The organism is Sunxiuqinia rutila (assembly GCF_050589705.1).
GTDB lineage: Bacteria > Bacteroidota > Bacteroidia > Bacteroidales > Prolixibacteraceae > Sunxiuqinia > Sunxiuqinia rutila.
Genome location: NZ_JBNGOT010000006.1, coordinates 1 through 115,343 on the forward strand (window position 1 = coordinate 1; position 115,343 = coordinate 115,343).

105 protein-coding genes, 1 tRNA gene and 2 pseudogenes (1 of these 108 running past the window's edge) are annotated in these 115,343 nt (G+C 40.5%); 71 read left to right on the forward strand and 37 right to left on the reverse strand.

What is annotated here, in order from left to right; translation table 11 throughout:
* Nucleotides 1-292 precede the first annotated feature (292 nt).
* The 6 genes from ACRD6K_RS08660 to ACRD6K_RS08685 form a co-directional block, all read right to left on the reverse strand.
* Nucleotides 293-946: a DUF6448 family protein gene (locus tag ACRD6K_RS08660; protein ID WP_430972934.1), complete on the reverse strand. Its 654-nt coding sequence runs from the start codon at nucleotides 944-946 to the stop codon at nucleotides 293-295.
* A gap of 151 nt (nucleotides 947-1,097) precedes the next feature.
* On the reverse strand, nucleotides 1,098-2,240 hold the full coding sequence (locus ACRD6K_RS08665) for a helix-turn-helix domain-containing protein (protein ID WP_430972935.1): 1,143 nt from the start codon (nucleotides 2,238-2,240) through the stop codon (nucleotides 1,098-1,100).
* A gap of 1,477 nt (nucleotides 2,241-3,717) precedes the next feature.
* Nucleotides 3,718-4,482 carry a glycosyltransferase family 2 protein gene (locus ACRD6K_RS08670; RefSeq protein ID WP_430972936.1) on the reverse strand — a complete coding sequence of 255 codons (765 nt, stop codon included), beginning with the start codon at nucleotides 4,480-4,482 and terminating at the stop codon, nucleotides 3,718-3,720.
* Nucleotides 4,479-5,843 carry a TolC family protein gene (locus tag ACRD6K_RS08675; RefSeq protein WP_430972937.1) on the reverse strand — a complete coding sequence of 455 codons (1,365 nt, stop codon included), beginning with the start codon at nucleotides 5,841-5,843 and terminating at the stop codon, nucleotides 4,479-4,481. Before ACRD6K_RS08675 ends, ACRD6K_RS08670 begins: the two co-directional genes overlap by 4 nt.
* Nucleotides 5,833-8,967, reverse strand: coding sequence for an efflux RND transporter permease subunit (locus ACRD6K_RS08680; protein ID WP_430972938.1), 3,135 nt, complete (start codon nucleotides 8,965-8,967; stop codon nucleotides 5,833-5,835). The genes ACRD6K_RS08675 and ACRD6K_RS08680 overlap by 11 nt, the downstream gene beginning before the upstream one ends.
* The gene (locus ACRD6K_RS08685) at nucleotides 8,964-9,992 is read right to left on the reverse strand and encodes an efflux RND transporter periplasmic adaptor subunit (RefSeq protein WP_062128700.1); all 1,029 of its coding nucleotides are present in this window, start codon (nucleotides 9,990-9,992) and stop codon (nucleotides 8,964-8,966) included. Before ACRD6K_RS08685 ends, ACRD6K_RS08680 begins: the two co-directional genes overlap by 4 nt.
* Nucleotides 9,993-10,158: 166 nt before the next feature.
* Here ACRD6K_RS08685 and ACRD6K_RS08690 point away from each other — a divergent pair, with 166 nt between their 5' ends.
* Nucleotides 10,159-11,043, forward strand: a complete 885-nt coding sequence (locus ACRD6K_RS08690; RefSeq protein WP_062128698.1) for a helix-turn-helix domain-containing protein — start codon at nucleotides 10,159-10,161, stop codon at nucleotides 11,041-11,043.
* Nucleotides 11,044-11,511: 468 nt separating this feature from the next.
* Here ACRD6K_RS08690 and ACRD6K_RS08695 read toward each other — a convergent pair whose 3' ends face one another.
* The 3 genes from ACRD6K_RS08695 to ACRD6K_RS08705 form a co-directional block, all read right to left on the reverse strand.
* Nucleotides 11,512-12,051: a dihydrofolate reductase family protein gene (locus ACRD6K_RS08695; RefSeq protein ID WP_430972939.1), complete on the reverse strand. Its 540-nt coding sequence runs from the start codon at nucleotides 12,049-12,051 to the stop codon at nucleotides 11,512-11,514.
* 106 nt (nucleotides 12,052-12,157) lie between these two features.
* Nucleotides 12,158-13,318: a tyrosine-type recombinase/integrase gene (locus ACRD6K_RS08700; protein ID WP_430972940.1), complete on the reverse strand. Its 1,161-nt coding sequence runs from the start codon at nucleotides 13,316-13,318 to the stop codon at nucleotides 12,158-12,160.
* An 820-nt stretch (nucleotides 13,319-14,138) separates the two neighbouring features.
* Nucleotides 14,139-14,543 carry a hypothetical protein gene (locus ACRD6K_RS08705; protein WP_133465326.1) on the reverse strand — a complete coding sequence of 135 codons (405 nt, stop codon included), beginning with the start codon at nucleotides 14,541-14,543 and terminating at the stop codon, nucleotides 14,139-14,141.
* Nucleotides 14,544-14,632: 89 nt separating this feature from the next.
* On the opposite strand from ACRD6K_RS08705, the gene ACRD6K_RS08710 reads away from it, so the two are divergent.
* The 36 genes from ACRD6K_RS08710 (at nucleotide 14,633) to ACRD6K_RS08885 (ending at nucleotide 42,329) form a co-directional block, all read left to right on the forward strand.
* A complete protein-coding gene (locus ACRD6K_RS08710) occupies nucleotides 14,633-14,878 on the forward strand; it encodes a hypothetical protein (RefSeq protein WP_133465325.1) in 246 nt (81 codons plus the stop codon).
* Nucleotides 14,875-15,126, forward strand: a complete 252-nt coding sequence (locus ACRD6K_RS08715) for a hypothetical protein (protein ID WP_133465324.1) — start codon at nucleotides 14,875-14,877, stop codon at nucleotides 15,124-15,126. The genes ACRD6K_RS08710 and ACRD6K_RS08715 overlap by 4 nt, the downstream gene beginning before the upstream one ends.
* A 263-nt stretch (nucleotides 15,127-15,389) precedes the next feature.
* A complete protein-coding gene (locus tag ACRD6K_RS08720) occupies nucleotides 15,390-16,421 on the forward strand; it encodes a hypothetical protein (RefSeq protein ID WP_430972941.1) in 1,032 nt (343 codons plus the stop codon).
* 32 nt (nucleotides 16,422-16,453) lie between these two features.
* On the forward strand, nucleotides 16,454-17,359 hold the full coding sequence (locus ACRD6K_RS08725) for a toprim domain-containing protein (protein WP_430972942.1): 906 nt from the start codon (nucleotides 16,454-16,456) through the stop codon (nucleotides 17,357-17,359).
* 83 nt (nucleotides 17,360-17,442) lie between these two features.
* Nucleotides 17,443-17,649, forward strand: coding sequence for a hypothetical protein (locus ACRD6K_RS08730; protein ID WP_430972943.1), 207 nt, complete (start codon nucleotides 17,443-17,445; stop codon nucleotides 17,647-17,649).
* The gene (locus ACRD6K_RS08735) at nucleotides 17,621-18,106 is read left to right on the forward strand and encodes a nucleotidyltransferase (protein ID WP_430972944.1); all 486 of its coding nucleotides are present in this window, start codon (nucleotides 17,621-17,623) and stop codon (nucleotides 18,104-18,106) included. The genes ACRD6K_RS08730 and ACRD6K_RS08735 overlap by 29 nt, the downstream gene beginning before the upstream one ends.
* Nucleotides 18,107-18,498: 392 nt before the next feature.
* On the forward strand, nucleotides 18,499-18,906 hold the full coding sequence (locus tag ACRD6K_RS08740; protein WP_430972945.1) for a plasmid mobilization protein: 408 nt from the start codon (nucleotides 18,499-18,501) through the stop codon (nucleotides 18,904-18,906).
* Nucleotides 18,907-18,930: 24 nt separating this feature from the next.
* Nucleotides 18,931-19,578 (forward strand): hypothetical protein, encoded by a 648-nt coding sequence (locus ACRD6K_RS08745; RefSeq protein ID WP_430972946.1) that lies wholly within the window; start codon nucleotides 18,931-18,933, stop codon nucleotides 19,576-19,578.
* An 8-nt stretch (nucleotides 19,579-19,586) separates the two neighbouring features.
* Nucleotides 19,587-19,853 (forward strand): hypothetical protein, encoded by a 267-nt coding sequence (locus ACRD6K_RS08750; RefSeq protein WP_430972947.1) that lies wholly within the window; start codon nucleotides 19,587-19,589, stop codon nucleotides 19,851-19,853.
* 16 nt (nucleotides 19,854-19,869) lie between these two features.
* Entirely contained in the window at nucleotides 19,870-20,463 is a 594-nt protein-coding gene (locus ACRD6K_RS08755) for a hypothetical protein (RefSeq protein WP_430972948.1), read from the forward strand.
* 90 nt (nucleotides 20,464-20,553) lie between these two features.
* On the forward strand, nucleotides 20,554-21,957 hold the full coding sequence (locus tag ACRD6K_RS08760) for a relaxase/mobilization nuclease domain-containing protein (protein ID WP_430972949.1): 1,404 nt from the start codon (nucleotides 20,554-20,556) through the stop codon (nucleotides 21,955-21,957).
* A 31-nt stretch (nucleotides 21,958-21,988) separates the two neighbouring features.
* The gene (locus ACRD6K_RS08765; protein ID WP_430972950.1) at nucleotides 21,989-23,101 is read left to right on the forward strand and encodes a hypothetical protein; all 1,113 of its coding nucleotides are present in this window, start codon (nucleotides 21,989-21,991) and stop codon (nucleotides 23,099-23,101) included.
* A 4-nt stretch (nucleotides 23,102-23,105) separates the two neighbouring features.
* Nucleotides 23,106-23,726 (forward strand): ParA family protein, encoded by a 621-nt coding sequence (locus tag ACRD6K_RS08770; RefSeq protein WP_133465313.1) that lies wholly within the window; start codon nucleotides 23,106-23,108, stop codon nucleotides 23,724-23,726.
* Nucleotides 23,719-24,063 (forward strand): hypothetical protein, encoded by a 345-nt coding sequence (locus tag ACRD6K_RS08775; protein ID WP_430972951.1) that lies wholly within the window; start codon nucleotides 23,719-23,721, stop codon nucleotides 24,061-24,063. The genes ACRD6K_RS08770 and ACRD6K_RS08775 overlap by 8 nt, the downstream gene beginning before the upstream one ends.
* Entirely contained in the window at nucleotides 24,050-24,475 is a 426-nt protein-coding gene (locus ACRD6K_RS08780; protein WP_133465311.1) for a hypothetical protein, read from the forward strand. Before ACRD6K_RS08775 ends, ACRD6K_RS08780 begins: the two co-directional genes overlap by 14 nt.
* A 119-nt stretch (nucleotides 24,476-24,594) precedes the next feature.
* Nucleotides 24,595-24,867: a DUF4134 domain-containing protein gene (locus ACRD6K_RS08785; protein WP_208111768.1), complete on the forward strand. Its 273-nt coding sequence runs from the start codon at nucleotides 24,595-24,597 to the stop codon at nucleotides 24,865-24,867.
* Nucleotides 24,868-24,879: 12 nt separating this feature from the next.
* Nucleotides 24,880-25,188: a DUF4133 domain-containing protein gene (locus ACRD6K_RS08790; protein ID WP_133465309.1), complete on the forward strand. Its 309-nt coding sequence runs from the start codon at nucleotides 24,880-24,882 to the stop codon at nucleotides 25,186-25,188.
* Nucleotides 25,166-28,216, forward strand: coding sequence for a TraG/VirB4 family ATPase (locus tag ACRD6K_RS08795; protein WP_430972952.1), 3,051 nt, complete (start codon nucleotides 25,166-25,168; stop codon nucleotides 28,214-28,216). Before ACRD6K_RS08790 ends, ACRD6K_RS08795 begins: the two co-directional genes overlap by 23 nt.
* Nucleotides 28,217-28,251: 35 nt before the next feature.
* Complete coding sequence (locus tag ACRD6K_RS08800; RefSeq protein ID WP_133465307.1) at nucleotides 28,252-28,908, forward strand: hypothetical protein; 657 nt, start codon at nucleotides 28,252-28,254, stop codon at nucleotides 28,906-28,908.
* Between the two features lie 95 nt (nucleotides 28,909-29,003).
* A complete protein-coding gene (locus tag ACRD6K_RS08805) occupies nucleotides 29,004-29,657 on the forward strand; it encodes a hypothetical protein (protein ID WP_430972953.1) in 654 nt (217 codons plus the stop codon).
* A gap of 1 nt (nucleotide 29,658) precedes the next feature.
* Nucleotides 29,659-30,327 (forward strand): hypothetical protein, encoded by a 669-nt coding sequence (locus ACRD6K_RS08810; RefSeq protein WP_430972954.1) that lies wholly within the window; start codon nucleotides 29,659-29,661, stop codon nucleotides 30,325-30,327.
* A complete protein-coding gene (locus tag ACRD6K_RS08815) occupies nucleotides 30,324-31,148 on the forward strand; it encodes a hypothetical protein (protein WP_430972955.1) in 825 nt (274 codons plus the stop codon). The genes ACRD6K_RS08810 and ACRD6K_RS08815 overlap by 4 nt, the downstream gene beginning before the upstream one ends.
* A 188-nt stretch (nucleotides 31,149-31,336) precedes the next feature.
* On the forward strand, nucleotides 31,337-32,536 hold the full coding sequence (locus tag ACRD6K_RS08820) for a TraJ family protein (protein ID WP_430972956.1): 1,200 nt from the start codon (nucleotides 31,337-31,339) through the stop codon (nucleotides 32,534-32,536).
* An 11-nt stretch (nucleotides 32,537-32,547) separates the two neighbouring features.
* On the forward strand, nucleotides 32,548-33,162 hold the full coding sequence (gene traK, locus ACRD6K_RS08825; protein WP_430972957.1) for a conjugative transposon protein TraK: 615 nt from the start codon (nucleotides 32,548-32,550) through the stop codon (nucleotides 33,160-33,162).
* Entirely contained in the window at nucleotides 33,140-33,508 is a 369-nt protein-coding gene (locus tag ACRD6K_RS08830; RefSeq protein WP_133465301.1) for a hypothetical protein, read from the forward strand. Before traK ends, ACRD6K_RS08830 begins: the two co-directional genes overlap by 23 nt.
* A 2-nt stretch (nucleotides 33,509-33,510) precedes the next feature.
* Nucleotides 33,511-34,707, forward strand: a complete 1,197-nt coding sequence (traM, locus tag ACRD6K_RS08835; protein ID WP_430972958.1) for a conjugative transposon protein TraM — start codon at nucleotides 33,511-33,513, stop codon at nucleotides 34,705-34,707.
* Nucleotides 34,707-35,531, forward strand: coding sequence for a conjugative transposon protein TraN (gene traN / locus ACRD6K_RS08840; RefSeq protein ID WP_430972959.1), 825 nt, complete (start codon nucleotides 34,707-34,709; stop codon nucleotides 35,529-35,531). The genes traM and traN overlap by 1 nt, the downstream gene beginning before the upstream one ends.
* 19 nt (nucleotides 35,532-35,550) lie before the next feature.
* A complete protein-coding gene (locus ACRD6K_RS08845; RefSeq protein WP_430972960.1) occupies nucleotides 35,551-36,012 on the forward strand; it encodes a hypothetical protein in 462 nt (153 codons plus the stop codon).
* 8 nt (nucleotides 36,013-36,020) lie between these two features.
* Entirely contained in the window at nucleotides 36,021-38,003 is a 1,983-nt protein-coding gene (locus ACRD6K_RS08850; RefSeq protein WP_430972961.1) for a type IV secretion system DNA-binding domain-containing protein, read from the forward strand.
* Complete coding sequence (locus ACRD6K_RS08855; protein ID WP_430972962.1) at nucleotides 38,000-38,671, forward strand: M23 family metallopeptidase; 672 nt, start codon at nucleotides 38,000-38,002, stop codon at nucleotides 38,669-38,671. Before ACRD6K_RS08850 ends, ACRD6K_RS08855 begins: the two co-directional genes overlap by 4 nt.
* Nucleotides 38,661-38,861 carry a hypothetical protein gene (locus ACRD6K_RS08860; RefSeq protein ID WP_430972963.1) on the forward strand — a complete coding sequence of 67 codons (201 nt, stop codon included), beginning with the start codon at nucleotides 38,661-38,663 and terminating at the stop codon, nucleotides 38,859-38,861. The genes ACRD6K_RS08855 and ACRD6K_RS08860 overlap by 11 nt, the downstream gene beginning before the upstream one ends.
* 4 nt (nucleotides 38,862-38,865) lie before the next feature.
* Nucleotides 38,866-40,095: a DUF4099 domain-containing protein gene (locus ACRD6K_RS08865; protein ID WP_430972964.1), complete on the forward strand. Its 1,230-nt coding sequence runs from the start codon at nucleotides 38,866-38,868 to the stop codon at nucleotides 40,093-40,095.
* Nucleotides 40,092-40,673: a ubiquitin family protein gene (locus ACRD6K_RS08870; protein ID WP_430972965.1), complete on the forward strand. Its 582-nt coding sequence runs from the start codon at nucleotides 40,092-40,094 to the stop codon at nucleotides 40,671-40,673. Before ACRD6K_RS08865 ends, ACRD6K_RS08870 begins: the two co-directional genes overlap by 4 nt.
* Nucleotides 40,670-41,275: a hypothetical protein gene (locus ACRD6K_RS08875; protein ID WP_430972966.1), complete on the forward strand. Its 606-nt coding sequence runs from the start codon at nucleotides 40,670-40,672 to the stop codon at nucleotides 41,273-41,275. Before ACRD6K_RS08870 ends, ACRD6K_RS08875 begins: the two co-directional genes overlap by 4 nt.
* Nucleotide 41,276: 1 nt before the next feature.
* A complete protein-coding gene (locus ACRD6K_RS08880) occupies nucleotides 41,277-41,759 on the forward strand; it encodes a PH domain-containing protein (protein ID WP_166642923.1) in 483 nt (160 codons plus the stop codon).
* 63 nt (nucleotides 41,760-41,822) lie between these two features.
* Nucleotides 41,823-42,329 carry a beta-barrel fold lipoprotein gene (locus ACRD6K_RS08885; RefSeq protein ID WP_133465291.1) on the forward strand — a complete coding sequence of 169 codons (507 nt, stop codon included), beginning with the start codon at nucleotides 41,823-41,825 and terminating at the stop codon, nucleotides 42,327-42,329.
* 768 nt (nucleotides 42,330-43,097) lie between these two features.
* Here the strand turns inward: ACRD6K_RS08885 and ACRD6K_RS08890 are convergent.
* Nucleotides 43,098-43,385, reverse strand: a pseudogene (locus ACRD6K_RS08890) (HU family DNA-binding protein); the annotation flags it as partial.
* A 353-nt stretch (nucleotides 43,386-43,738) separates the two neighbouring features.
* On the opposite strand from ACRD6K_RS08890, the gene ACRD6K_RS08895 reads away from it, so the two are divergent.
* The 10 genes and pseudogenes from ACRD6K_RS08895 to ACRD6K_RS08935 all read left to right on the forward strand — a co-directional run bounded on the left by ACRD6K_RS08895 (nucleotide 43,739) and on the right by ACRD6K_RS08935 (nucleotide 50,181).
* The gene (locus ACRD6K_RS08895) at nucleotides 43,739-43,930 is read left to right on the forward strand and encodes a hypothetical protein (protein ID WP_133465289.1); all 192 of its coding nucleotides are present in this window, start codon (nucleotides 43,739-43,741) and stop codon (nucleotides 43,928-43,930) included.
* Nucleotides 43,931-43,935: 5 nt separating this feature from the next.
* Nucleotides 43,936-44,955 carry an ArdC family protein gene (locus tag ACRD6K_RS08900; protein ID WP_133465288.1) on the forward strand — a complete coding sequence of 340 codons (1,020 nt, stop codon included), beginning with the start codon at nucleotides 43,936-43,938 and terminating at the stop codon, nucleotides 44,953-44,955.
* Nucleotides 44,956-45,335: 380 nt separating this feature from the next.
* Nucleotides 45,336-45,656 (forward strand): type II toxin-antitoxin system RelE/ParE family toxin, encoded by a 321-nt coding sequence (locus tag ACRD6K_RS08905; RefSeq protein WP_133465287.1) that lies wholly within the window; start codon nucleotides 45,336-45,338, stop codon nucleotides 45,654-45,656.
* Nucleotides 45,657-45,668: 12 nt separating this feature from the next.
* The gene (locus tag ACRD6K_RS08910) at nucleotides 45,669-46,760 is read left to right on the forward strand and encodes a HigA family addiction module antitoxin (RefSeq protein WP_133465286.1); all 1,092 of its coding nucleotides are present in this window, start codon (nucleotides 45,669-45,671) and stop codon (nucleotides 46,758-46,760) included.
* An 11-nt stretch (nucleotides 46,761-46,771) separates the two neighbouring features.
* Nucleotides 46,772-46,975: a hypothetical protein gene (locus ACRD6K_RS08915; protein ID WP_430972967.1), complete on the forward strand. Its 204-nt coding sequence runs from the start codon at nucleotides 46,772-46,774 to the stop codon at nucleotides 46,973-46,975.
* Between the two features lie 110 nt (nucleotides 46,976-47,085).
* Nucleotides 47,086-47,367 carry a hypothetical protein gene (locus tag ACRD6K_RS08920; protein WP_430972968.1) on the forward strand — a complete coding sequence of 94 codons (282 nt, stop codon included), beginning with the start codon at nucleotides 47,086-47,088 and terminating at the stop codon, nucleotides 47,365-47,367.
* A 310-nt stretch (nucleotides 47,368-47,677) separates the two neighbouring features.
* On the forward strand, nucleotides 47,678-47,941 hold the full coding sequence (locus ACRD6K_RS08925) for a helix-turn-helix domain-containing protein (protein ID WP_430972969.1): 264 nt from the start codon (nucleotides 47,678-47,680) through the stop codon (nucleotides 47,939-47,941).
* A 20-nt stretch (nucleotides 47,942-47,961) separates the two neighbouring features.
* Nucleotides 47,962-48,057, forward strand: a pseudogene (locus tag ACRD6K_RS20000) (hypothetical protein); the annotation flags it as partial.
* 15 nt (nucleotides 48,058-48,072) lie between these two features.
* Nucleotides 48,073-49,704: an RNA/DNA-binding domain-containing protein gene (locus ACRD6K_RS08930; RefSeq protein WP_430972970.1), complete on the forward strand. Its 1,632-nt coding sequence runs from the start codon at nucleotides 48,073-48,075 to the stop codon at nucleotides 49,702-49,704.
* Nucleotides 49,705-49,890: 186 nt separating this feature from the next.
* Nucleotides 49,891-50,181, forward strand: coding sequence for a hypothetical protein (locus ACRD6K_RS08935; protein ID WP_430972971.1), 291 nt, complete (start codon nucleotides 49,891-49,893; stop codon nucleotides 50,179-50,181).
* 154 nt (nucleotides 50,182-50,335) lie between these two features.
* On the opposite strand, the gene ACRD6K_RS08940 is transcribed toward ACRD6K_RS08935, so the two are convergent.
* The 13 genes from ACRD6K_RS08940 to ACRD6K_RS09000 form a co-directional block, all read right to left on the reverse strand.
* Nucleotides 50,336-53,734, reverse strand: coding sequence for a DEAD/DEAH box helicase family protein (locus tag ACRD6K_RS08940; RefSeq protein WP_430972972.1), 3,399 nt, complete (start codon nucleotides 53,732-53,734; stop codon nucleotides 50,336-50,338).
* Nucleotides 53,735-53,850: 116 nt separating this feature from the next.
* The gene (locus ACRD6K_RS08945; RefSeq protein WP_430972973.1) at nucleotides 53,851-54,357 is read right to left on the reverse strand and encodes a hypothetical protein; all 507 of its coding nucleotides are present in this window, start codon (nucleotides 54,355-54,357) and stop codon (nucleotides 53,851-53,853) included.
* Nucleotides 54,341-56,566, reverse strand: coding sequence for an anti-phage 6A-MBL system cap2_3 protein (gene cap2-3 / locus ACRD6K_RS08950; protein WP_430972974.1), 2,226 nt, complete (start codon nucleotides 56,564-56,566; stop codon nucleotides 54,341-54,343). The genes ACRD6K_RS08945 and cap2-3 overlap by 17 nt, the downstream gene beginning before the upstream one ends.
* Before the next feature lies 1 nt (nucleotide 56,567).
* Nucleotides 56,568-57,710: an anti-phage 6A-MBL system MBL-fold protein gene (gene mblB / locus ACRD6K_RS08955; protein WP_430972975.1), complete on the reverse strand. Its 1,143-nt coding sequence runs from the start codon at nucleotides 57,708-57,710 to the stop codon at nucleotides 56,568-56,570.
* Between the two features lie 396 nt (nucleotides 57,711-58,106).
* Nucleotides 58,107-59,282, reverse strand: a complete 1,176-nt coding sequence (locus ACRD6K_RS08960; protein WP_430972976.1) for a restriction endonuclease subunit S — start codon at nucleotides 59,280-59,282, stop codon at nucleotides 58,107-58,109.
* Nucleotides 59,283-59,285: 3 nt separating this feature from the next.
* The gene (locus ACRD6K_RS08965; protein ID WP_430972977.1) at nucleotides 59,286-60,827 is read right to left on the reverse strand and encodes a DNA recombination protein RmuC; all 1,542 of its coding nucleotides are present in this window, start codon (nucleotides 60,825-60,827) and stop codon (nucleotides 59,286-59,288) included.
* Between the two features lie 4 nt (nucleotides 60,828-60,831).
* Nucleotides 60,832-62,364, reverse strand: a complete 1,533-nt coding sequence (locus ACRD6K_RS08970) for a class I SAM-dependent DNA methyltransferase (protein ID WP_430972978.1) — start codon at nucleotides 62,362-62,364, stop codon at nucleotides 60,832-60,834.
* A 157-nt stretch (nucleotides 62,365-62,521) separates the two neighbouring features.
* Nucleotides 62,522-63,415 carry a hypothetical protein gene (locus ACRD6K_RS08975; protein ID WP_430972979.1) on the reverse strand — a complete coding sequence of 298 codons (894 nt, stop codon included), beginning with the start codon at nucleotides 63,413-63,415 and terminating at the stop codon, nucleotides 62,522-62,524.
* Between the two features lies 1 nt (nucleotide 63,416).
* Nucleotides 63,417-66,014 carry an N-6 DNA methylase gene (locus ACRD6K_RS08980; protein ID WP_430972980.1) on the reverse strand — a complete coding sequence of 866 codons (2,598 nt, stop codon included), beginning with the start codon at nucleotides 66,012-66,014 and terminating at the stop codon, nucleotides 63,417-63,419.
* Between the two features lie 60 nt (nucleotides 66,015-66,074).
* On the reverse strand, nucleotides 66,075-67,079 hold the full coding sequence (locus tag ACRD6K_RS08985; protein ID WP_430972981.1) for a helix-turn-helix transcriptional regulator: 1,005 nt from the start codon (nucleotides 67,077-67,079) through the stop codon (nucleotides 66,075-66,077).
* 610 nt (nucleotides 67,080-67,689) lie between these two features.
* The gene (locus ACRD6K_RS08990; RefSeq protein ID WP_430972982.1) at nucleotides 67,690-68,976 is read right to left on the reverse strand and encodes a tyrosine-type recombinase/integrase; all 1,287 of its coding nucleotides are present in this window, start codon (nucleotides 68,974-68,976) and stop codon (nucleotides 67,690-67,692) included.
* 39 nt (nucleotides 68,977-69,015) lie between these two features.
* Nucleotides 69,016-69,099: transfer RNA gene (locus ACRD6K_RS08995), tRNA-Leu, on the reverse strand.
* Nucleotides 69,100-69,166: 67 nt separating this feature from the next.
* A complete protein-coding gene (locus tag ACRD6K_RS09000; protein ID WP_430972983.1) occupies nucleotides 69,167-69,637 on the reverse strand; it encodes a hypothetical protein in 471 nt (156 codons plus the stop codon).
* 255 nt (nucleotides 69,638-69,892) lie between these two features.
* On the opposite strand from ACRD6K_RS09000, the gene ACRD6K_RS09005 reads away from it, so the two are divergent.
* The 5 genes from ACRD6K_RS09005 to ACRD6K_RS09025 are packed head-to-tail and all read left to right on the forward strand — an operon-like array spanning nucleotide 69,893 to nucleotide 77,198.
* Nucleotides 69,893-70,477: an RNA polymerase sigma-70 factor gene (locus ACRD6K_RS09005; protein ID WP_299578603.1), complete on the forward strand. Its 585-nt coding sequence runs from the start codon at nucleotides 69,893-69,895 to the stop codon at nucleotides 70,475-70,477.
* Between the two features lie 37 nt (nucleotides 70,478-70,514).
* Entirely contained in the window at nucleotides 70,515-71,501 is a 987-nt protein-coding gene (locus tag ACRD6K_RS09010) for a FecR family protein (protein WP_430972984.1), read from the forward strand.
* Between the two features lie 17 nt (nucleotides 71,502-71,518).
* Nucleotides 71,519-73,087: a PDZ domain-containing protein gene (locus ACRD6K_RS09015; RefSeq protein ID WP_430972985.1), complete on the forward strand. Its 1,569-nt coding sequence runs from the start codon at nucleotides 71,519-71,521 to the stop codon at nucleotides 73,085-73,087.
* A complete protein-coding gene (locus tag ACRD6K_RS09020) occupies nucleotides 73,087-74,658 on the forward strand; it encodes a carboxypeptidase-like regulatory domain-containing protein (protein WP_430972986.1) in 1,572 nt (523 codons plus the stop codon). The genes ACRD6K_RS09015 and ACRD6K_RS09020 overlap by 1 nt, the downstream gene beginning before the upstream one ends.
* The gene (locus ACRD6K_RS09025; protein WP_430972987.1) at nucleotides 74,655-77,198 is read left to right on the forward strand and encodes a carboxypeptidase-like regulatory domain-containing protein; all 2,544 of its coding nucleotides are present in this window, start codon (nucleotides 74,655-74,657) and stop codon (nucleotides 77,196-77,198) included. Before ACRD6K_RS09020 ends, ACRD6K_RS09025 begins: the two co-directional genes overlap by 4 nt.
* Nucleotides 77,199-77,201: 3 nt before the next feature.
* On the opposite strand, the gene lplA is transcribed toward ACRD6K_RS09025, so the two are convergent.
* A complete protein-coding gene (lplA, locus tag ACRD6K_RS09030; protein ID WP_299578593.1) occupies nucleotides 77,202-78,179 on the reverse strand; it encodes a lipoate--protein ligase in 978 nt (325 codons plus the stop codon).
* A 13-nt stretch (nucleotides 78,180-78,192) separates the two neighbouring features.
* Nucleotides 78,193-80,586 carry a TonB-dependent receptor gene (locus tag ACRD6K_RS09035; RefSeq protein WP_430972988.1) on the reverse strand — a complete coding sequence of 798 codons (2,394 nt, stop codon included), beginning with the start codon at nucleotides 80,584-80,586 and terminating at the stop codon, nucleotides 78,193-78,195.
* A gap of 131 nt (nucleotides 80,587-80,717) precedes the next feature.
* On the opposite strand from ACRD6K_RS09035, the gene dtd reads away from it, so the two are divergent.
* Genes dtd through deoC form a run of 3 tightly spaced genes read left to right on the forward strand, consistent with a single transcriptional unit; the run spans nucleotide 80,718 to nucleotide 82,408 of the window.
* Nucleotides 80,718-81,173: a D-aminoacyl-tRNA deacylase gene (dtd, locus tag ACRD6K_RS09040; protein WP_430972989.1), complete on the forward strand. Its 456-nt coding sequence runs from the start codon at nucleotides 80,718-80,720 to the stop codon at nucleotides 81,171-81,173.
* Between the two features lie 53 nt (nucleotides 81,174-81,226).
* Nucleotides 81,227-81,574 (forward strand): nucleotide pyrophosphohydrolase, encoded by a 348-nt coding sequence (locus ACRD6K_RS09045; protein ID WP_430972990.1) that lies wholly within the window; start codon nucleotides 81,227-81,229, stop codon nucleotides 81,572-81,574.
* Nucleotides 81,575-81,580: 6 nt separating this feature from the next.
* The gene (gene deoC / locus ACRD6K_RS09050; RefSeq protein ID WP_430972991.1) at nucleotides 81,581-82,408 is read left to right on the forward strand and encodes a deoxyribose-phosphate aldolase; all 828 of its coding nucleotides are present in this window, start codon (nucleotides 81,581-81,583) and stop codon (nucleotides 82,406-82,408) included.
* A 76-nt stretch (nucleotides 82,409-82,484) separates the two neighbouring features.
* On the opposite strand, the gene rfbB is transcribed toward deoC, so the two are convergent.
* The 4 genes from rfbB to galE all read right to left on the reverse strand — a co-directional run bounded on the left by rfbB (nucleotide 82,485) and on the right by galE (nucleotide 87,568).
* Complete coding sequence (gene rfbB / locus ACRD6K_RS09055) at nucleotides 82,485-83,540, reverse strand: dTDP-glucose 4,6-dehydratase (RefSeq protein WP_430973161.1); 1,056 nt, start codon at nucleotides 83,538-83,540, stop codon at nucleotides 82,485-82,487.
* Nucleotides 83,541-83,611: 71 nt separating this feature from the next.
* Nucleotides 83,612-85,195 carry a sulfatase family protein gene (locus ACRD6K_RS09060; RefSeq protein WP_430972992.1) on the reverse strand — a complete coding sequence of 528 codons (1,584 nt, stop codon included), beginning with the start codon at nucleotides 85,193-85,195 and terminating at the stop codon, nucleotides 83,612-83,614.
* A gap of 121 nt (nucleotides 85,196-85,316) precedes the next feature.
* Nucleotides 85,317-86,228 (reverse strand): RluA family pseudouridine synthase, encoded by a 912-nt coding sequence (locus tag ACRD6K_RS09065; protein ID WP_430972993.1) that lies wholly within the window; start codon nucleotides 86,226-86,228, stop codon nucleotides 85,317-85,319.
* A 311-nt stretch (nucleotides 86,229-86,539) separates the two neighbouring features.
* Nucleotides 86,540-87,568, reverse strand: a complete 1,029-nt coding sequence (gene galE / locus ACRD6K_RS09070; protein ID WP_430972994.1) for a UDP-glucose 4-epimerase GalE — start codon at nucleotides 87,566-87,568, stop codon at nucleotides 86,540-86,542.
* Between the two features lie 168 nt (nucleotides 87,569-87,736).
* Between galE and ACRD6K_RS09075 the strand changes: the two genes are divergently transcribed.
* Nucleotides 87,737-88,648: an HU domain-containing protein gene (locus ACRD6K_RS09075; RefSeq protein ID WP_430972995.1), complete on the forward strand. Its 912-nt coding sequence runs from the start codon at nucleotides 87,737-87,739 to the stop codon at nucleotides 88,646-88,648.
* Nucleotides 88,649-88,804: 156 nt separating this feature from the next.
* Here ACRD6K_RS09075 and trpS read toward each other — a convergent pair whose 3' ends face one another.
* On the reverse strand, nucleotides 88,805-89,806 hold the full coding sequence (gene trpS, locus ACRD6K_RS09080) for a tryptophan--tRNA ligase (RefSeq protein ID WP_299578573.1): 1,002 nt from the start codon (nucleotides 89,804-89,806) through the stop codon (nucleotides 88,805-88,807).
* A 519-nt stretch (nucleotides 89,807-90,325) separates the two neighbouring features.
* On the opposite strand from trpS, the gene ACRD6K_RS09085 reads away from it, so the two are divergent.
* The 4 genes from ACRD6K_RS09085 (at nucleotide 90,326) to ACRD6K_RS09100 (ending at nucleotide 94,335) form a co-directional block, all read left to right on the forward strand.
* Nucleotides 90,326-91,702, forward strand: a complete 1,377-nt coding sequence (locus ACRD6K_RS09085; RefSeq protein WP_299578572.1) for a TrpB-like pyridoxal phosphate-dependent enzyme — start codon at nucleotides 90,326-90,328, stop codon at nucleotides 91,700-91,702.
* A gap of 252 nt (nucleotides 91,703-91,954) precedes the next feature.
* Complete coding sequence (rbfA, locus tag ACRD6K_RS09090) at nucleotides 91,955-92,293, forward strand: 30S ribosome-binding factor RbfA (protein WP_299578571.1); 339 nt, start codon at nucleotides 91,955-91,957, stop codon at nucleotides 92,291-92,293.
* Nucleotides 92,294-92,295: 2 nt separating this feature from the next.
* Nucleotides 92,296-93,120, forward strand: coding sequence for a class I SAM-dependent methyltransferase (locus tag ACRD6K_RS09095; protein WP_430972996.1), 825 nt, complete (start codon nucleotides 92,296-92,298; stop codon nucleotides 93,118-93,120).
* Nucleotides 93,121-94,335 (forward strand): ABC transporter permease, encoded by a 1,215-nt coding sequence (locus tag ACRD6K_RS09100; RefSeq protein WP_430972997.1) that lies wholly within the window; start codon nucleotides 93,121-93,123, stop codon nucleotides 94,333-94,335.
* 166 nt (nucleotides 94,336-94,501) lie between these two features.
* Here the strand turns inward: ACRD6K_RS09100 and ACRD6K_RS09105 are convergent, their stop codons facing one another.
* From ACRD6K_RS09105 to ACRD6K_RS09115, 3 genes are all read right to left on the reverse strand, one after another.
* A complete protein-coding gene (locus ACRD6K_RS09105) occupies nucleotides 94,502-95,101 on the reverse strand; it encodes a TetR/AcrR family transcriptional regulator (protein WP_299578568.1) in 600 nt (199 codons plus the stop codon).
* Between the two features lie 84 nt (nucleotides 95,102-95,185).
* A complete protein-coding gene (rnr, locus tag ACRD6K_RS09110) occupies nucleotides 95,186-97,342 on the reverse strand; it encodes a ribonuclease R (RefSeq protein ID WP_299578567.1) in 2,157 nt (718 codons plus the stop codon).
* Nucleotides 97,343-97,441: 99 nt separating this feature from the next.
* Nucleotides 97,442-98,893, reverse strand: coding sequence for a glycoside hydrolase family 32 protein (locus ACRD6K_RS09115; RefSeq protein WP_430972998.1), 1,452 nt, complete (start codon nucleotides 98,891-98,893; stop codon nucleotides 97,442-97,444).
* Between the two features lie 93 nt (nucleotides 98,894-98,986).
* On the opposite strand from ACRD6K_RS09115, the gene ACRD6K_RS09120 reads away from it, so the two are divergent.
* The 3 genes from ACRD6K_RS09120 to ACRD6K_RS09130 all read left to right on the forward strand — a co-directional run bounded on the left by ACRD6K_RS09120 (nucleotide 98,987) and on the right by ACRD6K_RS09130 (nucleotide 103,754).
* Nucleotides 98,987-101,464 (forward strand): T9SS type A sorting domain-containing protein, encoded by a 2,478-nt coding sequence (locus tag ACRD6K_RS09120; protein ID WP_430972999.1) that lies wholly within the window; start codon nucleotides 98,987-98,989, stop codon nucleotides 101,462-101,464.
* Nucleotides 101,465-101,767: 303 nt separating this feature from the next.
* Nucleotides 101,768-102,661 carry a prephenate dehydrogenase gene (locus ACRD6K_RS09125; RefSeq protein ID WP_299578564.1) on the forward strand — a complete coding sequence of 298 codons (894 nt, stop codon included), beginning with the start codon at nucleotides 101,768-101,770 and terminating at the stop codon, nucleotides 102,659-102,661.
* A gap of 1 nt (nucleotide 102,662) precedes the next feature.
* Nucleotides 102,663-103,754, forward strand: a complete 1,092-nt coding sequence (locus ACRD6K_RS09130; RefSeq protein WP_430973000.1) for a chorismate mutase — start codon at nucleotides 102,663-102,665, stop codon at nucleotides 103,752-103,754.
* 49 nt (nucleotides 103,755-103,803) lie between these two features.
* Here ACRD6K_RS09130 and ACRD6K_RS09135 read toward each other — a convergent pair whose 3' ends face one another.
* The 3 genes from ACRD6K_RS09135 to ACRD6K_RS09145 all read right to left on the reverse strand — a co-directional run bounded on the left by ACRD6K_RS09135 (nucleotide 103,804) and on the right by ACRD6K_RS09145 (nucleotide 106,014).
* Nucleotides 103,804-104,184, reverse strand: coding sequence for a ribonuclease P protein component (locus tag ACRD6K_RS09135; RefSeq protein ID WP_430973001.1), 381 nt, complete (start codon nucleotides 104,182-104,184; stop codon nucleotides 103,804-103,806).
* A gap of 74 nt (nucleotides 104,185-104,258) precedes the next feature.
* Entirely contained in the window at nucleotides 104,259-105,008 is a 750-nt protein-coding gene (locus ACRD6K_RS09140) for a uroporphyrinogen-III synthase (protein ID WP_430973002.1), read from the reverse strand.
* Nucleotides 105,009-105,024: 16 nt separating this feature from the next.
* Nucleotides 105,025-106,014, reverse strand: coding sequence for a DUF4271 domain-containing protein (locus ACRD6K_RS09145; RefSeq protein ID WP_299578560.1), 990 nt, complete (start codon nucleotides 106,012-106,014; stop codon nucleotides 105,025-105,027).
* Nucleotides 106,015-106,110: 96 nt separating this feature from the next.
* On the opposite strand from ACRD6K_RS09145, the gene ACRD6K_RS09150 reads away from it, so the two are divergent.
* The 8 genes from ACRD6K_RS09150 (at nucleotide 106,111) to ACRD6K_RS09185 (ending at nucleotide 114,310) form a co-directional block, all read left to right on the forward strand.
* Entirely contained in the window at nucleotides 106,111-107,061 is a 951-nt protein-coding gene (locus ACRD6K_RS09150; RefSeq protein WP_430973003.1) for a tRNA dihydrouridine synthase, read from the forward strand.
* Nucleotides 107,062-107,313: 252 nt separating this feature from the next.
* Nucleotides 107,314-108,645 (forward strand): TolC family protein, encoded by a 1,332-nt coding sequence (locus tag ACRD6K_RS09155; RefSeq protein WP_430973004.1) that lies wholly within the window; start codon nucleotides 107,314-107,316, stop codon nucleotides 108,643-108,645.
* Nucleotides 108,646-108,659: 14 nt separating this feature from the next.
* A complete protein-coding gene (locus ACRD6K_RS09160) occupies nucleotides 108,660-109,751 on the forward strand; it encodes an efflux RND transporter periplasmic adaptor subunit (RefSeq protein ID WP_430973005.1) in 1,092 nt (363 codons plus the stop codon).
* 9 nt (nucleotides 109,752-109,760) lie between these two features.
* Complete coding sequence (locus ACRD6K_RS09165) at nucleotides 109,761-113,024, forward strand: efflux RND transporter permease subunit (protein WP_430973006.1); 3,264 nt, start codon at nucleotides 109,761-109,763, stop codon at nucleotides 113,022-113,024.
* Nucleotides 113,021-113,335, forward strand: coding sequence for a hypothetical protein (locus tag ACRD6K_RS09170; RefSeq protein WP_299578555.1), 315 nt, complete (start codon nucleotides 113,021-113,023; stop codon nucleotides 113,333-113,335). Before ACRD6K_RS09165 ends, ACRD6K_RS09170 begins: the two co-directional genes overlap by 4 nt.
* A gap of 18 nt (nucleotides 113,336-113,353) precedes the next feature.
* A complete protein-coding gene (locus tag ACRD6K_RS09175) occupies nucleotides 113,354-113,539 on the forward strand; it encodes a YgaP family membrane protein (RefSeq protein ID WP_299578554.1) in 186 nt (61 codons plus the stop codon).
* A 163-nt stretch (nucleotides 113,540-113,702) separates the two neighbouring features.
* Nucleotides 113,703-114,053, forward strand: coding sequence for a hypothetical protein (locus ACRD6K_RS09180; protein WP_299578553.1), 351 nt, complete (start codon nucleotides 113,703-113,705; stop codon nucleotides 114,051-114,053).
* A 116-nt stretch (nucleotides 114,054-114,169) separates the two neighbouring features.
* Entirely contained in the window at nucleotides 114,170-114,310 is a 141-nt protein-coding gene (locus ACRD6K_RS09185) for a hypothetical protein (protein ID WP_299578552.1), read from the forward strand.
* Nucleotides 114,311-114,357: 47 nt separating this feature from the next.
* Here ACRD6K_RS09185 and polA read toward each other — a convergent pair whose 3' ends face one another.
* Nucleotides 114,358-115,343, reverse strand: the end of a protein-coding gene (gene polA / locus ACRD6K_RS09190) for a DNA polymerase I (RefSeq protein WP_430973007.1). 1,798 nt of this gene lie beyond the right edge of the window; the window shows 986 of its 2,784 coding nt (coding positions 1,799-2,784); its start codon lies beyond the right edge, outside the window; its stop codon occupies nucleotides 114,358-114,360.

Genomic DNA, 115,343 nt, shown 5'->3' on the forward strand with positions numbered 1-115,343 from the left:
TTACTGCCCGAACAGTCAATTCGGCAGATGGGAATTGAACCCATTGAAGAAAATACGCCTCACGGCGTACTAACGGTTACGTGTATGAAACGTTGGGGATTGCGGGCTTCGTTCCTATCCACCGACACAAAGGTTGATGCGGGGAAGAAACTTCGGTTAACCACTTAAACCCCAATGTTTTATACACGATGTTAGGTTTTCGTGCATTTATTTGAATCTAAAATTAGAAATCTTCCCCGAAATTCATCAGGGAAGATTCTAAAATTATTCTGTATTTATTAATGATATCATTTCAATGTTTGTGTGCTGAGTGTCCACCTCCTTGTTCAACTATATCATGAATAGCTTCTATCGTATGGGTGTAATCAACATAAGCTTCCACAAATTCACGGCCTTTTTCCGGAGAATCATTTTTAACTTTTTCAAGTGCAGCTACTTTTTCGTATTTCTCCTTTATCACTTTTCCAATATGGTTGTTTAACTTTCCAAGCAGGTCTTCAATATCTTTACTTACAATTGCCTGGTCGCTCAGTTGAATAATTGGCTTAGTAGTTCCGGCAGGTTTTAACCCTGTGTATGGAGCGCCTTCTGTTTCTCGGTGCAGTCGTACAAGGGTTTCAAAGAAATGTTTTTCAACAATAGCATATACTTCTTTGTCACCAGCTTTTAAAGCATAGGTTTTATTGAACAAAGGAATAATTTCCTTTTCTTGTTCAGGTGTAATCCATTTCAGAACTAAATTAACGTTGTTCGTTTCAAGGGATTTAGTAGCATCTTTAATTGTAGGACCATCGTAGGAGTCGCAATGGGCAGATGCCGGAAGTGAACCGAATATCATAAAGAATGATACAAATACAAGTGATAGGATTGTCTGTAAACTTGTTTTACGGTTTTTAAGAAGACTCATTGGAACTTCTGTTCTCAAATTCATTTTTGTTGTTCTCATGACACAAATTTTTTAATTGTTATTACTAAATTATCTTGGGACAAAAGTACGCTCAGAAATATCCTTGTGCGACCTACTTTGTAATGTAGTACCCATTTAGTAACAACTTGAAGTCCTATTCCTTAAAAAAGGACTCTAAAAGACAGCTCAATTATTGGAGTGTTGCGTCTGATATTTTATTCTTGTATTCACTCGGGGTAAATCCTGTCATTTTTTTAAATACCCTGTTAAAAGCCGATTTAGTATTAAAACCACTATCGAAGGCAATTCCTAAAAGGGATAGATTATCAAACTCAGGATTACCTATCCTTGATTTCACTTCTTCTATCCTATATTGATTAACAAAATCAAAGAAGTTAACGTCAAATTGTTCATTTATTATCCGTGAAAGATGATGTGAAGGTATTTCAAGTTTATTTGCCAATTCAGGTAGTGAAAGGTCAGCCTCCAGATAAGGTTTTTTGGTAGCCATAAAATGTTTTAATTTACTAACATAATGCTCAATATCAGTTTCTTTCAAAAATATACCGGCATATTTCGTCTTTGGTTCAGTTACATCTTCGATATTCCGGTCAGGATATTGAATGAAAATTTCTTTTTGCTTTAAGCCATAATAACCAATCAGAATAATAAAAGCGGACAAAGAAAGAGATAAACCGTGAGCGCAAAAAATCCAAGAGAACATATGAAAAACATGATGGACAGTGGCAAAAATCATTAATACTGTCCAAATGCCCCCAAAAATATAGACAAGCTTTCTTAACCAGTTGAGGTTAACATTCTCAAACGATGAAAAATAATTGAAAATATTAATGTCCAATTTTTTAAAGAGTAGCATTGATAAAATAAAATAGAATGGCCCTGATAAAACTGTAAGAATTAGAAATAAATTAAACAACAAAGGAGCCCCATGTTCACTTTCCACATGGTCTAGTCTTATTCTTTCCGATATTTCCGGAAAGAAGGAAGCGATAACGATAAATAGGTTGAATAGGATAAAAGGAATAAAATGTAACAGTTTTTCTCTATTGAATTGAAACTTTTGGTCAATTAATGCAGAAATATACAAAAACAGGAATGGGCCATGAAGTAAGAGTAATGAAATAAAACTTGCTGAAAGAAGGTGAAATTCAATAAAGAGTTTATTTGAAAACAAAGCGTATATGCCTGTGTATAAACCTAAATAAATTAGCCAGCAAATCAGTATCTTATCATGTATAGCCTTTTTTTTCTGTAAAATCAAAAACGCAAAAAACAAAGCGTTGAAGGCAGCTATTAAAAATATATATTTCATGGTTTATTTCTATAAAATTCAACTATGCCAATTTTTTGCAGCATGTTTTTTTGCATGAAACCTAACGTGTGGCAATATAGTGCGTAGCGTATTCTTTGATAGTAAATTTCTTATCCACATAGGGCCACTGCCCTGAAACCAATTTGTTATCTATAAGCGAACAGCTATGCAATATATTGCGTGTTGGCACCTGTCATCAACCCTCCTCGCGTTTTGCTCTTCTTACAAGTCTGCGAACGACAATACTACCACTTCGCCACCACCCCGGAACTAATTCTTGTTCTTTAAATTCCGTTTGCCAATCCGTATGCAAACATTTGTCTTAACGAGATACTGGATTTACGTTTCTGCCAATCAATGTATAGAAGCTTCCAGATACATTAAACACGAGACCAGTACTTTGATGGCGACCGCTGCCCTTACGACACCTTATAAAGGTAGACTTTTCTAACCATGTGGATGCTGGGGTGCAACAATTGCTAAGCTGAAGACCCTAACCCCATTTTCACGTTTCTGCCAATCAATCATTTTGAACGTTTCGGGAAGCAAATAACGCTTTGCGAATCCCTTTCATCATTCAGCCAGTTTCTACCGGAGCCCGACACCGGTCTCCTAAACCTCACCTCCCTTCGAAAACTGCTAAATTCTGCGTGCCCTACTCTGCACAAACCTTTAAAAACACCTATCCGTTGTCTGCGCACCCCTCACCTACACGATACCTTTGATAAAGCAATCCGCGTAATCCGTTTTAGAAGTCCGTTTTGCTAGTCGGGTAGTTTCTACCGAAACCCAGCACCGGTCCGCGAATTTTCACATTCCTACGATAACCGCAGAATCCCCTGAATCCTTCTCTGCACAAATCTTTAAAATACCTACCCACTGTCTGAGCACCACCTTAACTTTGCGAAACCCTGGTCAAAGACGCTTGGAATTCAAGATTCCGTTTGCCAATCAATCTATTTTTTCATGCTACCGAGTGCAAAACCTTCTATCGGAAAATATGTGGTGCGAGGTTAATAGGCGCCAACGTTTTATGGTATGGTGTCGTGCGGGAGTTCGAAGCGATAAATTATCAGTTTACACCGACCTTTTTTACGAGCCACAAACCTTCGAAAACCGCTGAAACCCGCATGCACTATACCATGTGTTAGCTGCTGGTGTTCATTCTCTATTAGTTAATTACCTGTCACTTACGAACACTAATGCTTTCAATCGAAGCACTACTACTCCCGAAAAAATTAGTTTTTAGGGGCGGCAAAAAAGCGGTGGCAAACAGACAAGCTCTATTGCAATTTTTGGGCATGCGTTGGCTCGTGCGAATTGCAATTGTGCTTGGCTGTGTGTAGTGGATTTCAATGATGATATTCTAAACTTCACTTTCGGATTCACATCTGTTTGTTATTTTAAACAACCTAAATGTACTGAGAATATTAGAAAGTATAAGTAGTAAAATATTATACTATTTGAACTCCTGTTTTTAAAAATATTTATCCTTTAATTCTTGTAATTTATTATTGACTTCCTTCTGTAAAGAATTAATTTTAATTTTCGCCTTTTTATTCGATTTCTCTATTAATATTTCAATGCGCTGAGTAATTAATTCATAATTATTTAAGTAGGTAAGAGCTATTTCTTTGCCTTCACTTGCAAACTCTTTTGAAGCATTAAATATTGACGTTTTTTCAAATTTTGTTGGATGCTTCAACTCTTTCATTAAAACATACTTTATTTTCTTTCCGTGTCTTTGAAAATACAAATTAATAAATGTCTCTACTCCGAACCTAATATCTCTTATGTCATTAAGAATGGGGGTAATATCCTTCTTTAGCATAGCTCTTTCACCTGTTAATGACCTAAAAGGATTAACTCGATAATCTATTAATGTTTCAGAAGGTTGTCCTAAAACCATATCTGCTTCATTGTTAATTATAGGGGTTAATAATAAATCAAAATGTTCTTTTTTGATGTTTGAAACGTCAGCATCAAAGAATAAAATTATTTCATTTGATGATTTCTCAACACCATGAACCATTGCCCAACTTTTACCTCTATTCTTATCCAATCGTTCATTTATGAATAAATAATCTTTAGACAATTCTTTTAAAATGTTTTGAGTATCGTCATTAGAACCATCATCAACTACAATAATCTCTGAATCAGGTAATAGATTGCAACATGAAATCAAGACATTTGCAATAGTTTTTTCCTCATTGTAAGCACATATTATAACACTTGCTTTCATAATAACCTCCCTGTTACTTTTAAATATTCTGCATATTTAATTTTATAGGCAGTCTTGGAATCAATTAGAGCATCTTTTGTTTGTTGATACATAGCTTGCGCTTCCAATAAGTCAGAAGTACTTACAACACCCGCATCAAAACTGTTTTTTACAACAGACAAGTGTTCTAAAGCTTGCTCAACTGAAGATTCTGCTACCTGAATTTGCATATAACTTTCAATAACATCTTTATATGCTTTGTCCATTTGAAGTTTTAATAGTTCCGTTTTTTCTTCCAAATTATTTTGGGCAATGTTTACCTTTAGCTTATGCTCCTTTATTTTATGTGAACCTCCCCACCATCCGGAGATTGGTACCGAAACTTTGGCAAAAACCATACTGTTGGTATTGTTAAAGCTCATCATGCCTCCATCAGGCTCGCTTACATCAAGATACAGCCCTGCAACACCAACGGCTACTGTTGGCAAGTATTCACCCATTGCCATTTTCTTCTGGAGTATTTCTGCGTCTATTGCTTTGTTTAGCATCTGATATTCATCTCTTTTAAGCAAAGCTTCTTCCGGACTCCAAAATGCTTCTACCGGATCGTGAACAAGAATAGCTGTATCAGCGATTTGTAAATTACCTGAATATGTAATACCAATGTGCTGAGCAAGGGTCATTTTTAATAAATCTATACCATTGTTAAGCTTTAATTTATTTGCATTGATATTATTTAATTCAAGTTGTATTTTTAACAAATCACTTTTTTGAATTAACCCGGCCTCGTAGGCAACACTTACATCATTTTTTAGGCTATTCAGTAGTTTTTCATACCCTTCAAGTGTTTTCTTCTTTTCTTCAAGTGCTAGAATAGTCCAATAATAAAACTCAGTCGCAACCAATACTTCATCTTGCGTAAGATTAAGTTGATGTTGTGAAAATTCGACACCAAGAGAGGCGAGTTTATTTCCATTCCGTATTCTACCTCCTACATATAAAGGTTGTACAGCAGTTAAATATCCTGCATTAACATAATCTAATAATTCCAAGCCCATCCCGGGAAAGTAAGTAAACTGAGTTGGAGCAGCCAGATTCGCTGGATTTCCGTCATATACTGGCAAATTCATTTCAGGTAATTCTGCTTCAACTAAACTTTTGTTTAGTTTTACAGCAACAGCACCAGCATCTATTTGAGGAAAGTAATTTGTAAAAGCATTCTTTTTTACTTCTTGCGAAGCCTCTAAACTAAGTTGTTTATTCTTAATATTTATATTGTTCTGTATTGCTGAATCTTTGCACATCTCAAGAGTAACGGTCTGTGCATTAATATTTAAAGACAACAGCAAAACTATTGGTGTTATTACATTTCTATACTTCATCTGATGAATATTTATTTTGGTTCGAAAGATTAATTTTATTGCTAAACTTTTTACTTATGTCCCTGATTTTTACTTTTTGAAATATCTTCCAATACATTGCTGGCAATGTTAAGACCAGTATTATCATGGATAGTATAGTTCCATAAAAGATGACTATACCCATTGGAGACCATAATGAAGAGTTCGACAATATCATCGGAATAATTCCGATTGCAGTTGTTGCAGATGTTAAAAATATGGGAACCATGCGTCTTTGACCTGCTTCGTAAGCAGCTTGTCGGGCAGTAGTTTTTTTATTTATCCGCAAATCTTCAGCATGTTCAAATATTAGTATCGTATTTCGGATTGTAATTCCAAATAAGCTTATTATCCCTAGAATAACAGTAAGGGTCAATGGTGTACCTGTTATCCATAAACCTAGTGAAGTACCGGGAAGTACAAAAGAAAGAGAAAGTAGGGCTGCCAGTGCTACATTTATTTTTTTAAATTTAAAGAGTAACAGCAGGAAGATTATAAGCACAGCGATTATAAGTACTTCAATTATAGAAGGTACAACTTCCATATCTCCTTCATGCATTCCTCCATAAGAATAACTAATATCTGATGGCAAGTTAGGAGCTATTTCATTTTCAATAATACCTTTTATTTCTTTAAAAGTAGCTGTCTCACTATATCCTCGCTTAACATCAGCCAAAACCGTAATTGTTCTTACTCCGTTTCTGCGAACAATTTGCCCTTCGTGCCAAACAGGTCTTACATCAGCAATTTGTCGTAATGGAACAGAAATCCCGGGCAAAAGTGTAGAAATGTATTTGTTATCAACATTATTTGGATTATCATTTACCTCATGTTTGTCTGTTTTCATTATTACCGACAAGGGATAATCAGCTTCCCACACAGTGCCTACAGGTATTCCTGTATAATAACCTGTTAATTCAAGCTCTGCTAAACTCTTCACTATTCCCAATCTTGATGCTTCTGCTGTGTTTAAATCAACCTGCAATGCTGGCAATGCTTCTTCATAATTTGTATGTAACCACACTAAACTTTCAACACCAGAAAGTGCGCTTATAAGCGTGTCACTATATTGTTTTAATTGTCCGATTTGGTTCCCTGTTAATCGAACCTCAATCGGATTTTGTGACAACTGATAATCCAGTTGTTTAAATCGCACATAGGCATTCGGGAAATAGTTTTGGTATAAGGGGGTATATTTATCAAGAAGTTCAATAGTACTTTGTTCCGATGTTGTATTTACAATAAACTGTGCGAAATTTTCACCACCAATATTAGGAGCATAAGTAGTTTGAAAACGTGGTGATGACATCCCAATAAAAGAAGTGATTGATACAATTTCTTCATCTCGTTTTAATAACTGATACAGACTGTCGGCGACTATTTTTGTTTTGCCAACTGGTGTTCCCTGTGGAAGATAAATCTCTACTGCAAACTGATCTCTGTCTGCATTCGGAAACATACGTTGGTCATTACTAAAAAAGAAAACAATAGAAACAACTATAAAGATTGCTGTCAAAGCAATAGTAATAAAGGGATAGCGAAATGTTGCATCCAGTCCTTTTACATAAAATTTCTGAATAATTGTATTTAGGTTAAATTTCTTCTCTTTTGTTTTTCGCTTAATTAGCAAGAATTCTAAAATAGGAATATAAAACATCGACAGTAAATACGAAACCACTAAAGCAATGCTAAATGTCCATGGGAAATGTTTTACAAAATCGGCCCAAATGCCAGTGAAAATAGCTAGTACAGGTAAAAAAATGCTGCACAAAGCAAAAGTTGCAAAAAAGATAGCTCCATTGTAATTTTTTGCACTAAGTACGGCTGCATGCCACTTGGATACTCCTTTCTCCAAGTATTCCATATAACCGTCAATAACAACAACGGAATTATCGACAACCATGCCCAGTATAACGATTAGAGCTGCTAATGTTACTGTATTGAGCGGGATGTTTAGTAGATACATTAACCCAAGTGTTATAAAAACGGTTATAGGAATGGTAGTTGAAGCAATTATTGCTGAACGTAATGGAAATAAAATAAGCATAATCAAGATGATGATTACAACCGCAATGACTAAGTCACGCAGGAAATTCTGAACTGAAGTTTCAACTACCTTTGGTTGGTCTGCGATACGTTGTACTGCAACATCATCAGGAATTAGCGTGTCGAACTCTTTAAGTATTTCATCAACGTCATTTCCATAGGCTATAATATTGTGTCCTTCTCGCATTTCCATTGATAAAATGATAGATTTTTTACCATTGTTTTGAGTAAAGCGTTTGGGTGTTTCATACTCTTTCGTGATGGTGGCAACATCCTTTAATTTTACAATTGTACCATCGGGTGAAGAATATATTATCTGTTCGGCTACTTCTGTTTCCGAATTATAAATTGATGAGAAGTGTAAAGGCATATTGGAATTACCCGTTTCTACTTTTCCCGAAACAGTAGTTAGCCCCTGTGAGAATAAATTCGCTGCTAAAGTTTTATAGTTGATTCCATATATGGCTAATTTCTCTCGGTTTAAATAAACGTTAATCTGTTCTTTTTGTGTTCCATAAAGGCGAAAATTAGAAGCAGACTTTAATAAGCGTAATTTAGTTTCCAATATCTCGGCATAGTCTTCTAGCTCCCTGTAAGAACGTGTATCTGATTCCAACGCAATTAAAAGCGCTGAGGTGTCCCCAAAATCATCGTTAGCAATTACTGCCAAGACACCACTTGGTAGCTGCATCTTAAATAATGATATGCCATGTTTAATTTTCGACCAAACTTCATCTTTGTTATGTACATTATTTTCAAGTTCAACCATAATATAAACAATTCCATCACGCGACATGGAATAAGTTTTTTCTCGATTAACTTCTTTATATGTAAATAAAAATTTTTCGAGTGCTTTTGCCAGTTGTTCTTCTACTTGAGCAGAAGTTGCTCCCGGGTATATACCTACAACTACCCCCTGACGAATAGTGAATGTTGGAAATTCCTGTTTTGGCATTTTAACCAGAGCGAATACTCCAAAAAGAACTAATACTCCTACAAAGAAGAACATTAATTTATGATGGCGCATAACCGCTTCAATTGCTCCTATATTTTTTTTCATAATACCTCTACTTTTTGTCCGTTTGAAACTTTTTGGTAACCATCGGTAATAATCACGTCATCATTAATTAGTCCGTTTAAAATCTCTACACCATTATGGTTTTGCGTACCAATTTTAACTACTTGTTTTGTTGCTTTCCCTTGCATGAGTTTCCAAACATAATAGTTGCCATCCCCATCTATTAAGATGCTGTTGTTTGGCACAACTACTTTTGAATTAGAGTTTCCACTATTTATTTGTGCCTCGCTCACCATTCCTGGCAGTAATAGAAACTCATTATTTTTTACTAATATTAACACGGGGTAGGTGTGTGATATAGCATCTGAAATTACACCTTTGCTTATCACTTTTCCTTGAAACAAATCGGTTGAAACAGCAGAGATACGAATGCTTGCAGTTTGCCCTACTTTAAGCTTATTGATTTCGTTTTCGGGTACGGCTACCTTGACATGTACATTACTAATTTTTAAAAGTGTAATTACAGGCTGGTTTGGCAGAATGTTTTCTCCGGCTTCTACTCTTATTTTACCAACAACACCACTAAAAGGAGCTTTTAGCCTACTATCGTTCATGTTTTTACGGGCAATAGCTTCAGCAGCACGAGCTTTTTCCAAATTAGTTTGCATTTCGATATACTGTATCTCAGGTAAACTTTTATTGTCATATAACATCTGAATTCTTTTCATAGCATCTTCAGCTTGATTTAACGTTGCTAAAGCCATTGAGTGAGCATTCTTTAGGCTATAATCATTTAACGTTGCCAATAAATCACCTTGTTTAATTTTCTGTCCTTCGGAAACTTTTATTGCATCTATATTTCCTGTTAAAGGAAAACTAATTGATGCCGAAATTTCTTCCTCTACAATACCCAGATAGTTGCTTGTAGTCTTTTCTTCTTGCAAACCTACCTTGTAGGTTTTTACATAAATTGTGTCTTTGTGTTGTTCAATTGTACCACCTTTTTGCGAACAGGCATTTAATATAAAAGTCAGAACAACTAACTGAAACAGAATCCTGATATTCATTCTAAATCGTTTTAATTTATTATTAATCATTTTCTGTTAGCAAAGATACCTGAGAGATGCTGTAGAATAAAGCTCTTAAATTCTTATAAATTGTTCTATAAGTCGAATAGTATGTTTTTGCAGAGAGTTTATTACAAATATTTAGGTATATTTGATAAAAAAAGGAATGAAAGAACAATTACTCTTTAGCGTTACCATAGAACAATTGCTTAAACAGAGAATTGGAACAGGACTAAATACCGAAATTGTCTTAATTAGAAGTATAAAAGAATATATACACCTGTTTAGTTTTCCGTTAAGAGTTGATGCTGCTATATTTCTTTTTTGCACAAAAGGAAATATTGATGTGAATATTAACCTTACAAATGTGAAGATAACGCCCAATAACTATGGTATTAGCGTACCTGAAAATGTTATTGGCTTAAATTCTGTAAGTGACGATTTTGAGGGATTTGTCCTTCTTTTATCAATTGATTATCTACGGAAAATCAGTATAGATTTAACAGACTTGCTTCCTTATTATATGCATGTTAGAAACAACCCTCTCTTTAAAGCGAGACCTGAGAATATTGAAATAATTATCAGTTATTTTAATTTATTCAGCTTTTTATTAGAGGCTGAAAATAGTGTACGTAAATCAAATATAATTAGTGGCTTTGCCATATCTTTTATAAATAAAATTGCAGAGGATGTTGATTTATATGAATTAGATGTTGGTGAGGTTAAAACCAAAAGTAAAGAATACTACTATATGCGATTTATGGAGCTTTTACAACAAAACTTTAGAGAACAACATAATATTAGCTTTTATTCTGAAAAACTAAGCCTTACTCCAAAATATTTATCATCTTTAATGAAAGATATTAGTGATCTGTCGGCATCAGAATGGATTAATAATTACATTGTAGTAGAAGCCAAAACATTATTAAAATTCTCAGATATGACTATTTGGGAAGTTGCTGATTATTTACACTTTTCTAATCAATCGTTTTTCAGCAAATACTTTAAGCATCATACTGGTCTTACTCCTAAGCAATACCGTAAAGATTAAATGTTTTATATCAAATCCTGTCCAACCAATGAGCAGTACTGCATATTTCTTGAAAAATCAAAATCTAATGTGATTAGCTAACATCAACTCTTTTTAGCGTTGGCAGAAATTGCACTCTTTTGCAAATTTCGGTCTGTGCGTCAGCCTGTGCGATTTGCAAATGTGTGCAATGTGCGTTGGCTTCCCCAACTGTCCCGAAGGGCAGAAGTGGGCGGGCAAAAACTAATTTTTTCTTGCACCAACCTTCAATCAAAGTGCTAATATTTTCTATCCGTTTTTTTAATTAATAATTAGGTTTCAATGTTGCAGTTTGGTTCTTTGCACTTGCAGCTAACGGTTAGTATATAAAAAGTAGGCGATTTTGAAGTGAGAAACTTTCAGATTGACACCAAGTTGGATGCGAGCCAAAAGCTTTATTTTTAGCACTATTTCGCCTATTTTTTATATACATTGTTAGCATTTCGTATTTTATCTTTTCCGTTTATAGTGTCTCTGTGATATTTGATTAAGAAATGTTTTTGTTTCAGTTAGTTCAAATTTCAGTTCATTCGGCAACTCTCCAAATAATGAAGAACCACCACCTAATAAAACCGGAATAGTCGTAAGAACCATTTCATCAATCAAGTCTTCTGTTAAAAAATTCCTGATTGTTGTTCCGCCATCAATGTATAATCTTCCATATCCTTTTCCGTGAATTTGCTCCAAAATTTCCGTTAGAGTTCCATTTACTAAAAAGGCTTTGTCTTTATGAGATTCAGGCATTTCTTTCAGTTTGTTACTCAATACGAAAACAGGTTTGCTATATGGCCAAGGAACATCAAATCCGACTACAGTTTCGAATGTTGTTCGTCCCATGACAAGAGCGTCAATTCCATTGTTGAATTCCGCATATCCCATATCGTCATTGTCTGGATTTGGAATGGAATGCAACCAATCGATTCCGCCATTTTTGTCCGCTATAAATCCGTCTAAACTTGTCGCGATAAATACGCTATTTTTCTTATCCATTTATTTTTTCGTCTTCTTTGTCTATATGAATGCTAACTTACTTATCTGTTCATATTTTTCAACTCTACACATCATATGTTGCTGGATATGTTCATGTTTTATGATTTTACAGTTCAAAGTCATTAAGCGGGTTTTTTATGTTTTTTAAACTTTTCATGCTTACGTGGGTGTATATTTCGGTTGTACGCGACGATTTGTGCCCCAAAAGCTCCTGTATATAACGTAAATCGGTGCCCGACTCCAGTAAATGGGTTGCAATGCTGTGTCGCAAACAATGCAAAGTAAAATTATGATTATTCTTCACATTGGTCATGTATTTATCAAAAATATTTTGCAAACTGGTTGTCGAGTAAGGATGTCCCTTTAAATTCCCCTCTATTAACCACGTTTGAGGCTCGGTAATACGAATGTAATTCTGCATCATCCGGGCCAGTTTTGGGGGCAATGGCAATACCCGGTCCTTTTTCCCCTTTCCGTTTAATATGGTAACCGATGCGCGCTGAAAATCAATGGACGAAAGCCTTAAATTAAGCAACTCGCTTCTTCTTAGTCCTAAACCATAAATGGTAGCTAAGGCCAGTTTGTGTTTTGGGTTAGCTATTCGTGCAAGCATTTCCTGTACCACCTCCAACGGAATTACTTTTGGCAGTGGCCTGCTTCGGCGGGGGCGTTCAAGCGCATCAACGTCTAACGATTTGGTGGTTAAAAACTCGAAAAATTGTTTTAGGGCGCTTACCGTTTGGTTTTGAAATGTATTGCTTAAGCCGTTTTTAATTATAAAATCCGAATTAAACCGTGTAACATCTTCTTTTGTAATTTCTTCCGGTGTACGACTGGCATAATACCCAAAAAATATTTCTAATTGGTGAACGTAAGTTTTTATTGTGTTTGTTGCGTATCGGCGTTGTTCCATCCATTTCTTAAAATGCCCTAATTGTACTTTTACATTCGCCGATAACCGAACCTTAACGGCATTAAGATTATAGCTGCGTTTTGTCTGGGCTGGTTCTTGTTGTGGATGCTTATTCTTGTTTGGCTTTAAAGCCGAATAATCGAGCCATATTTTCCCTCTGAGATGTTGAAAGAGGTGGTTTAAATCAAAATTTTCCCTTGCAATATACCAGCATCCATGAGTTCTGCTCCAACGCACTGGTAGTGTACTTTTTACCAGCTCGCTAATTTCCCGGTTAAACGCAAACCGTACAAAAACAACCTGCTGTTGGCGGTGTTCTCCGTATTCGAGCTTTATTTGCGGGCGCGTATTCAAAAGGTGGTAGTTTTAGTGCATTAAATGTAACGATTATTTTGCAATGTTAATGGCTTTAGTTTGTTATTTATTGATTGTTGCGTCCTGTAAATTGTCTTTTCTTGAATTTTGCAACTTGCTGAATGAATGCTCTTTGCATGTGATACTGAAGGATAAAAGTCTCGAATAGTATAATAAAGATAATCTGATATTCAATTTTGATTGAGTGGCACTATGTGGCTGGTTCATTGCATTAGTTTTTTTGTTAAAAATAATCATACAGCTAACAATATCAAACTTTTATGCCAAACTTCTACTAACAAGCTACTGAAGTCATTCATCCAACTTTTCCTCATAAAATATCTAGTGTCTTGACTTTACGCGGAACCAAAGAAGCAAACAGGATTAAACGATCAATTTACAGTTTCTGGTTGTCCGGTATTCCGATATGGCTGTCCCGTATTTCGATAATCGACATTTTCGATGTCCACTATTTCGATAAAAACGATTTTCAATGTCCGGCATTTCGATAACCCATTATTTGGGTGTCCGGTATTTCGATAGATTCCTATTTCGGTGTTCGGTATTTCGATGAAATAGCTTTTCGGTGTACACTATTTCGATAGATTAAGTTTCGGTGTCCGCTTTTTCGATGATGCACAGAAACGATATCGCTAATAATGAAAGTCTTACATTGTTGGGGTGTCCGCTTTTTCGATGATATATATATAACATATTTTCATATAAGGGAAAAGCCAAATTTTCGAGAAAGATTTCAGTTTATTTATAGACTATGACAACTAAAAGAAAAAGGTTAGATTTCAATTTTCGCCAAGTGATCTTATTTTTTTCCCAATCCACGCCTATCTTCATTCTTTTGCGGGTGGATTTCAGATTTTAATGCTTCTATTTCTTTCTTTAGCTGTTCAATTTCCTGCTGCTGAAATTTGATGAGCTTATCATTACTTTCCAGCAGTTTATCCATTAAACTTTTTTCGGTACCACTGAATTGTTCTTCGGGTCGTATAGACTCCTTGAGCATTTCACCTTTGCCAGTAAGAAGCCATTCGGCATTATACTGGGGATAATTTTCAACTATCTCTATGAGCCATTTTGCTTGAATATCCGTATTTTTCTTTACAGCCCTGCTCAGAACGCCCTTGCTTGCACCTATTTTTTGTTCTAAATAGGTCAGGCTTATCTTTTCGTTTTCAACCAGTTCCTGCAATCGCTTTAAAAGACTCATACTAAAAAGATGATAATTCTCTTCTTTAACTCTTGCATAGAAGATAATTTTCTTCTATGTTTGTGTTATTCATTTATGATTGTTCAAATATGCATAATTTAAGTGATAATACTTTCAAAAAGGCTTCCCAAGATGAATTAATATTCATCTGCCACAATATGCCACGCGGCATGGTTTCAATGATTCAGGCACGAACCGGTGCCACTCGCTCCGAAATTTTATATCAATTGAGAAATGGCGCAAAAGTTCAAAAAACCGAAATCATACGAGCCGCCAGAGAAATCCTTTTCGTTGTTACCGGCTTAAGTTACGAAAAAGAGAAACAACGCCAATGACCCCTGAATTGGACATAGAACTATTGACCCGTAATATCGCCAACCTGGTTAAGGATGAAGTTCGAAAGCAAACTTCTCCAAAAACCAAACGAGAAGAACCTGAGGCGAGAACAAAACTGAGAAGGGTAATAAGGACTATGATGAACGCAAAATTTGAAACGCTATGTGAAAAATATGCGGATGAACTAAAGTTTATCCAGGACCGGGATCCGGAATGGGTGCCGGACAATAACTTCTTCGATCTTTGAAATGATATAGTTCTGTGCGCATCCCCGATTTATGGTACAACAAGGGGGAGAAAAACATGGCGCGAACTTACCGGGTTGCAGACGCCGGGAGGCTGCAATAAGCTGAATTGACAAACACCAATAGTGGTTAAGGTCAACCAATTATTGAATGAAATTCTGCCGTGACCATTTATCCAGTGGTAGCGGATTCATTATAGATGGCATCTGGGTAAGCCCCCATTCCGGTCGTGCGGAGGATGCTCCCAATTTTAATAGTCATACTTATGAATGACATTTTCACACAATATGGTAGGCTTGATCGAGCCATCGCAGATAACCTTTCTGATATACGGAGCAGTTTTGATGATGATGCGACCTTGGTACTTGATTTTATCATCTTTATTTCCCGGCAAATGAAAACAGATCTGTTTGGCTATACCCGTTTCACATTAAAAGACTTCTGTAAAGTTACCGGAAGAAGAAGACAAGAACTTGCAATGAGGCATTCACGTTTCTCAAATAAAAATGCTCCGGTAATTGAAGGATTCTCGTTTGAAACGGTTTTTGATTATGCCCTGTTACGCATGATGAGTCATAATCTTATTTTCAGTAGTGTGTATAAAGATACGAACGGAGATAGCATTGTGCATTTAGAATCGATTAGACTTCTGAGTGATGTAAAGATCACAATCGCCAAATCCAAGTCACATGCAAAAATTTATGACGTAAAAATAAGCCACGAACTATTAAATGGCTTCATTCGTCGCTATTATTCAATTGACATTGATGCCTACCGGCTTGCAGGATTGACAAAAGGAAAAGAAAGACGTCAGGCCTTAGTTGTATATCTGTCTATTTTAAGACATACGCTAAGGTCTAAAGGCTTGTGCGAAACAACTGTTTCAGTTGATGCAATGGCCAATCGTGCCGGGATTTATGGCAAAACAACTTTCCATAAAAAGGAGGCTTTGCAAAACAGTCTTAATCATTTGAGAGATAAAGCAAAATTTCCATTCTTCTATTCATTTGTAGAATCCGGGAATACAAAATACAATGTCAAATTACATTTCCAGGAAGATAATTCAGGAAAACACCTTAGTAAAGAGCATGTGTTCTTTTTTGCACTTATAACTGAATTGAAAGCATTCTTTGAGTACACAAGAAAAAGTCACGATATCGATTCTTTTCAAAACTGGTTAAACTCCGAAGCAAACAAAGAATTGAAAGTCGCGGAACTAAAAAAAACGTACCTAAAGGTATTTACTCAAGACATCTCCGACGACCAGGCATTCAATATCCTAAAAAACGGATTCTAGTTTATTCTCCTGTAATTCAAAATAAACTTGCTATGAATACAACACAAATAAAAGACTTAATTCTGATTTCCGATTATTTAAGAAGTGAAGGATTTAAACCTGTTCGGCAATCCGGTAATGAGTTATTTTATCGCTCACCAATCAGAGAAGATAACGCCCCCTCGTTTACCGTGAATGATTCAAGAGGTGTTTGGTTCGATCATGGTTCCGGCAAGGGAGGGAGTATAATCGATCTGGTTATGGAAATGAAGAGATCCAATCTAAGGGAGGCTATTCAACACCTGAACGTATATTCCCAAAAGACACCATTCCCAAATCATCAGGTAGAAAAAGATCCGATCAGAAAAACAGCTCAAAAGAAACACGAAATAGCCAGTGTAAAGCCCTTGGGAAACAACTTTGCCCTTACATCCTACTTGCAAGATCGTGGAATTTTTAATGAAGCTGTAAAAAGCGGGATCGTATCCGAGGTCTATTACGATTATATTGACGACTCAGGAGCCAGTAAACGCTATTTCGGCGTTGGATGGAGCAATGATGCCGGAGGCTACGATGTTCGCTCAAAATACGGCAAAATTTGTATTGGTCAAAAAGACCTCCTTACAATTGGGAATGGCGAACGCATGAATGCCTTTGAAGGCACAATGGATTTCCTTTCTGCATTAAAGGAAAAAGAGGTCTCGCTGAAAGACACAAATGTTATTTTAAACTCGACTTCACTAACTAAGAAGGCAATAGACAAAGTTTATTCCAATAAGAAATATTCAGATATTAACCTCTATTTCGATAACGACAAAAGCGGCAATAAAGCGACTATGGAATTCCAAATTGCTTATCCTCTATCGAAAGACAAGCGATATTTGTTTTCTGGTTTTTCTGATTACAATGAGAAAATCGTATCAGAATTACCCACACAAAAAAAAAGCCTGACTAGATAACATGTTACCATGTTTCAATGTTATTTTGTTACTTTGTTACTTTGTTACGTTGTTACTTTGTTACGTTGTTATATTTATTCGAAATGAGAATTTTATACCGAACAAAAGAGGAAGCCAATGAGGAGCAGAAAAATAATTTTCTGGCCTTATCACCAGTAGAACGTTTCTATTCTTTCCTGTCGCTGAGCGAAAAAATCATGCAGTTCCCGGGGAAGAAAATGAAGAAGATCGATGAAAATTTTATTATCAATATAGGTGAACATGGAAAACATCTGGAAAGAAAACATTGATACTTTTCTAAAATTGGCAAACAAACATAAAGTACGGATGCTGCTGGTTGGCGGAGGAGCTGTTAATTTTTATGGTTTCCAAAGACATTCGGCCGATGTAGATTTTTGGATTGATACCCAGAAGGATAACCTTAACAGGCTACTGGAAGTTTTTAATGAAATGGGATATGAAATAACAGATTTTCCCGAAAGCGTAAAAGAGCAAAAACAAAACATCTCTGTAAAGTTTTCCCCTGCCGACCTGGATTTGGAACTTATAACAAAGTTTTCTGTAAATAAAAGTTTTGATCAGGCATATAAAGATAGCACTGTAGTAACAATAGAAGGTTCCAAATTAATGAAATGGAATGTGCTCTCTGTGGATGATCTGATTACAAGCAAGATCAAATCCGGCCGCACCAAAGATTTACTTGACATTGAAGAGCTAAAAAGAATAATGGAGAATCCTCAAAAATGAGGAGGAACACTTTAATCCAATCAAAGACCACATAGTTACTTTGTTATATTGTTACCCTCCAATCATCATACTTTATTACTTGGTAATAATGTTACCGTGTTACTTTGCTACTATGTTCGAATGTTACAATGTTATAATGTTTTATTGCTACATTTTTTTGATACAGTTACTATGATCGCTTATTACTCTGTTACATTGATAGCATCATAACGTCGCCCCAATATTCTTTTTTTTTAGTTGCACACCCCGTTTTTCCTTACTCAGCCGAAGCTTCATGCACCGGCTTGCGTTTTTTAAGATGCAAGTAGTGTTTTTATGGACATAAAAACCTCCTTGCCCAAATACAATTTGGGGGAAAATGATTTCGCAACTCAATCATTTAAACAGCCAATATGACTTTTATTAAAAATAAGGGCGGTCGCCCTAAACTATCTAATTCTGAAAAAAGGATAGCAGAAATTCATATTGTTTGTAACAAAGGGGATAAAACCAGAATTAAAGAACTGGCTAAAAGTTATGGTTTAACAATGACCGAATACATTTTAAGAAAGTGTTTTGACGAAAATGTTTCATTCAATCATGTTGAGTTTTTAAAAGAAATTCACGATCTGGGGACAGAACTTTCCAGGCAAGGCAACAACATCAACCAGTTGGCGAAATACACGAACACATTAACCATCGAAAAAAAGCTTACTCCTGAAATTGCAACCAGACTTGAAGAAGTTCTTTTGGAACATATAAAAAAACAAGAGGAAGTGAGGATTGCATTTAGAACCCTAATTCGGGAAATGGCCAAATAGCAGAAACCAATAAAACACCTGACAATGAAAGGACCAAACCTGCAATACAATTACTATTTCCCATTTTATACTCAGGATATGCAGGGTAAAAAATCAAATCTAAACTTTAAAGACACCTACATGCATCTATCAGATAAAAAGGCAATTTGTTTGTCAATAAGATGTATGAAAAGGAATATCGAGAAGATCCACTTAAGATTTATCGATTCTCCTTCTGCTCTTTATAAATACAAAAATGAATACAACAAAATTACCTATACTGATTTTGCTGAAGCGGTAAATGTGTTTTACTCTGCGTTTAGTAAGGCGATTAAGAAATTAACAGACGAACCGGCTTACCGAAGGGACCTTATATTTTCAACTTTGCTAAAATTTAATCACCAGTTGGAAGTTGAAATTGACTGGAAGGAAATAACGCTCAATTTCAGGGAAACAGATTATAAAATTGAACACGGAAAAATTGTCCGGTTAAAAGGAAGTCCTTTTGCTCATTCAACCGATGAAGTTTCGAAAAAGTGGGAAGCAATAGGAATAGCTTTTGATGAAAATACGAACTATCGGATAGTTGGGAATGATGTATTTGACGAGCGATTAAATGATTGTTGGGAAAGTTTCCGGCAATTCTTCGAAGCTCCTAAATTCATTAGAAAAAATGAGTATGTCCCTAAATAAATTCAGCTATGCTATCAGACTATCTAATCCTTCCAAAGGATGTTATAAATTCGGCAGCAAAAGGCAATACTTATGCAAAAACTGCTGTAAAAGAACATTTACGCAAGTGGATGGAAGCACATGGTAAAGATCATGCCCGAATCGAAGCTCAACATATCATTATTCATTCCATTTCATTTTTAAAAAGAGAAGAGATCGTTAGGTACGAAAAAGAGCTCTTAAATTTTATTGAGGATTATATAATAACCGGCACTACCCAAAATGGAGAAACTTGAATTTATACAACGACTTATGAATAAAACAAATATGTGCCCTTTTGTATATAAATACCGACAGAACTTATCAAGAACAATCTCCATTTATATTATGGTTATTCTTCTTGCATTTATAATTACCATTTTTTCAAAAAATCTACTTCCTGTAAATGATGGTACAAAAATGATCATCTCTATTGCCTTCATTGCAAATGGAATTATCACAATAATAGGGGCAGTTAGAGTTTATTATATTTTTACAAATGATGAAATAAAAGATATAAATTATGATTTTTCAGATACAGGTTCTATTAAATGTAATCCGGCAATACTAAGAATTATTGCTGGCAATGTTTCTGAAAATAGAGAAACTATTGTTTGGCGATGTTATTTGTACTTGAATATTGAGGTTAATAAAGATTCCTTTGAAAGACACCTTAATGATTTGATATTTAATTTTTGCGAAAAAGTAAATGAGTTACAAGGAGAAGAAATACAGGTATGGCAATTCGAATGTAACCCTGTATTATTTTTTTCACTTTTCTCTGAGTTAAAGAATAATTTTGATGACTATTTCTCCAATCCTGAACCTAAAAGCCTCGTTAATGATCTTGCGGATATTTATCATTAATGAAAAACATCATTATTGAGAAATTATTTCATACAACACATTCCAATCTTCACATTCTTTCTCCCAAACATTTCAGTATAATAATTTAATATGCGAGTTAAAATATTGTCTAAAACCGGTTCATTTGGCGGCGTTCGCTACAATACAAATAAGGTGGACCGGCAGACCGGTAAGCTAATGAGCATCCGGAATTTTGGAATACTACAGGATGCTGCCCACAACCTTAAACCGGAAGAAGTCAAGAACTATTTAAAAAGTTGGTCGGCATCAAACACCAGAGTAAAAGACCCACAATTGCATGTTATGATCTCATGCAAGGGAAGGGAAAATACAAAAGAAGAACTTACCCAAATTGCCGAAAACTGGTTGGAAAAAATGGGGTATGGCGAGAATCCTTTTATTATTGTTGCTCATTCAGATACCAACAACAACCATGTGCATATCGTTTCATCAAGAATCGATAAGAACGGGAAAAAAATCAATGACAGTTTTGAAGGAGACAGGGGGAACCGGATCCTTCAAAATATTTTGAAGCAGCATCCTCACCAGGCCATAAATGAAGATGTAAAAAAACTGGAAGCCTATTCATTTTCATCCCTCGCTCAGTTCAAATTACTTTACGAAAAATCCGGCTACAGTGTCCGCGAGCAAGACGGAAATATTAATCTCTTTAAAACCGGAGAACTGGTTAAAACCTATTCTCAAAATGATATTACCAGCTTACTTGCTTCCAAAAAAACCAATGAGAAGCGCATTTCTCAATTGCAAGCCATTTTTAAGAAATACAGTAGTAAAGTTGATACCACACTGAGGCAGGAACATCAGAATCTTGCAGGAGGGAGAAAAGGAAAAGTTATTGGCTACAAGTCTGACCTAACTGAACAGCTAAAAGAAAAATTCGGGATAGACATTGTTTTTCATTTCAAGGATGGTTTACCTCCTTATGGTTATACCGTAATTGACAGGGCAAAGAAGTCTGTTTTTAAAGGAAGTGAAATCATGAAACTAAAACAGTTTACCGGAAACAGGCCAGTGCAAAAGTATTCGGAAGCAGGCGAGCGGGCTTTTATCGCCAACAAATACAATGTTGACAATCCGAAGCAATCCAAATTATTAGCCAGGTATTACAAGATCCCTGAGTATAAAATAAATTGCAACCGCCAGCTTAGTTCCCTGGAGAAAATCCATTACCGGGAAATGCTTAACTATTTTCTTGACAGAAACTCGTTTGACAATCTAAGCCGATTAAACATTAAAGCTTATCGGGAATCCGGAGAATGGTTTCTGCTCGACGTTGGCTCAATGAATATTATTACCGCCTCTGAAATTCTGAACCAGAATCATTACGATACATTGAATAATAGCTATACAAATGATCAGGAAATTGACAACGACTTAGATAGGTCTTTCAGCGGTTTTAATACGAATGTATTTGCCAATGATGTTGATGATTCAAAGGCAAGGAAGAAAAGAAAGAAAAAAGTGAATCGCTAAATAAATAATTGTAAATCAAAAAGAAAACATTATGAAGCTAAGTAGAAATTCTCCTAACGTAGGAATGTCCTTTTTACAGGACAACGAACCAATGGTTATTTATAATATGAGCGAGAGCAAAATGAAATATTATTACAATCCTGTTGGTAACCCGGAAATACAGTATAACATCCATGCCGATGAATTCCAAAGATTATCGGATCAAGGAAGTATTATCGAACCCGGAGACATTGTAAGCGTTAAAATGGGCTACGACTTTCACCGGGGAAAACTCGAATCCGTTTCAGACAAGCATATCAACCTGAAAATTGGAGATACCAAACCGGAAACTGCCAAGGTGAACGAGCTGCAACCAGGCGACAAGGTTGCATTCCCTATTTTTGACTCAAAGTTTAAAGGCATTATTAAGGATATTGACGACGAAAGTTTTCATTTGGTAAACAATTCAGGTGTAAAGTTTAATCTTCATAAGTCCGAACTCCCGGAAGAAATTACCCTGTTTCGTGAAAACAGACTGAGCCTGCCCATTGATCATGAAGATTATAAGGGCGTATACAAATTCAAACCCGGGCAGAAATTTGATATCCGGGAATTACCTAAGACAATTTTTGAACTGGATACCAAGGCCATCGATAGTAAAGACCGACACCAGCTGTTACAAGGAAAACAGACCAATCAGGTGTACGAGCTTACCAGTTCAAAAGGAGAAAAATATCCGGCCAAATTTTCGTTAAAGCGGGAAGATGGAAAATTGCGGATCAATGTTAATCCCAAACTACAGGAGTTAAACATCTCAGATACGTTTACAGATGCTGAGAAAAAAGAACTAACTGTCGGAAATGTTATAAAGAAGTCCTTTCCGTCTGAAAAAGGTGAGTTTGATTCGTTCGTGAAAGTGGATCCTGACCTGAATAAGCTGGCCTTTCTCTCAACCGATAACTTCAATAACTTATTGAATAAATCCGGTCTTTCGAAGCTAACAGAGGAACAAAAACTGGATTTGTTGAATGGAAAGAATATCTCGTTCAACCGGTTCGACTCCAAAGCCACTTTCAGTCTCGATTTTTTCAATAAAAACATACTACTGGATAAGGAACAAAAAGAAAACTATTCATTTAAAGCCAATACCGGCCTAAAACGTTAACATCATGATCATAGTATTTGGTAACCAAAAAGGGGGAGCCGGTAAAAGTACACTGGCGATGCTTTTCTCGAATTACATTTCCCTCATAAATAAAACGAAAGCAATTATTCTCGATATGGACTATCAGCGCTCAATTCTTTCGCAATACGAAGAAGAACGGATTCTTGATAATCCGGAATTGTACGAAGTAATAGGTGTTGACCTTGATACCTTTCCCGAGATCATCGATATGTTAAGGGAAAACAAAGATTTATCAATAATCGTAGATCTACCGGGAAAAATTGATGATGACGCTCTTATCCCTGTAATTCAGGCAGCGGATGTTTTCGTAATACCTTTTGAGTATGAAAAGAAATCCTACCAATCAACGCTGTTATTTGATATGATTACAAAGGAACTGAATCCGGGAGCGAAGAAAGTATTCATCCCTAACCGATTGAAAACCTCAGTTAATTACTCCCTTGCAAAAGGTATTAATGAAGAATTTCAAAACAATGGTATTCTTACTAAACCGCTTTCTGACCGTATCGCTTTCCAGCGCATCACCACGAGGCACATACCGTCAGAATTGCTGCCATTAATAAAACCGGTATTTGAATCTATAACCACTGTGGCAAATGAATGATATAAAAAATATTGCTGACAGAATCAGGGAAAAACAAAAAGCACACAGGGAAAGTAGCACTCAAAATAAAGATGCTCCCAGGGTTTCAGAACCGGGAAAGAAAACAGAGGCTAGAGCTAAAAGAAAGAATGGCAGCTTATTGGATGAAATTAAATCGTCCAAACAGGTTGATAAAAATGAACCTATGGTACACATTCGTTTACCCAGGCGTACTCACTTAAAACTTTCTACGCTGAACATCAGCATTCAAAAGTTTGCGCTTTATGCAATTGAAGATCTACTGGAACAGAATGAAATTAAAGAAGAATTAAAAAGAATACTAAATGAGCTGGATTAGTTTTATAGTGATCGTATTGATCGTTTACATCGTTTATTATGCTGCCAATATTGCCTATGATATTTTCCTGGCATCTAAAAAGCAAATGGAAACGAGTGACTCTCTGTTGATCGAAGGAGTAAGCCCAACGATAACCCCAAAAACAATAGATGATGGTTTTGAGGATGAAGAGAAAACGACGAATAAGAACGATGAGCAGCCGGAAGAAAATCCTAAGACAAAGCCGGTCTCAGAAAGTGCAACACGAAAGAAGGAAGTTCCTGACCCCGGTCAATCGGAGAAAAACTCCGAAATTCCTGATACGGAAGATAGCATTGCACAGTCCTCCGGCGGGGTAACACTCAAAGGTTTGATTAGTTTGTGTCGGGAAAAAGCAATTATTGAATCGCAAAAATTCGACTTTGCAACCTGATTAACTAAAATAAAAACAGTAAGCGGCATTGCCGCTTTTTTGTGCCTAATAAATTAACTTTTAAATTAATAATTATGAATTTTTCTAGAATTGAGAAACTTTTTCTAACCATAGTTTTAATGGTTACAACAAGTATTTCATCTGTATTTGCTCAGGATGGAATATCGACCGGTATTAACACGGCTACAACGACTCTGAAAACCTACATTACCCCAATTACTTCTTTAGCCTATGTTATTGCAGCAATTGTGGGCATTATTGGTGCTATCCGTATTTATAACAAATGGCAGGGCGGTGATCGCGACATAAACAAAGAAGTTATGGGATACGGCGGAGCTGCCGTTTTTCTACTTCTGGCTCCTACTGTCGTGAAAGCAATTTTTGGTGTGTAACCGGAACGGAAAATGAATCAATTATTCTTTCCGATATACAAGGGGTTGCAAAAGCCCCTTGTATTTAAAGGTTTTAGAGGCAGATACATTTACTGGGCTATCGGATTTGTCGTTGCCGGAATAATCCTGACTGCTCTGATAGGGACAATATTCAATATTCTGTTCGGCGTACTGGTATTTGCTGTCGTGACAGGCGGGGGAATATTTTATACTTCTCAACGCCAAAAGAACGGTCTTTACGAAAAGACCCGTAACAATGCAATTTATGTATTTAAAGTTAACCTAAGAGGAATACGAAATGTCAAGAAAGAAAATATTTAAACTTCCTTACATCGGTATCGAAGATTCTGATGATGATTGCCACTTTCTTCAAGGCATGAAAGCTGAATCAAGTGCTATTATCAAGATTCAAAATCCTGTATTGCAATATTCTGCTGACCCAGACAAATACATGGCCTTTCATTACAGTATCCTTCAGGTCATTAAAATTATAGGAGAAGGCCACATGTTTCAAAAGCTGGATATCTTTTCCAAAGAATCCTATACTACAGGAATGAATTCAGGCGAGTTTCTTCAAAGACATTACGATGAACATTTTGAAGGACGGGAACACGCTGTAATTTACTCCTATATCGTGATAACAGTAAATGGACAACGGAAGCTGAACAGCAATGAAAATCAAAAAAAACAAGCTTCATTAAAAGAGAAAGTTGACAAAGTAATCCAGGTCCTTGACTCCTCCGGTTTTAATCCGACACTATTTCAAAAGAAGGATATTGATACTTTGGTATTACAACTCCTTTCGATGGACTTTAAGCGGTCGAATATTGCCCTGGACAACATTAAGCCCGATAATACGCATATCGGTATGGGTGATTATGCTGTAAAATGTCTCTCTCTGATTGATATTGACAGGATTGATCTTCCCGAACAGGTTTCGCCCTATGTCGAGCGTAATGACAACGAAGCAATCAAAGGTTTTCCGGTTGATACGATGTCTTTTCTTTACGGTACTCCTGATTATGACACAATTGTTTACAACCAGATAATTGAAATACCTAAGCAGGTTGCAGAAATCCAAAGGCTTCAGATTAAACGTAACCGGCATAATGGCATCCCTGATCCTGAAAATGATCTGGCCGTTGAAGATATTCAGCAGATGTTGGAAGACGTGGCCAAAAACAACCAGCTGGTTGTTAACAGTCACTTTTCAATATTGGTAAAAGCCGAACATAAAAATTTGAAAAAAGCGGTTAACTCAATTGAAAACGCTTTGTTCCTGCAGGGGATCATCCCGTCAAAGAACAGTTATAACCAGCTGGAATTATTCAGGGCTGCATTGCCTGGAAATGGTGTTGAACTCCAAAACTACGACAAGTACCTCACTACATCAGACGCAGCACTTACATTCCTTTTTAAAGAAGCCCTGCCTGTTTCTGAACCGGCTCCAAAAGGATTTTCTATCCGCTTTACGGACAGGCAGGGCATTCCGCTTTCTATTGATCCGGCTGATCATTCACGGGATATTGGCCGGATTAATAACCGAAACAAATTTGTTCTTGGTCCGTCCGGTTCCGGCAAAAGTTTCTTTATGAATGCTTTGGTAGAACAATATATGCTCTACAATATGGATGTTGTAATTGTTGATACCGGTGATAGCTATTCCGGTATATCATCCTATTTCAATGGTAAATACATTACCTGGAAAGATGACAAACCGATTACAATGAATCCTTTTATCATCAACAAACAAGAGTACAACCTTGAAAAGAAGGATTTTCTGGTTACGCTTATCGGCTTGGTTTGGAAAGGTGCCGACGGACAGCTCTCACAGGTTGAATCTGATGTTATAAGTAACGTTGTCAGCTCCTATTACGAGAGCTATTTTAATGGCAATGATGAAGATTGGATTTATAATGCACCGATAAAGGAACTGGAAGAACATTTGCAAAACAATGGTTCTGATATTGCGCCACTATTTGAAGAAGCAAAAACAAGCTTGCTTAACAACTTTTCAAAGTACAATTGGAACAATGAGGATTATTACTCAGTACTTGGGGTGAACTACGGTGCAACTGCAGCTGAAATTAAAACTTCGTATCGAAAATTAGCTAAAAAATATCACCCGGATAAGAATGGTGAGAGTTCAGATGACATCCAGTTCCACCGGATTTCAATTGCATACCAGGTGTTATCAGATCCGAACCAGAAAAAAGGTTACGACCTTGCCCGTAATATCGATAAGGTTTCTCTTTATGATGATGGTTTGAATTTGGATCAGTCAGATTCCGTGGAACTCTCAAACATTTATCACGGAATACTGAAAAGGGAAACAATAAGTATGGCAAAACATTTTAATGTCCAGTCCCTCAGTTTTAATACATTTTATGACTTCTCTCTTTTTATGATCCCAAGGATTATTGACAAAGAAGAAATATCGTTTGACTTTAAAACCTTTCGCTACGTGCTAAGAAAATTCTATCGCGGTGGAGAATTTCAAAGCATATTAAACGAACAGGCTGACAGTAGTTTGTTTGATGAACGATTTATCGTTTTCGAAATTGACAATATTAAGGAGCACAAAATTTTGTTCCCGATTGTCACGCTGATAATTATGGATGTTTTTATTCAGAAAATGAGAAACCGACACCAACAGCGGAAGACCCTTATAATTGAGGAGGCATGGAAAGCAATTGCAAGCCCGTTAATGGCAGGTTACATTTTGTATTTGTACAAAACGGTACGGAAACACAATGGTGAAGCAATTGTTGTCACTCAGGAGCTGGATGATATTGTTGGAAATGCAATTGTAAAAGATAGTATCATCAATAACTCTGACACGATTTGCCTTTTGGATCAAACAAAGTTTAAAGATAACTACGATGCTGTATCTGCCTTGCTTTCTATAAACCAGGTCGAGAAACGAAAGATATTTACGATCAACAATCTTGACAATAAAGAAAACCGGCCGATCTTCAAGGAGTTTTACATGCGAAGAGGGGCCATTGGTGAGGTGTACGGTGCTGAAGTATCTTTTTTTCAATACCTCACTTATACTACCGAAAAACCTGAAAAGCTGGCCGTTGAAACTTACGTTAGAAACTTTGGCAGTTATCCCAACGGCCTTGAACACTTTTCAAAAGACCTGAAAAGAAGTGGACTATCTACTTCGGCCTTTTTCACATTTATTAATTTGATTGGTTGCCCCGTTAACGAGAGTGCATTCAGTTTTTTAAAGGCTTACCAAAGCAAATTTGGACATCTCGCAGTAACCACACTTGGAAAACATCTGGCTAAAAAAGAAATCGATATTTCACAGATTACCGGAGGCAGCAATCAATCTGCATAACACTCTTGATTTTTCACACTTCAAATTTTCAACTCATGAAAAAACATCTGTTAATAGTCTTACTGTTGGGGCTTGTGAAGTTTTTAAATGCCCAGACAGTATATATTGATCCTATTACAACAGCAGCAATGGCGACTTCCGCAGCACAACTGAAAGCTGAGCAGAACAAAACGAATCAGAATCTTTCTTCTATTGCTGTGGCACAATCAACGATTGCTGTTCAACTGGCAGCTGCCAAAGAATTACAGGATAAGATTCTAACCGGATTAACATCTGTTTCTGATCTTGTAAAGGATGCGGTTACCGTGAAATACATCATTGCCACAACCGAGGATATTGTCTCTGAAATTTCAGAGACGACAGTGTTGGCTGCCAAAAATCCTGAGTACACGGTATTTGCCCGAAAAAGTGCCAACGCTTTTTACCTCCGTGCAACCCGGTTGAGTGCTGAAGTTACAAGTGTCCTCACCGGCGGCACAACAAATATGATGGATGCCGGAGACAGGCAGCAATTACTTAACCATATCTATTTCGAACTTCGTGTATTGTACGCAGAGGCTTTCAGTATTAAATATGACATCAAATGGGCTGTTCAAAAAGGCTTTTGGAATAGTATCAGCCCTTTTTCGTCATGGGTGAATACTGACAAACATTTAATGGACGAAATAATGGGAAAGATGAAAGGAATTTAGCGATGAAACAAGCATGTAGAAAATTCACATTCAAGAGAATTATTAAAACAAGCGAATTGCATACGACACCTTTGAAAACAAACAATTTTAATGAGATGAAATACATTATTTGTTTTATGCTGGTTTGGGTTGTTGTCCCAAAACCTAAAGCCTTTAGTGGTGGATTTATAAACTACTTCCACATACATGAATTGATTAAGGAAACAAGAGCTGAAAATACCCGACAAAAATCTATCAAAACAAAACAGACAGCCGTTTGGGCAAATGAAGAGAATAATAAGAAACAACTTGGGTACTTTCAGGATAAATACAGGACGGTAAAATCCCGCCTCAATTCCCTTGGGATCATCATTGATGCTGCAACATTCTTGTCTGAGGTTATTCCATTACTAAACTCAATCAAGGAAACCCAAGGCAAAATTGTACAATTGGTTACGGACAACCCTGAATTTGCGCTTATCGCCGCTAATGGAGAAAAAGCTTTTATCGATAAAGCAGAATCTGTTGTCCGGCTCTATACCGGATTATCTGTTTCAGTCGGTGAGCTGAATAAAATGGAAATTGCTGACCGAAAAATGCTGCTGGATTTTTCATTAGCTGAGTTAAGGAACCTGGACGGCCAGGCTTTTCTTTTGTTAGCGTCCTTGCGCCAAATGTCGATGACAAAAGTTAATCCACTTTCTTTTACCTGGGTAAACCAGGATAAGCAAATAATTGAAGAGATACTTACCAATGCTAAAAGCCTTTAAAATGAAAACGATATTTTATATTTTACTTCTTTGTATCTCCATACTTCCTTTTTGCAATGCCCAGCAGATTGTTAGCGATCCCGGGCATACACTTAAAGTGGTTATTAATAACGGCTATAGGGTGGTAGCAGAACGAAAACTGGAGAACGAGACTCAGACAATAAAATCCAATACCAATAAAATCAGGGATAATGTTGCAAAACTGCTTGCAGCAAAGGCTCTTATCTATAAGTCACTAACCGAGGTTAACGAAGTAATCAAAGATGGTCGCGAAGTTAAACATATTGGAACCCTTGTTACAGACATCTTTGAGCTCTCAACAAGTATTACAGGAACTGTATTTACGAATCCAGAACTTGTATTGGTCTCCAATAAGGCAGTATCGGATATGAAAACTCAGGCAATGGAGCTTTATGGTGAGATTGCCGGATTCATTGCCAGAGAAGGGAGGGATGCAATGATGGACGTGGCAAAAAGGGATGAGCTACTTAGGTCAGTCACGCTGCGTTTACAAATAATAAGAGGTGTGCTATACGGGCTTGAAAGAAATCTGTACTGGGCTGGGGTGTTTGGCACATGGAACAGTATTAATCCTTTTGCTTCGTACATAAGTTATGACAAACTACTCATTGAGGATATCATGTTTAACCTTCAAACTATTAAAGAATGAAATACTTAACTGTTATGTGTTTTGTTATATTGTGCCTCATTGCATCCAACAAAAGCTATTCTCAAACGATAATTCAGGATCCCCATGTACAGGCACAACAAGATCGAATGGTTGCTACCCAATGGGGTAACTGGCTTCCAAAACCTAAATATTTCCTGGGTATTCAAACGAATATTCATTATACACTGACCTGGGGGATCCTTGCCCCAAGCAGGAACCGAAGTTATAAAAGAGGAGCTGATATCAGGCCGCTTTCTGTTACAGGGGAACAAACTCAAAGAATGGCACTCAATGAAAAATTGAAAGGAATTAATAGTGCCTATAAGACAATAGCTGATTCAACCGGCAAAACAGCATTATCTGAACTGCAGTACAACTCCGGACTTATTTCGGAAGGTGATCCGATGTGGCTCATTTATTATAAAAAGGAACTAAAACCGGTAACCAATTACAATTTGAATGAAGCTGTGGCAACCTTAAGTAATGAAGAACTGAGCAGTATGATTGATTGTGGTACAATAGAGTGGTACGATAATGAAATGCTGCGTCTGAAGGAGAGGCTGAATTCTATTTTAACTTCCAATATGGAACGCAGTAGCCGGATAATGGCTTACCACAGAATCCTGTTGGAATATCGGTTGGTTGGTAATAAATGGAATAGCAACATAGAAACGGCAAACTTTTCTTTGGAAATCAGCGATGGCAAGGGAAACTTGAGTCCGGTTATTAGCGGAGATGCTGCTACCGGATTTAGTCAATGGGATTCGGATTCAGATTATCGCATCATGGAATCAATCATGTTAAACACCAAAATAAAATAGTTAAATGAAACGAGCATAACAAAAAGCCTTTTATTACACAGGAACATGATAATGCGAGTTACATGAGTTACCTAAAAAATAAACACTTATAAACGAATGAAACGAGCATGAGAAAGTCATTCACACATAGGCGAATGATTATACCATGCGAGTTCCATCTGTTGCAAAAAATAAACAATTATAAACAGATGAAATACATAAAATTCCTTCTTGGAGGGCTGCTTTTCGCAGTCCTTTTTTTATGCAATCCGGTTGACTCAAAAGCACAAACAACGGATGATGAAGTCGAAAATGCTGTAGATTTTTCGCAGGGAAAGAAAATCTATGAAGACTGGTTTATGGAATCTTTCCGCACCAATATGAAACAAAATATATGGTACAACTTTGACAGTTTTATCCTGTTTGCCAAAGTAATTGGCTGGTTGATGACCATTCTGTTTTTCGCTCAGCGAGGGTATGAAATGATGACAGGAGCAAAACAATGGGAAATTTTACCATTGCTCCGCCCTTTTGGCCTTTTCCTTATCATTACTTTTTGGGGGCCTTTTATTTCTTTTCTTTCATTACCGGGAGACCTTATGGCGGACGCTATGTGGGAAAAACAAGCAACACAACAACAACTTGTAAATAACCTGAGGATAGAAAGGGAGAAATACGCCTATAACCTGGCACAAAACATTTTTCAAAAAACGGCGGAGGTTGACGTTGCAACGGAACAAAGTAAATCGACTTTTCAGAAAATGCTCGATAGCGCAGGAAAGGCTGTTATGGATGGACTGGAAGCGGTTATGACACCCTTGTTTACACTGAAAGCAATGATGAATAACGCTGCAAACCGTATTGTCGGCACTCTCCTTGAATGGCTTTCATTACTGCTATTGCGACTTGCTACCTACCTGGTTATTTCCATGCAGCTCATTTATTCGGGTATTCTTATTATGCTGGGTCCAATCTCGGTAGCTTTAAGCATCTTTCCATTGTTTCGCGATAGTTTTGCTGCATGGATTTCGCGATTTATCTCAGTTAGTCTTTATACAACAATTGCCGAGATTATAATATTTATTGGAAGTCGTTTACAACAGTTTGCCTTAGAGTCTGAGATCAACAGGTATAAAGAAATCGTTGATTCAGATGGATTATTACTATCTGCAGAAAAATTAATGTACCTCATGGGAAGTAACCCCATTGGATTCGGAACAGTAATCCTGACATTTCTGATTACTGCCATTATGCTTTTTACAGTACCATCAGTTTCAACATGGATCGTTTCAACAAGTGGAGTAGGCTCTGCCATATCAACTATGGGAAGAGCAGCACCTGCAGTTGCCAGAAGCAGTAAAAGCGCAGCTTCATCTGCTGCCAGAAAAATAGTTACAAAAGGAATCTAAAAACTTGAACAATGATTATTAAAAATATTGAACAGAAAGTAAAGCTTGCAAAGTTACTTTCCATACTCTCATTTACTTTCTCCTTTGCAATTGTCATTCTGATGATGATGTTTCTCTCTAAACAGCTTTCAGAGTCCCGAAAATCAATTTATATCCTGGACAAAGACATTCCAATTCTTGCAAAACAAACGGATGAAAGTGTAAACCGTCCGGTTGAATATAAGGCACATGTCAATGTGTTTCATAGCCTGTTTTTTACACTTACACCGGACAATAAATACATTGAATACCAAATGAAAAAAGCAATGTACCTCATAGATGAGTCGGGTATTCAGCAGTACAATAACCTAAAAGAAAAGGGACTGTTTAATCAGATCCTTTCATCATCGGCAGTACTTACCATTCAAACTGACAGCATCTTCCTGGATGTTCCGGCCAAATTTTTCAGATACTACGGAAAACAAAGGATCGAACGTAAATCATCAATCGTTGTCAGATCGCTGATAACAGAAGGATATTTAAAGGATGTTCCGCGAAGTCAGAATAATCCTCATGGCGTATTGATTGAGCGGTGGAAAACAATAGAAAATAAAGACTTAAAAAATGAAGCTAAAAACAATTTTTAAACTGGAATACTGGGAGAAACACCCGAAAAAGGCATTTTATATAATGTCAATGATCCTGGTTCTATGTATTGTGATTTCTACATCTGTTAGTGTGATCCAAATAACCAATAATCGTAAACAGGGAGTTAATGGCTTTAAACAGGAACTGAAAGATGGTTTTTCGGTGATTAAAGATGATTTTTCACAAGGAACCATTCACTATGACCATTACCAACAGTGTAAGAAGCTCGAATCCCAAATAGATTCTCTGCTAAGTAAAGAAAAGCTCAGCTTGGCCGATAGCATTCAAATGGAGAAAATATTTGAGGAGCTGGAAATATTGTACAAAGACTTAAATAATGAGTAGCTATGAAGGTAAAATTTAATCAAAAGAAATACATATATCCGCTTTTTGTTTTTCCATTCATCTTTCTGATGTTTTACGTCTATAATTCACTTGGACTTAATACGAAGGAAGAAAAAGCTGTTGTCGCCGAAGGGCTACAGGGGCGATTATCCGATCCTTCACAACAAGTTGTGGAATCCAACTTAAAGGATAAACTAACTACATACCGCGAAAATTACAGGAATGCAGAGGGCTATACAGCTATCCAAAGCCTTTCATACGAAAAGCAGGAAGCTGATACATTTGAAGACTTATATTCCATTCAGGAAAAAAGACGGCTCGACAGCCTGGAAGCTGTATTAAAAAGCCAGCTCTATACATCAGATATCGATAAAGGTTCCGAGAATCATTATAAACCGGAACCGCTTAGTGAATCAGATCAGGCACTTTTGGATTTGATCAATTCTGCCAATCAGGAAAATATCGATCCCAGTCCAGATGACGCTCCAAACCCTCCACCAGAAGAAGATCCAATGGAAACAATGCGTCAGCAAATGGCGTTAATTGACAGTTTCCAGAATGCCAGCAATCCTGATTTTATAGAAGAACAAAAACGAATCGCAATTCAGGAGGCTCTCGAAAAACAACGGCTGGAATTTTTGGAAAGAAAGTCTCAGGTGGAAGCGGCAAACAATGTGAGCAGTGAGTTTAACACGCTTAAGCCGACAAAGGATAAATCGTTCATTAAGGCGATAATTGATGAAGATATAACCGGGTATGCCGGTTCCCGGATTCGGATTCGTTTATTGGAAGATATTACAGTTTCCGATCAGCTGATAGAAAAAGGGACTTGTTTATATGCCCTTATAAATGGTTTCTCCGCTCAACGGGTTTCATTAAATATCAGTACGGTAATGCTTAACGGTAATATATATCAAATTAACCTCGATGTTTACGACATCGACGGATTAAAAGGTCTGTATGTGCCGGAATCTGCATTCAGGGATTTTACTAAAGATCTGGGAACCCAAACACTACAAGGAGTAAATGTCTCAACAGGTGATGGTGCCAACGACCTTCTTATGTCCGGTGTCGGAAGTATGTTTCAATCTACTTCCCAGGCAATTGCCAAAGCTATCCGTAAGAACAAAGCAAAAATTAAAAATTCCACCCATATTTTTCTAATCGATAGTCAAGAACTAAATAACCAATACAAATAATGAAAACACTATATTTTTCAATTTCACTTTTCTTCATCTGCTTCATTGTCAATGCTACAGATATACCCAAAGAAGATTTACCGGTTATTTCAATAACTACCGGGATTTCTGTTCATTTTATTTCGCCGGAACCCATTCAATTTGCTGACATTTCTACTGATGCTATTGTGGGAGATATTCCGGTTGACAATGTGCTCCGCGTTAAAGTACTTTCTGATTCAATTGCAAGTCAGGTTGGTGAAACGGTAGTTACGATTATCGGACAATCGTTTATTGCACAGTTCAACCTGAAATATGTCCCGGAAGATCTTTATTCGTCCACCACAACCCGCATTGATATTCTTCCTAAACATATGAGTCCACTGGAATTCCCGGAGATAACAATGACATTCAGGGATATGAAAGAAATCTCACGAGATATTGTTATTGGCAGAAGACCGGCATTTAATAATGTGATGAGTAAAGCTTTAGGAATGAAAGCGACTTTAAATAATATTTATGCCGTTGGGGACTACGTTTTTATCGATGTTTCATTTCGAAACCGTACACGGATTAAATACGATGTTGATCAGTTTCGTTTCACCATCCGCGATAAACGCATTACCAAAGCAACGAATGTACAGGATCTGGAAGTCCGGCCAGTCTTTTCACTGTATAACAACAGCTATTTCAGAAAGCGTTACAGAAATGTCTTTGTTTTTCAAAAGTTTACTTTCCCGGGAAACAAAGTTTTCACCATTAAGCTTGATGAGAAGCAAATTTCCGGCAGAACGATTGAGTTAAATATTGATTACCGTGATTTACTTCACGCCGATACCTTGTAAAATCCTCAAAGTACAGACCATGAAAAAAACAGTATTCATTCTTATCTTATTCATCACAGCTTTCAGTAATGCAAGGTCACAGGAAGGATGCACATATTTAATGTTGAAAGCAGGTCCCGTGTACGAAAGTGCCTGGACTGGTACCGTTGGAGTTGATTTAAATACGAAGTATCATAACTCTGCAGAGCTATCCTTTTCCTACTACAAGGCTGATCATCAATCTTACGACAATCTGTTAGTTGGAATGTTCTATAAACCCGTACTGGCGCGAAGTCGGAATACAACTTTTAAGTTCAGGCTTGGTTCACACATCGGGACAGACAACTCTGATTTTATTCTCTCAACCCTCGGAGGGATCGAGTTTTTACAATCCCTTGCTCCTGGTTTCGATTTGATCATTTCGAATACCAGCGGCTACTACTTCTGGGCACGCAATCATTGGCGTGTGTCTGTTGAATTTGGGTTTCGGATTTCACTTTAATATAAGTTATGGAAGAAAGTCGTGAACTGCAAAAGCTATACAGCTTTATGCAAATGGCTCTGTATAGTATTGTAGTGTTGGATGTGATCCTTAACGTGCTATTTACTGAATCAATCTGGCACCAACTGATGCTTTTGTTTGAAAGGCTTAAGATGATACCTCTTTTCGATAACCCAATCTATACCAAGCTATTGACGGTGATCGTAATTCTACTTGTGGGGATAGGGACGAAAGCTAAGAAGAATATTGAACTGAATCCCAAGACTCAGATTTTTATTCCGCTGGCTTTAGGACTGGTATTAATTTTTACCAGTCCTTTTTTATTGCCCAGAGCCGGGGATTTAAGTCTTAAGCAAATCTTTCCTCATACAAACTGGTATGGTGCCGGTTACATTTTCCTTTCCTTTTTTGGTGCAATTATTACCAATACGGCTGTCGACAATGTTTCTAAAATGGTCAAATCAGGTTTGGGAAAAGATAAATGGAACATCGAAGGAGAATCTTTTATGCAGGATAAAACCAAACTGGAAACCCCAACCTCTTTAAATATACCAATGGTATTCTATTTCAAAGGGAAAGTGCATAAGGGATTTATAAACATCAATCCTTTTAGGGGAACTTTTGTAATCGGCACACCTGGTTCAGGGAAAAGCTTTGGCGTTATTAATCCTGCCATCAGGGAATTTATACGAAAGGGTTTTACCATGTGTCTTTATGATTTCAAATACCCTGATCTTGGGAAAATTGCCTATTACAATTACCTCTTACAAAAGAGAAAGGGAAGACTAAAGAATTACCAGTTTCATGTTATCAACATTGATGATATTTCCAGAAGCTGCCGGATAAATCCGTTGGCTCCACAATATGTTCAAACCTTAGCCGCTGCCCAGGAGATATCAGAAGCATTAATTGAAGCACTGAAAAAAGGGGATAAGACCGGTGGGGCTGATCAGTTTTTCACGCAATCCGGTGTCAACTTTCTTGCTTGTAGTGTATACTTTTGGGCGAAGCATAACGATGGGAAGTACTCCAGTCTGCCGCATATCATGGCCTTTCTTAACCATTCGTATGAAGAGATCTTTACGGTTCTGCTTACGAATCCAGAATTGACCAGTCTGCTGTCTCCATTTATGAGTGCCTTTAATAAAAAGGCATTCGATCAGCTGGAAGGTCAGATCGGCACCTTAAAAATCTTTCTTTCACGCCTGGCCACAAAAGAGTCATTCTGGGTATTTTCAAAAAATGATTTTAACCTGAAAATATCAGATCCGTCGAACCCTTCTATCCTGATCCTGGCGAACAATCCATCAACACAAAGTATTAATTCAGCGCTTTATGCACTTGTCATTAATCGTATTACCCGTCTGATAAATGATAAAGGCAATTTGCCTACTTCAATCATTGCTGATGAAGTTCCGACGCTCTTTATTCATCGGATTGAGAACCTGATTGCCACGGCACGAAGTAATAAAGTCGCAGTTCTACTGGGATTACAGGAACTCCCCCAGTTTAAACAACAATATGGCCGGGAAACAGCCGAAACAATTACATCAGTAATCGGAAATGTTCTTTCCGGTTCTGTCCGGGACAAAGGGACATTGGAATGGTTGGAAAGAATGGTCGGTAAAATAAAACAAACCGGTAATAGCCTGAATGTTGATCATGCCAGAGCAACAATCGGTATGACCGAGCGACTGGATGCACTTATCCCTGCAGGGAAAATTGCTTCTCTGAAAACAGGGCACATGATTGGCATGATTGCGCGTGATGCAGACGACAAAACAGATTTAGGAAAAGGCTATGTCCCTTCTGCAATTAACTGCAAAATCAACCTGGATATGAAAGCCATAAAAACTGAAGAAGAAAACTATCCTGAAATGCCTGTTTATTACCATTTTAAAGGTGATAAAGACAAGTTCCTGCTTCGGAATTATGAGAAGATTAACAAAGAAGTTGAATTCGTAGTTAACGACTTAATGTATACCTCATGAAACTTCTCCTGTTTTTGTCTTTTTCCCTTTGTTGCCCATTTATTGCAAAAGCTCAGAGTTTTAACTCTGTTTCGAAAGAAAAGCAGTTCAAGACAATTCAGTTGGTTCATTCTAAAACTGAAATACCAAAGGCCGGGGCCGATACTGTTCCGTTTTTACAATCGGTTTCTGATACATTGAGTGTCTATGCTGCCACGATTGATATTCGCGGATCTGTGTTGTTTTCCCCTCCATTACGTCACCTGGACGTTACTTCCGGATTTGGATACCGGTTTCATCCAATTCTGAAATCTCAAATGTTTCATTCCGGTATCGACTTCCGGGCGCGTAATGATACGGTGTTTGCTGTTCTTGCAGGTATCATTACTCAAAAAACAGAGTCGCCCGGTTACGGAAAGCGTATTAACATCTTTTTGGGTAAGCAGTATGAGTGCTTATATGCCCACCTGTCTCAGACCTTTGTTCACAAGGGCGAATGGGTTGAACCGGGACAAGCAATTGGAATAACAGGAAGCAGCGGACTTAGTACAGGAGAGCATCTGCATTTTGAGGTTACAAAGGCCGGAAAGCCTGTTAACCCACTCCAATTTCTTGCAACGCTTACAAAATATTATAAACATCTTGAATATGCTGGAAAAGAAAAACTGTCATTCGTTTATGATGAATGACAAGATTGAACTTAACGGTAAAGGCTTTGAAATTACAGGGCTCTTACCTAACCGGAAAGTACAGGTCACCAATACAGAAAATGGAAGACTGACAACGCTTTCCCCTTCCGATTTGCTTTATAATTCCCTGATGGATGCCAAGCTTGAGCAAATCAATAAATCGATTTCGAATAAACCACTTAAACGTTAATGTTATGACAAAATTTAAACTGGAAGAAATACCGGTAGATGATATGCAAGCCCTTGGCCTGCAAGATGGACAGAACTTATTATTGGATAATACCCAGCTGGAACATTTACTTTCGGGAAATATTACCCAATTCGTTCAGCTGAACAATGTCAAAATTGAAAATGATAATAAGGTTTCTCTTGATGCAAAACTGTCATTGAGAAGAAAACCGGATGGTTCTGCAGGTTTGTTTATCCATCCAATCTATAAGGATTTGAAACAACATCCGGATTTATCGCCGGAAGAAAATCAGGCATTTGCTAAAGGCGGTGTTTATTCCAAAACTACTGCGGCCTACGGTAAGATTATTTCGCATGGTGAAGCTCCTTTTGAATTTGATGAAGGCAATAAAGAGAGCTACTATGTTGAGCTTGAAAAGCAAAATGGCGAAAAGAAATTTGTTTGGGGAATAGGATTAAAAAGTGCTCTTGAAAGCTCCGGGTATAAAATCGATGATCAGGTGCAACTTTCTGTTACCGGAAAAGAACTGGTTAAAACCCAGGATAAAAAGGGAAACTGGATAGAAGCCGAACGCCTGGGATGGGATATTCGGACAATTGAGCAGTCGAAAAAAAAGGAACATGCTGTTATTTACGAATACGATCCTGAAACAAAAAGCTTTGTTAGCTTGCCGCAGGAGTATGTAAAACAAATTGAGGAAATAAACGGAATGCCGTTAACCGAAGAGCAGAAACGTAGATATAAGGAAGGGAAAAAGGTTACACTTCCTGACGGAACATCTGTTCAGGCATCCCCCGCTTCAACGGATTTAATACGCTCTGATAAAAATTTACTGATCCTTTCAATGGTCCTCGATGGCGGCTTGTCTTATACGCTTTACCGGGGTGTAAAAGCCATTGAAAACAAAGGCAAGAAAATGCAGCAGCGCGAGAACGAGTACTCGAAAGGTTATGAGGATGCTTTGAAAAAAGTACAAACCGACCTGGAGCGTAAACAGGCCAGATTTCCGAATGACAAAACGATAGCTCAGGATATAAATATCGTGAAACAGGAAAGTACACGCATTTCGCCATCGAACACTGTTGGACGAAATATTGAAAGCAATGGTGTTAACGATCCGGAACTGGTAAAAGATGCCCGTGAGCGCAATCAGAAAAATCAAACTACTGGTTCCGGCATCAATAAAGAATCTGCTGTAAACAGGGAAAATACCGGAACAAAACAGAAGCGATGAAACTGGAACAGTTTGGTTTTTCTTTCGAAACGGTTTCGTTTTTTCGTGGCTATTTTACCGAAGAAATGGACAAAATTGTTTTTCCTAATGGAGAGATTTTATTCCCGGATGGGAAACTAAATCTTTCTCCGTTTGGTAGTTTTTTGATGGATCATGTCAATCCTTCAATTACCAAAAACGTCATTGTGTTTCATTCGTTTCTTGAAATGCTGTCTTTTTACCAGGTTCAGAAAAAAACGGCTGAAAATTCCGTGTTGATGGTTGCCGGATATTTGTGCGAGAATATACCGGTTCCTAATCCGGTTGCACGTTTTTCCCTTGCTTTTGGTAATTCTTTTTTTGGCCGGGTAAGTGATATTCGCATATCCTGCCTTATTGATGGTTCATTGCCCCATATTCTTATTAAGGATGAATCCCTGTATGTGGAACATGGAAAGTATACGGCAAGCATGCCATTGGATAAGTTATCACTTTCCCGGTTTTATACACTTTCCGGGTTCCGTTCCAAAACCCGGACGTTTAAACCTAAAAACGAGGCTCTTTTTTGCCGGTTAATAAACAAAACTATTCGCTTATGAAGTACTTTCTGCTTTTCCTGTTTCTGGTTGTGCTTTCCTGTAACAGCAAGCAGTACATGAAAGCCGGAACGATTTCTCTGATGTTATACGTTTACAATGATCCTGATGACAATCTGTTTGATTCTTATGAAATCCCGGTCTCTGATTTGTATTTCTACTGGGACCGGTTTATTGAAAAGGTTCCCGATATGCCAGGATTTGTGCTTATCTCGGATGGCACTTATTCTGTTGTCCGTGATCTTTCCAATTTGGACGATATTATTTCTAACGGCTCATTGATAAATAAATCGTTTGGTGCTGCATTTGTTGATACGGTTTTTCCCAATTATACAAATCGAATTGATCTGGCAGATACCGTGTTTAATGGACTTTCTTATAAACGGGTTCGGATTGTTACTGAAGAAGATTACTCCATATTCTACATTAATGAAACCGATACGGTTTTGCCTTATTCACTATCAAAACAATTTGATGTCGATTATGACGGGATTTTAAGCCGAATCGACTCTTATAATTATTATTCCGGCAAATTCTATTCTTTGCGTATGTCGTTCAAACCTGAGCTTCCCGAGACCATTTATGAAACTTTTAAATCGTACTAACATGGGGAAATTTCGTGATGGTGCCGGTGATGCTGAAATTTTGGCTTCATTGCATCCGACAAATATTTATGCAGTGTCCAGAATACTGCCGTTTCTTCTGTTATTGGTTGTGTCAATTGCATTGGCCCATTACTTTCAACCGGCCTTCTACGGATTGGCTTATCTGCTTGCAATTTGGACATGGTGGAGATTCCTATCGGTCATTTTTATAAACTACATTCTGACCCGTGAGCTGATTATCGTGAGAAAAGGAATAATTGCCCGTTCTTACAATAGCCTTGAGTTGTTCCGGGTTAAAGATTATAATGTTGAGCAATCCTTTTTTATGCGCTTGTTTGGGATTATGTCGGTTCGGCTGTATACCACTGACCTTACTACCGATACGCTTGATATTAAAGGTGTACCGCTTTCTAATATTACGGCTCAGATTCGTGACCTGGTGCAGGAGGCGCGTATTAAAAACCGGATTTTTGAAATCAACTGAATGAATCCATTTTTCTGAAAACACTTGTTTAATTTCTTTTTGTAAATCTTTAAATTCCTTATTATGAAATATCTATTTTCTTTTTTGCTTTTGGCGTTGGTTCTTTTCTCGTGCTCTAACGACGATGAGTATACCAATGAACAGACCCTTAAAATTGTAGTTGAATATTCAGGCGATCTGGATATGTTTGAGGGAATGATTGTGTTATCTGCTGATAGAGGTGCTGATATTACCGGCTCTGATAATTTGGTTCTAACAGATGGTGATCAGAATGTGTATTCGACAGGATATATCCCAATTGATAACGATACGCAAGAGTTTTATACTGAAGGAGCCGAAGCTTTTACAGCTGCATTTTATGTTGATGTGCTGGATGGCCTTTCGGAATCTGAACCTGCTTCATTGTCTGCAGACGTTTCATTTTTTATTGATAATAAGCTGATCTCGATTACTTCTTTTGAGGTGTTTAATGGCAGTGATAATACCAATTATTTTTATTATAAACTCGATGCTCTATTAGGTAAAGCTTATGTGTTTAATACTTATATTGCAGGTTGGAATGAGCTTTAACCTGTTTTTCCTTTGGCTGACGGACAGGCTATCTACTATATCAAAATCAAACCCGGCTTATTTTTCTAAATTATACTTGGGCTTTCTTCGGCAGCCTACGCCATTAATAAAAATATAGTCGGTTCTTTCTTTTAATGCCGTTCCTATCCTTGTCAGAAACCCACCCACCCTTTTGGCGGTATTTTTATTTATTCCTTTCTGCCAGGCCTCTTCATTCCTCTGAACTTCTCCCATTCCTGTTACCAGGAGGGAAAGCCCGTTGCATTCAGAAGCCCGTCAAAACCCACCGACACACATTTTTAAAAGCGCAGACAGTTCCACGAGCTCCACTCTCCACTTTCTTTTAAAAAAGAGTGTCTTTTTTGCCTACCCTAAATAAAAATGGATTGTTGGCCCTTTTAAGAATTGTGCGACCGATGATGTTGTTTCTCAATATTGGTTGTCGTTTTGACAACTATTTTTATCTCTGCAACAAATCAAATGGTAGTGAATTTTTAAGTAAGATAGAATGAGAAAAATCGGTCTCAAAAGTAATTATTGGTGAGCGTGCATTAAATCTGAAAATGGTTAAGAACCCCCATGATAAAGTTAATATTCCGTATTCCTTGTTGCTTTGAGATAAACTTATTAAAAAAGTAAAGAGCCATTCAACAATGGCTCTTTTTACTAATGTTAACCCCCAAACACACGTCGGGAAGAGCTCCCGACATCCTAAAAGTAGTAATTACTTTTTTGTCTTGCAAACATAATTATCTGAGAGTATATTTTTTATGCAATTGTTTCATCCAAAGCTTTTCCTGCTTTGAATTTTACAACCTTTTTGGCCGCTATCTGAATCTCTTTCCCCGTTTGTGGGTTTCTTCCTGTTCTTGCTGAACGTTCAGAAACTGAAAAGGTGCCAAATCCGATTAACTGGATGCTTTCACCTTTGCCTAATGTTTCTTTTAAAGTTTCTTCAAAGGCTTTTAATAACTTGTCACTGTCAGCTTTTGTTAAACCTGACTTTTCGGCCATTGCCGATACCAATTCTTGTTTATTCATAATTATGTATTTGTTTACCCTACAAGTATAAGAATTTTAAAACATGAATCTTTTGGTCCTCAAATCAATTTTTCTTTTTTAACAAAGCCCACCCACCCTTTTAGCGGTATTTTTATTTATCTCTTTCTGCCAGGCCTCTTCATTCCACTGCACTTCTCCCTTTCCTGTTGCCAGGAGGGAAAGCCCGTTGCATTCAGAAGCCCGACAGAACCCACCGGACACACATTTTTAAAAGCGCGGACAGTTCTGCAGGCTCCACTTTCCACTTACTTTTAAAAAAGAGTGTCTTTTTTGCCTACCCTAAAATAAAAATTTAGAGTTGACCCATTAAAACATACGACTAAAGAAAAAATTAAAATGAATTCAAAATGAAAGAGTTAAAACAAATTCCCTATGACGAGCTGGTTCAGATGAATCAAAATGGACAGATCGATGATTTACAGTTCCTCTTGGCACAAGAGGACTTAGCTGATAGCTTTTTAGCTGAAGTTAAAAATCCAAACCCGGATAATGCCAGAGAATGGCTCTCCAATTATGAAAACGAAAACCTTTACACCTAAACACTATGGCTGATTATAAAAACGGTGGTGATAAAGCCTTAGAGGTTTTCGCCGACCTAATGATAAAAAAGATTGAAGAAGTTGCTAACGATTGGAATCAACCATGGTTTACGAGCCGAGGTGTTGGCATGCCGGAAAATCTTTCTGGGCGTACCTACGATGGGGTAAATACGATGATGCTTTTTCTTTTAGCTGAAATGAAAGACTATACAGTTCCGGTTTATCTGACCTTTAACCAGGCCCGGGAACAGGAAGTTCTGGTAAATAAAGGTGAAAAATCATTTCCGGTGGTTTATTGGAACTTTATGGTCACAGGCGACGACAAGTCTGTAAAGGGAGAAAAAATCTCCTTAAATCAGTATAATCGGCTTTCTGAAGAGCAAAAAGAGAAATATAAGCTTATTCCCTTTCTTAAAAAGTACAATGTGTTTAATGTAGAGCAAACCACATTCCCTGAGAAATTCCCGGAACGTTGGGAATCTTTAAAGAACAAATTCAATGCGAAAGAGCTTAAAGATGAAAAAGGAATGCTGTGTTGCCCGGCTGTTGACACAATGCTGGATAAACAAAACTGGGTTTGCCCAATTAATGTTGAGATTTCAAACAGGGCTTATTATGCTCCAAAGAATGATAAAATTACGGTACCGGCAAAAGGTCAGTTTGTGTCGGGTGAAGCATTCTACGCCGTTTTACTACACGAAATGGCGCATTCTACCGGGCATTCTTCACGACTTAACAGGAATATAAAAAATGCGTTTAGTGACCCAATGTATGGAAAGGAAGAACTTATTGCAGAATTAACTTCAGCAGTGTGTTGTAAAAGCCTGGGAATTACTTCCGGCATTCAGGAAGAAAATGCGCAGTATTTGAAGTCCTGGCTCGGAGCTTTAAAAAAGGAACCGAAATTCATTTTATCGGTTTTGTCTGATGTAAATAAAGCTTCTACAATGATTAGTGATGTCGTTTTGAAACAAGAGGTTTCTAAACAAATTAGTACTGAACATTCTGTCAAATCTCGTCGATGAACAATATTCTTTTTGTAAGCTTCCCGTTTTCATCAGGCAGCATTAATGTAATTCGGTCTTTGCAGCTGGATGATTTCTGGAAAAAGCAGATCTCAACCTGTAGCATGAATAGTCAACTTTGGTACCGAGAGAACTCTCTTTAGTATCAATAAATAAATTAATGAGCAAATCTGGGTATGAACATTGAATACGTAAAAAAGATTACCGGCATAAACCAAGAAAAAACACTCAGAAAATATCTGAAGATTGTTGAAGATATGGCAGATTCCCAAATGGACAATACCTGAGATAAACTTTAAAAATCTTTAATTTTATTTATTTTTCTTCACTTTTTTAGTGAACTTTTCAACAATTTAATACTTTTGCACAAAATTTAGATAATGGAAATCGAATTTGAACAGGATTATCTAAGAGAACTTTATGAAGAAGGAAAGGCGAAAGGAAAAAAACACCGGTTCCAACCTTCAATCGTAAAGAGATATAAGAGCACTGTCGATACACTAAGGGTTGCAAAACGCATCGAAGAACTATTTCTATTCAGAAGTTTGAATTATGAGAAACTAACCGGTGATAAAAAAGGACTTGAATCAGTTAGGGTAAATAAACAATACAGAATAGAATTCCGCACTAGAACAGAGGGTGAAGAACCCGATATTATAACTATTTGTTCCATAGTTGAACTAAGCAATCACTACAAGTAAAAAAACTTAACGATGACAACAAAAGCTATTTTGCCATTTGACGCAACGCATCCAGGGACACTATTATTGGAAGAAATAAAAGCAAGAGGAATCAAACAAAGAGAACTTGCTATTGAACTTGGTGTTTTACCCACTTTTTTAAATGAAATAATAAAGGGAAAACGCGCAATTACAGCAGATTTTGCAATATTACTTGAAGAAGCATTAGAAATACCGGCTGAATTCTGGATGCGATTTCAAAGCCAATATGATATCGATAAAGCCAGATTAAAAGAAAAGAATGTTCGCAAAATTGAATTACTGGAAACCTGGAACATTGTAAAAGAATACGTACCCGTGAAAAGTTTTAAAAAACACGGGTACATTGGCACATCATTAGAGGAAGACATATCGACTATTAAGGACATTTACCAAGTCAATTCGATAGATGGACTTATAAACACGGTTGCCCAGCATCAAGCAGTTGCTTTTTATCGTAAATCGGATAAATTGCAAATAGAAAAAAACAATATGCTTGGATGGAGCAAACTAGCTGAATATGAAGCATCAAAAATTGAATTGGCAGAATTTGACTTTGATACCATCGATACTTTAAAGAAGGAATTACAAATAATATTCTTTGAGAATAAAAATGTGAGAAATAGAACACAATCAAAACTTAAAGAATATGGCATTAAACTAGTTTACATACCTAGATTTGAGAAAGCTCCAGTCGATGGTTTTTCATTTTGGAGTGGCGACAATCCTGTAATCGCTCTCACACTAAGACATAAGCGAATAGACAACTTTGCATTTAATATTTTTCATGAACTAGGACACATTGATTTGCACTTAAGAGAAGAAAAAGAACGAAGATTCTTAGATATTGTTGGAGCAAAGAATGCTGATAAATATGAGCAACAAGCAGATAATTATGCCCAAAAAACTCTAATCTCAGAAAATCAGTGGGTAGATCTAGTAAACAACTATATTCCACTTAGTGATATTCGCATTTATGAATTTGCCAACAAATATGGAATCAATCCTGCAATTATTCTTGGTAGAGCTTGCTATGAGATGAACTATTATGCCATTAAGTCAAATATTGATAAGAAATTAAACTAAAACATTAAACCATGGGAATAAATGCAAGAATAACAGTAACTTATTATGACAATATAAGGCAAACTGAATTTACAAGATATTACGATGTAGGAATACATCCCATACATGATGCAGCCAAAAGAGACGTTGGAGGAGCCATGGCTCATAATGCTGTTAAAGAAGAATGTGGACACGATAGTTTTAAGATATTAGATTATACTGTTACTGAAATTTAATAATAGACATTCCCAAATTGGATTGTTATAATTTGTAAAGATGCAGGAAGAAGTCAATGCCTTTATTAACAAGACTAAAAATAAAACAACAAACTAATTATTTCGAGAACATGTCAACAAAAAAAACCGTAGCAGAACTAACCATTTTTTATAAACGTCAACGTTTATCCAGCCTCATTTTTGACAATCAGGAGACTGCCGATAAATTTGTAGAAACAATTACCAGCTTCTTCAACCAGAAGGGGAAAGATGAATTCTCTTTCAACGGAGAAATTAAAACCGTTTATACTCCCGAATCGCTTACAGGGGAATTGCGCAGTTTTGCAGAAGGAGACATATCTCCTGAAGGCTGGATGGTAAATATGATGAAAGTAATTGACGGATTGAACTAATCAAAAGATTTAAATGGGTTGTTTGGGCTTTGACTGGTATTTCCACTTTAAAAAAGGAACCGAAGTTTATTTTATCCGTTTTGTCTGACGTAAATAAGGCTACTACAATGATTAACGAAACACTTTGATTATCCACAAAAGCATTTCTAATGCTCTGTTATATGTAATGATTTCTTTACGATTTCCAAATGTATGGAGATACTATGATTTGGCAAAATACTTCATTTATTGCCGAATCATAGATTTAATATTGTAGAGAAATTTACCTCAGGGTGTGAAACAAAATCTGAAAGGTCCACACGATTTTTTGATGGGAAAATCTGAACAATCAACTTATATTTTTACCTTTACACGAAGACAAACTTTAATTTTTATTAAAGATATGCTGAAGGAGATAATAAAATCGAGAGGGATGAAACAAACGTTTATTGCTCAAAAAATTGGGGTAAGCGTTGTTACCGTGAGTAACTGGGTGCAGGAGAAGAGCAGCCCAAGCGAAAAACATTTAAAGAAACTGAGTGAGCTTCTACAAGTACCAATAAAAGATTTAGTGCGCTCAAAGTTCACTACATAAAACGGAGCAACGTAAAACCCATATTCTCAAAATCAGAATTAAAAACGGAAGAGGAAGTAGATGAATATGTTGATGCATTGAAAAAAGCCTTAAAAGAACACATTAGAAACAACCGAAGGATTCAACTACATATGACCAAAGACGAACTCATACAAAAACTATCCGATCTCGAATGGGAAGATTTTGAGGTAAAATCGGCAAAGGGGGAAATACCCAAAGATGCCTGGGAAACAGTAAGCGCTTTTTCCAATACTTCGGGAGGGTGGTTAATTTTTGGGGTAAAACAAACGGGTAAAAAGTTTGAAATACAGGGCGTAAATAATCCAGAAAAAATAGAACAGGATTTCCTGAATTCCATTCGTGGTGGAAAGTTTAATGTTTTTGTAGCGACCCGACAAGCAAAACACACTATCGATGGAAATACGGTATTGGCATTTTACATCCCTGTTTCCAAAAACAAACCTGTTTATTACAACAGCCCTGCCAATACTTTTATTCGCAGAGGAAGCTCCGACCATAGAGCCACCAAAGAGGAAATAGATTCCATGTACCGTGACCAGACTTTTGGTACAAAAACCTCAGAAATTGCCACCGGTACAAGCCGTGCCGATATTAGCGACACCTCGCTTTCGCGTTACCGTGACTATATGAGCCGATTTAATCCTACGGTAAGCTACAACCGATATGGTGAAACCGATTTCCTGCAAAAACTTCGTATAATGGATGGCGAGCAATGTACTTTGGGTGGTTTGTTGTTTCTGGGAAAGCGTGATACCATTGAACGTTTTTTTCCCGATTTCAGAATCGATTTGCTTGAAATACCTGGCACATCGTACACCAACACAAAAGTACGCTACACTTTCCGTTTAGATGAATACGAGAATTTATGGGAGTATTATTTTGAATGTATTGCCCGTTTAAAATCGAAAGTGGATGTGGAGTTTAAAATGGGTAACGAAGGTTTTGCCACCGATGTATCGCCCGGTTTCGATGCCTTGCGTGAAGCACTGGTAAACATGTTGATGCATTCCGACCACTTTTCGCCAGCTTGTCCACGTATCCGAATTTTTACCAACCACATTGAATTTTACAATCCAGATGGGATGCCAAAACCCATTGAAGAGCTAAAAGGAAAAGATATTTCCCTGCCTCGCAATCCTATAGTTACTAAATTATTCAGGGTGGTGAAGTTAGCTGAGAATGCAGGTTACGGTCTCGATAATATTGAATTCAACTGGAAGGAATACAATAATACTCAACCCGTTTTTGATGTCGATTTCGATTCGGTAATTATAAAGTTCGAATTAGAACAAAAGACTACAGTTAAAGAAAAACCAGAGGTCGGAGACAGTTTGGAGATAGTTCGGAGTAAATGGGAAGAAGTTCGGAGAAACTTCGGTGTAATTGCTGAACGAACACAAAAGTCATCAGAAAAGAATATAGCTGATTTACGGGGTGTTTACGGGACATTTACGGAGTATATGAAACTCAACTTCGGAGAAACTTCGGAGAAACTCCAAGAAAACTTCGGGGTAAACTTCGGAGAAAACGAAGAAAAACTTCGGAGAAAAAGTAGCGAGAAATTGATGCTCATGTTATTGCTGATAGCAATTGAAAAAGATATAAAAGCAACAGAAGCCAGTCTGATTTTAGGCGTTTCAACAAGAACAATAGAAACCTATATCTCAAAATTGAAAGATGCTCAGCTTATTGAACGTCACGGTTCAGACAAGGTTGGCTACTGGACAATTAAAAAAGAATAAGGTTTGGGAATTGTTCGGGAACCTGTAATCATCATCAATCTCTTCCTGACGAATACCCAAATAAATTTTTGTGATTTTTATTGAACTATGACCGAAAAGTTCCGATAAATGCAATAGAGATTTTTCAGATTACACACAACTGGTCGGTATTTAATGAGTAATTTTCGCCTCTCAATTATTAAATATATGCATATCACCAATTTTCAACACTTCCTAGATGAAGGCGGTAATATCCCAACAGATATGCCCAAAGAAGCACGTGAATTAGCCAACTTTTTGGCCTTGCTAATCGATGATGCAACTACAGGTGACTATGATGCTGAACCGACAATAAGATGCATTGAAAAGGACTGCGAGGGCTTGGTTGTGGCATTTATTACCCATGACACAGATGACATTTATTGGGTTTGTCCTCTGTGCAAAACCAATGGCTATATAAGCGATTGGCGGGGCACTAAATGGGACAATTGTGATTAGTATTTTGTGCACAAAACACCATGCGGATCTTCTTTAACAATTCTCAATCCAAATCCAAAGTTGGAACCTCAGGGAGAAAAACGTAGGGATGCCACTTTCGTTTTGTGCTTTATTTAACTTTTTTTGAAACAATCAATTTACTGTTTACTGACACTCACCCAACCGCATTATCATTAACATCCTCAACAATACGAATAATTCTATCCTGGTCTTCATCGTCAAATAAGCCAAAAATTCCGTTGTCGTTTATTTCTGTAAATGGTGGTTGTGCCAACTGATGCAGTTCAAGAATACCGTTAATCTTAAAGTGAGTTACGATTGTACGAATAAACTGTATTTGCTCTGCTCTTAAATTTCCGGTATCGATAAACTCGGAAAAAGCTTGCTGTACTGCTTCCTCTTCCAGCCCCAGTAAAGAACGAATAAACTTACCCAGTGGCTGTTCCCCGTAGTTTTTTATGTAATCATCCTTCGAACCGATTTGTGAGTCTTCAAATACCAATTTTTCCAAAACCTGAAGTTCTGCCGAGGTAAGCTTTACGTTATTACGAAGCTTTTGTATTACAAGATGGTTCTTATTCTCCCGTATATATTTCTCAACCTTCAATCTGTAATTATCGCTTTTAGTATAACCTCCAGCAACAACATCCACTTCTTCAACTCCCAAAATTTCGTCTTCAAAATCAGTCCGGTAAACCACTGTTTCGTTTTCCGGAATATATTGAATTAAGCTTCGGAACGATGTACGAACCAGCTCCAATTTTTGGTAGTTAACCTGTTCCCAAAATTCTTCTTTTGTAACTGCTATTATTAAGTTCTTTACTTTTGCAACTTCGTTAATATTAAGTAAGCGGGAAAGCTGATTTGCGATTTGTATTATTCTATTTCGGTGCCGAGTTTGGGATGCTGCATTTTCTGCTATTGCAAGTTGATAGCTTGTCATTAAACCATCGAAACGCTTTGCTTTTTCATCGTCTTCTGGAATAAAAATTAAGCCAGCCAGGTCATGAAATATGTTATGAATGTCATCATTCGTTAGCGTATTCCAGGCTTTACGTTCACAGAACTTCTCAACGGTACGTAAAACCATTTTTACAGTAAAAGTATTTTTATTTAAAGCAACAGTTCTTCCGTGTAGCCAGTCCAATAGTTCTGTTCTAATTTTTTGATGGTAATTATCCAAATAAGGTTCGCTTCTGAAGGCCTCAGCAATTGAAAGAATATTTTTAAAAATTCTCGCTGAAACGGAATCGTAATTCGATGGCTCAATACCGGTTTCATTTTCGTTGAAAAAACTGAAGTTTCTGCAAAAATCGAATACATTAAATTGTGTCTTATCTACACCCGGAGCAATAAGATTTGGACATAAGCGTGTTCCCCTGCCTATCATCTGCCAGAACTTGGACTTACTATAAACTGGTTTAAAGATTACGAGGTTTACTATGGGAGGAACATCTATTCCCGTGTCAAGCATGTCGACAGATACAGCTATCTGTGGCATCTTTTCGATGAGTTCAAAATCATCGATTAAATCCTGGGCGTATTTTTCATAGTTATCTATTACCCTAAGAAATTTGTTCCCGTATTGTGGATACAATTTGTTAAAACGTTCTTCGATAAACAAAGCGTGAGGATGGTTCTTTGCAAATATTATGGTTTTCCCAACTTTATCACCACCTTCTACTTTAATACCATTGGACATAAGAATATCCAACACCTTATCAACCGTATCTTCGTTAAACAACCACGAGTTAATTGCCGAAGCATTAATTGCATCAGGAACATTACCTTGCTCATCACGGAAAGTTTCTTCGTATCTGGCTTGTTCCTCTGGTGTAAGTTCATCGTATTGAATACCTCTACTAACAAATCCAAGGTCGTATTGCTTGGCTTTAAACGGTACAAGATACTCTTCATCAACAGCTTCTTCCAATTCGTAATCGAATGTAGGAATACCTTGCTCTTCGTCAAATAGCCTATAAGTGTCATAATCTGCACTGTCTTTAGGTGTCGCTGTAAGTCCAAGCATCAGGGCATCGAAGTACTGAAAGATAGCACCGTATTTTTGATACACCGAACGGTGTGCCTCGTCCACTATTATTAAATCGAAATGACCAACAGAATAAAAACGTTCTTCACCATTATGAACACCATCGATGCTGTTCATTATAGTTGGATAGGTGGAGAACACTAGCCTGGTATTTGTATCTTCTTTTTCTTTTGTAAGGTCGATTGACGATAAATGCGGAAGTAGCTTATTAAAATTTCGTTTGGCTTGCGTAACCAGTGCATTTCTGTCTGCAAGAAAAAGAACCTTTTTTATCCACCCGGCTTTAAAAAGCACGTCAACAAAAGATATGGCTGTTCTTGTTTTCCCCGTACCGGTGGCCATAACGATTAAAGCTTTACGTGAACCACCCCTGATACCACTTGGGGCATCCTTTATGAATTTATCCAGGACGCTTTTTATCGCCAGCTTTTGATAAACCCTGTTCGTTATTTCGTTATTTATTGGCTGAATTCTAGGGTCAATTCTATCGCTCCTACGATTCACGATTGTCTGTAATTCCTCTTTAGTATTAAAACCATGTACAGTCCTCGGAGCATAAAAGGTATCGTCCCAGATTTCGGTTTCAAAACCGTTGGAGTAATAAATTACAGGACGCTGACCTGTCATCTTTTCCAGACAATTTGCATAAAGTTCTGCCTGGTGCTTGCCTTCGTGAATACTTCGTGAAGCCTTTTTCGCTTCAACTACTGCCAACGGTAAACCATTGTCTCCCCAAAGCACATAGTCGACATATCCATTACCTGTTGGATTCACCGATTTGGGCATACCAACAACCGGGTATTCCATTGCATTTTGAGCCTGTGGATTCCAGCCTGCTTCACGCAACATGGCATCGATGTATAACTCTCGTGTTTTTGCTTCTGAGAATTGTTCTGCCGGAAGCTGAACTGGTGTATTATTTTTCTTCCGCTCATTTATCAGAGCATAATGCTCCTTCATTTTAGCAAGCTCTTCCTCAGCTTCAATCCGCTTTTTTCGCTCACGGTTGGCCAGCTCTATTTGCTCCTTATTTTTCTCTTCGAGTTGTTCTAGCTGGTGCTTGGTTTTTTCTTTTGCACCTACTTTTGGAAGAGCCTCTTCATCAAACTCTGTAACTTCAGGTGGTGCTTCACTGTACATCTTGGCAGTCCAGCTAAGAAAGCGATATAAGAACCGGATACAGGCAACACTGATTTTTGGGGATGCTTTGCCCTGGTGGGCAGCAATATTCCCCATCTTTCGGATGTAATCAATGTTCCCGTAAATGGTAGGTGGAATAATCTCTACAAATGTAGGTTCTGCCATTCGGGCCGCAAGATTGGTTTGATAAGGCTGGTTTAAATAACCTTCATTCTCGTATAACCAATTAACTATTTTTTCGAGGGTAAGCCGTGCATAAAACACAGAAGTAACGGGTGCAGTTTTAGCATTCTTTTCTGCCTCCAAAGCTAATCTGAACAGGAAGTCCCATTCACCCTGTAAAAAACTGAAGTTACTATGCATCCTCTATGGGTTACGGTTATTGGTTAATCCATTGCTATAAAGGTAGTATTTATGATAAAAAGGCCAATATCTCTTATAAAAAATTTGGCATCACAACAGATGCCATCTTTATATTATTATTGTTTATTTTTTTGTTCTTCTAGTACATTTCCCACTCTATCGACAATTATCTTTGTCTGCTTTCGGTAGGCAAAAAGCATCATAACAAACAACAACAGCAACGATACTATTTGAATACTCCCTTTTGAAAAATCGATGTATATCCCAGTTTTTTCCAGAACCACAAAAACAATAAGAAAAAATAGCATTGCACTAATACCCCTAAACATGTTATTTACTTCTGAATAAATTTCAATTTTCGGATACAGGGCTTTTGCTTGGCGATATTCGTTTGGTGGCTTAAACTTTATAAATTTTATAAACTTGAGCACAGGTTCGAAGACCAATGACCCTACTCTGTTTATTAATAAGCCAATAAAGTAATACAAAAACGCACCTTCAACAATATTCTCCTGTATTAAGTTATAGGATGTTGTGGCGTTTAAAAGAAGCACAAAGATTATCCCCGGAAACAGATAGTTAAACAGATTATAAGACGAAATTTTATCAACTATTTCTTTCATCGTTAATTTTGATTTGCACGTTTATATTATCATCACCCAATATACACATAACGGCTGGATAACCTTGGCTCCCCATAAAGCGAGCTAGATAGCTAAATAGTTCTTCATCAAGTTCGCTCGGATTTGTTGAACAATTTTCAGGATGAGAATGCCACTCACCTAAGTAGACCATCTGGTTATCTGTTATTTTTAAATACTTTTTATATTCTTCGAGCAATCCTTCTTTACCGCGTATGAAACTTCTCCTTTCCTGAATACTATCTTCCGGTGCAAAGATTGAGTCGAATAGATAAATTATCTTCCTTTCTGTATCGATGGAACCAAGTAGTACACCTCCTGTTTCTTTGGGCAAAATGGAAAGACGGTAAGTTTGCATTTTTTCTATTAACCATGTATCAATACAAACTTCCCATTCATCTTCTTTTATTATCTTCCAAGTTGAAGGTTCAAAATCATACAGCTTCACTTCATGTGTCTCTTTGTCAATGTTCCAAATAGAAATGCATGAATTACCATCTTTTATTTTTTGCTGAAGTGCTCTAGCACCAATGGAAGCGTGAATTGCAACATCTGTTTGGTTGATTCTATTAGTTACCTCACGGCAGCTATTGCGATTATATCTAACCTTATCGGTTTGCTGTATTATTAAATGGTCGTGTAACCTTTCATTTTCGACAAGGCATCTGTAGTATTGCATTTCTAACAAGTCCAACCTGTGTTTTCTTTCTTTGTCCTCACCCAATAATACCAGGTCGGACCCGATTGGATTTAAGTACATTGAAATTCTGGGTTTATTCGTTTCTGAATTAAGGTCTCTCGCCAATTTCCGGGCAACTGCAATTGAAGTGGACATGTCAACAATGTAGTCGAACTTCGCTAATTTGCCCTCAATTCCTTCGTCATCGACAAAAGCATTAAAGTTTTTATCGATGGGAGAAGCAAATTCTGAACCTAATAAATTGTTTACTTCTTTTGCGATTTCCACCGCCTTATTAAATCCAATGCTTTGTCTTCCAAGCGAATGTTTGGCTAAATTATGCGGAAACAGAAAGTCATGGTCAACGACCGTCCATTTTCCAAATCCCAAACGAGCAAAAATGCTTAATACTTGGGAACCCAAAGCACCTGCACCAATCAGCAGCATATTTTTAGAAGTAACTTCGGATTGGTTATATAGGGGAGCAGTATCTTGTGTAAAATCAAATAGCGATGTATATGTTTTTACAGAAACTTCTTTTACGATATCTAATTCAAATTTATTCGGCACTAGATAACCAAAATTCCCTTGAACTTCTCCAATACACCCTGAATCTAATCCAATATCAGTAAAACTTTTGTCCGTTAAAAAATACAATTGCTGATATGAAGAAGGTTCATTATCTCCCGCATAACGTAACACAGGTATCCTACAGCAAAAGGCAAGTTTACATGAAAAAAATGCTTCTCTTAAAGTAAATTGGCTCAGGTTTTCATTTAGAAACCGCACAAATGCTTCGGAAAACGGAACACCTTGGAGAACTACAACATCATCCAAATCAGCAATTTTAACAGGCTCTTTCCGAATAAAACCATGAACCTGAGCATCAGAGATAAAACTTATTATTGAAAATGGAGCCTCACCGGCTGGTTCTTTGCTTAAATAATAAAGTTCCATATCTCCAACTTTTCGCAAAAAGTTGAATTCATCTGATGGTAAGTTTTGTGGTGCAACAACATAACCTCCTGTCCTAAAAAATGATTCCAAAGGCTGGTCTTCCTGATGCAATTTCCCTTCAGCAGTAAGTGCAAACCAGGTTCTAATTAGTTCGATAAATTCAAATTCATTAAAACGATGCCTTACTTCTTCAAAGATTTGCTCTGTTACACACAGGCTAACAGGATGTTCAAACAGACAAACGTTTGTGTGTGGTAATCCACCAACAAAGTCTTCACGTAAGGCATAGATTTCTGGATGGTATTTGTCTGCTTCGTGACAAATGATTGCAACTTCTTCATATACCTGTATCCCATTTTGCGGATTTTCAGGTATTTCGTTATCAAAAGTTAATACAATTACCTCAGCACCATCTTGTCTTTTAATAAAACGAATAGAGTCGTTGAGACAAAACGGATGATGAAGAACTGCAAAGGCTAACCTTCTAGCCCTTGCCAACTTCAGTTCCTCATAACTAATTGCTATGCCGTCAATTATTGGATATGCATGGCTCATACTATCCTGCTCTTAGTGACGAATTCCCTAACATACCAGTTGCAACTGTTGCAGCAACTTTCTTTAGCTTAGTACCACTGTCGGAAATTTCAAATTCTAAAGGTTTAGGAGCAGTCTCACTTTTGTTTACGCCTGTATTTCGGAAATACCCTGTTCCGACCTTTTTTACATACTCTTCTTTAGCCGGGTAGTGTGGTGGATTCGGCTTTTCATTCTTAATTTTCTTACTTGATGCAATAACATGAGCACCCTTCTCTTTGTAATCCAACAATGCCAATGAATAATCCATCGGCTCCGTATGGTCTTCGTAAGGTCTGTCATTAAAAAAGGACCAAGAACAATGGTGAGGTGCTAGAAATAAATTCCACTTTAATTTATCCGAGTTACCATTGTCCTCCGAAATCGTTTTTACTTTTTCCCAGATGTAGTGGTCTGCGTCACCACCGAAAATTGCTCTAGACTTAATTTCACCAAATAAACTGGTTTTAAATGAAATTTGGAATACAATACTTGTAGCATTATGGTCATCATTAGCTGTCTCTGAAACTAAATCGCTCTTAAACGGAGCATGTATGAAAATCGAAGCATAGTTACAATACTTTCCATTAATTGTGTCTACAGTGCTACCTGGAATGTAGTTAAGTCCGTCAACCACACCATCATCTTTCGTGTAACCAATAATGTGTAACCGGTTTCCTTGTTTGTTAGCCTCCCATGGTTTCTCTTCAAACAGTTTTCTTCTTCGTTTGGCTTCTTTCCTGATGGCTACAGCTTCATCACAAATACTATTTCCGAAAACCATTTGTGTGACCCAAAGCTCACCAATGATTATTTCTTCATTTTCCCTATTATCGTCAGAATAATTATCCGGGTCGCCACAATAATAATTCCCTTCAAATCCTGCACAATGGTCTTTGTGCGGGTGCGATAAAACGAACAAATCTACAAACGGATTGTCGTTAGCATCCTTCTGTAGTTCTTTTAACATGTCCTTTTTGACATCATAAATTTTAACACCATCCAAGTTTTCTTCACCTTCTCTTATTTGGCAGTCAACCTGAATGGTTGTATTATCGCTAAGTTTTATAAGCGAATTATCTGCGTTATCAACCGGGTAATACTTAATTAAATGTTTATCTCCCATTGTTTAAATGTTTTAAAATTATACATACTATTCTCCCTGTTCAGCTACTTCAGTTAGCTGAATATTAAGGGCTTTGCAGTTGTTCTGGGAAAGAGGCTTGGATATTACGGAAATGTCCTATATTTGAAGCCTCGTTTGGAGATTTATTGAGGTGAGTTACTCCTCTAATTGCCGACCAAAGCATTTTTCCAAACCCAAGTCGCTTACAGGCGACTTTTTTTGTTTCTGGTTTTAACTCAACTTATCTTTTTGTTTCGTAGACCACAACACAACAATGTGGCCATATTTTTATTTAAGTATTTTTATGACAAATATGCAGCAAAACAAGTATTTTTCTGACACTGGGTCAAAACACTCCCTTTTTGTGTCATGTTATCTAGTATTGTAGATATATAACTATTGTTCATTTAGCTCTCCTTTAAATGCTTTTTGTACCAGCCCGTTAAATAAATCTTCGCTTTCCTGGATGCTTTGCTTTAATATCGATTTTTGGGCTTCGATGTTTTCAACGATTTGGCTGAATTGGTTTTGAAGGCGAATAGGAGGAATAGGTAATTCTATTTTATTTAGTATCCCGGTATTCATATGAGTGAAACTATCATCCCGTCCAGTTTTTAACCTAGCGACTTTAGGTCCCCAGTTTGACATCAACGTTGTAAAATATATCGGTCTTAGAACATTTTTATTCAGACGAAGCCTAATTAAATTAGTGCTAATGATAGCTTTTCCATCGTAGGGTATAATACACATTTTTCCAACAGTACCCGCACGAGAAATAATTACATCATTTTTTTCAGTTTTGTAACCCAGCAAATCATCGTACTTATTCTCTGAAATATACAGGCTCTTTCCATCAACAAATCTATTAGGCTGAATATTGTCCATAGTCCAAACAGGTATTCCTGTATCAGTATATTCGTGTTTTTTTAATGCACTACCAAAAGGACCACATTTTGTCCCTGATTTTGGAGACGGATAACAATTCTGTAAATAACTTTTATCCCAACCTTTCGGATTTGTAACCGGGTCACCAAACATTTCCAGGAAAGTGGATTGAAGAAGCTCATCGTATGCAGCTAACAGTTGTTTGTTTTTTTGGCGCAGGGCATCGGCTTTGTCGAGTATCATGGCTATACGTTTCTGTTCTTCTATAGGTGGATAAGGTACAATAGCGGCATCAAAATTACCTTTTGTAATATGCTTCATTGTTGAGCCATGAACTCGCTGTTCGAAAAATTTAATTACGGAGGAAATCAGGTATTTAAAAAACGTCTTGTCAAATTCCTTTTTATTAAAAACAACCTTAAAAATATGTTGATTTAACCATGCATCCTCTTTTGCCCATTCAAAAATCCCCAAAGTAGCAGACCAAGAAATTAATAAATCACCGTTGGTTACTCTATATTTTTCATCTATTTCACCCTGAAAGAAATTGATGTCGCTACCTTTACCTGTTAAATTTTGGATTCGAATAATTTCTTTGCCGGAATTACTCCAATCCTTAGGTTTAAAAGCATAACCATTTACAAAGGTCGCTGCATCACCAAGCTTTATGTTTTTCCAATTCATCATTTATTACTCTTCCATTTCAAATTCAGCATCCGGTAGTTCCAATATATTTTTAGAGTCAACTTCGATGGTATGCACTTCCTTTAACTTCCGCTTCATTTGATTTGTGCGGGTTGTACGTAACTTATCCAAGGTACTGGAAGCGGTGTTTATTTGCTTGTGAGCGATAGATAATACTTTCGTAAATTCACTAAACTCTGTCTTAACCGCTGATAATATATTCCAAACTTCGCTACTCCGCTTTTGTACAGCCAAAGTGCGGAATCCCATGCTTAAACTGTTTAGTAAGGCAGCAAGTGTTGTTGGTCCGGTAACCGTAATCTTATAGTCGTTTTGAAGTTTCTCAAAAAGTCCGGGATGTCTTAAAACTTCAGCATACAAACTCTCAACAGGTAAGAACATAATACCAAAGTTTGTTGTGTGCGGTGGGTCGAGGTACTTCTGGCTAATGTCTTTGGCAAATCCATCAATAGCTTTTAATAATGCTTTTTGGGCCACTTCAATATTTTCCGGCAAACCTGTGTCGTAAGCATCGAGCAACAACTGATAGCTTTCAACCGGGAATTTTGAATCAACAGGCATCCAAACGGTATCATCGTCACTTTTACCCGGCATTTTTACTGCAAACTCAACATTTGCCTGGCTACCTTTTTTAGTTGCTACGTTTTTAGCGTATTGTTGGGGTGTTAGCATCTGTTCCAGTATATTTTCCAATTGGTATTCACCCAAAATACCTCTTGTTTTTACATTCGATAACACCTTCTTTAAGTCGCCCACTCCTGTTGCCAGGTTCTGCATTTCACCTAAACCTTTATGCACCTGTTCCAGACGGTCGCTAACTTGTTTAAATGATTCACCAAGTCTTTTCTCAAGCGTTGTTTGAAGCTTTTCATCGACCGTTTTTCGCATTTCGTTTAACTGAGTAGTATTGTCTTCACGAATCGATTTTAGTTGTTTTTCTACGCCCTCCTGCATCTCTTTTATACTTTGTTTTGATTGAGTATTAAAATCCTGTTGCTGCTTACTTAGGTCGCTGAATTTCTGACGTAATTGCTCGTTAAAATCTTTAATGTTTTCGGCAAATTTATCTTCAAACGATTTTAATCCCTTCGCCAATTCTTCACGGTTGGTTTTCGCATCATCTTTCAGGTTCTTTTCGAAGTCAGTAAATTTTTGCCCTGTCTTTTCGGTAAACTCGTTCTGCTTATGGCTTATTGCATCGTTAGACTTCTGAGCACTGTCAATAAGCTTATCTTTTAGCTCAGTTAACAACTTGGAAAAGGAATCCAACTGATTTTTTTGGAGGGTTATGTTTTCAGATATCCGGTTTAAAACAGTATCCTGAAGTCCTTTAAACAGGTCGTTTATTTCTTTTCTGTTTTCCGCATTCACTTCACGAAATTCCTTCCGGGTATCAGCAAGACCTTCTTTCATAGCTGCCTGTAGCTCAACAAATGGGGTTTTGTCGGTTTTCGTTTTCTTCAGAAACACAACCAACAAAATTCCAAGTAGCAGGATACTGTTAACGATTAAAAATATTGTTTCCATGGCTCTACTGTATGTTTAAAAGGTTATTTAGCTCTTTCATCAGGTCCATTCTATCCTTGTCCAAATCTCCGATTTTTGCAATAATTTTCTTAGGAGAGTCGTATTTAACCTCTTCGTAAACCACTTCCTGGTACAAGTTGAACGAAAGGTTGTATCCTTCATCACGGATTTCGTCTGCCGATACGAAGAAGTGTTGTCCGGTGCGAAGTTGCTTCAGCTCTTCACCCTTTTCAATGGCATGAAACTTTGAAATAATGTCGGGGATATTGTTTTCCTCAACCGATGCAGTAACTGCTTTTGTCTCCTCATTCAATTTTCCCAGTGGTTCACGTTTATCATCCAGGGAGAAACCATCGGCTTTCATATCGTAGAACCAAACTTTATCGGTGCCACCGGTTCCTGTTTTAGTGAAAATAAGAATGGCTGTAGCAACTCCGGTATAGGGTTTAAATACACCACTCGGCATCGAAATCACAGCTTGCAGTTGATGGTCGTCAACCAATTGCTGACGGACAGCTTTATGGCTCTTGGTACTTCCAAACAGCACACCTGCCGGTACAATTACTGCACAACGACCACCAGGTTTAAGCATTCGAAGCATTAGGGCAAGGAAGAGTAATTCCGTTTTTGCAGTTTTTGCAGTTTTACCGAGGTTCAGAGCTTTTTTCAGGCTGAGTTCAATACCATCATAATCGGCAGAACCTGAAAACGGTGGATTTGCCAACACGAGACTGAACTTGTCCTTCTCTGTATTATCGTTGGAAAGAGCATCCATGTACTGTAGCTTCGGATTATCGATACCATGCATTTGCAGGTTCATGGCACTAATACCAACCATCGTGTTATCCGATTCGAAACCGCTGAACATCCCGTTATTGAAATGCTGGCGGAATTCTTTTTTGTAGAACTCTTCAGGATAATTATCACGAAGGTACTCAACTACGCCAACCAGAAATCCAGCAGTTCCGGCAGCGGGGTCACAAACCAGTTCATCTGTTTTTGGCTGTAGTAAATCAACCATCAATCGAATTATATGCTTTGGTGTACGGAATTGTCCGTTAATACCGGCTGTTGCCAGCTTCGACAACAGATATTCGTATACGTCACCTTTCGAATCACGGTCATCGATTTTTAAGGTGTCAATCATCTGAACAACCCGGTCCAGGAGTTTAGGACTATTAATATCGAAGTTGGCGTACCGCATAGTTGCAGCAAACAATCCACCTTTAGCTCCAATGCTTTTAATAAAGTCGAAAACACCACCTTCTTTTCGGAAAAGGCTAAACATTTGTTCCGGGTCTTTATCCTTAAAAACATTCCAGCGTAAATCTCTTTGTTCGTCAGAATAAATAGGGTCTTGCACTGGCATTTTTAGTTTGTTCGCCTGTTTCTCCTTCAATTCCTGCTGACGGTCGAGGTTGCGGATAAAAAGCAGGTAGGTAATCTGCTTAATAATGCTTAACGGGTCAGTCATCCCGTTTTGCCAAAACTCTTTCCAGATTTTATCTATGTCGCTACGTTGTTGTCCTGTCAGCATATTTTTAGTTTTAATTCTACAAAGTTATTGTTAAACATTTCTTTTAATGCTTTTTTCTTTTGCCTGTTATCAACGTTAGTTATTCACAGTTGTTAATGTTCTTCAATCATAAATCAAAGATATAGCAAATGTGTGCAGTGGTCGTGCATAGTAAAAATTAGCTTCTCTCATCAATAAAGTTCTTCAGCCAGATAAGCACGTCAAATAAGGCCCAGAGCACAGATTTAAAGGTGTACGTGGAATATTTGTTTTGAATGGCGTGGGATGCCGGATGACATATTCCTATTATTGTCTGAACCTGTTGAGAGATATAATCATCAAAGATTCTTGGACCGCTATACGGTGTGTATTTGGGCTTACCCTGTTCTATTGTTCGTATAGTTACGGTTATTCCATTAAGGTATTTGGAGCAATTTATTAATCCAACTCGTTGGTCATCATAGCTCAGAAGGGCATAGGGAAGAACACGTTCATCAAACTCATTAACCTTTTGAAAAACACTCTCAAGTATAATTCGACATGGGTTGAAAAGTATGGCTTCAGGATTAGTTAGCTCTTCATTTTGAAGTGTTAGCACAACATTCATTAGCATTTCTTGGTATTTAACATCGAGATAATTACCACCAAAGCAAGCGAATGGTTCCGGGTATTTTGCTTTAGGAGATTTTGCTATTTCTTGTTTCAAAAATTCAAAAACGTCCTCTTCTTTATGTTTCCCCTTTGAAAACACTCTATTCTCAGCTAATTGCTGTTTAAGCATAGGAAGTTCAGCTGTGTATGCTGTGTAAATTGCATAAGGTATCTTAGCTGCTTTAACCCATGTTAACGATTCTAGCAGATGCTCGTCTCCTGGTGTTGAATCTGCCGTCATCTGTCCTCTCGCATCCAAAACCACAGCATCAACTTCTTTTCCACTTTCCAAGTATTCCTTGGTTTTATCCCAGCTAGATAAATCAACAACTTTTACTCCATTTGCAGCAGCTTTTAAGCGAAACAGTTTTAATATTGTTGGATTGTCATCGTCAACAACAATTGTCGGTATATATGCCATATTAAATAATTTTTGGGATTGATATTGAAAAATGAACAGTTGCCTCTATGGTCTCATGATTGGTTTTAAACTTTTTACCCGAAGGTAAAATATCAATTTCACCACCATGGTTTTTTACTACCCGATTTATTAGATACCCACCCAGACCTTGGCCGGTAGAATCTCCTGATTTTTTACCATATTGCACATAATCGCTAATATAAAAGTTAGCAGGTAGAGGCTCCCCATCATTAATGAATTCAATTAAAGTTTTTTCCTTATCAGCAACCACATTTACAAGCAGATTGATGGTCTCCTTATTCCCTCCATGTCTTTCAATATTTACGACCATGTTTCTAACAACATATTCGAACTGGCTTGTGTCGATTACTGCATATACTTTTCTCTTACTTTCAGCTGATTCATTTATAAGAATCGTCCACTTTATTTTACCATTTGTTATTTCTTGTTTTAGACATCTTTCTAAAAAAGGTTTAAGTTCCACTTCAGTGGGCTTGAAATATCTCTCATCAGAGAACAGAATTCCTTTCATGTTCTCCATAACATCATATACCTGGTTAATTTTAGCAGCTGATGATTGCAACATTTCACCAATTGTGTCTGGCTCTGTTTCAACAATAGGAGTATCCATACCAATCTTATTGCGTTTCAAAAATTGTGGAAGAAGGTCAAAAAATCCTTCCGGACCTTTTAAAATATTGCCAATCTCATGCTTAAATGTTTGAAAAATATCAGTGTCTGTTATAGTTCTCTCTTCCGGTATTGTCGTAGTTGTACTCGTTACAGCAGATGAAGTGGTTGTAGTTGTTTGTATATAAGGTTCACTAAAATCAATCCTTGCACTATATATACGTTTTTGGTCTTCAAAAGATGGTAATTTTACTTTTACTGAAGCTAAATCAGCCCTTGAAATACTTCTTATTACAGAACCCTTTGCCAGTATATTCATTTGTTTAAATACATACTCAGCATTGAGTTCCTGAATAAGATATTCGGGATAAACTTCCCTATTATTAAACGTATATATAACAATGTTATCTGACACTTCAATTACAAAAGAGCCATCGAAGTAAGTAGGTTTGAAACTTCCACCTACTGTACCAATTAAAAATGCGGGTTCATCTAGAAGCCTCCCTCTTTTTCTGGTTGTATTAACACCAAGTTTCCCATCTGCATCAAGTTTATTCCCATTAAGCTCCGAGATTCTTACATATGGTACAGATATTCCTTCTCTCACTCTAATAGCAGAAAGCGGCTTTAAAAAAGATTTTAATGGAGTGTATTCTTTACCATAATTGGCCAGGTTCAGAATATAGCGCCCAAGGCTCAAATCATAATTATTATTACGAATCTCTTGGAATGACAAAATGTGCAAGGAAGACTTTTTAGCATAATTTCCTTTCGGCTCTTCAACATTTACATTCTGCGCTTCCGGGGAAAATTCCAATAATGAGATAATTTTATCCACTTCAAGTGTTATCGACTTATCTCTGTTGGTTATATAATAATCTTCTGTACTTGCATCAACGTATTTAATATGTTCCTTATAATCCACCTTGTCAAACACCAGCAAACAAGTCTTAACAGAGGAATGAAGCAGTATCTTTGTAGGAAGCGTTATTATGCTTTTCAGCCTACCACTTTCAATTATTTCTCGTCTGAAATCTTTTCCTTGCCGTGAATTTGCATAAAGAATGCCTTCATTTACTAAAAATACGGCTTTCCCCGATTCATTCAATTTCTTTAAAGATTCGGAAATAATATGCAGTGCTAGCTCAGTATAACGTCTCTCTGGGAAATAGGTCTGGTGAATCTTCGCACCAAATGGTAGATTACTTACAATAACATCGTAACTCTCGTTTCTTAAATCGCTAATCTCATCACAAGAATCGGTGCAATTGTAATTTAGTTCAAGCTGGTTAATTTCCGCAAAAAGCCTACCGTATTCAAAAATTTTCCTATCTATTTCTGAAGCTCTTATGTCTATTCCGAGTGTAGAATTTACCTCTAAGGCAGTTACCAAATTTAGAATTCCGGCTGCAGGATTATAAACCCTCGCTTCATCGATATTAGGAAGTAACTTTACAAATAGTTGAACAATTGATGTTGGTGTTGTATATAATCCATATCCTCTAAATTCCTCGGAGAGTAAAAATTCGAATAGACGGGAAGTGAATTTGTACCTTATCTTTCTATTAAAATAAAAATCTAGGTCTAGAGGATAAAGTAAATGGTCAAGTTCATATAAAATGAACTTACTGTTGGATTCAATATGTTGAATCTTCAGTTCCATTTCTTGGTCAGTGAAAGCGGGTTCAAATGCAGTAGCATACTTATAAATTATAATTCTATAAAGGTCAGGATACCTTCTTGAATTATCTCGTAGTAAATCTTTTAATTTTAAAATGAACGATTCAATCTGTAAATCTTCGGAAAGAATATAGTCTTTCCGAATCTCATACTTATCGGAATTTTCCGCAATGTATTTTTGTATAGTGTCAATTGAATATTTTGCACCTAGCCATTCATACGCATCTTTTAAATGAACCTTACCGTGCATTTTTATTAATAAATTATCTAAAGAATCTTGTATAGCCATACTTGTTATTTGTACTTACCAAAAGTATAATGATTCTGTGCAGTGTATATGCACATCAAATTAATATTTTTCTAAAGCCTTTTCTAAACGTTTTTTAATTTTACTTTTTAAGTCTTCTGGATTCACCACCCGAACCTTTTCGCCAAAAGCTAACAGTAAAGTCTCCAATTCATAATTGGGAATCAGTTCTAATTTTACAAGAAGCTCACCTGAATCTAATTGTGTACTTCGCTGTGACGCATGAATAGGTTTTGTGTTTATGTAATTAGCCTGCTCTTTTGTAAAAAGAAGCTCAATTTCTTCTATTTCTCCATTTTTCGGTGTTGTTACTCCAATAATATCATAAAAGTGTTCTTCCCAATCAATTTCAGTACTTACATATTCGAAAGATGATTCTTCAATTGATTCAATCCTATCTAGAGCCAAATTCCAGGTTGGAATTTGGAGCTTATCATTTAGTCCAAAAACAAACCACCTGTTATTGTATTGTTTCAAATGGTATGGGTGGAACAAAAGGGAGTAACTTGGCTTATCAAAAGGGTGATAGGTAATCTTTAGTACACGTTTGTTTTCAATCGCATTAAACAGAGGTAATATGTTATTATAACCGGAATAATCGATATTCGATTCAAACGACATGTTTTTTTTCTCAGACTGTGATAAACCAAATTCTGTTGTAAGCATTGGGCCAAGTTCATTTATCCATTCAAATTCCGGTGCACCTTCAAATCGTTGTAATATTGAAATGGCTCTTTTGATTTGTTCTGCTTCCGTTTGTGTTAACGGTTTTTTGTGAATTGAAAACTCCGCATCCTCATATCTGTAATATGCTTTTTTGCCATCTCGATATGAAACGATAGGTGCATCATAACCTTCCGGACTTCGCATAAAGCGAATATCATCACGTAATTGCCGGGTTTTAATTCCTTCCAATTCCGGGTCAAATTCCCAAATGGATTCATTTACAACTTCGATTAAATCTTCAAAATAAAACCTGCGTTGAAAATTGCTAAAGCATCTGTCAAGAGTGTTATATCGAAGTACAGCGTTTTTGTTGGTTGCCATAGTTGATTGTCTTTGTGCAGAACATCTGCATAAAATTAAAAATTATTCTGCCTCAATCATTCTCAATCAAACAAATTAATATCAACAAATGCTAGTGTTCTTTTATACCGGTAATTTTAATCAACAATAAAAAGGAAAGTAAAATATTTGGAATGCTTTACGGAGATAAATGGACATATGGTTTATTTAATTGTTTTACTGTGTATTATAATGTGTTAAATATACCGAATGTGACACTTTAACAATCGCGAGATTGATTCATCATAGTAGTATTTAATAACTCTGAACCATTTTAATCAGTCCAAGTTTTACAAAGCACTAATACAACTAAAGTAAAAAATTCCAAGATGACTTTTAGCGAAATAAACTATCATCATCTCCTGAATTCACTCCACTTTCTTTTTTGGCACTACCATTCTATATACAATGTATAACAACAATACTCCAAGTGCAATACCTCCAATTAAATCATCATATTTATGATAGACAAATCCGTTCATTATGGACGTATAAGAAGCAAACCAAAGAATTGGTAGAAATAATAGTTTAAGGATTGTTTTCATTGCTTAGTTTGTTGTAGTGTAATGCAATATACGCAATTATTATACCATTAAAAACCAATTGTTTTTCCTTTCATCGCAGAAGTATCTACAACCAGCTCACGTTTGTAGGCCATGAAACTTTTATAATCCCGGTGTCCGGTCAAGCTCATTACTTCCTGGTCTGTATACCCGGCCATTAATAAGTTTACCACACGTGTGTGCTTCCACCCGTAAAGGGTATATTTATTATCGAGCCCTAATTTATCCTTAATGGGTTTGTACCGTTCTGAAAAATAATCTTTGTGTACCTTATTTGCCGATGGAACTCCTGATTTTCCAAATACATAATAATCTTGTGGGAGTTTCATTATTCCCATTGACAAAATTAAATCTTTAAGCTCATCACATATCGGCACAAGCCTGTCACCGGTTTTTGCTGTTGGCCCTATTGCTTTAATTTGCCGGGCTTCGAGATCAATATGTTTTATTTGGAGCAATCTGATTTCCCTGGTTCGCATGCAGCTGTAATAAATCCAGTTTACATACCGGAAAAGTTCAGGCATGTGTTCAAGTTCTCGTTTAACCATATTGACGACGGTTGGAGAATAATAGCGGTTTTTTTCTGCCCTGTCCTTTTTAAATTCGATATCGCCTAATTCGAGATGATAGCTGACTTCTTTATTCTCCTTGCGTTCCAGTTTTAACATGCGCGAAAACAAGGTATTGAAAAATCTTAAGTGGTTGTTATACGTTCTTGGTGTCCAGCCTTCTTCATCAAATGACTCATCTAAAAATCCGAGAATTGTATTTTCTGATATTTCTGAGGCCATTAATTCTTCCATTTCGTTTTCCTCTAACCAGGAAGAAAAATTTGTGATGAAGGTATTGTATGTACGAACCGTATTGTTGGAGAGATTTTTCTTAATGCAGTATTCCTGAAAGTTTTTAATTCCTTCGATAATTGTCCACATTGGAACAACTCCCTCTGTTCTTTCTATACCCTCAATTTTCTTTGTAATTGATTTCGCGAACTGTTCTTCCATTCCGGCAAAGAAAGGGTCAAAACCAGCTTTTAAAGCCCTTTTTACTTCTTTTAGTAGTGACTGGGCTTCTTGTTCTCTTTCATCCAGATCCCGGATATAATTAATTCCAGCTGAAATCTCAAAACGCTTGTATTTACCCGGTGTGTCAGGATATTCATAGGGAAGTGCAATAAACCAACCTCTTTTAGCCCGGACAATCTTTGGTTCTTTATATTTCTTTTTGATTGCCATTTCTTTGATGCTTGCTGCAAGACTTTGCGAAGGTAGTGGATTTGGTGGGACTTTTGGTGGGAGTTCTGATATTCTACTCATAATTTTTTGTAATTACTTGAATATCAGAACTTCCAAAAGTACCCGGGGCGGGAATCGAACCCGCACTCTGTTGCCAGAACTGGATTTTGAATCCAGCGCGTCTACCAATTCCGCCACCCGGGCTTGAATTAGCGTTGCAAAAGTAATGGATTTTTTTTGAGCTCAAAGCAAAAATCGAAAAAATTTTCACTTAAAACGTGTAACGAATCGAAAATGCTCCTCCATCACCCCAAAACCCGGAGTGCCCAAATACGTTCCATGCCGGTTTCCAGTCCAAACTTAAGGCAAACGGAACTTCCACAAAACTATATTCCAACCCTAAAATTCCGTCAATACCAATCACCGTATAGGTTTTATCATGATGTCCCCAATTAACATGGTCGCCATCCCAAAACCCGAGATGTCCACCAAAACCATAATACCAGCTCAAGCCATCAACAGCAAAGGGATGGTTATGCACTTCATACAAGCCAGTCAGATTAAAGCCCTGCCAGCGGGTTGACAAAATTCCTTCCAATGCTGAATTGTTACTCAGAAAGTGCTTCACAGTTACCCCACTCGAGAAACCGCCTCGCAGACCAATCCCGGTGTTGTAATCTTGCGCCCAGGCAGCTCCGGACAATAATAAGCTAAGTGCAAATCCTAAAATTATCTTTCTCATTCGATCTCTTTTTATAATTCGTAATTTCTTCTCAAATATTTTTTCTTGCAGAAATTGCAAGCAACGCATCAAAAATAATGGTTCTAAATCCAATCGCCAATTTCACCTCCCCTACCATAAAACCTGTACTTCATGTAACAAGCACGGCTTCTACCCTATCCCCGCATTCTTTTATTCCGAAGAATATTTTCTTTGCATAACATCTGTATTTTTTGATACCTTAGCCTGAAATCAGATGGACTGAAGGTAAAAAGCATGATGCTAGTCAACGAGAAAGCCCTCTTTAACAAGCTAACACAAGGCGACGAAAAAGCGTTTGAAACCCTATTCAATGCTTACTATGCGCCACTTTGCCTTTACGCCAGCCATGTTTTATCCAACGACGAAAAAGCCGAAGAAATTGTTCAGGAATTGTTTGTTTATCTATGGAGCCAGCGTAACAGTCTGACGATAAACAGCTCCTTGAGAAGCTATTTGTTTCGCTCAGTAAAAAACCAGTGCATTAACTGGATCCAGCACCTCAAAATCCGGGAAAAACATGCTTCAAAAATGAAAGAAACAGCACTTCGCGAATACCAGGAGGCCGACTATTTTCTGGAAGTTGGACTGGCGGAAAAGATCGAAGAAAGCATCAACTCCCTTCCAGAGAAACGCCGACAAATTTTTAAACTTAGCCGCGAACAAGGATTAAAATACCAGGAAATTGCCGACCAAATGGGCCTGTCGGTTAAAACTGTTGAAACCCACATGGGCCTTGCCTTAAAACAACTTCGCGAAAAGCTTAGCGACTACAAAGACTACTTCATCGGACTAGCCCTGTTTAAAATAAACAAACGATAAATTCAGGGTATTTTACTTCTGGCTTGTCTTTAAGGTGATGAAAACAAACAAAGACATCAGGCAAAAGGATTGGGAATTATTGGCCCGGGAACTTTTTGATGCACCCGGTGAGCCCTTCCAACAAGCTGAAATTGACGAAGCCGAAAAGGAAAAACTGAGTCGATTGGCACAGAAAATTGATCTGCATCTTCAGCTCAAAAAATACGACACCTCCCGGGCTTTCAGCCAGGTGAAGACACACATCCACACCGAACGCGCCAAACCAGCTAGCCGGCTCATACCGCTGCGGTTGATTAAAATTGCTGCAGCAGTCCTTCTGGCCATCCTCATTGGCGGTTCGGCCTACTGGGTTGGCCAACAAAAGCACAGCGAGGCACACATGGCCGAAGTTGTGGTTGACGATTCAGGACTTTCTCAAATTGAACTGTCGGATGGCACAGTGGTCACCCTGAACCGGGATACAAAAATTAATTATCCCGACAAATTTGGCAACGAAAACCGGGAAGTCTCTATTGAAGGAGAAGCCTTTTTCGAAGTGACACCTAATCGCAACAAACCATTCATCATTCATGCGGGGGAAGCAACCGTCAAGGTTCTGGGAACCAGCTTTACGGTTAATGCCTACCCGCAGAATGATCGGGTTGAAGTGATTGTGGCCTCCGGCAAAGTGCAAGTCTCTAAGCAACAAGCGATGGAAGATATCATTCTCGATCCGGGAGACAAAGGAACGCTTCTAACCGCCAGCAAGCAACTGATCAAAAGCCAAAATGCCGATCCCAACTTTTTAGCCTGGAAAACGCGTACGCTGGTGTTTAACGAAAGTTCACTGAACGACGTGATCAAACAATTAAACAAGGTGTACCGGGTTCATATTGAAATTGAAGACCATAGCCTGGACAACCTGCTCTTAAATGCCCATTTTGAAAAAGAGCCCCTCGATTTTATCCTTGAAGTGATTTCAACAACACACGGATTGAAAGTCGACATCCGGAATGGGAACTACCTGTTGAAGAAAGATGCTTAATCAGAAACATTCAAGCCATGAAAACACAAAACATACAAGCCGCCGTTTCATTATTCACTTCCATCCTGCTGTTCTTCGTGATGGCCTTGCCATTGGCAGCTCAGGAAGAAAGACAAGGAGACCCCATCTTGGATCAAAATATCAGCCTCTATGCTGAAAACGAATCCTTGAGTAAGGTCGTGGAACAAATTTGCAACTACCTGGATCTGGATTATTCCTATAACTCGGAACTCCTTCAAGGAAAAAACATTACACTTAACATTTCAAACAAGCCTATCCGCTATGTTTTGGATAAGCTGATGAAAGACTTCTACCTGATTTTTGAAATTGAAAACAACCTACTTGTGGTGCGTGACTATGTCCCGCTAAAAGAAAGCGTTGACTACGAAAAAAAAATGCGCTTCAAGCCCAGCAAGAACCGGTTTGAATTTCAGAATCCGAGGCAGAAATCCATCACCTTCAAATTTAAATCAGCCAGTAACCTCATCATCATTCCGGTGCAGATCAATGAGTCTGACACCTTGAATTTCATTCTGGATACCGGTGTACGCACCCCCATTATTACAGAATTGCCCTACGTAAACAAGCTAAACCTGAACCTGCTGCAACCCGTCAACATCAGAGGGCTGGGCGAAGGCAGCACGCTTACTGCCTACCGCTCGGGCAACAACACCATGAAAATTGACGGGCTGGTGGCCTGGAACCAGGAAGTGCACATGGTGATCAACGACAACTTCCAGATTTCGCAAATTCTGGGAATCCCTGTGCATGGATTAATTGGCTTCGACCTCTTCAAGGACTTTGTTGTGGAAATTGATTATGATGCCCAAAAGCTGACGGTAACCAAGCCAAAACATTACCGCGACCGGGTAAGAAACAGGGACATTGTAATGCCTCTGCACTTTGAGCACAACAAACCGTACGTGCGCACAACCATCATGACCGACGACAACAAGGAAGTACCCGTAAAACTGCTGGTTGATACAGGCGCCAGTGATGCCATCTGGCTATCAACCAAGTCCGACGATCGCATTAACATTCCGGAAAACAGTATCGAAACCTTCCTGGGGAAAGGGCTTAGCGGCGACTTACACGGACGAAAAGGCCGGATTGGCGGCATTTGGGTGGGACCACTCATCCTAACCGAACCCATTGTAGCCTTCCCTCACAACGATATGATTGAGGAACTGATTGTTGCCAACGACAGGAACGGAACGCTGGGCGCCGAAATTCTGAAGCGCTTTTACGTCACACTCGACTATCCCAATCACCAAATCAAGCTCCGCCCCACCAGCAAGGTGAAAGATGACTTCAACTACAACATGAGCGGCATGGAAGTATATAATCCCATGCCCGGAGTCCCCATTTACACCATTGACAACATCCGGGAAAATTCGCCTGCAGACCTGGCCGGACTACAGGTTAATGACCAAATTATATCACTCAACAACACCAGTCATAAATCACTATCTTTGAATGACATCAACCTGTTGTTACAAAGCAAGGAAGACCGAAAAATTAAGATGAAAGTACTACGGGATGGAAACGAAATAAAAACGAGTTTTCAACTGGAAAAAATCTTTTAGTGAAACCCAAAAACCTGATAACTAACCTGCTGCTCCTGTTTCTGCCATTTTCAATTTATGCGCAGGAGCAGCAAGTCATTAACCTCCAGGCCAAGGTCAGCGTTCAGGTGGAGCATGGCCCGCTTCTGGATCTTCTCAATCAGATATCAAGCCAAACCGGCATCTACTTTTCCTACGATCCCATGCTTGTCAACACCGACAAACTCATCTCTATTCACCAGCAAAATCAACCGCTGGAGGCTGTTTTAAAAGCTGTGTTCAACCAAAAATATCACTTCAACCTGCTCAAGAACCAGCTAATCATTACTTCGCGAAAAGCTTCTGCCACCAGCCAGATCTCCACCCAACCACCTTCGATCCGCTATAATTTATCCGGCTCCTTGCAGGACAGCCAAAGCCGCGAATTGATTCCCTATGGAAGCATCTCGGTGCTGGGACATCCCTTTGGCACCATTTCCAACGTAGATGGTGAATTTAACCTGAAGATACCACCTGAATATGAATCGGACACCCTGGTGATTTCGTGCATGGGCTATGCCCGCCGCTACCTGTTGCTGGACACCCTTCAGCACAACCCGCTCAACATCCGGCTCGATCCGGTTGAAATTAAACTGCGGGAAGTCAAAGTCACAGCCGTCGATGCGCTTCAAATCATGGATAAGCTGGATGAGAACATTGCGCAAAACTACCCCACCAACAACCAGCTGATGACCTCCTTTTACCGCGAAGTCCTAAAGCAGGACAATGACTACATCAATGTTTCAGAGGCCATTATGGATATTTTGAAGATCGATTACACCAACCGGTTCCGCGAAGACCAAATTCGCTTTTTGAAAGGACGCAAAAGTCCGGAAGTGGAGCCCTCGTTCCACCTGGTTGATTTCAAAATGCAAGGCGGGCCCTATTACATCAACAAGCTGGATGTCATTAAAACCATGGATTCGTTCATCGACAAAGAATTCCGCAACTATTACAGCTATGCCGTTGAGCAAGTCATCAGCTATGAAAACCGCCCAACCTATGTTGTCCTGTTTAAGCCTAACGCCAAGATTGACAACCTGACCTATGAAGGCAAGCTATATGTTGATCAGGAAACCTTTGCCTTGGTTCATGCTGAATTCAGCCTGAGCCGGGACGGGAAAAAAAGTGCCCGTCGATCATTAATCAAGAAAAAGCCCCACGGATTCCGGGTTCGTCCCATCGATCTGGATTATTCGGTCAGCTACAAGCAACATCATAATAAATGGTATTTCAGCACCGCCCAGGCCTCTGTAAAGTTTCATGTCAAAAGCCGGCACGACAAAATCAATTCCGTCTTTCACAGCGTGTCAGACCTTTTGGTAACTGATCATCGTGCAACCAACTTGAGGCGCTTTAAACGACAGGAAAACTTCAATTCTTCGGATATTTTCAGTGAAATTATTTCAGATTACGATGAAGATTTCTGGGGAAATTACAATGTAATCAAACCCAGTGAAGACCTACGAAAAGCATTGAAAAAAGCGTCTCAAACAGGAAGCGTGCCACAGCCCCACCCTCAACCACTAACCACTCAAAACAACCAACCATGAGAACCAGTCTGCTATTCCTTTGCCTGACAATTAGCGCACTAAGTACATCAGCACAAACCAATGTCATTGAAAACGTCGCTCAAAAGCTTCGTGCGTATTACCAATTTTACCCCATTGAGAAGGTGCAGCTCACTGCCGACAAGGAAGTTTACCAGCCTCGGGAAACCATCTGGTTTTCCATGCTTATTACCGATGCCACCGGGCAAACCAGAACCCCTTTCAGCAACGAGTGCCAGGTAGAACTTTACTCCAGCCAAGGCGAGCGTCTTGCCGGCGATGTTTACCGTACCCACTCCGGTCCCATAAAAGGCGACCTGCTCCTTCCTGAAAACCTGCAGGAAGGAAGCTATGTTTTGGTAGCCCGACCAAACCTGCTCAATTCGGCCGATGAAGCATTTTACAAGCGAATTGACATCAACTTCAAAAACGAAAATGCGTTCAGACTTCAGGAGATGGAAGTGTCCAACACGGAGCAGGCCAATGCTTACTCCTTCCGGCTTACCAACATGCAGGGCGATCCGGCAAAAAAAGAAAAGCTGGAAGCTACATTGTATAATGGTTCCGAAATGATTCAGAAACAAAAATTCCGAACCGACACTGGAGGCCAAGCCTCAGTAAACCTGAACTTTTCGGATCAAAATTTTGAACGCCCGCTCAGTCTAACGCTCAACTCCAGGAGACAGGAGCTAAACTACACCACAACACTTCCCGTCAAGGATGAAACCCTTGATATTTCTATTTATCCAGAAGGAGGGCAGTTGGTCGCTGGAACACAAAACCTAGGCTTCACCATACACAACCAATTGGGGCAGCCAGTGCTGGGCACAGCAACAATCACGGATGAGCACGGCAACAAGCTTGCACAAGGCAAGACCCCAACGCCGGGCTTTGGCATTGTTCCGGCAAACTTTGAAAAAGACGGGCAATACAGCCTGGAAGTTACCAGCCAGACTGGAACAAATGAAATCATTGCACTACCTCCGATTCAGGAGGCCATCGCCTTGTCGGTTATCCGAACCGATGGAGCTTTCATTTATGCGAACCTCATTCCTCCCTCATCTGTACAGAATGAACCCATCTACCTGATTGCCAATAAAGGTGAACACATCTTCTGGGCTTCGAAACTCACCCCCTCGGGCCCTACCCGTCTAAAGATTCCGAAGAAAGACTTGCCCAATGGAATCAACCAGCTAACAGTTTTCAATCAGGAAGAACAGGTGCTGGCCACCCGACTGGTGTATGTTGATCAGGAAGCTGAACAACCTTTTGAACTTACAGCTCCCCGAGAGGTAAAGGCAGGCGAGGTATTTCACTTTACCTTGAAAACAAACGAAACAGAAGCTTCTCTTCCCGAAGTAAGCCTTGGCATCAGTGCTGCTGAAGAAAGCAAAGACTGGCCGACACAATGGGCTCCATGGCTTGCCATCAACGCCGACCTGGAGAAGCCCCTGACTGAAGCCTCCAAGCTCCTGCAATCGCCCAATAGGGAAACCAGCATGAACTACCTGCTCATTGCCAATCGCATGAAAAATGCCTCTTGGTCACGCATTCTGAATTTTGACCGCGAACGGGAACAAAGCAAACACCTGCAATCCGGTGTGTCGGGCCAAATTGTTAACCAAAGCAATGAACCGGTTGCCAATGCCAAAGTCAGTTTCATTCATGCTCAAAACATGCAAATCATTCAGGCATCAACAGATGGAAACGGAACCTTCTTCCAACAAGCAATAGCCGCCAAAGACCTGAAAAACTTCGCCGTAAAAGCTATTGGTCCCGATGGCAATGAAAACCTCACGGTCAAATTTGACTTGTCGCTGACGGAGCAAATTACAGAGCAGGTGCAGCATTTCATTCAAACCAGGGCACTGGACAAGCAAGCCCAGTTCAGCCCCGAATTCTACGAACAAAATAAAGCACTATTTACTCCGGTCAAACGACCGGAAAATAACCTGCCTAAAAGCGAGCCTTCCTACAAAAAATACCTGATGACGGGCACTCCGGTGCTCGAAGTACTAAAAACCATCAAATCCTACCGGCTGGAAGGAGACAAAATTATTTTCCCGGGAGGAACAAATTCCATCAATGCTCAGGACGGAGCACTGATTGTTCTGGACGGTCATAAGCTGGGGACCAGCTCATCGGTGCTGAACACCATCAGCCCACAAGACATTGAGTCCATCAACGTATCGACCAGCCCGGTGGACATCCAACGCTACACCGGCTTAAATTCAGTTGGACTAATTGAAATCCGCACCAAGCGAGGAGAGCCACTCGAAGAACCTACCACCAAAAAAACAGAAAGTTTATATGAAAATGGCTACCGTATTCCACGCGATTTTTGGCAGCAGAAAGCCGAACATCCCAAACAGCAGCCAACGACACTCTTTTGGAATCCCGCTGTAAAACTGTCCCCTCTCAATCATTCTGAATTTGAGGTGAATGCCGGACATGTTTTGGGCAAGTTTATCCTGCGGGCCGATATCATCGATCCCCATGGGCAAATCAACACCTTAACGCATGTTTTTGAGATTGTTCCCTGAGCACTAGACCAAAACATCCAACAGTTGATCGACTGAGATTGGGGTCAAGCCGACCTCCACTTTTTTGAGCTTTCCGCTTAGCTCCTCAAAGTCATGCCGTGTACCGAGCAAGGAATTGGTGAGTAAAATAGCTTGTGTATTAGAAATCCGTCCTTGAAAGTCGATGGAGTTGATGATTCCCTTCACCACTTGTAAGGAAAAAGAAATCAACTGACCATCCATTTCTACTTGGTTGGTATAGGTATACTTGGGCGAGTAACCATAAATCCAGTCCCAGGTTGTGTACTTTTCTTCCCGCAATTGCTGAATGGCCTGAAGATCTTCTTCCGAAAACTGATACACACGTTGCTCAGGATATGTTTTCCGGATTCCCTCAAAAATGAAATCCGAAAACTGGCCAACCGTCATCGGTGTTTTCAAATAATCGGAAATGTTGGTCACCTCGCTGCGATTCGACTGAACGGCTTTGTCTTTAAAGCGTGACAGATCAACTTTCAGGGCATTCCGCAGCTGGCTCAATTCGCTATTGAAAAGCAAAGTACCATGATGCAATACCCGCTTTTTAAAAACATGCTCCGCATTGCCCGATATCTTCTTTCCATCCAGCAGCAAATCATTTCGCCCGGTAGTATAAGCTTCAAGCCCAAGCTCCTTCATAACAGCCACAATCGGTTGTGTGAATGTTTTAAAGTTAACCTGATCAATGCGGTCAACCGTTTGAATGAAAGTAAAATTCAGGTTTCCCGGATCATGAAACACGGTCCCTCCACCCGAAATACGGCGTGCAATTTTGATCTTATTGTCAGCCACATACCGATGGTTAATTTCCGCCAAGGCATTCTGGTGTTTGCCCACAACAATCGAACGTTCTCCTTGCCAAAGCATGAAAACATCTTCCGTGGAATTTTTCAGCAAATACTCCTCTGCTGCCAGGTTAAAGTAAGGATCAGTTCCCTTTTGTTGAATACAAATCACACTCATGAAGTAAAGGTAATTAAAATTCCAGAATGATTCCGATGGTTGGCAGAACGGTTCCGGCTGTGTTTTCTACCCTTTCCAGCACATAACGGGTACCATTGTCGGTCGTTACAAACTGGCCATTGGCATCCTGCTTTCGCACCAAAATATCTTTATCCTGATTCTGGAAATTATACAAATTTTGAATGTCGATATAGAATTTAGCCGTGATCTTATCCAGGTAATAGGCCTTGTCAATCCGCACGTCCAACTGATGAAAAGCATCAAAGCGCCGAGTGTTCCACCGATCCGGATCCAGGTAAGGCCCTCCAGTCTGATTCCAAGCCTCAATCAAGCTTGAGCGATCCAGATCATAAGGTGTGTAAGGCAGCCCGCCTACATAGCGCCAGCGAAGGCCGACCTGCCAGTCTCGTTTCAGTTTCTTCGTGCTGGTCAGCACCACTAAATGGCGACTATCCCAACTCGACACCAGCTTCTCCCCATTTTTATCATCAAACTCGCTGCGTACCCAAGTGTAGGACAAGTTCAGGTTGAAGTTATTGGACGATGCCACCCGGGTTTGAAATTCAGCCCCATAAGCCCTTCCCTCCGAAATGGAACGCACCTCTTCATTGCCCACAACACCATAATCCGCTCCCAGGTTGGCCAAGCTAATGGAATCCCTCATTGAAAACGGATAATCGGAGTACTTCTTCAGAAAACCTTCCACCGAAAATAAAACATTCGGACGCGGCCGGTATTCAACTCCTCCAATCAGATGATCAGCCTGAATGTATTTTAAATCATTGGTTTTATTGATGAACTCACCATTCTCTTGATAACCTAAGGCGGTGTAAGGCGGCAACTGGAAGTACCGGCCCGTGTTGAAATTCAGGCTCCAATGAGGCGCCAGCTGGTAGGAAGCCGACAGCCGGGGCGAAACCTGATCAAGGAGCGAGCTCATACTAGACGAGTAACTGTTGGCGTCCAGGCGAATACCCAAAGAAAGGGTCAGCCGATCCCCCAGCACCTTGTTGCTGGCATGCCCAAAAATGCCCCATTTCACCAGGTTCAACTTCGTGTCAAAGTTGACATCCAACACACCCTCCGGATAGTAGCGCTTTTGGGTGGTTGAATTGGTATAGGTTACAAAATCCAGGTTGGCTCCAAAGTTTAGCTTCACTTGTCCAAAGCGAGCCGTATTTTCATAGCGAAACTTGTTTTCAATTTCTTCCGATTCATAGTCCAGTGTTTTGTTGGCTTCCGAGCTATCATCGTTGTCCAGGTATTTGTAAGCTGAATTATTGAGGTGGCTGCGGCTGGCGACCAGCGTTTGATAACCATTGTCCCGAAAATGCTTGTAAACCGCGCCTACCGTATAAGTCCACTGCTCATTTTGAGGTAAAAAGGCCAAAATGTAGCGTTGCTGTGCATCCGGCTCTTCCAAATCAAGGTTAAGTGCAAACTTGTCAATAGCTCCCAAGCCAATAAAGGTTAGCTCATTCTTGGCATCAAGCTTGGTTTTCAGTTTGAATTGAAAATCGTTAAAGGTTGGCAAAAACGGAAGCTCCAGCAAGCTAAACAGCAGCTGCAGATAGGACCGGCGGGCAGAAACAATGTAAGTGGTATTGTCGCCTAAAGGCCCATCAATGGTACCTGTCACTTCCGAGGCTCCCACCGAAGCCTGCGCCCGCAGCCGGTCCGCGTTGCCATCAACCTGATAAAACTCAAACACCCCACTCAGCGCGTTTCCCCGGTTGGCCGGAAATGCTCCGGAAAAATAGTTCACTTCACGCAGCAAATCAGCATTGATAATGCCCACAGGTCCACCCGAAGCTCCTTGCGTTGCAAAGTGGTTGATGTTTGGCACTTCTACCCCATCCAGAAAAAAGCGGCTTTCGGAAGGCCCACCACCTCGGATAATGATGTCGTTGCGAAATGAGGGAGTTGACTGCACCCCGGCAAAAGACTGAATGACCTTGGAGATATCGCGATTGGCTCCGGGGCTGTTCTCAATTTCTGAAATCCCAATATTTTTTAAGGAAAGCGGGCTTTCTTCCGTCTTTCGGAACAAGGACGCCGAAACCGTTACCTCATCAAGTTCGGTGTTGCTTTTTTCCAGTTCAACATCAAAATAGGTTGTTTTCAGGTTACTCACTTCCACCTCCGGCGAGATGACCTCCTCATAGCCAACAAACGAAACCTTCAAACGAATGAAGCCTGGAGTCAGGCCTGTCAGAAAATAACGCCCCTGCTCATCTGTCACCGTCCCCAGAGAAGATCCGGCAACGACCACATTCACAAAAGGCAGGCTTTCATTACTTTCCGCATCATAAATCCGCCCTTGCACAGCGGCCTTCTGCGCCCAGGCAGAATGCACGACAAGCAACAAAGCAAGCGTTAAGATAAAAGTTACTTTATTTCGCATCATTTGTTGAATCATTATCTTTGTTTATCAAAAATCCGGAGCTCTTTAATTGTTTAAACAGCAACCGGAATAATTAAACAAAAATAAGGAAAGCTTGTTCGCAACCAGCTTTCTTTTCAATAAACAGACAAAAAATGAGAGTGGTTATTCAGCGGGTCGCCAAGGCTTCAGTCAGTATTCAGCAAAAAGTAAAATCATCCATCAACCAAGGGGTACTTATTCTACTCGGAATTGAAGACGCAGACCAGGAAGAAGATATTCAGTATTTAGTCCGGAAAATCAGTCAACTGCGCATTTTTGACGATGAAAACGGAGTGATGAACCGGTCGTTAACCGACATTGGCGGACAAGCGCTGGTGGTCAGCCAATTTACCTTGCACGCCAACACCCAAAAAGGAAACCGGCCATCATACATTCGTGCATCAAAACCAGAAACTGCCATTCCGCTTTACAAGCAGTTTGTCGAATCTCTGTCGGCCACCCTTCAACAGGAAGTGCCCACCGGTGAATTTGGTGCCGATATGAAAATTGAACTGCTTAACGACGGGCCGGTAACCATCATAATCGACTCAAAAAACAAAGGCTTCTAGCAATCTAAAAGCCCCCTTCTTTGTTTAACCTATATTATCCTTTTAGTCAATCTATGAATACAAAATCGAAGGCAATCAGCTTACCCGAAGCCCAACTAATGGTGGACGAATGGATTAAAACCATTGGCGTACGTTATTTTAGTGAACTGACAAACATGGCCATTTTAACCGAAGAAGTGGGTGAATTAGCACGAATCATGGCTCGAACTTATGGTGATCAATCGTTTAAAAAGAGCGAGCTGAATCATGATCTGGCCGATGAAATGGCCGATGTTCTCTGGGTACTGATTTGTTTAGCCAACCAAACCGGTGTTGACCTGAACCAAGCATTCTTAAATAACGTAAACAAAAAAACAAAACGCGATCAAAACAGGCATCAGAATAATCCAAAACTTAAATAGCATCTCATGGAAGCCCAAAATCATCTAACTGAAATAAAAGCAATAGCCCGGCAAAACAACAACTCCGATTGGCAAGAACTGGCTTTTTCCTGCATTGACCTAACCACTTTGAACAGCACCGATACCATTAGTCATGTAAAGGCATTCACCGAGCGGGTTAATGATTTTGAGAACGACTATCCCAACCTGCCCAATGTGGCAGCCATTTGCGTGCATCCCAATATGGTTCGTACCGTTAAGGAGAACCTGCAGGACGATCATGTCAACATTGCTGCCGTTGCCGGCGGGTTCCCCTGCTCCATGAGTTTCATTGAGGTCAAGGTGAAGGAAGCCCGAATGGCTGTAGACTATGCCGCCGACGAAATCGATATTGTCTTGCCGCTGTGGGCTTTCCTGGATGACGACGATGTGATTTGCCGCGAAGAAATCACCACCATCAAAGAGGCCATTGGCGATGCACACCTGAAAGTGATTTTGGAAACCGGCGCTCTGGCCGAACCCGAAAAGATTCGGCATGCTTCGTTCCTGGCCATGGAATCGGGTGCAGATTTCATCAAAACATCTACCGGAAAGATGAGCCCTGCCGCAACTCCCGAAGCTGCTTTGGAGATGTGTTTAGCAATCAAGGATTTTCACCTCAAAACCGGCAGAAAGATTGGCTTTAAGCCGGCCGGTGGAATTTCAACAACCGAAGATGCTATTCTATACATGACGATTGTGAATGAAATACTGGGCGAAGCGTGGCTCACCCCATCCTTGTTCCGGATTGGCGCCAGTCGACTAGCCAACAACTTGTTGAGCGACCTGATTGATGAAAAGATCAAATACTTTTAAGGCCACAAGACATAAAAAAAAGGGGTTTCACTTGAATGTGAAACCCCTTTTTTTTATGATGATTATTGCTGATCAGTTATCGTTTTTGATATTGCCCTTCATAGTATTTCAAGTAATCACCAGACGTTACATTGTCCAACCATTCACTATTGTCCAGGTACCAGTCAATGGTTTTCTCCAGTCCTTCTTCAAACTGAAGGCTGGGCACCCAGCCCAGTTCGTTTTGAAGCTTGGTGCTGTCAATGGCGTAGCGCAAATCGTGGCCGGCACGGTCTTTTACGTAAGTAATCAGCTTTTCAGAAGTACCTGCCTCACGACCCAACTTACGGTCCATTATGGCACACATCAGCTTAATCAAGTCAATGTTGGTCCACTCGTTATGCCCGCCAATGTTGTAGGTTTCGCCCACCTTACCTTGGTGAAAAATAACATCAATCGCCCGGGCATGGTCTTCTACCCACAACCAGTCGCGAACGTTCTCTCCTTTACCATACACAGGCAAGGCCTTGTTGTTTTTGATGTTGTTGATGAACAGGGGAATCAACTTCTCCGGAAACTGAAATGAGCCATAGTTGTTAGAGCAGTTCGATACCAAAGCCGGCAGACCAAAAGTATCATGATAAGCCCGCACAAAATGATCGGAACTGGCTTTCGATGCTGAATACGGACTGTGTGGATCGTAAGCGGTGGTTTCGGTAAACAAACCCTCTTCGCCCAGCGAACCATACACTTCATCGGTTGAAATGTGGTAGAACAGCTTGCCCTCGGTATTGTCTTTCCAGATTTCGCGGGCCGCATTCAACAGGTTAACCGTACCAATCACATTGGTGAATACAAACTCCGTTGGGTTGGAGATGGAGCGGTCAACGTGCGACTCGGCCGCCAGGTGAATCACGCCATCAAACTGCTTCTCCCGAAACAGCTTAAGCATCGCTTCACTGTCCACAATATCGGCTTTGACAAACTCGTAGTTGGCCTTGCCCTCCAGGTCTTTCAGGTTCGCCAGGTTTCCGGCATAAGTCAACTTATCCAGGTTCACGATTTGATAATCGGGATATTTGTTGACAAACAAACGGACCACATGCGATCCGATAAAACCGGCACCTCCGGTGATAAGTATTGTTTTCATGATCTATTCAGTTTTTGCAAAGTCAAAATTAGCCATTCTCCCCCGATAAGAAAATGGGATGGCCATGACCACGTTTAATTACTCACTTTTGTAAAGCCAATTTGCTTCCATTCGCCCTTAATCGGGTCATTAGCCTGTGGCTCGCCCGGCGTGCTTCTTCCATTCAGAATATAGTCTGTAAGTAAGGTCTTAAGCTGGTCCACCAGCTCCGGATGCTGAGCTTGCAAGTTCTGAGTTTCCGAAGGATCCTCTTTCAGGTTATACAACTGAATTGGCGGCAGCGTGTCAATCACAGCCTTATTTTCGGGTCGTGGAAAGCTCCAGCCCCCTGACCCTGGACACATGATCAGTTTCCAATCCCCCTGACGAATGGCAAAACTTCCGTTGATGGAATGATGAACCGTTGCTTCGCGCAAAGGCTTCTGAAGTGCGGCTTGTTCAAAAACAGGCATCAGGCTGTAGCTGTCTTCACCTTCATTGTCAGCCAGCTGATAGTTCGTAATCTCGGCACAAGTGGCCAAAAGATCTGTGGTACAAATTGTTTCATCTGAAACCAAACCCGCCTTAATTTTGGCTGGCCATTGTGCAATAAACGGCACCCGGTGACCACCTTCAAAAATATCGGCTTTATGTCCGCGGAAAACACCACTCGGATAATGTCCCTTGGCCGTCAGCTCTTCAATTTTAGCAGCAGGCGAACAGCCATTGTCGGTGGTAAAAATGATTAAGGTATTTTCTTCAATGCCATTCTCCTCAAGGCTTGCCAATAGTTTTCCCATCCAGTCATCCACCATCATTACAAAGTCGCCATAAGGATTTAAGCCGCTTTTATCTTGCCACTCAGCAGTAGGCAAAATAGGGGTATGCGGCGAAGGCAAGGCCAAGTACAAAAAGAAGGGCTTATCTTCCTGAGCCTGTTGTCCCACAAGTGCAATGGCACGTCTGAAAAAATTAGGAGTCACATCTTCATGATCAAAATCACTGGAAGTTGGGCCTTTGCGCCACCACGAATACTTCCCGGTATTCTCCGAAACTGAATCCGGAATAGCAGTTGCCAGTCCATTTTCAACATACACATAGGGCGCCATATCCAGCGATCCCGAATGCCCGTAAGCATAGTCAAACCCTAAATCGTTGGGTGAATGCGTAACGGGTTTCGAGAAATCAATGTTATCAAAGTCCTGTGCGTCCCAACCTTCACCTCCAGCTTTTTCCGGGTCTTTCAGCTGCCAGTTCCATCCCAAATGCCATTTCCCAATAAAAGCCGTATGATAGCCTTGCTGCTGCAACAAAGACGCTACGGTAGTCCGTTCAGTTGGAATCAAGGCTTTGGATTTTCCGGTGAGCACACCACTTTTCAATGGGCTGCGCCAATTGTAGCGCCCGGTCAAAATACCATAGCGCGTAGGCGTACAAACCGATGATGAAGTATGTGCATCGGTAAACCGAACTCCTTGTTGAGCCATCCGGTCCAGGTTGGGGGTTTCAATTTTACTGTCTGGATTGTAAGCTGTCACATCGCCATAGCCCATATCATCCGCTAACACATAAATGATGTTGGGTTTTGGTAGTTGGCTTTCTTCAACCGAACAGGAAGTGAGCAGGTAACAGGAACTGATACCCAGCAGGGCAAATTTTTTAGTTACAGTTTGTTTCATGAAGAGTAGCTTAGTCGTTTTTTATTCTATAAAAAGTGAACGAGTAACACGGAAAGTTGAAAGTCCTTTTCCGCGCTACACATGAATTATCTCTATTCAGAATCCGAGGTAAAATGAAGGCTTAAAACAGTTTCAGGAAACTACCTGGGATAGATGTTTCGAACCTCAGGTTCTTGCCTGATACCGGATGCTTGAAAGCCAGCACCCAGGCATGTAACCCCAGCCGTCCTATTGGATTGGATTTTGACCCATATTTTTTATCTCCGATAACCGGATGCTTCAGATCTTGTAAATGTACCCGAACCTGGTTCTTTCTTCCCGGCTCCATGCTCACCTTTAGCAACGAATACAACTCGTTACTTTTAATTGTTGAATAATGCGTAACAGCCAAGTCGCCCTTGTCCGGATCCTGGCTGGAGTGCACTTTAAAAATTTTACTTTGGAAAAGATAAGAGCGGTGTGTTCCTTCCGCCGGATCAAGCTTGCCCTCAATAACCGCCAGGTAACTCCGGCTGTCAGCAGACTGCTTCCAGGATTCCTGCAACAGCTCCTGCATTTCCTTGCTTTTGGCGAAGACTATCAGTCCGGAAGTTTCACGGTCCAACCGATGTACAACATAAATGTTGTTGCTCTTGTCTTGCTCTTTCAGATAGTTACTGAGGATGCTAAATACCGTTTCCCTATTCTCTTTGTCAGTAGCAGTGGTAAGCAATCCGGCGTTTTTATTCACCACAATCAGGTCCTTGTCCTCATGCACTACCACAACACCGCGCATTTGCCGGGCAATGGGTGCCGATGCGCTTTCAAGGGTTATTCTCTGTCCCGGTTTTAGTAAATGATTAAATTGAGTGATTGCCTTGCCATCAACCAAGACCTGTCGTTTTTTGAGTAACGACTTGATGTTGTTGCGGTTTTTATGCGGCAGCTGAGCAATCAGAAACTTCATCAGTTCTTCTTGTTCCTTCACCTCTAACACGTTGGCGCGAGGCTTTTTTGACTGGGGGCGTTGACCTCCCGAATGGTGTTTTTTCATGCACGAAATAAATTTAAATGGCAGGTTGATAATGAAATCCCACCGAGGCAAAGATAGGGCTAATCTTTCTTCTTTAGGGACCCCACGAACAGCTTTTTCAGGAAACGGGCATAAGCCAACGAAGTGGGAGAATTAAGAGCAAAGGTAGCCCCAAAGAGATGGAAAGTATTAGGTTAAAAATCCTAATTTCCCCGTTTCCAGCTTGTGCTCAATCGATAGGAAGAGCAAAAAACAAAAGGCCTTGCCGGTTGAGACAAAGCCTTTGTAACTGCCTGCAATTCTTCTTTGTAAAAAAAGAAACTGCAAATTTCTTATTGGATATTGCGTAGACGCTTTTCCCAGTTCCAGGCCGAAAGCAGCGTTTCTTCCAATCCTTTTTCCGCTTTCCAACCCAGCTCTTCGTTGGCATAAGTGGTGTCGGCCCAAATCTTTTCAATATCTCCGGCACGACGCGGCACAATTTTGTAATTCAATTTTACGCCAGTCGCTTTTTCGAAGCCATTCACAATTTGAAGAACAGAGTAACCATTACCGGTTCCCAGGTTAAAGACCTCGTAGCCAGTCTTATTTTTGTTTTCCAGCAAGCGCGTAATGGCAACCACATGCGCCTTAGCCAGGTCAACCACGTTAATGTAATCGCGGATTGCCGAACCATCGGGGGTATCGTAATCATCTCCAAAAACGCTAAGTTGCTCGCGCACTCCGGCAGCTGTCTGCGTAATAAACGGCACCAGGTTTTGAGGAACACCTAAAGGCAACTCGCCAATCAAAGCACTCGGGTGTGCCCCAATCGGGTTAAAGTAGCGTAAGGCAATGGTTTTCAACTCAGGATAGGCATTCACACTGTCGTGCAAAATATCTTCATTTACCCGTTTGGTATTGCCATAAGGCGACTCAGCATCTTTACGCGGAGTGTTTTCAGTTACTGGCAACTGATCGGGCTGGCCATACACCGTACAAGAAGAAGAGAACACCAGGTTGGCAATGTTGTATTTCCGTTGGCAGTCCAAAATGTTCATCAACGACACCAGGTTGTTGCGGTAGTAGTGCAAAGGCTGTTGTACCGATTCCCCCACAGCTTTGGAAGCTGCAAAGTGAATGATGGCAGCGATGTCCTGATTGCGCTTGAAAAAATCATCTGTTTTGGCGGCATCGGCCAGGTTGAATTGCTCAAAAGCAGGTTTCTTCCCACTGATTTCTTCGATCTTATCCAACACGTCAACACTAGAGTTCGACAGATCGTCAACGACCACTACTTCGAAGCCTGCGTCATGCAGCTCAACAACTGTGTGCGAGCCAATGTAACCCGTTCCTCCGGTTACCAATATTTTTTTTGACATAGTAATTGATTGAGTATTTTTTTCAAAACTACAAATTTAAATGTTGTGCTTAATTAATAAGCCCCTGTAAGTTACGCCTGTCTTTTGAAAACTTGCTTAAATTGTTGAGAACTTAGGGTTGCCAGCGTGTTAATTTTTCTTTATTTTTGGGCATAAACAGAGACGAACGTGGAAATTTTAGCCTACATCAAAGAACTCTTATTGTTGAATGACTGTGTCATCATCCCCGGCTTCGGTGGTTTTGTGAGTAATTACAAACCTGCAACGGTCCGGACGGCACAATTCAACCCGCCATCCAAGGCTATCAGCTTTAATGAGAAGCTGACTTTTAATGATGGTTTATTGATCAATCATTTGGTTGAGAAAGAAGGGAGCAATTACCTGGCTGTCAGCAAACAAGTAGAATTGCTGGTTCAGGAGCTCAACTACCGGCTTACCGATGGTGAAACCATCACCATTGACGGAGTTGGCCGGTTAAGTTACGATGAGCATGAAAGCCTGACTTTTACCCCCGAGATGAACGAAAACTTCAACCTCGACTCCTATGGTCTGGCCACATTCAACTACGAAACCATTTATGCCAAAAACCTGGTTCGCAAGGAAATTTCACAAGAAGAGCGCGATGCCGTTCAGGTTTTCTTTCAAAAACGAACACTGAAAAAAGTTTTGTTAGCCATTCCGGTTTTAATTGCTTTGGCCCTGGTTCCTATTAAAAACAACACCTCCAATTTGCAAAGGTCAAACCTGACCAGCATTGCAGAGATGATGAACCGAACAGAAATGGTTCAGGAAATAGAGCCCATCCGGCCCATTGTTACAGAAAACGCTCAACCCGAAGTGCTCACTTTGAAGCATTCGTATTATCTTATTGGTGGCAGTTTCCGAAGCAAAACCAATGCCGGTAAGTTTATCCAGCAAAAGCAGGCTGAAGGATTTAAGGCCCAAAACATCGGGGTAATTAAAGGACTGCATTACATTGCACTTGACAGTTTTGCCAGCCTTCAGGAAGCTAAAACAGCAAAGCAAAAGATACAAACGGAATCCCCCGGTTCGGGAATCTGGATTTACGTTAAACGATAATTGAAGCCCCTCCGCAAGGGGCTTTTTTATGCTTCAAACCATCCTAAAACGTCCTTCTTCAACAAGCTTTACAAACCCCGGTTAGATCAAAAAAAAGACCCTGAATTATTCAATTCAGAGTCTTTATGATATTATCGATTATCTTTTTACAATCGCTTAGTAAAATTTGCGGAAACCCACCAGTTTTTTCACCTCATTCAAGGTTACCAAAGCTGACTCACGAGCTTTTTCAGCTCCCATCTTAGCCACTTTGGCCAAGTAAGCATCGTCTTCCAAAATGGTCACAATACGCTCCCGGATTGGCGAAGTAAATTGAATAATATCTTCCGCCAACTGCTTTTTCATATCGCCATAACGAATTTCACACTTGTTGTAAGCCTCATCAAATTGGGCAACCACCTCGGGTTTCGAAACAATTTTCATCAGGGTAAACAAGTTTTGAATGGCTTCCGGTTTTTCAGAATTGGGCTCCGTTGGGCCTGAATCGGTTACCGCACGCATCACTTTCTGACGAATTTCCTTTTCCGTGTCGTACAGGTTAATGGCATTCCCTTCTGATTTTCCCATCTTGCCGCTGCCATCCAGACCGGGCACTTTAATCAGGTCAGCCCCATCAAAGGTGAATGGTTTTGGAATAGGAAATACCTTCGATTTATACATGCGGTTGAAACGCTTGGCAAATTTACGCGCCATTTCCAGGTTTTGCTCCTGGTCTTTTCCAACCGGCACGTAGTGCGCTTTGTGAATAATAATGTCCGAAGCCATCAGCACCGGATAAGTCAATAAGCCTGCATTCACATTGTCGGGCTGCTGGCGGGCCTTATCCTTAAATGAAGTCGTGCGCTCCAGCTCTCCCAAGTAAGCATTCATGTTCAGAATGGTGTACAACTCGGTAATCTCAGGAACATCACTCTGAATAAAGATGGTTGACTTTTCAGGATCAATGCCACAAGCTAAATACTCGGCTAATACTTGCTTTACACCGGCCTGCAGGTTTTCAGGCGTTGGATGCGTAGTTAGCGAATGAATATCGGCAATGAAAAAATAGCAGTTATAGTCTTCCTGCATTCGCAGAAAGTTTTGCACTGCCCCAAAGTAATTGCCTAAATGTAAAAATCCTGTTGGCCTGATGCCACTAACAACGGTTGCTTTATTCATGTGATCGTTCTTCTGTGAAATGAGCTGCAAAAATAGCTTGAATCCTTGAAAGACAAAAATTTATTTTACCTGTTAACTCCCTTCTTATTCCTTAGCCGGCTTAAGCAGCCAAACCCCTAAACCGGAAAATACCTTTTGAAAGAAACTGCGTTCCCTTTTTCAACAGAAAACAGAAGAGAGAGCTCTTCCTACCTCGACAGGTATTTGATAAGGCCAATTTCCGATCGTTGCGTTCTATTCGGAAAGGACAAAAAGAATCTGATCAAAATCTTCTTGAAAGAAACAACTCGGTGGCAGAAGGAAAGTGAAAACTGAAAAATAATAATTAGTTTTACGGAAAATTAAAGAACAGATGTACAAAATGCCTTTATACGGAACCGAATGGCACTGGCGTAACGTGAAAATGGAAACGCTGGACCAAGCTATTGTTTTACGATCATAGAGGCCGTGAAATGGGGTTTGTTGTATATGCAGCAAACCCCATTTTTAGTTTAAAATTTTCATTAAAAACCGATAAACATGGCACGACACAAAAAAATCTATCTGGACGAAGCAGACATGCCCAAACAGTGGTACAACTTAGCGGCTGATCTTCCATCGCCCTTGAACCCACCTTTAGGCCCCGATGGCAAACCAATTACACCGGAAATGCTGGCCCCTGTATTCCCCATGAACCTGATTGAGCAGGAAGTAAGCCAGGAACGCTGGATCGACATTCCGGAAGAAATCCGCCAACACCTTTTCCGCTGGCGTCCAAGTCCCCTGATTCGTGCCTACGAACTGGAAGAAGCGCTGGGAACACCAGCCAAAATTTACTATAAAAATGAAGGCGTTTCGCCTGCCGGAAGCCACAAACCCAATTCTGCAATTCCGCAAGCCTGGTACAACAAGCAATTCGGAATTAAAAAATTGACAACCGAAACTGGTGCTGGCCAATGGGGTTCTGCCCTTTCCTTTGCCTGCTCAGTTATTGGCGGTATTGAGTGCAAAGTGTTTATGGTTCGAGTGAGCTTTGAACAAAAGCCTTTCCGCAAAATGCTGATGAACACCTGGGGAGGAAACTGCATAGCCAGCCCAAGTACGGAAACTCAGGCCGGTCGTGATATTCTGGCCAAATACCCAGACACACCGGGATCACTAGGGATTGCAATTTCTGAAGCCATTGAAGCAGCTGTAACCGACCCCAAAGGAGAAACACGCTACACGCTGGGCTCGGTGCTTAACCATGTGATGCTACACCAAACCATTATTGGGTTGGAAGCTAAAAAACAGCTGGCTAAAGTGGGCATCAACAAGCCCGATATTGTTATTGGCTGCTGCGGTGGAGGAAGTAATTTTGCCGGCCTCTCTTTCCCTTTCATCTATGATAAGATTAATGGTGCCGACATCCAGGTGATTGGAGCTGAGCCTTTCTCATGCCCCACCTTAACCAAGGCTCCATTTATTTACGACAATGGTGATGTGGCTCAAATGACCCCAATGATGGCTATGCACAGCCTGGGACACAACTTTGTGCCTGCTCCTATTCACGCCGGCGGACTGCGCTACCATGGCATGGCTCCTTTGGTAAGTGCCGCTTTGCGCGACGGACTGATGGAAGCACAGGCCATCCACCAAAGCGAATGTTTCGAAGCAGGACTGCTGTTCTCGAAAACCGAAGGCATCATTCCGGCTCCGGAAACCACGCATGCCATTGCCGCCACAATTCGCGAAGCTAAAAAAGCCAAGAAAGAAGGTAAAGAGAAAACCATTCTTTTCAACTTCAGCGGACATGGTTTGATGGACCTCGTAGGTTACGACAAGTACCTGAACGGAGAGTTGCAGGACTACGAATACCCGGATGCAGAAATTGCCTTAAACCTGGAAAAACTGCAAGGGTATCCGCTACCCAAATAAGCATACCAACAATTAAAACGCTTATAAAAAGCAATATACGTCAAGTCCTGCCTCTCATTGGCAGGACTTTTTTTATGCCGGCAAGCGAAGCTTTCCACCCAAAAGCCATTGGATTTAACAGGCTCATTTTTAAATCTAAGCCGATGTCACAGCAAACTGACAAGCCCGCGAATAGAAGTTCATACCGAATTCGCTTGAAGCATGCAGCTTGGCTGTCGGATTTTTGGTAACTTTGCCGGAAATTCAAATCACATGGAATCAACACGTCAACAAAAAATAAGCCGGTTGTTACAGAAAGAACTGGCAGACATCTTTCAGAAAGAGAGCCGCAACCTGTTCATGGGCAAAATGATTAGCGTAACGGTCGTGCGCGTAAGCCCTGACTTAGCCTTGGCCAAAGCATACATCAGCATCTTCCCTACCGAAGAACGTAAAGAAGTATTGAAGCAAATCCGGATTGCCAATCCGAAAATTCGCGGGCTACTCGGACGAAAAGTGGGGAAACAATTGCGGGTTATCCCTGAATTGGAATTTTATATCGACGACAGTTTGGATTACATCGACAATATTGACCGCCTCTTAAACCAATAAGCATGCAGTACGATCCGATTAAGCGTTCTTTGGGCAAGGTATTTAACCAAAATCCGACCCTGCGGAAACTGTTTTATCTTTTGCTCGACTGGCTTCTATTGCGTTCGTGGCATATCCGGAAAGAGCTTCGTGCCTTGAAAAAAAACGGGCTACAACAGCCTAGTATTTTGGATGCCGGGTCGGGCTTTGGTCAATATACTTACCGCATGTCGAGGCTGTTTCCCCAAGCTAAAATTCTTGCTGCGGACATAAAGCCCGAGCAAATTGCAGATTGCAATCGCTTCTTTGAAAAAATTGATAAAGCCGGACAGGTTAAGTTTCAATATGCCGATCTGACTCAATACAAAAGCGAGGCAAGTTACGACCTCGTGCTTTCGATTGATGTGATGGAGCACATTGAAGAGGACACCCGCGTGTTTGAGAACTTCTATCAGTCGATGAAAAAAGGAGGGGTTCTTTTAATCTCGACCCCTTCGGACCAGGGAGGTTCAGATGTGCATGACCATGATCATGACGAAGAAGGAGTGCATGGTTTTGTGGATGAGCATGTGCGCGACGGCTATAACATTCAGGACATTGCGGATAAGTTGAAAGCAGCCGGATTTAGCCGGGTCGATGCCCGTTATTCGTACGGTGCCCCCGGAAAAATATCGTGGAAGCTATCTATGAAATACCCGATTTTGATGCTGGGAGCCAGCAAGTTGTTTTTTGTGCTTCTCCCGTTCTATTACCTGATTGTTTTTCCCATTGCTGCCCTGTTGAATTATTTTGATGTCAACCTGAAACACCCAACCGGAACCGGATTGATCGTAAAAGCCTACAAATAGTTGAAACTCGCATTCTACATAGCACGCCGTTATTTGGTATCTCCCAAATCAGCCAATATAGTTAACATTATATCGGCCATTTCGGTGGTGGGTGTTGCTATTGGAACCATGGCGCTGATCGTTGTGCTGTCGGCCTTTAATGGCATTGATTCCTTCATTGAGAATATGCTTTCCAGCTTCGACCCGGATTTAAAGATTACGGTAGCCGAAGGCAAAAGCTTTACGCTTGAGGATGCCGATTTTGACGCTGTGAAACAGTTGGAAGGGGTAGCCCGTTATGCCGAAGTGGTGGAAGAAAACGCCATGCTGAGTTATGAAGACCGCTTAAAATATGGTGTGGTAAAAGGCGTAGCGCCCGACTATGGCTCTTTTTCGGGACTAGACAGCGTTATCCTTGATGATGGTCAATTCGTCCTGAAAAACGGTTCGCAAAACTTTGCGGTAATTGGCGAAGGCGTACGCTATGAACTCTCGGTTGGTCTCTCCTTTGTCAGCCCCATCTACATCCATGTGCCACGTAAAGATTTTAAAACACGCCTGAACATGGATCAATCACTCAACCGGGCGCATGTTTTTCCGGCTGGTTCTTTTTCGGTTGAACAAGAAATTGACAACAAATACATCCTCGTGCCCATTGATTTGGCCCGGTCGCTTTTTGAGATGGAAGGACGCCTTAGCTCCCTCGAGCTTAAACTTACTGACGGCGCTGATGTAGAAACCGTCAAAACGAAGATCCAGCAAATACTAGGACCTCAGTTTGTTGTGAAAGATCGCTACGAACAGCATGAATTTCTGTACCGGGTAATGAAGTCGGAAAAATGGTCCAGCTTCCTGATTCTGAGTTTCATTCTGGTGATTGCTTCCTTCAACCTTTTAGGCTCCCTAACCATGATTATCATCGACAAAAAGGATGATATTAAAATCCTGGAAAGCATGGGCGCCAACAACAAACTGATCCGGCAAATTTTCCTTTTTGAAGGTTGGCTGGTGTCCTTTTCCGGCGCCATTGGCGGATTAATTTTGGGAATTATTTTGGTCTGGGCACAAACCCAGTTTGAGCTTCTGAAACTCCCCGGCGACGGTTCTTTTGCGCTATCAGCCTACCCCGTCGAACTCCAGCTGATTGATGTGTCAGCCACTTTCCTTATCGTACTTTGCATTGGTTTCTTTGCGGCCTGGTATCCCGTTCGCAACTTGTCCAAAGACTTAGGCTAAGCCTTCAGAAAATCTACAAATCATAGCCATGGCGTTAATTAATTGGCCGATTTAATTTGTCCCACCCAATAGAAACAAGCTTATAGATTAAGAATAATAGGAGGAAGGTCAGCTTACTTCTTAAAAGCGCAGCATGCTACTCTTTCATTTTTGATCCGGCAACTGCTTAGCGTTTCATAATGCCGTAGCACAAAATCTTCAAGATATTGTCGACACTTCGCTCCAGGTTTACCGAGCCGTAGTTTCCGGCCGAAAGGGGCATTTCAAGCCCTTTAATGGCCGTAGTAATACCAATGGCTGCCAGGGTGAAGTCATAAATCTCAAACTCATTTTTACGAACCCCTTCAATCAAAATCCGCTTGATCATCCGGATTTCTTCCTGATCATACTTATCCTTGATGTTGTCAATGAATTCAATGGCTGTCACATCGTTCTCCAGGGCGTGGTAAAAATTAGCCAGCCCGCGAAAGGTGGTTAGTTTGGTCAAAATGTAATCGCGTAGTTTTTCTACCGGATCCGTATTCCGAAGCACCACCTTCTCCAGTTCCCGCTTCAATACATCCACCTCTTTCATAATGACAGCCTGGAAAAGGTCTTCCTTGCTGTCAAAATAGTAGTATAATGAACTTTTTCCCTTCCGAACGGCATTGGCAATATCATCAAGCGTGGTTTTTTTATAACCGTATTTGCTGAAAATTTCCTGCGCAATTTTTAAAATATTTTCACGGTTGGCATCTCGTTTATTCCCGCCGTTTTGAGTATTCATTACCATTGGGTTGATTTTTATAAAACAGGGTTAAAGATATTCAATTTTTAGAATAATCAGTTTCTTTTTCTCCCTACAACGAATCTAGAGCTTTTCAATCAACTTAAAATCAAGCTGTTTTCGCTCAAGATTTGCCCGCGAAATTTCGACTTTAACATTCTCGCCCAGTTGGTACATTTTGTTACTATGCTTACCCACCAGGCAATAATTCTTCTCATCAAAAATGTAAAAGTCGTCTCCCAACTCCCGAATCGGAATCATGCCTTCACATTTATTTTCAAGTTCAACATAAATTCCCCAATCGGTAATTCCGGAGATCACTCCCGGGAAAGCTTCGCCGATCTTGTCTTTCATAAATTCAACCTGCTTGTACTTAATGGAAGACCGCTCGGCATTGGCTGCGCGTGATTCCATTTCCGAAGAATGATGACACATGTCTTCATACTTTTGCGCATTGGCCGAGCGCCCGTTGTCGAGGTAACGCTCCAGCAGGCGGTGAACCATGATATCCGGATAACGCCGGATGGGTGAAGTGAAGTGAGAATAATACTCAAACCCAAGTCCGTAATGCCCAATGTTCCGGGTAGAATATACCGCCTTCGCCATGGAGCGAATAGCCAGTGTTTCAATCACATTCTGCTCATTTTTCCCTTTCACATTGTTCATCAAATTATTCATCGATTTCGCAATAGCACGCGAACTGGTTGTTTGAATGCCATAACCAAACTTCTGGATAAAATGATTGAAGTTTTCCAGCTTTTCCGGATCGGGCCGATCGTGAATCCGGTAAACAAAGGTTTTAGCCGGCCGCTTTCCTTTGGCTTTACCAATAAATTCAGCCACTTTTTGATTGGCCAGCAACATGAACTCCTCAATTAGCTTATTACTTTCTTTGGACTCTTTAAAATAGACGGACAGGGGCTTACCGGTTTCCTCTTCGATTTCAAATTTTACCTCCACCCGATCAAATGCCAGCGAACCATGCTTGAAGCGACTGTTCCGAAGCTCCACCGCCAGTTTTTGTAAGGTCAGTACTTCGTCTTTCAAATCTCCCTCGCCGGTTTCAATAATCTCCTGAGCCTCTTCATACGAAAACCGCTTGTTGGAATGAATCACGGTTCGGCCAAACCACTGCCCGCTCACATTGGCCTGATCATCCAGATGGAAAACGGCCGAATAGCAAAGCTTGTCCTCATCGGGGCGAAGCGAACAAACACCGTTGGATAACCGCTCCGGCAACATCGGAACCACCCGGTCAACCAGGTAAACGGATGTGGCTCGGGAGTACGCCTCATCATCCAGGATGGTGTTGGGACGCACGTAATGGCTAACGTCAGCAATGTGAATTCCAACTTCCCACAAACCATTGTCGAGTTTGCGCACCGACAAGGCATCATCAAAGTCCTTAGCGTCGGCCGGATCAATGGTGAACGTAACCACATCCCGCATGTCGCGCCGGTTTTTAATCTCCTCGGGCGTAATTTCTTCCGGAATTCTTTCGGCGGCTTTCAGCACATTTTCAGGGAAGCGAATCGGAAGGTCAAACTCGGCCAAAATCGCATGCATTTCCGTTTGGTGATCACCAACATCGCCGAGCACCTCAATAATTTCGCCAAAAGGATTCTTGGCTTTTTGAGGCCATTCAGTAATCTTGGCAATGGCCTTTTGCCCGTCTTTTGCTCCATTGAGCTTCTCGGCCGGAATGAACAAGTCGAAACCAACTTTACCAACCGGAACCAGAAATGCAAAGTTTTTGGAGCGTTCTACCGTTCCCACAAAGGTGGTCTTGGCGCGTTCCACAATCTCCGACACTTCGCCTTCCAGCTGGTGTTTTTTACGCCGGGCATACAGGTACACCTTTACCTTGTCGCCTTCCATGGCATGGTTCAGGTTGCGCTGCGAAACCAGCACAGGCCGGTCCACTTCATCTGAAATGATGTGTGCAAATCCCTGGGGTTGCAGTTCTACCAGTCCGCAGATATAACCTCCCCGCGATTTTACTTTAAACTTTCCCCGTTGAACCTGCTGCAGGTTTTCATTCTCCGCCAATTCATCAAGAACCACATTGATCAGTTTCTTGGTCTCCTGGTCCTTCACGCCCAAAATTCCGGCCAACTGCTTATAGTTGTAGGTCTTTTGCGGGTCGCTGTAAAAAATATCGAGAATGGATTTTTTAAGTTGGGGTTTATTGAAGTTCGAAAGATTTTTCAGTTTCTTCTTTCTGTTTTTCTTTTTTGCCATTGATTTTAATTTTTCCTTGAAGTTAGCCTATTCCATAGAAATAAGAAAGGGGAAAGCATCAATTTGCAATCCCCGTCCACGATTTATTTTTATCGACAGCTAGTCAAGCTCATACATTGATTTTAAGGGGTAGATTTCAAGTTGCTCGACCAAAAGCTCGCCACCGGTATTGTACAGAATGAGTTGCTGAGCTTCGGGATCAGCAGTGTAACAAGAACTTAAAACGGCTTTGCCATCATTGCCAAAAAGCTCAATGGAAGTTCGGTCAATCAGGATCTCCAGTTGTATTTTGTTGTCTTCCGGGCTAAGTAGCACGCCTTGTCCCATGCAGGATAAAACTTGCTTGGTGGCATCGTATCGAATTTCCACGCCTGTTTCCTTTCGCGAATTACGCACCACAAACCCAAAGCTATTCACCGTTTTCAGATCAAACGTGCCTTTAATATGCAAACAATCGCCTTTGATTTTCCGTGTCAGGTTCTTATTCAAGCCCGGAATCAGGTTTTCATTTTCCCAGCTATGCCCTTTTTCATGCAGCAGTTCGATTTCCTTCACGGGAGTCCGTACCAGCCGTATTCCTTCCAGGTATTTTTTCAGGGCCAGTTCCGTTGGAAATGTCATTTGACCATTGAACGCCATATCCGGGTACTCTCCACCTCTCATCCAGGCCAATTGAATGGTCCGGTTCTGTTCGTCAGGTAGGTTATTGAAAGTTTGTGTGGCGTAAAAGTTCTTTCCGAAATCCCCTTGCATTTTGGGCGTTTCCGGCTTAAAGCGTTTCCCGTCAAAATCGCCAATCAGGTAAGAGCCGTCACCGTCAAAAATCACCCAGCGCGTATCATCTGCTCGTCGGTTCACCGGCAATTCCACCAGATCCGGACATTCGTAAAAACCTGCCAAATGACTTTCGTGTGTCCAGTCGGTTAAATTTTCCGAAGAATAGATGGAAATTCCCTGGTTGCTTTTTTGTCCCTCCGGCATCCGCCACAAAACCATGACGTAACGTTGGCTATCTTCATGCCAGAACACCTTGGGATCGCGGGCATCATCCTCTTCATCAAAGGCAATCACCGGGTTTCCTTCATATTTTTCCCAGCTTCGCCCCTTATCGGTGCTGTAAGCAATGCGCTGCCCATTATCCTTGCTAGTGTAAAATGCTAACAACGTTGGAAGCTCGCCCTGCTGCTTGCCCAACAGGTTGTTCCTGTCAACAATAGCAGAGCCTGAAAAGGCGGTCGCAAACTCTTTATCGGTCGATTCATTGTCCGGGTAAATAGCCAAGGGCAAATGTTCCCAATGAACAAGGTCCGGACTCACCGCATGCCCCCAGTGCATAAAACCCCACTCTTTTCCGTTGGGATTATGCTGATAAAAAAGATGGTATTCCCCTTCAAAATAGATTAAGCCATTCGGATCGTTCATCCAATTTTCGGCAGGCGTAAAATGAAATTGAGGCCGATAAGGCTCATCAAAACCATCGCTTTTAGCCTTTGCTGTCAAGGTGAAAAAGAATACACTAATTAAAATGAGTAGCTTAAACGAACTTTTCATGTCTTGCTTGTTAAGAAGTATAGAGAAACCACAAATTAACAAAAATAAGACAAGAATTCTTTTAATTTTGACCTTAATATTGAAGATAATCCAATGAGGCAATTTTTACTTTGTATGGTTATTACGGGGCTTGCGTTAAGCTCTTTGGCGCAAAACAAGTGGAAAAAGGAAGGCGTACAAATTCCGGCACCCATCTGCTATGGTTCTTCCCACAGTCACCAAAGCTTCATCAAAGCACCTTCTCAATATCTCAAACGTCTCAAATCCACGCAGGAAAAGAAGTCCTCCATTATCGTCACTTACATCGGCTTCGAGGATGAACCAAAACAGGCTTTTCAATATGCCGTTGAAATCTGGGAACACCTCATTGCCTCTCCGGTACCCATTTACATGACAGCACGCTGGACCGCCCTGGATGAAGGGGTTTTAGGAAGCTGCGGTCCTTACCTTTACTTTGAAAATTTTGAAGCAGCTCCAAAGAAAAACCGCTACTACCCGGTAGCCTTGGTTGAAAAGCTGGAAGCTATGGAAATAACCGATGCAACCGTTCCCGACCTGATTGCCCAGTTCAACAGCGATAATGACAACTGGTACTTCGGCACCGATGGGCAAACACCGGACAATCAATATGACTTTGTTTCGGTTGTTTTACATGAAATAGCCCACGGACTGGGTTATACCGGCTTCTTTTATGAACAGGACCAACAGGGAACATACGGCGACATTCTGCCCTATCCCGGTATTTTTGATGAGTTTGTCATTAATGGGTCTGATGAACAACTGATCGACACGGAAATTTTCCCCAACCCATCGGCAGAACTTCTTCAGGCATTTACCTCCAACAATTTATATTTCGAAAGCTCAACAGCAAAACAAGCATCCGGAACAGACACGTATCCCCGGTTATACGCCCCAACCTCCTTTGATGAAGGATCCAGCATTTATCACCTGAACGAACGAACGTATCAGGTTGGAAATGCCAACTCCCTAATGACCCCTTTCTTTGACCAGGCAGAAGCCATTCACGATCCGGGTCCCTTAACCTTAGGCATGCTAGCCGACATGGGCTGGGTTTACACCAGCATTCGGCACCAACCCATTGAAGATCGCGAACTTGCCGGACCAATCACGCTGGAAGCAGGCATCAAGACTGATTCTGAAATTGACAGCACTTCCCTCATTTTCGTGTATTCAAACGATGCCTTTACCAATGCCGACACCCTGCCAATATCCTATGCACAGGAAAAGGATTTATTTGTGCTAACGATCAACGACTTAGCTGAAGGTAGCTATCATTATTACCTCGCGGTAACCGACACGAGCCAGCGCAACTATTACTTGCCGGGCACGGCTCCCAGCGACTATTTTGAATTCACCATTGGGGCTGACCTTATTCAACCCCTTGTTACACACACGCCGGTCAAATACATGCTTGAAAGCGAGCTTCGCGCAGAAATTCTAGTGACGGCCACCGACAACATCGGTATTGAGCAAGTAAGTATGACCTATTTAATCAATGACAGTGAAACGCCTAACACCCTGGCGATCCCCCACCAGGAAGGCGACCATTATCAGGCCACCTTACAGCTAAGTGGACTAATGGATGGAGACTCCATTCGCTATCAGATCATTGCCACAGACAGTTCATCCAACAAGAACCAAACGGTTCTGCCTGCAGACGGATATTACACTTTCCGCGTTGATGGCCTTTACGAAGCAGTAAGAGCCTACACCAACAATTTCAATGCGGACACCCGCGATTTCATCTCTTCGGACTTTTTCATTGGTACTGAACCACGATTTAACGACGGCGCTTTACACAGCCCACATCCTTACCCCAGTCCTGACGAAGATGATTTAACCTATAATTTCACCTGCCTGCTGAAATACCCCATTGTGCTTACAGACCGGACGAAAATGACCTTCAACGAAGTTGTTTTGGTTGAACCCGGTGAAGACGGAAGCCTGTTTGGAGACGACGATTTTTGGGACTATGTCATTGTTGAAGGCTCATTAAATGGTACCGACAAGTGGCTACCTTTAATCGATGGTTATGATTCGCGCGAAAATACCACCTGGCTAAGCAATTACAACAATTTTATTCAAGGGAATAATTCAACGGCAACCGGCAGAAGCAATTACTATATTGCCCGTGAAATCAACCTTACCGACAATGGCAGTTTTGAAAAAGGGGATACCATCTTTATCCGTTTTCGCCTGTTCTCTGACCCCTACGCCCATGGCTGGGGCTGGGCCATTGACGACCTGAGTATTCAGGATCCGCCAACTGCCACCAATGAAATCACTTACTCGCCAGGCGAACTCATACTTTACCCCAACCCGGTTCGCACCGATTTATTCATAAAAGGCAGTTTCAAATCGAAAGCAGACCGGGTAAAACTGAGCTTATTCAATAGTCACGGACAATTGCTCAATCAGGAGGAACTTGCCGTAAACAACAAACAACTGACTCATTCCATTCAACTTGAATCGCTGCCTGCGGGGCTCTATTTTGTCAATTTCACTTTTGAAAACGGGCAGCTGATCTCCAGAAAATTTATAAAACACTAAGACCGAACAAAAAAAAGGAGATTTTTATCATTTCCCAAACAGCTCTACCACTGCGAGTTACAAACACACCTGTTGACAAATAAGAAAAACTGAAACACCTTAAGTTCCAGTTTTAAAAGAAATCTCTATCTTTGCTTTCAAATTCAAAGAGAAAAAAATGGTTTTTAGCAATACATTTTATTACTGGTCTTATTATTTCGGTTCTCAAAACGGGGTCGAACAGTAGTGTATTGCTTAAACTGAAGATATATTACTTGAAAGGTCCCGAGAAATCGGGACCTTTTTTTTTTATACCAATTTAGCATGAATGTAACCGTTATCGGATTAGGATTAATTGGAGGATCAATAGCTAAAGATCTTCGTAAGAATGGGTTTGCTACAGCAATTACTGGAGTGGATGCCAATAGCGAACATGCCGGAAAAGCAAAAGAAATTGGCTTGGTTGATCAGGTTCTGCCTTTGGAAGAGGCCTTAAGTGCAGCCGACCTGGTGATTATCGCTATTCCGGTGGATAAAATCAAACTCCTGCTGCCCCAGGTACTCGATCTGATCTCCGACCGGACAACGGTTACCGATATGGGATCAACGAAAAAATCACTGACAGCGGTCGTAGAAAATCATCCGAAGCGAAGAAATTATGTGGCGGCTCACCCCATGTCAGGAACTGAAAACTCCGGGCCTGAAGCTGCATTGGAAGGCCTTTTCAGCAACAAAATCGCCATTATCTGCGATCATGAAAAAAGTGGGCCTCAGCACCTGGCCTTAATCGAAAAAATGTTTCAATCCATGGAAATGAATATTGCATACATGTCATCGGACGAACAGGATCATAGCACGGCTTTCATCTCGCACCTGCCACACGCCGCAGCCTATGCCCTGGCCAACGCCGTGCAAGACAAGGAAGACCGCTCGATTATTCTTGACCTGGCAAGTGGTGGATTTCGCTCCACAGTTCGCCTGGCCAAAAGCACGCCTTCCATGTGGGGGCCAATCTTTCAGCAAAACAAAGAGTATGTAGTCGACTCGCTCGAAGTCTACATAAAACACCTGATCGACTTTAAGGAAAGTATTGAGCATGATGAAAAAAGAATGTACGAACTCATGAACAATGCCAACAATATTCGGTCTATACTTGGTGGAGAAAATCCATCATTGATCAAAAACGAAGAGAAGATTGTTAAATTTTACACGAAATAAGATGGGAATTGAATTAGACATCAGACCAATGAAAGATTGGTTACCACAGCTGGACAACCCGCTGTTAATTTCCGGGCCATGCAGCCTGGAAACTGAAGAACAAACGCTTGAAACAGCGCACCAGCTAGCCAAAGATAAACGGGTTTTTGTTTTCCGTGGCGGCGTATGGAAACCCCGAACACGCCCAGGAAGCTTTGAAGGCGTTGGCTCTATTGGTCTGAAGTGGCTGCAGCAAGTCAAGAAAGAAACCGGCTTGCCGGTAGGTACCGAGGTTGCTAATGCCCAGCACACCGAAGAAGCCCTGAATGCAGGACTGGACGTGCTGTGGATTGGAGCCCGATCAACAGCCAGCCCATTTGTGGTGCAGGAAATTGCCGATGTGGTTAAGGGAACCGATGCCGTAATCATGGTCAAAAACCCGGTTAACCCCGATGTCCAGCTGTGGATGGGAGCCCTTGAACGCTTAAATCAGGCAGGGATTAAAAACCTGGTCGGTATTCACCGTGGCTTTACCCCGTTTCGCGAAACAAAGTACCGCAACTACCCCAACTGGAAAACCTTTATCGAGCTGAGACGCTTGCTGCCCAACCTGCCCGTTATTTGCGACCCCAGCCACATTGCCGGAAAACGCGAATACTTGCAAGAGGTTTCGCAGAAAGCCTTTGACATGGGTATGGAAGGACTGATGATCGAATCGCACCGCGATCCAAGTTGCGCCTTAAGTGACAAGGAACAACAGATTACTCCGGCTGAACTGGGCAAACTGCTCGATAAATTGATTATTCGTCAGGCTTCGTCGAACAACAAACAGTTTGAAAATCAACTGGAGCTGATGCGTAACCGGATTGATGCCCTCGATGCTGAACTCATGGAAGTTCTTTCATCGCGTATGGAGATTGCCCGCGAAATTGGTCGGTATAAGAAGGAAAACAACGTAACAGCACTTCAAATCAATCGGTGGACTGAGCTGATGAACAACCGCATCAATTTGGGTGAAAAGCTCAACCTGAACCGGACTTTTGTACAGATTTTATTCCAGCTGATTCACGAAGATTCTGTTCGGATGCAGACAGAAATTATGGATGAAGATTAGCCAATGGCTACTTAAAATACGGAAGGGATTGCCACAGGCGATCCCTTTTTTATTGCAGTAAATCACTCAGTTTTTTCAGGGCTCTTTGCATCCCTTTTTCAATGGACTGGTAGTCTTTCACTTCTTTGCAGGTATAAATAAGCATGACAGCGACTTGCCGCCCTTCCGGAAGGGATTCATAAAAAGTGGGCTTGTATAAGCGGTAAGCTTCGCGCATGCGCCGTTTCAACAGGTTGCGTACCACGGCCCGCTTAAAGCTTCTTTTCGACACCGAGAAGCTCACTTCAGCCGGATGAGTGCCGCTTAATGGCATGGGCAGATACACCACTTTCAAGGGAAAGATATAAAACGACGATCCTTGTTCAAATAGCTTCCCAATCATTTTGGTGCTGCAAAGTCGTTCCTTTTTGGTGAGTTTGAAAGCGTGCATCGTAAAAACGAAAATACAATAAAAAAAGGGGAAGTTTATTCCCCTTTCTATTCAATTATTTGTTGAAAAAGTCTTTAGTTTCCCTTGTTGTGTTCCTTGATAAACTGCTCCAAAGCCATAGTCATTGAAGGTGCCTGAGAAGTTGGCGCCTGAATATCCAGTCGAAGACCGGCATCAACAACTGCCTTTGCCGTTGTCGGGCCGAAGGAAGCAATCTTGGTGCTGTTTTGCTCAAAATCAGGAAAATTCTGAATCAGCGATTTAATGCCCGAAGGACTGAAGAAAACCAGGATATCATAGTTTACATCCTTCAAGTCAGACAAATCACTGCTGACGGTTTTGTATAGAATCGCTTTGGTGTAATTATAGCCTGCTTTATCAAGCAGCAACGGAATTTCTTGTTTGTGAATGTGCGACAAAGGAACAAGAAATTTCTCATTCTTGTGCTTCTTCATCACTTCCACCAAGTCTTCAAAACGACCAGCGCCGTAAAAGATTTTCCTTTTGCGGTAGACAATATACTTTTGCAGGTAGTAAGCAGTTGCTTCTGAAATGCAGAAGTACTTCATAGAGTCGGGAACAGTGACCCGGGTTTCCTGACAAATTCGGAAGAAATGATCAATGGCTGTACGACTTGTAAAAACAACAGCAGAGTGATCAAGAATCTGAATTCTCGTTTGTCTGAATTCTTTCCCGGAAACACCTTCTACCTGAATAAATGGCCTGAAGTCTACTTGTACGTTCGTCTTTTCAGCCAAGTCAAAATAAGGTGATTTTGTAGATTCAGGTTTTGGCTGCGAAACTAATATTTTCTTGATTTTCAAGCTATAAAACTTTAAATTATTTAATCCCGTTTTTAACCAATACCAAATTGCAGATAAAAATCAACGGTAAAATTTCAAGGGTACAAAGGTATAAAATCAAATAAAAAATAGAAAAATGTTTTGTAATTAATATTTTAGCGCCACGAAATAACAACAAGAAATAGAAGGCTGCACAAATAAATAGCCCTGTAAATACGGCCAGCCGCGGATTCTGTAAAGCACCAAAAGAAATCACCAAACTCACCGGAATTAAAAATAATCCCAAAATCCGGCTATAAAGATGCATATTATACAGAAATTCTGTTGTTTCCGAGCTGGTTTCACCCACAAATCCAGCGAACAAATAAGCCAATCGCTTGAGGATATAATAGCCAATAACTACGCCTAAAATGATCAGGTAAGTATTAAAACTACTTGAGGCAAGCGACAAGTTAAACTCATCAAAAAACTGGAAGATAAAAACGCTAAAGATCAGGTAAAAAATCAAATCCAACCGAAACGAGGCGTGGGTAACACTTACCGACCGATCGCGAAACAGCCGGCTGGAAGTGGAATAATTGATTACTGCATGGAATAGCTGGCTCAAGTACTTGTTAAAGAACAAACGAACGGTAGCCAGTAAGATAAGTGCCAGAATAAAAACCCCAATAACCCAATCAGGCTTTTCATTCATAAAAGACTTCTCAGGCAAAGATATCCAGGGTTTCGAAGGCTCTTCGGTAAAGGTTTCCACCTTTTGTGCACGAATCGGTTTGGCTAACTGAAGGTCTTCAGCAGCTTTGGCTCCCGAGCGAACTGTTGCCTTATTGGTTGTTGTTTGTGCCGATCCGGCCCCCTGAACTCCAGCCGTAACCGTACTATCTTGTTGATTGATCGAATCCAGTTTACGAATAGCAGCTGGCTGAATCAGTTTTACCGGCACCTGAACCGTTCCGGAAGACTCGGTTTCAACAGGACGATTCAGCTGTTGCAAAAGAGTGTCATTTTGAAGTGCTTGTTCTAACATTTCAGCCAAAGCTAAATTTTCATACAAAAATAGAAATTTCCGAGGTTAAATAAGCGAGCTGACTACCTTTGTAGCAAAATAGTTATTAACCAAACGATGTTATTAGACCATCATTTCTATTTAGCGCCATTACAGGGATTTACCGATTTTGTTTACCGACGCTGCCATCATCAGCTGATTGGTTCCATCGACGAATTTTACATTCCCTATTTGGCAATTGGTCCGGGTAAAAAAATCAGAAACAGCCAGTTGCGCGACTGCTTACCCGAAAATAACATCGACATGCCCGTGGTTCCGCAAATCCTCTGTGCCAATGCTGACGAACTGAAGCTGCTTGCCAGCGAACTCCAACAAATGGGCTATTCCAAGGTCAACCTAAACCTGGGTTGCCCCTACCCCATGGCCACCAAACGTGGCCGGGGAACGGCCCTGCTGGAAGATACCCCAGCGCTTAAAGCGGTTTTGGATAATTTGTTTTCAGACTTTAATTTTCAGGTGTCCGTCAAGTTTCGATCGGGAATGACCGATGAGCAAACCATTCTGAACCAGTTTGAGCTTCTGCAAAACTACCCTTTCGAAAAGTTGATTTTCCACCCGCGAACAGCCAAACAGCTGTATAAAGGCCAAGCCAATCGCAAGCTTTTTGCCCAGCTGGTGGCTTTGTCCGACAAGCCGCTGGTTTACAATGGCGATATTTCTTCCAAAGCAGATATAGACGAAATCCTTCAACTTGTTCCCAGCCAACGAACCTGGATGATTGGTCGGGGAATTTTAAGCGATCCCCTGTTGATCAAACAATTGAAAGGAGAAACAATAAGCGAACAGGAAGCGCTACAGCTCAAAATGCAATTTCACCAGCAGGTGTTGGACGCTTATCGGGCTTGGTTGCAGGATGACGGTCATGTATTGATGAAGATGAAACAATTCTGGAGTTACTTTGCCAATAGTTTTCCCAATCCGGCCAAAACCTATAAGCCGATTAAAAAGGCATCAAAACTCGATCGTTTTCTTGAAGTTTACCCCTCAATTTTTCAGAAATCAGTCTGATTTTAAGCGTCCAAAGGCGCATAACATAAATTTAACATTCGTACTCCCCAATTCTAATCAGCTTGTCTTCAATAAAGACAACACACTCTCCTACAGCTACTTCAACAGCTCCCAAAAGTAGAATAGATCACTGATAATGTTAAAACGGAAGCTGAAAAACCATGCTCAATAATTCACATATCTACATTTCTATATACTTGCATGAAAAAATACTATATTTGTCCCATCAGAAATCGATAACGACTGAAAAGTATGAAAAAGAGATTACACCTTTATGTTTTGTTCCTAAGCCTTGGCCTGCCATTGATAAGCATGGCACAAACAAGGTCGCTTAGCTTAGATGAGGCGCTGGAACTGGCTAAAAATAACAACCTGGCCGCAAAAAGCGCCGAAGCCAGACAAAAAGCCGCGCAAGGAACCTACCGAATGACCAACGCTGTCTTTTTACCCGGTTTGTCCGTTAGTCATACCGGCGTAAAAACCAACGATCCGTTGTCGTCATTTGGGTTCAAACTGAAACAGGAGATCGTCAACCAAGCCGATTTTAATCCGGCAACATTGAACGATCCGGATGCTATTGAAAACTACAGTACCAAAATTGAGCTTCAGCAGCCCATCCTCAACGTTGATGGTTTGTACGCCCGCAAGGCTGCCAAAAACCAGTACGAAGCCATGACTTTGCAAAGCAAGCGGACACATCAACAAATCCGTTACGAAGTCAAAAGAGCTTATTTTCAACTGGAACTGGCGCAATCAGCGGTAAAGGTATTGAAACAATCCGTTGCTGTAGCCGAAGAAGCCCTAAAGCTCACCAAAGACAACGAAGCACAAGGTTTTGTGAAACATGCTGATGTTTTGGAAGCGTCTGTTCGATATGAAGAACGCCGCAACCAACTCAATGAAGCCGAGAACCAGCAGCAAGCAGCCGCTGAGTATTTGGCTCACTTACTGGGCATGGATCTAGGGACCAACATTTTGCTTACCGACTCGATGACCCGCGAACCTGCGCTGTTTAGCTGGAATGTGGGTGCCGAACAGCTGGAACAACGCTCTGACCTCAAGGCCATACAGAAACAAATTGAAGCAGGAGAAAACAAACTACGTTCCGAGAAAATGAAATTCATTCCACGCTTAAATGCCTTTGGTGCCTACGAATGGAATGACCGGGAAATTTTAGGCATGTCGGCCAACAATTACATAGTGGGTGCCAGCTTAACCTGGGACTTGTTCAGCGGCTATAAAAACATTGGAAGTGTTCAGCAAGCCAGCTCACAGCTCGACGAAGCCGAATACCAATACCAGGATTACCTGTCTCAAAGCCAAATGCAGCTGAACCAGGCCAAACGCAAGCTGGAGCTAAATTTCAAGCAAGTTCATTCCAGCAAACTGGCCAAAGAACAAGCTGCGGAGTCATTACGCATTCGCACCAACCGCTTTGAGCAAGGCCTGGAAAAAACAACCGATTTATTAATTGCCGAAGCACTGGCATCAAAGAAAAACCTGGACTACATCCAATCCATTTATAATTACAAACAAGCAGTTTTCGAAATGGAATTGCTGCTTGAAAAAGACATAAACGAATAAAAGCCATAACCACAATGAAAACAAATAAGATGAAAAAAGCCACGCTAATAGCAACCCTTGCCTTAGGAATTCTGGTTTCTGCTTGTGGCAATAAAGACCAAAAACAAACCACTTCGCCAACCAAAGTTGAAGCACAACTGGCCGTTGCTGCGTTAAAAGACTATCCCGTCGTTCACAGCTTCTCGGGCAAACTGGAGGCTGAAAAAATAGCCAACCTGAGTACCCGTATGATGGGACAGGTAAGCCGGATATATGTGAAGCCGGGGCAACAGGTAAAACAAGGCGATTTGTTGTTGCAAATCCGCAACCAGGACATTCTGGCCAAAAAAGCCCAGGTGGAAGCCAACATGGTAGAAGCCACAACCGCTTTTGAAAGTGCCGAAAAAGACCTGAAACGCTTTGAAGCCTTGTATGCAGCCAACAGTGCATCAGACAAGGAAATGGATGACATTCGTACCCACTACCGGATGGCCCAAGCGCGCCTGGAAGCTGTTCAGCAGATGAAAAAAGAAGTGGAAGAATCGCTTCGTTATGCGGCCATTCGTGCCCCTTACAGTGGGGTAATTACCGGAAAATATGTACAGGAAGGCGACATGGCCAATCCCGGAATGCCTTTGTTGAGCATCGAAAGCCCCTCGCAATGGAAAGTGATTGCCCGAATTCCGGAAGCCGACATTGCCCGCTTACAGCTCAATGACCCGGTCAAAGTACAGTTTAACGCGCTGAATAACCAACAGCTGGATGGAGTCATTGCCGAAATCAATCCATCGTCGGCCAACACCGGTAACCAATTCGAAGCCAAAGTAATTATTAACAAACAAGCAGACCAAACCACCAACTTATACAGCGGCATGTACGCCACCGTATTTTACGAAAAAGGAACACAACAACAGATTTTGGTTCCTCAGTCGGCCTTGGTTACCAAAGGACAACTGGTTGGGCTGTATGCCGTGGGACAAACCGGTCAAGCCTTGCTTCGCTGGGTGAAAACCGGTACAAGCGTAAGGGATTCCATCGAAATCCTTTCAGGCCTGGCCGATGGCGAAACATATATTCAATCTTCAAACGGAAAACTGTTTGATGGCGCATTAGTGGTAACCCAATAAGAAAGAAACATGAAGACAGGATTTGCAGGCGGTATCGCCAAACAATTTATAAATTCAAAGCTGACTCCCCTATTGATGATTGCCTTTTTGGCCATTGGGATTTACAGCTCTTACCTTACCCCGCGGGAAGAGGAACCTCAAATTGATGTTCCCATTGCCGATATTTTCTTCCGCTACCCCGGGGCCAGCCCTAAAGAAATCGAATCACGGGTAATGCAACCGCTTGAAAAAGTGGTGGCCAATATTCCCGGGGTTGAATACGTCTACTCTACTTCCATGCCCGGACAAGCGATGCTGATCGTTCAGTTTTATGTGGGTGAAGACGTGGAGCGCTCGTTGGTGAAAATGTACAACGAGATTATGAAACACATGGACCAAATGCCTAAAGGAACGAGCCTTCCCTTGGTGAAAACCCGTTCGATTGACGATGTTCCCGTGCTTGGTCTGACGTTCTGGAGTGAAAACTACGACGACTATGAACTGCGCCGCATTGCGCAGGAGGTTAACAATGAAATAGAACAAGTCACTGATGTTTCGGAAACCAAAATTATTGGAGGACGGTCACGTCAGGTGCGTGTGGTCCTGAACAACGAGCAGATGGCCGGTTTTCAGGTTGATGCATTGAGCATTGCCCAAAAAATTCAGCTGGCCAATACCCAGTTCAATGCCGGTTCGTTCAACAGCAACGATCAGGAGTACCTGGTGGAAGCCGGTGAATTTTTGAAAAATGCCGACGATGTGGCCAACCTGGTGGTTGGTATTCACAACGGAAGCCCGGTGTACCTGAAACAGGTCGCTGAAGTGCTGGATGGCCCGCAAGAACCTGTTCAATATGTGAATTTTGGCTTTGGCGATATCCATGAGAAAAAAGACGAATTCCAGGGTGAATATCCTGCCGTTACCATCTCCATAGCCAAGCGTCGTGGGGCCGATGCCATGAAAGTATCGGATGCCATTCTGGAAAAAATTGACCTGCTGGAAAAAAGCCTCATTCCCGAGGATGTGCAGGTGGATGTTACCCGAAACTATGGCGAAACCGCTTCGCACAAAGTAGCCGAGCTGTTGATGCACTTGTTAGGAGCCATTGTTGCAGTAACCTTTGTGGTTATGCTGGCCATGGGATGGCGCGGCGGTCTGGTGGTCTTTCTTTCGGTTCCCATCACCTTTGCCTTAACCATGTTCAGCTACTATTTCCTGGATTACACGCTGAACCGGATTACCTTGTTCGCGCTGGTGTTTGTTACCGGAATTGTGGTGGACGACTCCATCATTATTGCTGAGAATATGCACCGTCACTTTAAAATGAAGAAATTACCGTTCATCCAGGCGGCACTGCGTTCCATTGATGAGGTTGGCAACCCGACCATCTTGGCAACCTTTACCGTAATTGCGGCGGTACTGCCCATGGTATTTGTGTCCGGACTGATGGGACCTTACATGAGCCCGATGCCCATTGGTGCATCCATTGCCATGATATTCTCCCTGCTGGTAGCCCTGACGATTACACCGTACCTGGCTTACCGCTTGCTTCGCACGGATGACAAGGATGACCACGAGAAAAAAGCATTCCGTCTGGAAGACAGCATGATTTACAAGCTTTACGCCAAGACCATGAGACCCATGTTGGAGTCGCCATGGAAACGCTGGACCTTTATCATTGGTGTAACAGTGCTGCTGCTGGGTTCAACAACCTTGGTTTACTTTAAGATGGTGGCTGTAAAAATGCTTCCGTTCGACAACAAAAACGAGTTTCAGGTGATTATTGACATGCCCGAAGGAACTACACTGGAACGTACGGCTGTGGTTGCCAAAGAGCTGGCAGCCTACATTGCCACACAGGAAAATGTGGTGAACTACCAAACCTATGTGGGTACGGCTTCGCCCATGAACTTTAACGGTCTGGTTCGTCATTATGACCTGAGAAGCGGATCCAATGTAGCCGATATTCAGGTAAACCTGACCGACAAAGGTGAGCGGAAATTGCAAAGTCATGATATTGCCAAACTGATGCGTCCGGAACTGCACCGCCTGGCAGAGAAATACCAGGCCAATGTAAAGGTTGTGGAAGTTCCACCGGGTCCTCCCGTAATGTCAACCCTGGTTGCTGAAGTGTACGGTCCGGATTACGAAGGGCAGATGGAAGTAGCCAGCCAGGTAAAGGATTTGTTTGCTCAGACAGCCGATGTTGTAGACATTGACTGGCACATGGAAGACGACCAGCACGAATACAAATTCAATGTATTGAAAGAAAAAGCGGCCCTGCTAGGCCTTTCAACGCAGCAAGTGGTCCACAGCCTGCAAATGGCTTTGGGTGGTCATGAGGTCGCTCAGCTTTACCAGGAAAAGGAACATGAGCAAATTGGCATTGTTCTTCGCTTTAAGGAGCAGGAACGCTCCGGCATCAACGACCTGAAAAAGGTAAATATCATGAGTCCGACCGGACAAATGGTCGCCTTGGGTGATGTGGTTGAAATTGAAGAAGGCTTACAGGACAAGAGCATTTACCGCAAAAATCAAAAGCGCGTGGTTTATGTAACGGCTGACATTGCCGGAAAACTGGAAAGCCCGGTGTATGGCATCCTGGACATGTCGGAAAATCTGGGTCAGATTCAGCTTCCCGAAGGGTACACGTTGAGTGAGGAATTCACAGAACAGCCCTTTGTTCAGGACGATTACAGTCTGAAATGGGATGGTGAATGGCAAATTACCTACGAAGTGTTCCGTGATTTGGGAACTGCTTTTGCCGTGGTCCTGCTTGTCATTTATTTGTTGATTATTGGTTGGTTCCAAAACTTTAAAGTGCCGTTTGTGATGATGATTTCCATCCCGTTGTCGCTGGTGGGTATCTTAATCGGTCACTGGTTGATGGGTGCTTTCTTTACGGCAACATCCATGATTGGTCTGATCGCACTAGCCGGGATTATGGTCCGAAATGCCATCCTGCTGATCGACTTTATAAACTTGAGGCTGGCCGATGGTGTACCGCTGAAAGAAGCTGTGATTGAAGCCGGAGCAGTACGGACAACGCCGATTTTGTTGACTGCAGGTACGGTAGTGATTGGTGCTGTGGTTATTTTGTTTGACCCCATTTTCCAGGGACTGGCGATTTCACTGATGGGTGGATCCATTGCTTCCACCTTCCTGACCCTGGTGATTGTGCCGCTGATCTATTACATGACCGAGCGTAAAAAATACCCGGTAGCCGAAACGCCCGTCGACAATGGCGACCAAGAGCAAAATCAATCCAATGAACCTTTAAATGAACTGTCATGATGAAATTTGTAATTATTCAATGTGTAAAAGCCTACCATCCGGAGCTGCAGCAAATTCTGAAAAGCATTAAAATTAACGCGTACAGCGAAATGGATGTCGAAGGTTTTATGGAACAGGCAGATGGCAACACCGATTTTTCCAATTGGTTTGCCGCCCAAAAAAATCCTTACAACTACATGGTTTCCTTTATGTTTTTGGCCGACGACAAAGCCAATCAACTGCTGGAACGGATTGATCAGTTCAACCAAAGCATTGAAGAAATGAGTCCGATAAACGCCTACATTGTTGGAGGTGTCGAGAAATTTGTTTAACCCTAAAAGTGAAACACAATGAGAGAACGAATTGTACGGGCCGTAGCCGGCTTGATGATCACAGTAAGTGTTCTGTTGGCGGTATTTGTCAGTGAGTACTGGCTGATTCTAACGGCATTTGTAGGTCTTAACCTGCTACAGTCATCCTTCACCAGGTTCTGTCCGCTGGAGCTTATTTTGGAAAAGAGTGGTGTCGAAAAATAAATGGGAAAAAGGATTGCAGCCAAAGTGTTGCAATCCTTTTTTTTTGCTCCAACCATTCTTTCGTAGTTGAAATTTTTGTCCAAAAGCTAACGAAGGTTAAATTTTTGATGCTCAAAGAACAACCAATAGAAAGCATGCCTATATTTGCACAAAATTTAGCAGGATGATTAAACAACTGATTCGATTGCTGTTTTTTGCTTTGGGTATCTACCTGTTGGCAGTTACCACTTCCGAACATCCCACCCCATCGGTGGCCCGCAATCATATCGCTTTTGTTGAACATCAGGCTGCTATTCAGTTACCGGGCATGCCGCCCTTGTTCCTGTTCAACCAGGAAAGTAGCAGCGGTCAGACGACTGCTGAAAACCTGAAACCCTTTGTTCGTTCCCTGTTTCCAACACAGCGCGTTCCCCGAGGATTCAGCTTTCGAAACACCATCCGTTTAACCTTCTTATTAATTGACTATGAGGCCCCTGTTCCGCTCTTTATTCGCGAACATGCCTTGCGGTGTTAGTCTTTCTTTTCCACATGTACACCCCTGCCTCCTGAGTGGTTATTCAACGTTCAGGAACAAGTAATCTGATCTCCTGAAGAGATCACCCTAAGTTTAATCGTTTAATACAAATTGACATGGAAAAGCAAAATAAAACACCCGAAGTAGAGAAAAAATCAAATAAGGATTTCATCTGGTTTGGAATCGGAATGGTGGGTCTTATTACCGCTCTGGTTCTACTAAAAGTCATCATGCAATACTTTGGCCTGATCGGCTAAAACAAAAACGAGACGATTGCTGCGGCGATCGTCTCGTTTGATTTTATCTAGTGCGCTTCCATCCAGTTTGAAGCGGCATCCATTTCAACTGTGAGTGGCAGCCCAATGTCAACAGCGTGCTCCATTTGCTCTTTTACAATCTTCTTCACTTGCTCCAGCTCGTCTTTCGGAACATCGAAGTTCAATTCATCATGCACCTGTAAGGTCATTTTAGCCTTCAGATTTTGCGCATTCAGCACTTTCCAGATGTTGATCATAGCCAGCTTGATGATATCGGCTGCTGAGCCCTGAATAGGCGCATTGATGGCGTTTCGTTCAGCCACACCACGCACCACGGCATTGGCCGACTCAATATCTTTCAGGTAGCGGCGGCGTCCGCGAATGGTTTCCACATACCCTTTATCGCGCGCCAGCTGGATACTTTCATCCATAAATTCCTTCACCCTTGAGAAGTTCTCGAAGTAGCCATCAATCAGCTCTTTGGCCTCACTACGCGAAATGTTCAACCGTTCGGACAAGCCAAAGGCAGAAATTCCGTAGATAATCCCAAAGTTGGCGGTCTTGGCTTTCCTGCGCATATCCGAAGTCACCTCTTCCAGCGGCACCTTGTAGATTTTGGCAGCCGTAGCCGCATGCACATCCTGCTGGTTCCGGAAAGCTTCCAGCAAATGCTCATCTTTACTGAGGGCCGCCATAATCCGCAACTCAATTTGCGAGTAGTCAGCCGACAAAAACAGGTGGTTCTCATCCGAGGCCGTAAAAGCCCGACGAATTTCGCGGCCGTTTTCATCCCGGATCGGAATATTCTGAAGGTTGGGGTTGGTCGAACTCAAGCGTCCGGTAGCTGCAATGGCCTGATTGTAGCTGGTATGCAGTCTGCCGGTTTTCGGATTGACCAGCAGCGGCAAAGCTTCTACATACGTCGAAAGCAGCTTTTTCAATCCTCTGAACTCCAAAATTTTTGGAACAATCGGGTGTTTATCCACCAGCTTACTCAACACCTCTTCGGAAGTTGAATATTGCTTGGATTTGG

Excerpts from the sequence above, each read along its gene's own strand:
- ACRD6K_RS08660 (WP_430972934.1), bottom strand. The coding sequence starts at position 946 with ATGAGAACAACAAAAATGAATTTGAGAACAGAAGTTCCAATGAGTCTT.
- ACRD6K_RS08665 (WP_430972935.1), bottom strand. The coding sequence starts at position 2,240 with ATGAAATATATATTTTTAATAGCTGCCTTCAACGCTTTGTTTTTTGCG.
- ACRD6K_RS08670 (WP_430972936.1), bottom strand. The coding sequence starts at position 4,482 with ATGAAAGCAAGTGTTATAATATGTGCTTACAATGAGGAAAAAACTATT.
- ACRD6K_RS08675 (WP_430972937.1), bottom strand. The coding sequence starts at position 5,843 with ATGAAGTATAGAAATGTAATAACACCAATAGTTTTGCTGTTGTCTTTA.
- ACRD6K_RS08680 (WP_430972938.1), bottom strand. The coding sequence starts at position 8,967 with ATGAAAAAAAATATAGGAGCAATTGAAGCGGTTATGCGCCATCATAAA.
- ACRD6K_RS08685 (WP_062128700.1), bottom strand. The coding sequence starts at position 9,992 with ATGAATATCAGGATTCTGTTTCAGTTAGTTGTTCTGACTTTTATATTA.
- ACRD6K_RS08690 (WP_062128698.1), top strand. The coding sequence starts at position 10,159 with ATGAAAGAACAATTACTCTTTAGCGTTACCATAGAACAATTGCTTAAA.
- ACRD6K_RS08695 (WP_430972939.1), bottom strand. The coding sequence starts at position 12,051 with ATGGATAAGAAAAATAGCGTATTTATCGCGACAAGTTTAGACGGATTT.
- ACRD6K_RS08705 (WP_133465326.1), bottom strand. The coding sequence starts at position 14,543 with ATGAGTCTTTTAAAGCGATTGCAGGAACTGGTTGAAAACGAAAAGATA.
- ACRD6K_RS08710 (WP_133465325.1), top strand. The coding sequence starts at position 14,633 with ATGCATAATTTAAGTGATAATACTTTCAAAAAGGCTTCCCAAGATGAA.
- ACRD6K_RS08715 (WP_133465324.1), top strand. The coding sequence starts at position 14,875 with ATGACCCCTGAATTGGACATAGAACTATTGACCCGTAATATCGCCAAC.
- ACRD6K_RS08720 (WP_430972941.1), top strand. The coding sequence starts at position 15,390 with ATGAATGACATTTTCACACAATATGGTAGGCTTGATCGAGCCATCGCA.
- ACRD6K_RS08725 (WP_430972942.1), top strand. The coding sequence starts at position 16,454 with ATGAATACAACACAAATAAAAGACTTAATTCTGATTTCCGATTATTTA.
- ACRD6K_RS08730 (WP_430972943.1), top strand. The coding sequence starts at position 17,443 with ATGAGAATTTTATACCGAACAAAAGAGGAAGCCAATGAGGAGCAGAAA.
- ACRD6K_RS08735 (WP_430972944.1), top strand. The coding sequence starts at position 17,621 with ATGGAAAACATCTGGAAAGAAAACATTGATACTTTTCTAAAATTGGCA.
- ACRD6K_RS08740 (WP_430972945.1), top strand. The coding sequence starts at position 18,499 with ATGACTTTTATTAAAAATAAGGGCGGTCGCCCTAAACTATCTAATTCT.
- ACRD6K_RS08745 (WP_430972946.1), top strand. The coding sequence starts at position 18,931 with ATGAAAGGACCAAACCTGCAATACAATTACTATTTCCCATTTTATACT.
- ACRD6K_RS08750 (WP_430972947.1), top strand. The coding sequence starts at position 19,587 with ATGCTATCAGACTATCTAATCCTTCCAAAGGATGTTATAAATTCGGCA.
- ACRD6K_RS08755 (WP_430972948.1), top strand. The coding sequence starts at position 19,870 with ATGAATAAAACAAATATGTGCCCTTTTGTATATAAATACCGACAGAAC.
- ACRD6K_RS08760 (WP_430972949.1), top strand. The coding sequence starts at position 20,554 with ATGCGAGTTAAAATATTGTCTAAAACCGGTTCATTTGGCGGCGTTCGC.
- ACRD6K_RS08765 (WP_430972950.1), top strand. The coding sequence starts at position 21,989 with ATGAAGCTAAGTAGAAATTCTCCTAACGTAGGAATGTCCTTTTTACAG.
- ACRD6K_RS08770 (WP_133465313.1), top strand. The coding sequence starts at position 23,106 with ATGATCATAGTATTTGGTAACCAAAAAGGGGGAGCCGGTAAAAGTACA.
- ACRD6K_RS08775 (WP_430972951.1), top strand. The coding sequence starts at position 23,719 with ATGAATGATATAAAAAATATTGCTGACAGAATCAGGGAAAAACAAAAA.
- ACRD6K_RS08780 (WP_133465311.1), top strand. The coding sequence starts at position 24,050 with ATGAGCTGGATTAGTTTTATAGTGATCGTATTGATCGTTTACATCGTT.
- ACRD6K_RS08785 (WP_208111768.1), top strand. The coding sequence starts at position 24,595 with ATGGTTACAACAAGTATTTCATCTGTATTTGCTCAGGATGGAATATCG.
- ACRD6K_RS08790 (WP_133465309.1), top strand. The coding sequence starts at position 24,880 with ATGAATCAATTATTCTTTCCGATATACAAGGGGTTGCAAAAGCCCCTT.
- ACRD6K_RS08795 (WP_430972952.1), top strand. The coding sequence starts at position 25,166 with ATGTCAAGAAAGAAAATATTTAAACTTCCTTACATCGGTATCGAAGAT.
- ACRD6K_RS08800 (WP_133465307.1), top strand. The coding sequence starts at position 28,252 with ATGAAAAAACATCTGTTAATAGTCTTACTGTTGGGGCTTGTGAAGTTT.
- ACRD6K_RS08805 (WP_430972953.1), top strand. The coding sequence starts at position 29,004 with ATGAAATACATTATTTGTTTTATGCTGGTTTGGGTTGTTGTCCCAAAA.
- ACRD6K_RS08810 (WP_430972954.1), top strand. The coding sequence starts at position 29,659 with ATGAAAACGATATTTTATATTTTACTTCTTTGTATCTCCATACTTCCT.
- ACRD6K_RS08815 (WP_430972955.1), top strand. The coding sequence starts at position 30,324 with ATGAAATACTTAACTGTTATGTGTTTTGTTATATTGTGCCTCATTGCA.
- ACRD6K_RS08820 (WP_430972956.1), top strand. The coding sequence starts at position 31,337 with ATGAAATACATAAAATTCCTTCTTGGAGGGCTGCTTTTCGCAGTCCTT.
- traK (WP_430972957.1), top strand. The coding sequence starts at position 32,548 with ATGATTATTAAAAATATTGAACAGAAAGTAAAGCTTGCAAAGTTACTT.
- ACRD6K_RS08830 (WP_133465301.1), top strand. The coding sequence starts at position 33,140 with ATGAAGCTAAAAACAATTTTTAAACTGGAATACTGGGAGAAACACCCG.
- traM (WP_430972958.1), top strand. The coding sequence starts at position 33,511 with ATGAAGGTAAAATTTAATCAAAAGAAATACATATATCCGCTTTTTGTT.
- traN (WP_430972959.1), top strand. The coding sequence starts at position 34,707 with ATGAAAACACTATATTTTTCAATTTCACTTTTCTTCATCTGCTTCATT.
- ACRD6K_RS08845 (WP_430972960.1), top strand. The coding sequence starts at position 35,551 with ATGAAAAAAACAGTATTCATTCTTATCTTATTCATCACAGCTTTCAGT.
- ACRD6K_RS08850 (WP_430972961.1), top strand. The coding sequence starts at position 36,021 with ATGGAAGAAAGTCGTGAACTGCAAAAGCTATACAGCTTTATGCAAATG.
- ACRD6K_RS08855 (WP_430972962.1), top strand. The coding sequence starts at position 38,000 with ATGAAACTTCTCCTGTTTTTGTCTTTTTCCCTTTGTTGCCCATTTATT.
- ACRD6K_RS08860 (WP_430972963.1), top strand. The coding sequence starts at position 38,661 with ATGATGAATGACAAGATTGAACTTAACGGTAAAGGCTTTGAAATTACA.
- ACRD6K_RS08865 (WP_430972964.1), top strand. The coding sequence starts at position 38,866 with ATGACAAAATTTAAACTGGAAGAAATACCGGTAGATGATATGCAAGCC.
- ACRD6K_RS08870 (WP_430972965.1), top strand. The coding sequence starts at position 40,092 with ATGAAACTGGAACAGTTTGGTTTTTCTTTCGAAACGGTTTCGTTTTTT.
- ACRD6K_RS08875 (WP_430972966.1), top strand. The coding sequence starts at position 40,670 with ATGAAGTACTTTCTGCTTTTCCTGTTTCTGGTTGTGCTTTCCTGTAAC.
- ACRD6K_RS08880 (WP_166642923.1), top strand. The coding sequence starts at position 41,277 with ATGGGGAAATTTCGTGATGGTGCCGGTGATGCTGAAATTTTGGCTTCA.
- ACRD6K_RS08885 (WP_133465291.1), top strand. The coding sequence starts at position 41,823 with ATGAAATATCTATTTTCTTTTTTGCTTTTGGCGTTGGTTCTTTTCTCG.
- ACRD6K_RS08895 (WP_133465289.1), top strand. The coding sequence starts at position 43,739 with ATGAAAGAGTTAAAACAAATTCCCTATGACGAGCTGGTTCAGATGAAT.
- ACRD6K_RS08900 (WP_133465288.1), top strand. The coding sequence starts at position 43,936 with ATGGCTGATTATAAAAACGGTGGTGATAAAGCCTTAGAGGTTTTCGCC.
- ACRD6K_RS08905 (WP_133465287.1), top strand. The coding sequence starts at position 45,336 with ATGGAAATCGAATTTGAACAGGATTATCTAAGAGAACTTTATGAAGAA.
- ACRD6K_RS08910 (WP_133465286.1), top strand. The coding sequence starts at position 45,669 with ATGACAACAAAAGCTATTTTGCCATTTGACGCAACGCATCCAGGGACA.
- ACRD6K_RS08915 (WP_430972967.1), top strand. The coding sequence starts at position 46,772 with ATGGGAATAAATGCAAGAATAACAGTAACTTATTATGACAATATAAGG.
- ACRD6K_RS08920 (WP_430972968.1), top strand. The coding sequence starts at position 47,086 with ATGTCAACAAAAAAAACCGTAGCAGAACTAACCATTTTTTATAAACGT.
- ACRD6K_RS08925 (WP_430972969.1), top strand. The coding sequence starts at position 47,678 with ATGGGAAAATCTGAACAATCAACTTATATTTTTACCTTTACACGAAGA.
- ACRD6K_RS08930 (WP_430972970.1), top strand. The coding sequence starts at position 48,073 with ATGACCAAAGACGAACTCATACAAAAACTATCCGATCTCGAATGGGAA.
- ACRD6K_RS08935 (WP_430972971.1), top strand. The coding sequence starts at position 49,891 with ATGCATATCACCAATTTTCAACACTTCCTAGATGAAGGCGGTAATATC.
- ACRD6K_RS08940 (WP_430972972.1), bottom strand. The coding sequence starts at position 53,734 with ATGCATAGTAACTTCAGTTTTTTACAGGGTGAATGGGACTTCCTGTTC.
- ACRD6K_RS08945 (WP_430972973.1), bottom strand. The coding sequence starts at position 54,357 with ATGAAAGAAATAGTTGATAAAATTTCGTCTTATAATCTGTTTAACTAT.
- cap2-3 (WP_430972974.1), bottom strand. The coding sequence starts at position 56,566 with ATGAGCCATGCATATCCAATAATTGACGGCATAGCAATTAGTTATGAG.
- mblB (WP_430972975.1), bottom strand. The coding sequence starts at position 57,710 with ATGGGAGATAAACATTTAATTAAGTATTACCCGGTTGATAACGCAGAT.
- ACRD6K_RS08960 (WP_430972976.1), bottom strand. The coding sequence starts at position 59,282 with ATGATGAATTGGAAAAACATAAAGCTTGGTGATGCAGCGACCTTTGTA.
- ACRD6K_RS08965 (WP_430972977.1), bottom strand. The coding sequence starts at position 60,827 with ATGGAAACAATATTTTTAATCGTTAACAGTATCCTGCTACTTGGAATT.
- ACRD6K_RS08970 (WP_430972978.1), bottom strand. The coding sequence starts at position 62,364 with ATGCTGACAGGACAACAACGTAGCGACATAGATAAAATCTGGAAAGAG.
- ACRD6K_RS08975 (WP_430972979.1), bottom strand. The coding sequence starts at position 63,415 with ATGGCATATATACCGACAATTGTTGTTGACGATGACAATCCAACAATA.
- ACRD6K_RS08980 (WP_430972980.1), bottom strand. The coding sequence starts at position 66,014 with ATGGCTATACAAGATTCTTTAGATAATTTATTAATAAAAATGCACGGT.
- ACRD6K_RS08985 (WP_430972981.1), bottom strand. The coding sequence starts at position 67,079 with ATGGCAACCAACAAAAACGCTGTACTTCGATATAACACTCTTGACAGA.
- ACRD6K_RS08990 (WP_430972982.1), bottom strand. The coding sequence starts at position 68,976 with ATGAGTAGAATATCAGAACTCCCACCAAAAGTCCCACCAAATCCACTA.
- ACRD6K_RS09000 (WP_430972983.1), bottom strand. The coding sequence starts at position 69,637 with ATGAGAAAGATAATTTTAGGATTTGCACTTAGCTTATTATTGTCCGGA.
- ACRD6K_RS09005 (WP_299578603.1), top strand. The coding sequence starts at position 69,893 with ATGATGCTAGTCAACGAGAAAGCCCTCTTTAACAAGCTAACACAAGGC.
- ACRD6K_RS09010 (WP_430972984.1), top strand. The coding sequence starts at position 70,515 with ATGAAAACAAACAAAGACATCAGGCAAAAGGATTGGGAATTATTGGCC.
- ACRD6K_RS09015 (WP_430972985.1), top strand. The coding sequence starts at position 71,519 with ATGAAAACACAAAACATACAAGCCGCCGTTTCATTATTCACTTCCATC.
- ACRD6K_RS09025 (WP_430972987.1), top strand. The coding sequence starts at position 74,655 with ATGAGAACCAGTCTGCTATTCCTTTGCCTGACAATTAGCGCACTAAGT.
- lplA (WP_299578593.1), bottom strand. The coding sequence starts at position 78,179 with ATGAGTGTGATTTGTATTCAACAAAAGGGAACTGATCCTTACTTTAAC.
- ACRD6K_RS09035 (WP_430972988.1), bottom strand. The coding sequence starts at position 80,586 with ATGATGCGAAATAAAGTAACTTTTATCTTAACGCTTGCTTTGTTGCTT.
- dtd (WP_430972989.1), top strand. The coding sequence starts at position 80,718 with ATGAGAGTGGTTATTCAGCGGGTCGCCAAGGCTTCAGTCAGTATTCAG.
- ACRD6K_RS09045 (WP_430972990.1), top strand. The coding sequence starts at position 81,227 with ATGAATACAAAATCGAAGGCAATCAGCTTACCCGAAGCCCAACTAATG.
- deoC (WP_430972991.1), top strand. The coding sequence starts at position 81,581 with ATGGAAGCCCAAAATCATCTAACTGAAATAAAAGCAATAGCCCGGCAA.
- ACRD6K_RS09060 (WP_430972992.1), bottom strand. The coding sequence starts at position 85,195 with ATGAAACAAACTGTAACTAAAAAATTTGCCCTGCTGGGTATCAGTTCC.
- ACRD6K_RS09065 (WP_430972993.1), bottom strand. The coding sequence starts at position 86,228 with ATGAAAAAACACCATTCGGGAGGTCAACGCCCCCAGTCAAAAAAGCCT.
- galE (WP_430972994.1), bottom strand. The coding sequence starts at position 87,568 with ATGTCAAAAAAAATATTGGTAACCGGAGGAACGGGTTACATTGGCTCG.
- trpS (WP_299578573.1), bottom strand. The coding sequence starts at position 89,806 with ATGAATAAAGCAACCGTTGTTAGTGGCATCAGGCCAACAGGATTTTTA.
- ACRD6K_RS09085 (WP_299578572.1), top strand. The coding sequence starts at position 90,326 with ATGGCACGACACAAAAAAATCTATCTGGACGAAGCAGACATGCCCAAA.
- rbfA (WP_299578571.1), top strand. The coding sequence starts at position 91,955 with ATGGAATCAACACGTCAACAAAAAATAAGCCGGTTGTTACAGAAAGAA.
- ACRD6K_RS09095 (WP_430972996.1), top strand. The coding sequence starts at position 92,296 with ATGCAGTACGATCCGATTAAGCGTTCTTTGGGCAAGGTATTTAACCAA.
- ACRD6K_RS09105 (WP_299578568.1), bottom strand. The coding sequence starts at position 95,101 with ATGAATACTCAAAACGGCGGGAATAAACGAGATGCCAACCGTGAAAAT.
- rnr (WP_299578567.1), bottom strand. The coding sequence starts at position 97,342 with ATGGCAAAAAAGAAAAACAGAAAGAAGAAACTGAAAAATCTTTCGAAC.
- ACRD6K_RS09115 (WP_430972998.1), bottom strand. The coding sequence starts at position 98,893 with ATGAAAAGTTCGTTTAAGCTACTCATTTTAATTAGTGTATTCTTTTTC.
- ACRD6K_RS09120 (WP_430972999.1), top strand. The coding sequence starts at position 98,987 with ATGAGGCAATTTTTACTTTGTATGGTTATTACGGGGCTTGCGTTAAGC.
- ACRD6K_RS09125 (WP_299578564.1), top strand. The coding sequence starts at position 101,768 with ATGAATGTAACCGTTATCGGATTAGGATTAATTGGAGGATCAATAGCT.
- ACRD6K_RS09130 (WP_430973000.1), top strand. The coding sequence starts at position 102,663 with ATGGGAATTGAATTAGACATCAGACCAATGAAAGATTGGTTACCACAG.
- ACRD6K_RS09135 (WP_430973001.1), bottom strand. The coding sequence starts at position 104,184 with ATGCACGCTTTCAAACTCACCAAAAAGGAACGACTTTGCAGCACCAAA.
- ACRD6K_RS09145 (WP_299578560.1), bottom strand. The coding sequence starts at position 106,014 with ATGTTAGAACAAGCACTTCAAAATGACACTCTTTTGCAACAGCTGAAT.
- ACRD6K_RS09150 (WP_430973003.1), top strand. The coding sequence starts at position 106,111 with ATGTTATTAGACCATCATTTCTATTTAGCGCCATTACAGGGATTTACC.
- ACRD6K_RS09155 (WP_430973004.1), top strand. The coding sequence starts at position 107,314 with ATGAAAAAGAGATTACACCTTTATGTTTTGTTCCTAAGCCTTGGCCTG.
- ACRD6K_RS09160 (WP_430973005.1), top strand. The coding sequence starts at position 108,660 with ATGAAAACAAATAAGATGAAAAAAGCCACGCTAATAGCAACCCTTGCC.
- ACRD6K_RS09165 (WP_430973006.1), top strand. The coding sequence starts at position 109,761 with ATGAAGACAGGATTTGCAGGCGGTATCGCCAAACAATTTATAAATTCA.
- ACRD6K_RS09170 (WP_299578555.1), top strand. The coding sequence starts at position 113,021 with ATGATGAAATTTGTAATTATTCAATGTGTAAAAGCCTACCATCCGGAG.
- ACRD6K_RS09175 (WP_299578554.1), top strand. The coding sequence starts at position 113,354 with ATGAGAGAACGAATTGTACGGGCCGTAGCCGGCTTGATGATCACAGTA.
- ACRD6K_RS09180 (WP_299578553.1), top strand. The coding sequence starts at position 113,703 with ATGATTAAACAACTGATTCGATTGCTGTTTTTTGCTTTGGGTATCTAC.
- ACRD6K_RS09185 (WP_299578552.1), top strand. The coding sequence starts at position 114,170 with ATGGAAAAGCAAAATAAAACACCCGAAGTAGAGAAAAAATCAAATAAG.